This window comes from Streptomyces sp. NPDC005496, from assembly GCF_042872045.1.
Classification (GTDB): Bacteria; Actinomycetota; Actinomycetes; order Streptomycetales; family Streptomycetaceae; genus Streptomyces.
Genome location: NZ_JBIAJQ010000002.1, coordinates 70,012 through 184,758, shown reverse-complemented (window position 1 = coordinate 184,758; position 114,747 = coordinate 70,012). Strand labels below are relative to the sequence as shown.

The following is a 114,747-nucleotide window of genomic DNA, read 5'->3' as shown; positions in this document are numbered from 1 at the left end:
AGGACCGCCCTGATCAAGGCGGGGCTGGCCGGCGCCTTCACGTACAACCGGCTCAAGGCGGCCCGCAAGAACGCCGAGGGCGATCCCACGCTCGCCAAGGCCGTCGCCCCCCTCACCGCGGGCATCGACGCGCTGAAGGACCTGCCCGCCAAGCTGCGCAAGGGGGACGCGGCGGACGCGGCGGCCGGCTCCTTCGACGACGTCATCAACAAGGTGAAGGAAGCCGGGAAGAGCGCGGGCGCCGAGGTCACGGACAAGGTGCCGTCGACGTCCGAGCTGTCCGGCGGCTGAACGAGCGCCCCGGCCCGCCTCAGGAGTTGAGCTCCGCCAGCACCCGCAGCGTGTGCGGGTCCGGCGACAGCAGCAGCAGGTCCGTCACCGGGCCCTTGCGCCACAACTCCAGCCGTTCGGCGATGCGTTCGCGCGGTCCGACGAGTGAGATCTCGTCGGCGAAGGCGTCCGGCACGGCCCGTACCGCCTCCTCGCGGCGCCCGTCGAGGAACAGCTCCTGGATGCGCCGGGCCTCCTCCGCGAAGCCCATGCGGGCCATCAGGTCGGCGTGGAAGTTGCGGGCGGCGTGCCCCATGCCGCCGATGTAGAAGCCGAGCATCGCCTTGACCGGCAGCAGTCCCTCGGCGACATCGTCGCAGACCGCGGCGCGGGCCATCGGGGCGACCATGAAGCCGTCGGGCGCCCCGGCGAGCGAGGACTCGTAGACCTCGGTCCGCAGCGGCGACCAGTACAGCGGCAGCCAGCCGTCCGCGATCCGGGTCGTCTGCGCGATGTTCTTCGGCCCCTCGGCCCCCAGCAGCACGGGCAGCCCGGCCCGCAGGGGGTGCGTGATCGGCTTCAGCGACTTCCCGGTGCCGGTGCCGTCCGGCCCGCGGTAGGGCAGGCCGTGGAAGCGTCCGTCGAGTGCGACGGGGGCCTCGCGCCCAAGGACCTGGCGCACGACGTCCACGTACTCGCGGGTCGCGGTCAGCGGCGACTTCGGGAACGGGCGGCCGTACCAGCCCTCGACGACCTGCGGCCCCGACAGTCCGAGGCCCAGCAGCACGCGTCCGCCGGAGAGGTGGTCCAGCGTCAGGGCGTGCATGGCGGTGGTGGTGGGGGAGCGGGCGGCCATCTGCGCGACGGCGGTGCCCAGCCGGATGCGGGAGGTGTGGGCGGCGATCCAGGTGAGCGGGGTGAACGCGTCGGACCCCCAGGACTCGGCGGTCCACACGGAGTCGTAGCCGAGCCGCTCCGCCTCCCGCGCCAGCGGCAGGTGGTCCGCCGAGGGACCGCGGCCCCAGTAGCCGAGTGCGAGACCGAGCCGCATGTCCCCTCCAGGAGGCCGGTGCTCTGATGTTCAGTCAGTCGTGTTCAGGCATAGTAAATGTGACGGTACGTCAGAAAGCTTTCGGAGGGCGACTGTACGACAACGGCCCCCCGCCCGGAAGGGCGAGGGGCCGTGCGTGAAGCGGGTGCGTCAGCCGCGCTGGATGCCCGTCGTGTCCTGAAGAACGCCACGGCGGCCGTCCTGCGTCTGCGCCACCAGGCTCGGGCCGCGCTGCTCGACGGCCAGGTACCAGGTGCCCGGCGCCAGTTCGGCGATCGGCGTCGGCGAACCGTCCTCCGCGTACAGCGGGCGGGCCACCGGGACGGCGAACCAGAACGGCGAGAAGTCCCCGACGCTCTGCTGCGCGGCCGGGGCCTGCGGCGCCTGCGGCTGGCCGCCCTGCGGCTGGCCTCCGTACGACTGCGGCGGCTGGGGCTGCTGCGGCTGGCCGTAGGGCTGGCCCGGCTGCTGGGCACCCGGGTAGCCGTAACTGCCCTGCGGCTGACCGCCGTAGGGCTGCGGCGCGGCCGGGCGGGGCGCGCCGACCAGGGCGGCGCTCAGCGCGGGCACGAGCGGCGTGGCGATCGCGGCGGCGGCCAGGACCAGGGCGGCGATCAGACCGAGGATGAGCCCGGCGCCGACGTCGACCCCGGCGTCGAGATCGTCGAACGCGCCCAGCGGGTCGATGATCGTCCAGAACGCGGTCCACGCGGAGAACAGCGCCAGCGCCACCCCGAGCTGACCGAGGTCCAGCCCGACGACCTTGCGCTGCTGCGGCAGCCCCCGGGCGAGAACGATCAGTGCCGCACCGACGATGCCGCCGACGTACATGCTCATCACGAGGCCCAGGTTGTCCCAGGCGTTGGGGATGTTGCTTCCGGAGCCGTCGAACGTGTCGAGGAACGAGGCGACGAACAGCAGTACCGCTGCTCCGATCACCACGCCGTCGCCTCTAGTGAGGGAGCGGATATTCACTTCAGGTCCTTCGTAGTCGTCTCGTCGTCATCGGTGGAGGCATCGCTGTCACCATGTCGCCGTCAGGCCGCGGTGGAAAGCGCGGGGGTGGCCCTCATCGTAGGGACGACACTATCGCCCGTCCGATCAGGGTGTCCGCCGGGACCGGTGGACCGATCCCTACCCGCGCAGGAAACTCACGATTCCCTCAGAGATCCCCCGTGCTGCCTTCTGCCGCCAGGTCTCGCTGGTGAGCAGTGCCGCGTCCTTGCTATCGCGCATGTTGCCGCACTCGATGAACACCTTGGGAACCGTTGACAGATTGAGACCGCCGAGATCCTCACGCGTGACGAGTCCGGTGCCGCCGCCGACGTAGTTGGAGGGCGCGCTGCCCGTGACGCGTACGAAGTTGCCCGCGATCCGCTCGCCGAGGTCGCGCGAGGGGGCGACGATCGGACGGGTGTCGGCGGCACCCGCGTGCACCGACCCGGGAAGGATCACGTGGAAGCCGCGGTTGCCGGCCGCCGAGCCGTCCGCGTGCACGGAGACCACCGCGTCGGCGTGCGCCTTGTTGCCGATCCGGGCCCGTTCGTCGACGCACGGGCCCCACGGCCGGTCGCCGTCCTGGGTGAACTCGACCGTGGCGCCCTGCTCCTGGAGCAGCGTGCGCATCCGGCGCGCGACGTCGAGGGTGAACGTGGCTTCCGTGTAACCCGCGTTGGTCGACGTGCCGGTGGTGTCGCACTCCTTGTGGTTCGTGCCGATGTCCACCTGGCGGTTGATCTCGGCGGTGTGCCGGAAGTTGCCGGAGTTGTGGCCCGGGTCGATGACGACGACCTTGCCCTTGAGGGGGCCGGACGCGGCGGGCCGCGAGGCGGACGCCGTGGGCGTGGACGACGGCTCGTCACCGTCGCGCCCCTTGCCGTCGCCCTTCCCGGACGCCGTCGGCGACCGCGGCGCCGCGGACACGGCGGGCGAGGACGAGGTGGCCGACGGCCCGGCCTCGCGGGAGCCGTCCCCGGAGTCGCCCACCGCCTGCCACACCAGCCAGCCGGCCAGCGCGCCGGGCACCAGCGCGGCGACGGCGACGGTCAGCGGACCGCGCCGGGAGCGGCGTGGACGGGGCGGCTCGAAGTCAGGACCTGCGTACGACACGTCAGCGACTCTAATCGCGAGCTCAGATCCCTGCTCCCGTTCGCCGCAGGACGCGCAGCGAGTCGGTCACCGAGACCTCGGTGAAGGCCCCGGACTCCAGTGCCCTGAGGTAGACGCGGTACGGCGCCTGGCCGGTGAACTCGTCGGCCGGGTCCGGGAACACGTCGTGGATGACCAGCAGGCCGCCGTCGGCCACATGGGGCGCCCAGCCCTCGTAGTCGCCGCCGGCGTGCTCGTCGGTGTGGCCGCCGTCGATGAAGACGAGGCCGAGCGGTGTCCCCCAGAGGGCGGCGATCTGCGGGGAGCGGCCGACCACCGCGACCACGTGCTCCTCCAGCCCGGCCCGGTGCAGGGTGCGCCGGAACGTCGGCAGCGTGTCCATCCGGCCGATCTCCGGGTCCACCGTCTCCGGGTCGTGGTACTCCCAGCCCGGCTGCTGCTCCTCGCTGCCCCGGTGGTGGTCGACGGTGACCGCGGTGACGCCGGCCTCGCGGGCCGCGTCCGCGAGCAGCAGCGTGGAGCGGCCGCAGTACGTGCCGACCTCCAGGAGCGGCAGGCCCAGCCGGCCGGCCTCGACGGCGGCGGCGTACAGCGCCAGCCCCTCGCCGACGGGCATGAACCCCTTCGCGGCCTCGAAGGCGGCGAGGATCTCCGGCTTGGGTGCCGCGGGCATGGGTGTCCTCCGTCGTGTACGAACCTCTGGGCGCCCCATCGTGCCGCACGCGCCGCGCGGACCGCCGGGCGCCCCGTCCCCGGGGCCCCGACGCGCGTCACCCCCGTCGCTCGTGGCGGCGGGGGTGACGGGGAACGAGGTCCGCGACGGTCAGGCGGGGACGCCCGCGTTCTCACCCGGCAGGGCGAGGTCCACCTCGACCGGGCGGTCGTCGCCGGCGTGGGTCGCCGAGGAGGCCAGCGGGCCGTGGCCCTCGGCCCTGGCGGCCAGCACGTACGCGCCCTCGGCGGGCACGGCCAGCGCGTAGCCGCCGTCCCCGCCGGACAGCGTGGCGCCGGCCTGGCGTCCGCGGCGGTCGATCAGCGTCACCTTCGCCCGGGCCACCGGGGCGCCGGTGGCGTCCAGGACGCGTCCGCGGAAGCCGCCGAGCACCTCGTGCGCCCGCTCCAGGGCGGCGTCCTCCTCGCTGCTGGCGCGCAGCTGCGGCTTGGTCGCCCGGCGCTGTCCGGGCAGGAACAGCGCCATGAGCAGACCGACGGCCACCGCGCCGGTCGCGATCATGAAGGACACCCGGAAGCCGTGCAGGGTCGGGACGGCGACGCCGCCGACGTGGTGCGCGGTGTTGGCCAGCACCATGCCGATGACGGCGCTGGACACCGAGGTGCCGATGGAGCGCATCAGGGTGTTGAGCCCGTTGGCGGCGCCGGTCTCCGAGGCCGGCACGGAGCCGATGATCAGCGCGGGGAGCGAGGAGTACGCGAGACCGATGCCCGCGCCCAGGACCACCGAGACGACGATGGTCTGCCAGGCGGCGCTCATCAGGCCGAGGCCGGCGCCGTAGCCGACGGCGATGATCAGCATGCCGATGATCAGGGTGACCTTGGGGCCGTACTTCGCCGAGAGGCGGGCGTAGACGGGGGCGGTGAACATCATCGTCAGGCCGAGCGGCGCCACGCACAGACCGGCGACGACCATCGACTGGCCGAGGCCGTACCCCGTGGACGTGGGCAGCTGGAGGAGCTGCGGCAGGACGAGCGAGACGGCGTAGAAGGCGACACCGACCATGATCGAGGCCAGGTTGGTGAACAGCACCGAGCGGCGGGCGGTGGTGCGCAGGTCGACCAGCGGGGCCTTGACGCGCAGCTCCATCACGCCCCACAGGACGAGGACGACGGCCGCCGCGCCGAACAGGCCGAGCGTGGTGCCGGAGGTCCAGCCCCAGTCGCTGCCCTTGGTGATCGGCAGCAGGAAGAGGACGAGCCCGACGGAGAGTCCGAGGGCGCCGAGCACGTCGAAGGAGCCGGGGGCGCGCATCGGGGACTCGGGCACGAAGACGAGGGTCAGGACGATCGAGACGACACCGAGGGCCGCGGAGAGGAAGAAGAGGGCGTGCCAGTCGGCGTGCTGGGCGACCAGGGCCGCGACCGGCAGGGCGAGCCCGCCGCCGACGCCGATCGAGGAGCTCATCAGGGCCATCGCGGAGCCGAGCTTCTCGCGGGGCAGACCGTCGCGCATCAGGCCGATGCCGAGCGGGATGGCGCCCATCGCGAAGCCCTGGAGCGCGCGGCCCGCGATCATCACCAGCAGTTCGCTGGTGAAACCGCAGATCAGCGAGCCGACGACCATCACGGCCAGGCTGGCGAGCAGCATCCGCCGCTTGCCGTACAGGTCGCCGAGGCGGCCCATGATCGGGGTGGCCACCGCTCCCGCGAGCAGGGTCGAGGTCAGCACCCAGGTGGCGTTGCTGGGTGCGGTGCCCAGCAGCTCCGGCAGGTCCTTGATGACCGGGACGAGCAGGGTCTGCATCACCGCGACCACGATGCCCGCGAAGGCCAGTACCGGCACGATCGCGCCGCTCGCCCTCCGGACGGGCTGTTCGGTCGTCGAGTGCGTCATCGCGTGGGGCCTCCAGGCCGGAAGGGGAAACGGGAGCAGTGATCCGCGTGCGGGATACGTGCAGGGTGAACCCCGTGCGCCGGGGCAACTATTCCGATGCTTTGGCGTACTAACGAATTCTTGACCGTTCCATGGGGATCTGACCTGTCGTCAGAATGGAACCTGTTCTAGTCTGGCGCGCGCCGGGGCCCGTCCGCCGCGGGCCCGGAACCTTCCCAGGGACGGAGAGGGGCCACATGAAGTCGTACGTCGTCGGGGTCGGGATGACGCGGTTCGAGAAGCCCGAGACCCGGGAGTGGCAGTACTGGGACATGGCGCGGGAGGCGGGCGAGAGCGCGCTCGCCGACGCCGGGATCGGCTACCCGGACGTCCGGCAGGTGGTCGCGGGGTACTGCTTCCAGCCCTCGACGGCCGGGCAGCGCGCCGCCTACGAACTGGGCCTGACCGGGGTGCCCGTCTACAACGTGAACAACAACTGCGCGACCGGCTCGACCGCGCTGATGCTCGCCCGGCAGTTCGTCGAGGGCGGCGGCTCGGACTGCGTCCTTGCCCTCGGCTTCGAGAAGATGAGGCGCGGCGCGCTCGGCGGCGGCTCCGACGGCGGCGACCTCGCCGCCTCGCCCGTGGCCCGGCACTACGGCGTGATGGCCGCCCGGCACGGCTTCGAGGCGACCCCGCCCACCGCGCAGCTGTTCGGGAACGCGGCCCGCGAGCACATGGACGAGTACGGGACCACCGAGGCGCAGCTGGCGGCCGTCGGCGCGAAGAACCACCGCCACTCGGCGAACAACCCGTACGCCCAGTTCCAGGACGTGTGGACCGTCGAGGAGGTCCTCGCCGCGAAGACCGTCCACCGGCCGCTCACCAGGCTCCAGTGCTCACCCACCTCGGACGGCGCGGCCGCCGCGGTGGTCGTCTCCGAACGATTCGCCGAGCGCCACGGCCTCGGCGGGCGCGCCGTCGAGATCGTGGCGCAGGCGATGACCACGGACACCGAGGAGTCCTTCGCCTCGGGTTCCTGCGTCGACGTCGTCGGACAGCCCATGTCGCGCGAGGCGGCCCGCCGGGTCTACGACCGCTCGGGACTCGGCATCAAGGACGTCGACGTCGTCGAACTCCACGACTGCTTCTCCGTCAACGAACTGCTGACGTACGAGGCGCTCGGCATGTGCGCGCCGGGGGAGTCCGGCCCCCTCGTGGAGTCCGGCGCGACGACGTACGGCGGGCGCTGGGTGGTGAACCCGTCCGGCGGGCTGATCTCCAAAGGGCACCCGCTGGGCGCGACGGGCATCGCCCAGGTGGCCGAGCTGACCTGGCAGCTGCGCGGGCAGGCGGGCGCGCGGCAGGTGCCCCGCGCGCGCACCGGACTCGCCCACAACATCGGACTCGGCGGGGCGGCGGTGGTCACGCTGCTGCGGGCGGTGCACTGACGCCGCGCTCCGAGAGGCGGTCGGCGGGGCGTACGGGCCTCCGGCGGCGGAGGTGTGCCGATCCCGCGACACCGGGCCGGCACGGACGGCTGGACCTAGGGCCTGTCGTTTGGATCAGGCCGGCCGTGACAGACGGTTCGTCCCGGCCGACCCGAGCGGGGTCTGGTGCGTGCAGCTGCAAGGCGGAGGAGGGAGTCGAAGCGGAGCTTCGGCGACCGACGACAACGCCGCAGATGTGCGTGCCAGACCCCGCGACACCGACCTGATCCAAACGACAGGCCCTAGGTCTCAGGACCGAGCCGCGGGTGCAGCGAAAATCCGATGCAAGGGGCGTAACCCGGTTGAGAGCATGACACCCATGCTCCGAGCCGCCCAGGACACCCGCACCGCACCCCGTCCCGCCCCGCCCCTGTGCGCGGTCGTCGCGCTCGCCTGCGCCGGGCAGTTCCTCGTGGTGCTCGACGTCTCCGTCGTCAACGTGGCACTGCCCTCCATGCGCGCCGACCTGGGACTGAGCGCCCCCGGCCTGCAGTGGGTGGTGAACGCCTACGCGATCGCCTTCGCCGGGTTCATGCTCCTCGGCGGCCGGGCCGGCGACCTGTACGGGCGCAAGCGGATGTTCCTCGTCGGGCTCACCCTCTTCACGCTCGCCTCCCTGGCCGGCGGGCTCGCCCAGCAGGACTGGCAGCTGCTGCTCGCGCGCGCCGTGCAGGGACTGGGAGCCGCCGTACTGGCCCCCTCGACCCTGACCATCGTCACCTCCACCGTCCCCGAGGGCGCCGCACGCGCGCGGGCGATAGCGACCTGGACCGCCGTCGGCGCCGGGGGCGGCGCGGCGGGCGGACTCGTCGGCGGGCTGCTCGTGGACGGCCTGTCGTGGCGCTGGGTGCTGCTGATCAACGTCCCCGTCGGCGCCGTCGTCCTCGCCGGGGCCGCCCGCTGGCTCGTCGAGAGCCGGGCCCGTGACGGACGCCGGCTCGACCTGCCGGGGGCGCTGCTGGTCACGGCGGGCCTCGCGACACTCGCGTACGGGATCGTGCAGACCGAGGCGCGGGGATGGACGTCAGGCGCCACCCTCGTCCCGCTGTGCTCCGGACTCGCGCTGATCCTGCTCTTCCTGGCCGTCGAGGCGCGGACCAGGGAACCGCTGATGCCGCTCCAGCTGTTCCGGCTGCGGGCCGTGTCCTCCGCGAACGTCGCGATGTTCCTCTGCGGCTCGGCCATGTTCTGCATGTGGTTCTTCATGACGCTGTACGCGCAGAACGTGCTCGGCTACTCCCCGCTGGACGCCGGCCTCGCCCTGGTCCCCAGCTCGCTCGCGGTGGTCCTCGGCTCGAAGCTCGCCCCCCGCCTCATGCGGGCGATCGGGGCCCGCACCGTGGCGGTCCTCGGCACCCTGGTGGCCGCCACCGGCTTCGGCTGGCAGTCGGCGATGACCGCGGACGGGCCGTACCTGACCGCCGTCATGTTCCCCGGCATCCTGATGATGGCGGGCGCGGGCCTGTCCGCGACCCCGCTGGCCGCCCTGGCCACCTCGGGTGCCGCGCCGGGCGACGCCGGACTGGTGTCGGGCCTGGTCAACACCTCGCGCACGATGGGCGGTTCGCTCGGCCTCGCCGTCATGTCGACCATCGCGGCGGCCCGTACGGCGGGCGGCACGTCGGCGGAGGCACTCACCGCCGGGTACGCGCTGGCGTTCCGCACCGGCGGCTTCGTCCTCCTCGGCGGCGCGGTGCTGATGCTGCTGTGGCTGCCGCGCAGGACGCCCGCGGGCTGAGGACACGCGCGGACGGCGAGTCTCCCGGCGCCCCGAGGCAACGGAACAAGGGGCTCATGGACTCCTTCACACATCTAGGAGGTGCCCATGGGGGATCGGAAGCAGACTCGGGACGAGGAGTTCCAGAGTTTCGTCATCGGCCGCTGGCCGCGGCTGATGCGTACGGCGTTTCTCCTCACGGGGGAGCAGCACGCGGCGGAGGACCTGGTCCAGACGACGCTGGAGCAGACGTACGTGGCCTGGCGCAGGGTCGGTTCGGCCGACGACCCGGACGCGTACGTGCGGCGCGTGATGGTCAACGCGCACGCCCGCAGGCACCGCAGACGCCTCAAGGAGTTCCTGGCGCCGAAGGACGACACCGGGCTCGCCCGCGAGCTGCCCGACACCGGCGACCGGATCTCCCAGGCGGACGACCGCGGCGCACTGCTGAAGGCGCTGGCCCAACTGCCGCCCCGCCAGCGGCAAGCGGTGGTGCTGCGCTACTGGGAGGACCTCAGCGAGAGCCGGACGGCCGAGGCCATGGGCTGCTCGGTCGGCGCCGTGAAGAGCAACGCGGCCAAGGGGATCGCGAAACTGCGGGCCGTACCGGGCCTCTCCGCAGTGGTGACCGACGGAGGGCGGAAGTGATGAGCGCGGACCGGGAGACGAGTCACGACATGACGCACAGGGACATCGCCCTTCTGCTGGCCGACGCCGCGGACGACGTCGAGATCGGCATGGCGCCCTGCCAGTCGGTGCTGCGGGGCGGGCGGCGCCGCAAGGCCCGCCGCTGGGCCGTGGCGGCGGCCGCCCTGGTGGTCGCGGGTTCGACGGGCACGTTCGCGCTGGCCGGCGGGACGTCCGGCGGGGCCCGGCGGGTGGAGCCGGCGGCGACCCGGCCGGCCACGGACGGGCACGTGCTGGAGCCGCGGACGACGCCCCTGGCGCGGGGGACCGACGCCGGGAGCGACTGGTCGGTCACCTTCGCGCGGTGGGACGCGCCCGGGGACCGTGCGCAGGCGGCACGTCAGCTGGCGGCGATGAAACGGGCGGGCACGGCGCCGGGCGGGGTCCGTGAGGCCGCGGACCTGACCGGCCGGAGCTGGTTCTTCGTCGTCCTGCTCGTCGGCGACGAACCGCCCACCGCGGTGCTGCAGGGAGAGGCCCCGCGCAGCGGCGCCACCCAGGCGGCCAAGGACGTGCACGGGTACTTCGTGCCGCTGCGGGCGGGCGGCACCGACCGGCTCGTCGTGGGCCGTGTCGCGACCACCGCCCGCGAGGCCGAGGTCACCTGGGACGACGGCTCGACGACGAAGGTCGGCCGGGCGGCCCCGGGCACCGGCTTCGTCGGCGGCTTCGAGTCCCTGATCCGCCGGACGGAGGGTTCGCCGTACGACTGGTTCGTCTGCCTCGCTCCCGAGGGCCGGAGCTACGTCTCGGCGAAGGTGACGAAGTGAGAGCCGCGTCCCCGCGTCGGCGGAGGTGAAGGAGCGAGGGCGGGTGCCCGGGCCCGGGAGCGCCCCGGGACGGGCGGAGCGGGGCTGCCGGGGCGGGCGTCTTACGGTGCTGCGCGGGGCCGCCGGGCGTACGGGCGTACGGGGGCGTCAGAGCCAGCCCTGGTGGCGGGCCTCCCGCAGTGCCTCCGTGCGGTTGCGGGTGCCCGTCTTGCCGATGGCGGAGGAGAGGTAGTTGCGGACCGTCGACTCCGAGAGGCCGAGACGGTCCGCGACGTCGGCGACGGTGGCGCCGTCCGCCGAGGCCGTGAGCACGTCGCACTCCCGGCCGGTGAGCGGACTGGGCCCGGCACTCAGCGCGGCGGCGGCGAGCGCCGGATCGATCACCGTCTCCCCGGTCAGCACCCGGCGGATGACGGCCGCGAGCTCCTCCACGGGCCCGTCCTTGACCAGGAAGCCGGCGGCCCCCGCCTCCATGGCCCGCCGCAGGTACCCGGGGCGGCCGAAGGTGGTCAGGATCAGCACCCGGCAGTCGGGCGCCTGCGTCCGCAGCTCGGCCGCGGCGTCCAGCCCGCTCATCCCCGGCAGCTCGATGTCCAGGAGCGCCACGTCGGGCCGGTGCGTCAGGACGGCGTCGACGATCTGGTCCCCGGCCCCGACCTGGGCCACCACGTCGAGGTCCGGCTCCATCCCGAGGAGCAGGGCGAGCGCGCCCCGCATCATGCCCTGGTCCTCGGCGAGCAGCACTCTGACGGACTTCGCGGGACGGTGGTCCCGGGGCATCTCGTTCACGGGCTCAGCGTAGAGGCCCCCGCCGGGCCGCGCGTTCCGGGCCGACGGGTCGCGGGACGGCTCCGCCGGGTCCTGCCGGACGCGGCGGGCGGAGGGGTGTCGGCGGTCTCGGGGGACTCCACGGGGAGTTCCGCCGTGACCAGGAAGCCGCCCCGTGGGCCGGGTCCGGCCTCCAGGAAGCCGCCCGCCGTCGAGAGGCGCTCGGTGAGCCCCTTCAGCCCCGTGCCGCCGATGCCCTCCGCGGGGGAGCCGGTGCCGGTACCGGTGCCGTCGTCGGTGACGCGCAGGCGTACGCGGTCGGCGGTGCCGTCGACCGCGATCTCGCAGCGGCCCGCGTCGCTGTGGCGCATCACGTTCGTGACCGCCTCGCGGACGACCCAGCCGAACAGCGCCTCGGTCCGGGGCGCGAGCGGCGGACCGGACAGCCGGACGACCGGTTCCACGCCCGCCGCGGACAGGGCCGAACGGGCCCGGTCCAGCTCCGTGGCCAGACTCCCCTCGCGGTACCCGGTGACCGCCTCGCGGATCTCGGTGAGGGCCTGACGGCCGACGGACTCAATGTCGGTGACCTGCGAGAGCGCGGCCTCCGGGTCACGTCCGGCCAGTCGGCGGGCGGCCTCCGACTTCACGACGATCACCGACAGCGTGTGGCCCAGCAGGTCGTGCAGGTCGCGGGAGAAGCGCAGCCGTTCCCGCTCCACCGCCCGGCGGGCCAGTTCCTCGCGGGCGGCGCGCAGTTCACGGACCGTCTCCGCCAGGGACAGGATCGCCGCCGTCACCATCGTCGACAGGAAGGTGCCGTACGCGACGTTCACCGCGCTCCAGCCGTCCCGCAGCCCGGCGACCGTCCCGGCGACCGCGGTCAGACCGAGCCCCGTCACCCCGAGCCACCGGCCCCGTACCGTCGCCCCGGCGGCGAGCCCGAGCAGCGGGAAGAACAGCAGCCAGCTGCCCCCGTACCCGACGGCGAGACCGCAGGTGACGACGCCCAGCAGGACGAGCGCCAGCCGCGTGGAGAACGCCTCCCGCTTCTCCTTCACGAAGGCCCGGAACACCACGTAGATGTAGAGCGAGTTGAACGTCACCAGGCCCGCGCCGCCGATCCAGGGATTGGCGGTCTCGTCCTGGAAGAGGTTCGAGAAGGCGCCCATGCCCATCAGCAGCCAGGGCAGCAGGGTGAACCCGCTCGCGGGCGGCCCGGCCTCGCCTCTGTCACCGCACGAACCCCCGGCCTCCGCGTACCTCCCGCCTTCCCCTTCCCCCTCCCGGCCGGCCCCGGCGTACACGGGGCCGTCCCCGGCACACCCCGCGCCGTCCGTCGAGCCCGATGCGCCCGCCGTCCGCTCGGTCCCGGCCGTCCGCCAGGCGCGCCGCCGGCAGGAAAGTCCTCTCGTCCAGGCCATGGTCCCCCCGCTTCGATGTCGTGGCTCTCGACGGTACGCAGCCGGGACGGCCGGCGGCAGAGGCGCTTGTACGGCGTCCGGCGGGACAAATGTCACCGGTGCCCGGCGACGCGCGGCTGACGTACTGTCAGGAGCCTTCACAAGTCCTGGACGCTGGGCTATACAGGGGTCGCCGGACTGGAACGCGTTCTAGAACGGGCGAATTCCCCGGCCCAGTGTCGACCTCGGTGCGGCCGACGGTGCGGACGGCCGCACCGAGGTCTTACGCGCTAGTGATCAGGAGCGCCATGCCCATTGACGCCGCCAAGGCCGTCGCCGCCGGACCCCGGACAGCCGAGATCGCCTGGGGCCACAAGGACGTCCAGCTCTACCACCTCGGCATCGGCGCGGGCGTCCCCGCGACGGACCCCGACGAACTGCGCTACACCCTGGAGTCCCGGCTGCACGTCCTGCCGAGCTTCGCCACCGTCGCGGGCGCCGGCTCCCCGGGCGTGATCGGCGGCCTGTCGATGCCGGGCGTGGACGTCGACCTCGCGCACGTCCTGCACGGCGGCCAGAGCGTCGAGGTGCACCGTCCGATCCCGGCCGAGGGCAGCGCGGTCGCCACCTCGCGGATCGCCGCCGTGTACGACAAGGGCAAGGCCGCGATCCTCGTCCTGCGCACCGAGGCCGCCGACGCCGAGGGCCCGCTGTGGACGAACGACGCCCAGATCTTCGTAAGGGGAGAGGGCGGCTTCGGCGGCGACCGCGGTCCCTCCACGCGTCCACATGCGCCGGAGGGCCCGCCGGACCTGGTGGCCGAGCGCCACGTCCGCGAGGACCAGGCCCTGCTCTACCGGCTGTCCGGCGACTGGAACCCGCTGCACGCCGACCCCGAGTTCGCGAAGCTCGCCGGGTTCGACCGGCCGATCCTGCACGGGCTGTGCACCTACGGGATGACGCTCAAGGCCGTCGTGGACACCGTGCTCGGCGGTGATGTGACCCGCGTCCGCTCGTACCGCACCCGTTTCACCGGCGTCGTCTTCCCCGGCGAGACCCTGCGGATCCGCATGTGGCGGCAGCGGGGTGCCGTCCAGGTGGCGGTGACCTCGGCCGAACGGGACGACGCGCCGGTCCTCACCGACACGGTCGTGGAGCACGACACCCGGCCCACCTGACCGACGCCCGCACCGAAACCTCACTCCCCCCGCCCCGCACCCCAACCCCACTCCTCCCGCACCTCCGTTCCGCCCGTACCTCCGTACCTCCGCACCTTCGTGACGTTCTTCCTGAGGGGAGCCGCACCATGCGCGCAGCCGTACTGCACGAGATCGGCCAGGACAAACTCGACGTCTCGGACGACGTCGAGGCGGTGGGTTTCGGTCCCGGGAAGGTGAGGATCCGGGTACGGGCCACCGGGCTGTGCCACTCGGACCTGTCCGCGATGAGCGGGGTCCTGCCGCAGCCCGCCCCCTTCGTGCCGGGACACGAGGGCGCCGGGGAGGTCGTCGAGGTCGGTGAGGGAGTCGGCAACGTGAAGGCGGGCGACCGGGTCGTCGTCTGCTGGCTGCCGGCCTGCGGCACCTGTCCCGCCTGCCGCCGCGGCCAGACCGAGCTGTGCCTGGCCGGGTTCATGAACGCCGGCACCCCCAACTTCCGCCGCTCCGGCACCGACCTCTTCGGCTTCGCGGGCACCGGCACCTTCGCGGAGGAGGTCGTCGTGGACGCGGGCTGCGCCGTGCCGATCCCGGACGACGTGCCCTTCGACATCGCGGCGCTCATCGGCTGCGGCGTCACGACGGGCCTCGGCGCCGCCCTCAACACCGCGGACGTGGAAGCCGGTTCGTCCGTCGCGGTCATCGGCTGCGGCGGGGTCGGCATCTCGGCGATCCAGGGCGCGCGGCTCAAGGGGGCGGCGGAGATCGTCGCCGTCGACCCGGTGGCCTCGCGCCGCGAGTCCGCGCTCGGGTTCGGCGCCACGCGAGCGGTCTCGCCCGACGAACTGGACGGCGCCAAGCAGCAGATCACCGGTGGTGAGGGCTTCGACTACGTCTTCGAGGTCGTCGGCAGGTCCGCCACCGCCCGCACCGCGTACGACAACACCCGGCGCGGCGGCACCCTGGTCGTCGTCGGGGCGGGCGCCATGGACGACTTCCTTCAGCTGAACATGTTCGAGCTGTTCTTCGACGAGAAGCGGATCCTGCCCTCGATGTACGGCGGCGGCGACGTCCTGCGCTCCTACGAGCGGACGGTGGCCCTGTGGCGGGCGGGCCGCATCGACCTGGCCGGACTGATCACGCACCGGGTGCCCCTGGCCGACATCAACGAGGCCCTGGACCAGATGCGGACGGGCACCGCCCTGCGCACGTGCATCGAGATCTGACCCCGTCACCCGACCTGAGGAGCGCGATGGCACTGCCACTCGAAGGGCTGACCGCGATCGTCACCGGCGCCGGACGCGGGCTGGGGCGGGCCGAGGCACTGGAACTGGCCCGCCTCGGCGCGGCCGTCGTCGTCAACGACTACGGGCGGCCCGGCCGGGACGGTTCCGGGCAGGCGTCGGCCGGACCCGCCGAGGAGGTCGCCGCCGAGATCCGCGCGGCGGGCGGGACGGCCGTGGCCCACACGGGAGACGTCGCCGACCACGCCGAGGCACGCGCGCTGGTGGAGTCGGCCGTCGAGGAGTTCGGGAAGCTGGACATCCTGGTCAACAACGCGGGCATCCTCCGCGACCGGATGATCTTCTCCATGTCCGAGGAGGAGTGGGACTCCGTGGTCCGGGTCCACCTCAAGGGCCATTTCAACACGACCCACTTCGCGTCGGTCCACTGGCGGCAGCGGTCCAAAGCGGCCGGACGCCCGGTGTACGGGCGGATCGTGAACACCTCGTCCGAGGCCTTCCTCGCGGGGTCCGCCGGACAGCCCAACTACGCGGCCGCCAAGGGCGGAATCGTCGGTCTGACGACGTCCACGGCCCTGGCGCTGGCGAAGTACGGCGTCACCGCGAACGTGATCTGTCCGCGCGCCCGCACCCGCATGACGGAGGACGTCTTCGCGGGCCTCGCCCGTCCCGAGGCGGGCCCCGACCCGCTCGCACCCGAGCATGTCGCGCCGCTCGTCGGCTACTTGGCGTCGCCCGCGGCGGCCCGCGTCAACGGGCAGCTCCTCGTCGTGCACGGGGGCATGGTCGCGATCGTCGAACGCCCGCGGGTGGCGGCGAAGTTCGACACCAAGCAGGACGTCTTCACGTACGACGAACTGGACGCGCTGCTCACCGCGCATTACGCGGACCGCCCCGACGGGGAGACGTTCGCGGCGGTCGAAGTGCTGGGGCTCAGGCACGGGGGCGGGTGAAGCGGCCGCGGGGGAGGAGACACCGAACGGCCTCGCCGTCCTGGGACGGGCGAGGCCGTTCGGTGTGATGCGGCGGTGGCGTACCGTCAGGTCGTCAGGACGCCGTGTCCGGCTGCCCGGACGGCCTGCGGTGACGGCCCTGAGGGGCCGCCATGTCGTCCCTGGCGGAGACAGGACCCCGGTGCCTGCCGTGGCCCTGGTCGGACCGGGCCACGGACCCCCGAGGGTCGGTTGCCGCCATCTCCGTCTTCTGTGCGTTGCTCATCGGAAGAGTTCACCCCGTCAACAAGATCCTTCTTACAGCCGGGCGAGTCTAACCGGCGGCCACCGTCCGCTGATCGGCGGCCACCGCGTCCTCGCCGCCGACCACCGGCTCCTCACCGGCACCCTCGACACCGTCCCTCTTCACGGCCACCCACACCACCGGTTCCGGCCCGGAAACCGCGGCCTCGCCGGTCCGCGAGAGGAGCGGGGCACCGGTGCCCACGGAGACCGGTTCGGGGACGACCGGGGACAGCCGCGTAGTCGGCGGGTCGGTCAGGTCCGGCGATCCGACGGGGTCAGTCGAAGTGGCCAGAGCTGACGGAGTGGACTCAGGAACCGGTGTGGGACGCGGTACGGGGATCACCGGGGACCGTTCCGCGTGTACGGCGCCTGTCGGGGGCGTCACGCGAACCCAGGTCGGCTGCGCCACCGGGGAAGAGACCGGCACCTCTTCCGGAGCCACAGGCGCCACAACCGAATCCCCGGTCACGGTCGCCACCGACGCGGCACTCGCGCCCGTCGAGGTCGCCTCCCCGCCCACGGGTGCCGGAGCCGGAGGGCCCTTACGAGCCGGACGTGGACGGCCGGCGAGCGGCGCCTGTTGCAGCGGGACGGGGCGGGGGACCACAGGCTCCGCTGAGGCCGGCTGGTCCGGAACCGAGGAATCCGTCGGACCAGGCACCGGCACGGACACGCTGCCGATGACGCCGGCGTCCGGGGTCCCCACGGGCGCGGCGGTCCGGGCCACCCCGCAGGCCACCGTCCCGGTGGTGTAAGGCAGTTGCAGCACCCCGTCCCTGGTCCACAGGCCAGAACCCGCCAACCAGCCCTCGGGCGCCGGGAGATGGTGGACCTGCCGCTCGGCGGGCCGCCAGACGCCGACCCAGGTACCCGCGGCGCCGTCGATGCGCAGCGCCACCGCGCAGCTCTCCGGCGTCAGCACCTGCCCCGGCTGGATCGCGAACGGTGTCACCGAGCAGTCCGCCAGCCGCAGCGACTCCGGGAAGCGGACCGGCAGTGTGCTGCCCAGCACGCCCCAGCCCAGCCGGTCCTGCCCCGGCGCGTCCGAGCGGATCAGCAGCAGCCCGCTGTCGTGGTCCGCGAGCAGCAGCCGGTCGTTGCTGTCCTCGGCGATCTGCAGCAGCGGGGACACCTCGCCGCCGCGCTCCAGGTCGACCACGATCGTCTTGGTCCGGCCGGCCGACTCCCGGTCGAGGGCCAGCAGCCGCTCCGTACCGTCCAGCCAGACCCCGCCCGAACAGCGCCCCGGGATCTCGGCCAGGTGTTCGGGCCCGAAGGCGCCGCCCGCGACGAGCCACACGGCCGTGGAACACGGTCCGGCGGCGAGGGCGTACGCGCGCTCTCCGCCCGGCGCGGGGGGCAGCAGCCGCAGCCGGGTGCCCTCGTCGGGGCACTCGACCGCACCGAGCGGCAGCTCACCGGTCGCTGGACCGGTGGGGTACAGCAGCGAGAACGCGTGCCGCCCGTCGGTCACCCGGTGGATCAGTACGCGTCCGTCGGTCATCGGCAGCACCTCGGTGCCGGGCTCCTCGGGCTGGTTGCCGGGCAGCGGCACGGCGTACGGCTCGGGGCCGTCCAGGGTCCAGCGCTCCGGGAACCAGGACTCGCCGTCGCGGGCGAGGCGTGCGCCGTAGCTTCCGTCAGCGGTGATCACGCATCCGGGCCGCGGGGCCCGCTCGTTCCCGTCCGCCGCGGACGATGGGGGTCCCCCCGGCGCGGATGAAGTCGCGAGCCGGGGAGAGGCACAGGCCGTCATCGTTCGGTCACCTCCGGCGACGAAGCTAGTTTTCGCACGCACAGACGTGGGACCGGCGAGCGGCCGCTTCACACATAAGGGTGGCCCTGTCGCGATTCGCCTGAGGAAACGGGGACGCGTGTGCTGAGCGAGGCGCGAACACCCAGCCGAAAGCGCCCTGGAGCCCCCGGTTCCGGCCACCCGCAACGCCCCTCCGAGCACCCCGACGATCTCCAGGCACTCGTCCCCGCGGACGCACGTATGCCCCCCACCCGGACGCACGTATGCCCCCGGCCCCCATTCCCAGGACAAACCGGACGACTGTCCTGCCGGCCGACCACGACCCCAAGCCCGCGCCCCAACCCGCACCGAAGCCCCGGCCCCGAGCCTCACAGCTGAGCCCCCACGACCCGCGGTCGCCCCGCGACCGAAGGGGCCGTGCCGGTACGTCAAATGGCCGTCGAGACGGGGACGTACGCAGCCGAGGAACGCTGGTGACGGACGCCCACAACAACTACCGACGGCCGGATGTACCGGCACGGACCCGACCCACCCACCGGACCGAAGGCGCCCGACGCCCACCGGATGCCCCGACGCAGGCGGACCGCCCGGCAGGTCAAGTCACCCGCGACCGGTCGGACCGGGACGTGAGCCAGGTAGCCTTTTCCCCGTGCCCCGTCTGTCTGAAGTCATCGCCGCGCTCGACGCCCTCTGGCCGCCCGAGAGGGCCGAGGCCTGGGACGCGGTAGGCACGGTCTGCGGCGACCCCGACCAGGATGTCACCCGGGTGCTGTTCGCCGTGGACCCCGTCCAAGAGATCGTCGACGAGGCGGTGAAACTGGGCGCCGGACTGCTGGTCACCCACCACCCGCTCTACCTGCGCGGTACGACCACCGTCGCCGCGACGCACTTCAAGGGCCGCGCCGTCCACACGCTCATCAAGAACGACATCGCGCTGCACGTCGCGCACACCAACGCCGACCGCGCGGACCCGGGCGTCTCGGACGCCCTCGCCGGCGCCCTCGACCTGCGGGTCGTCCGCCCCCTCGTACCGGACCCGACCGACCCCGAGGGCCGCCGCGGCCTCGGCCGTGTCTGCGAGCTGGACCACCCGCTGACCGTCCGCGAGCTCGCCGCCCGCGCCGCCGAGCGGCTGCCGGCGACCGCGCAGGGCATCCGGGTCGCGGGCGACCCCGACGCACCCGTACGGACCGTCGCCGTCAGCGGCGGCTCCGGCGACAGCCTCTTCGACGCGGTGCGTGCCGCCGGCGTCGACGCCTTCCTCACCGCGGACCTGCGCCACCACCCGGCGTCGGAGTTCATGGCGGACGGCACCCACAGTCCTCTCGCGCTGCTCGACGCGGCGCACTGGGCCACCGAGTGGCCCTGGTGCGAGCTGGCCGCCGCCCAGCTCGACGAGATCTCCGACCGCCATGGATGGGGACTTCGCGTCCACGTCTCCAAGACGGTCACCGACCCCTGGACCGCCCACGCGGCCTCGACACCCACATCAACAGGAGCCCCCAACTGAACGCCGCGCCCGCCGACCAGATCCGACTCCTCGACGTCCAGTCCCTCGACGCCCGCCTGCAGCAGCTGGCGCACCGGCGCAGGTCGCTCCCCGAGCACGCCGAGATCGAGTCGCTGAACAAGGACCTCATCCAGCTGCGGGACCTGCTGGTCGCCGCGCAGACCGAGGAGAGCGACTGCGCCCGCGAGCAGACCAAGGCGGAGCAGGACGTCGACCAGGTGCGCCAGCGCGCCACCCGCGACCAGAAGCGCCTCGACTCCGGTGCCGTCTCGTCCCCCAAGGACCTGGAGAACCTCCAGCGCGAGATCACCTCCCTCGCCAAGCGGCAGGGTGACCTGGAGGACGTCGTCCTCGAGGTCATGGAGCGCCGCGAGTCCGCGCAGGAGCGGGTCGCCGAGCTGACCGAGCGGGTCTCCTCCGTCCAGTCGAAGATCGACGACGCGACAGGGCGCCGCGACGCCGCGTTCGAGGAGATCGACGGCGAGGCGGCCTCGCTGACGAAGGAGCGCGAGGTCGTCGCCGGCTCCGTGCCCGACGACCTGCTGAAGCTCTACGACAAGCTGCGCCAGCAGCAGGGCGGCGTCGGCGCGGCCCGGCTGTACCAGCGCCGCTGCGAGGGCTGCCGGCTGGAGCTCAACATCACCGAGGTCAACGAGGTGAAGGCGGCCTCCCCGGACACCGTCCTGCGCTGCGAGAACTGCCGCCGCATCCTGGTGCGCACGTCCGAGTCCGGCCTGTAGGGGACGGACGCTCGGGTGCGGGAGTTCATCGTCGAGGCCGACGGCGGTTCCCGGGGCAACCCGGGACCGGCGGGGTACGGCGCCGTGGTGATCGACGCGGCGACGGGGGAGACCCTGGCGGAGGCCGCCGAGTTCCTCGGCGTGGCCACGAACAACGTGGCGGAGTACCGGGGCCTGGTCGCGGGCCTGCGGGCGGCACGTGAGCTGGACCCGGCCGCCGTGGTCCGCGTCCGGATGGACTCCAAGCTGGTCGTCGAGCAGATGTCGGGCCGCTGGAAGATCAAGCACCCGGACATGAAGCCCCTCGCGGCCGAGGCCGCGCGGATCCTCCCGGCCTCCCAGGTCACGTACGAGTGGATCCCGCGCGAGCGGAACAAGCACGCGGACCGTCTCGCGAACGAGGCGATGGACGCGGGCAAGCGCGGCGAGCAGTGGTCGGCCGAGCGCTCCACGGCCGACCTGGCCGCCCGTGCGGCGCGGACCGCGGCGCCCGAGCCGTCGGGGCCGCCCGGCGACGCCGCCGCGGGTGCGGCGAGGGCCCGCGCGGCCCTGGCCCGCGGTGTCGGCACCTCCGCACCGACGGCCCCGGCACCGCCGGACGAGGCGGCAGACCGACGCGCGGCCGACGACGCCCGTGCCGCACGGAACGTAGCGAGAACAGCACACGCGGCGCCCACCGTGCTCCCCGCACACACGGACCCCACCGCACCCTCCACGCAAGCGCAGCCGCACGAGGAGCCCCCCACCCCCACAAAGCGAACCACCCCCGCAGCCCCGACCTCTTCGGCCCCCTCGACCGGCTCGGCCCCCTCGATCGGCTCGACCGGCGCGACCCCACCCCCGGACCTGGGCGCACCCGCCACCTTCGTACTGCTGCGGCACGGCGAGACCCCGCTGACGCCGCAGAAGCGGTTCTCGGGGAGCGGCGGAAGCGATCCGTCGCTGTCGGAGGTGGGGCGGCACCAGGCGCGCCGGGTGGCGGCGGCGCTGGCCGCGCGCGGCACCATCGAGGCCATCGTGTCGTCGCCGCTGGCCCGGTGCCGGGAGACCGCCGGTGTCGTCGCCGAGCGGCTGGGGCTGGACGTGGTGGTCGAGGACGGCCTGCGGGAGACCGACTTCGGGGCGTGGGAGGGCCTGACCTTCGGGGAGGTCCGCGAGCGCCACCCCGAGGACCTGAACGCCTGGCTGCACTCGGCGGAGGCCGAACCGACCGGCGGCGGCGAGAGCTTCGAGGCCGTGGCGAGGCGGGTCGCCGTCACCCGGGACAAGCTCGTCGCCGCGTACGCAGGCCGCACCGTGCTGCTCGTCTCGCACGTGACGCCGGTCAAGACGCTCGTGCGGCTCGCGCTGGGCGCCCCGCCGGAGTCCCTGTTCCGCATGGAGCTGTCGGCGGCCTCGCTGTCGGCCCTCGCGTACTACGCCGACGGGAACGCCAGCCTGCGCCTGCTCAACGACACCTCGCACCTGCGCTGAGGCCCGCCGGACCGTCCCTGGATCGGGACCGTCCCCGGATCGGGGCCGTCCGCGGATCAGGCCGTCCCCGGATCAGGGGCGCAGCGCCGCCGCCTCCCGTGCGAGCGCCTCCACCCGGTCCCAGTCCCGGGCGGCCACGGCGTCCGCGGGGAGCATCCAACTGCCGCCCACGCAGCCGACGTTGGGCAGTGCCAGGTACTCCGGCGCGGTGGCGAGCCCGATGCCGCCCGTCGGGCAGAACCGGGCCTGCGGCAGGGGGCCGGCGAGGGACTTGAGGTAGGCGGTGCCGCCCGCGGCCTGCGCGGGGAAGAACTTCATCTCGCGAACGCCGCGTTCCAGGAGGGCCACGACCTCCGAGGTGGTGGACACCCCCGGCAGGAACGGCACCCCGGACGCCCGCATGGCCTCCAGCAGTACGTCCGTCCACCCCGGGCTGACGAGGAAGCGGGCGCCCGCGGCGACGGCGTCCGTCACCTGGGCGGGGGAGAGGACCGTACCCGCGCCGACCATCGCGCCGGGGACCTCCGCGGCGATCGCGCGGATGGCGGCCGGCGCGGCGGGCGTCCGCAGCGTCACCTCGATCGCCGGAAGCCCGCCCGCGACGAGAGCGCGCGCGAGCGGCACGGCGTCGGCGGCGTCCTCGACGACGACCACGGGGACGACGGGCGCGAGGTCCAGTACGGACCCCGCCGGCCGCGAGGGTACGGACCCGGCCTGCCGGGAGGGTTCGGAGGCAGGCGGAGACGGGGGCAGCGGCGAGGTCATGCCCTCATCCTGCCCATGATGCGCATCGTGCGCAACGACCGTTGCGTATGATGCAACGCCCATGCGATGACGTCAGTGGATCTCCGTGACCACCACGTCCAGGTTCCAGCTCCGGCCGGCCTTCGCGGGCGCCTGCGCCTCCACCGTGTACCCGAGGTCCCGGAGCGCCTCCACCAGCTCGGCCGGGTGCGCGGGCGCGGCCCCGTCGGCGAGCAGGCCGCGGACGATCCGGCCCTTGGTCGCCTTGTTGAAGTGGCTGACGACCGAGCGCTTCTCGACCCCGTCGACCAGCTGCGCGTGCAGCACCCGCACCGTCGCCGTCCGCCCCGCGAGCTCACCCTTCGGCTTCCAGGCGCTCGCGTACGCGGAGGACCGCAGGTCGAGCACGAGCCCGGACCCGGCCACCTCCGGGATCGCCTCGGCCATCGGCGCCCGCCAGCACGCGCTCAACGCCCCGAGGCCCGGCAGCTTCACGCCCATCGAGCAGCGGTAGGACGGGATGCGGTCGGTCACCCGCACCGCGCCCCACAGCCCCGAGAACACGAGCAGCGACCGCGCGGCCCGCCGCTTGGCGGCCGCGTCCAGCGAGGCCAGGTCCAGGGCGTCGTACAGGACCCCCGTGTAGATCTCCCCGGCCGGCCGGGTGCCCGCGGTCCGCAGCCCCGCGTTCTTCGCGACCTCGCCGCGCAGTCCCTCGCTCAGGCCGAGGACCTCGCGGGCCTTCTCCTCGTCGCCGGTGCACAGATCGACCAGCTCGTCGAGGACGGCCTGCCGGGTCTCGGCTAGCCCCGGCAGGGACAGCGAGTCCGTCTTCAGAGCGGTTCCCCGGCCGGACGGGGCCTTTCCCTCGGAGGGCGGCAGCAGGACGAGCACGGTTGTTTCTCCTCAGCAGTGGGGTGGCCCGGCGCCAGGGTACGGGGTCCCGACAGACCGCCCGCCCACCCGGGGGCACCCCCTCCGCACCCTCTCCGACCCCCGCTTGCCCACCCGGGGGCACCTCCTGCGACCCCCGTCCACGCACCCCGGGGCACCTCCTGCGACCCCCGCCCGCCCACCCGAGGGCCGCCCCGTCCGGCCCCCGCCCGCCCCCACGAGAACCCTCCACGCGACGCCTGCCCGGGGACCCCTCCGGTCCCCGGCGGACACCCCCGGTACGACCGCCGCGCCGATTTCTGCCTACGCTCGCACCATGCCTCGCCGTCTCATACGTGTCACCGGAGCAGCGGAGGCCCCGCTGCGGGCCGCGCTGCGTGCGCTGCGTACCGAACTCGACGTGCCCGAGACCTTCCCGGCCGGCGTCCTCGCCGACGCCGAGCAGGCCGCGAAGGCACCCCGCCTGCCGTCGTACGACGCGACGGACGTACCGCTGTTCACCATCGACCCGCCCGCCTCCACCGACCTCGACCAGGCCATGCACCTGGAGCGCACGCCCGGCGGATACCGCGTCCGCTACGCCATCGCCGACGTCGCCGCGTTCGTCGCCCCCGGCGGCGCCCTGGACGCCGAGGCCCACCGCCGGGTCTCGACCCTCTACTTCCCCGACGAGCGGGTCCCGCTGCACCCTCCGCGGCTCTCCGAGGACGCGGCCAGCCTGCTGCCCGACCAGGTCCGCCCGGCCGTGCTGTGGACGATCGACCTCGACGCGGACGGCCGTACGGAGTCGGCGGACGTCCGCCGGGCCCTGGTCCGCAGCCGCGCCAAGCTCGCCTACGAACAGGCGCAGCGCCAGATCGACACGGGCACGGCGGAGGAACCGCTCGCCCTCCTGAAGGAGATCGGACTGCGGCGCGAGCGGCTGGAGGCGGAGCGCGGCGGCATCTCTCTCGGCGTCCCCGAGCAGGAGATCGTCGAGCACGACCACACCTACGAACTCGAATTCCGCGCCTCGCTCCCGGCCGAGGGCTGGAACGCCCAGATCTCCCTGCTGACCGGGATGGCGGCGGCCGACCTCATGCTCGCGCACGGCACCGGCGTCCTGCGCACCCTCCCGGCCGCCCCCGACGGCGCCGTCGGCCGGCTGCGCCGCACCGCCAAGGCGCTGCACATCGACTGGCCGCACCACGTCTCGTACGCCGAGCTGATCCGTTCCCTCGACCCGCACCTGCCGCACCACGCGGCCTTCCTCCAGGAGTGCACGACGCTGCTGCGCGGCGCCGGCTACACCGTCTTCCGCGACGGCGCGCTCCCCGAACTGACCTCGCACGCCGCCGTCGCCGCGCCCTACGCCCACTGCACCGCCCCGCTGCGCCGGCTCGTCGACCGCTACGCCGCGGAGATCTGCCTCGCCGCCGCGGCCGGCGAGGCGGTCCCGGACTGGGTGACGGCCGCCCTCGACGAACTCCCCGGCGAGATGGCCGAGGGCGCCCGCCGCGCGGGCTCCGTGGAACGCGCGTGCGTGGACACGGTGGAGGCGGCCCTGCTCCAGGACCGGGTCGGCGACCTCTTCGACGGCTGCGTGGTGGACGTGAAGGACCACGAACCCACCGTCGGCACCGTCCAGTTGCGCGACCCGGCGGTCGTCGCCCGCATCGAGAGCGCCACGGCACCGCTCCCCCTCGGGGAACGCCTGCGGGTGCGCCTCACCCAGGCGGACCCGGCGACGGCGAAGGTGCAGTTCGCCCCCGCCTGAGGCCCGCACCCGCCCGGACGCCCCCACCACGGAGGGCGTCCGGGCGCCGTCCGTACAGCGGCGGCATACAGCGCGCCGTCGGCGCGTTGCCCAGACGAAGAGGACGGGACGCCGAAGACGCGACGCGAGACGCCGAACATCGCGGACGTGGACGAGACACCAGACAGCGAAGACGTGAAGACCGGACGTGAAGACCGGACGTGAAGACCGGACGCGACGACGAAGGCGAAGCCGATCGGACCGCATCGGACATCGGGAGGGAGGGGCCGGTGAGCGCACGGGAAGAGGCCAGCTGGACGCGGGCCACCCTGGGCCGCGGCGGACCGCACCTCGACCTGCTCACGGCGCGCTTCGACCGGCACCGTTACGCCCCGCACGCCCACGAGGAGTTCACGGTCGGCGTCTGCGTCGGCGGCGCCGAGGTCATCGACTATCGCGGCGGCCGGCTCCGACCCGGCCCCGGCTCGATCGTCGTACTCGCCCCGGGGGAGACGCACACCGGAGGCCCCGCGGCCTGCGACGGCTACGCGTACCGCGCCCTGTACCCGGACGCCGCCCTGCTCACCGAGGGCACCCTCGCCCCGCCGAACTTCCGCGAAGCCCTCCTCGACGACCCCGAACTCGCCGCGGCCCTGTGCACCGCGCACGCCGAACTGAGCGCCTGCCCCGACCCGCTGGAGGCCGAGTCGCGCCTCCCGTGGCTGCTCACGGCCCTCGCCCGCCGGCACTCCACGGCCCGCCCGGTCTGCGACACGGTGCCGGGCGCCTCGGCCGTCGCCAGGGCAGTACGCGACCGGCTCGCCGACGAACTGCTGGCCCCGCCGTCCCTGGCCGACCTCGCGGCCGACCTGGGCCTGTCCCGCTACCAGCTCCTGCGGGCCTTCCGTACGACGACGGGCATGCCGCCGTACGCCTGGCTCGCCCAGCACCGGGTCGGCCGGGCCCGGGGACTCCTGGAGGCCGGGCACCGTCCCGCGGAGGTGGCGGGGCTGGTGGGGTTCGCGGACCAGGCGCACCTGACGCGCTGGTTCCGCAGGGTGCTGGGCGTGACGCCGGCCGCGTACCGGGCGAGCGTGGCGCCGACGGCGTAGGCCGGTAGGCGGCCCGAACCCGGGGTGACCCGCGGGACAGTGCCGCAACAGCGTTCAAGACACCCCGCCGCGGGCCGCCGACACTCGTCCCCATGACTGCACGTGGCTGGCTCCTCTTCTCCCTGATGGGAGTCCTCTGGGGCATCCCCTATCTGATGATCAAAGTGGCGGTGGACGGGGTCTCCCCGACCATGGTCGTGTTCTCGCGCTGTGCGCTCGGCGCGGCCCTGCTGCTTCCCTTCGCCCTGCGCCAGGGCGGGCTGCTCACCGTCGTACGGGCCCACTGGCGCCCCATGCTGGCCTTCGCCTGCATCGAGATCATCGGGCCCTGGTGGACGCTGACGGACGCGGAGCGGCACCTCTCCAGCTCCACGGCGGGGCTGCTGATCGCCGGGGTCCCCATCGTCGGCGTGGTCCTCGCCCGCTTCTTCGGCGACACGGAACAGCTCGGCGCCCGCCGCACCACCGGGCTCGCCCTGGGACTCGCGGGCGTCGCCGTCCTGACCGTGCCGCACCTGACCGGAGGCGACGCGCGGTCGCTGGCCGAGGTGCTGCTGACGGTCATCGGCTACGCGACGGCGCCGCTGATCATGGCCCGCCACCTCAAGCAGGTCCCGACGCTCCAGCTGATAGCCCCGTGCCTGCTCCTGGCCACCGTCGTCTACGCCCCGGCGGCGGCCCTGACCTGGCCGTCCTCGCTCCCGTCGGCCCCGGTCCTCGCCTCGCTCGCCGGTCTGGGCGTCATCTGCACGGCCCTGGCCTTCGTGGTCTTCCTCGAACTGATCCGAGAGGCGGGACCGACCCGCGCGGTCGTCTTCACGTACGTCAACCCGGCCGTGGCGGTGGCGGCCGGGGTGCTGTTCCTGGACGAGTCCCTGACGCTCACGGTCGGGGCCGCGTTCGCGCTGATCCTCGCGGGTTCGTTCCTGGCGACGGCGGCCTCGGGGCGGCGGGGGTCCGGACGCCCGGTAGCATGGCGGGTACGGCAGACGAGCCGGGCGGACGGCCGCGTGGAGGTTCTTGTGGACCTCCCCGAGGAACGTCCGGGCTCCACAGGGCAGGGTGGTGGCTAACGGCCACCCGGGGTGACCCGCGGGACAGTGCCACAGAAAACAGACCGCCAGGGATTTCGGTCCCCGGTAAGGGTGAAACGGTGGTGTAAGAGACCACCAGCGCCTGAGGTGACTCAGGCGGCTAGGTAAACCCCACCCGGAGCAAGGTCAAAAGGAGACACCTTTTGGAAAATAAAGGCGTCTCTGCGCGGACGTTCGAGGGCTGCCCGCCCGAGTCCGCGGGTAGACCGCACGAGGCCGACGGCAACGCCGGCCCTAGATGGATGGCCGTCTCCCCGGCCGCCGCGAGGCAGCCGGGCGACAGAACCCGGCGTACAGCCCGACTCGTCTGCCGCTCAGGTCACTGACCTGAGGCGGGGGTGGCTGATCGCGTGCAATTTGTTCGTCAGGGCGGCGTCCAGGTCCGACGGTTGCTCTGGGCCCCTAAGCTCCCAGAGCCCAACGTGCTCCGGCGACCGCGCCCAACAGCAGAACCGGGAGCATCCACCACCACGGCATGGCTCTCCGCACCGAAGGCGCCAGCCACAGCGCCGCTGCGGCCCCGGCGGACGCGATGGTGACGACGCACGACAGAACGATCCCGGCGTACGCGTCGTCGTCCCACGTCCCGGACGGACTGATGGTCAGTGCCGTCCAGCAGAAGTACGCGGCGATGAGCGTGAACAGGGTGAGCGGTACGGCGAGGACGACACGGAGACAACCGCGGTCGTCGTCCACGCGGGAAGGGCTGGTCATCAGCGCAGTGCGTTCCTTGCCTCGTTCAGATCGTTCGCGAACCCACGCCCGTAGGCCTGGGCGTCGTCGGTCTCCCAGTACGGCCCGCCGTTGTAACGCGCGGCGAGCTCCTGGTACTGAACCGGCGTCATCTCCTCGGGCGGCACATCGGCGAAGTCGCTCTCCGCTTTCAGCTGAGCCAGGTACTCCGAGGCGATGAACATGTTCTGCGCGGGGTCCTGCAAGGCCGTCTCCACCATGCCGCGCTGCTGGTCGGTGAGATGCTCAGGGTCGTAGCCGAGAACCTCCGCGCCGCGCCGCACCTGGATGGCGATGGGGCCCATGGAGGTGTTGTCCGGGTCACCGCCGAGGCGCCACGGCAGGCTCTCTGGAGCGATCGGACTGAGGGGAGAGTCCGCCTGTTCGCGGAGGGTGTCGGTCATGTCGTCCAGGATGCCGGGCTGCCCGCCGATCTCCTGCCACGCGATACCGGCGACCATGTCCGGCGGCAGTCCCGAATTCCGTGCCGCGGCCTTGATGATCTCCTTGTTCGCCGCGATCCATTCGGCCCGCTCTTGTGCGTTGGACGGCGGGCTCCAGTAACTGTCCGTCGCGCCAGGAAGGTTGGCGACCTGCAGGCGTATGTCTTTCAGGGTCGGGGAGACGATGTCGTCACCGGCAACGGGGTAGTAATCCTGCTTCGGCCCGCTGCCAGGCAGCCGCGTCAGGGGATTCGCGCTCGCCTCGGCCGCTTCCTGCCGCAGCTCCGAGATCGCCGAGACGATGTCTACGCGTTGGATGAATCCCATACGGAAATCAGGCAGCAGGTCGTACGCCTGCTTCAGCTCGTGTACGCAGATCTCGCGTGCCTCGTGCTCTGTGGTCCTGGCCAGATGGAAGTCCCCGCCGGCGGCGTCGTGCAGCCGGTTCGCGTCGTCGCGGATGTCATCGACTTCCATGGTCAACTCGGCGAAGAAGTCCATGACGCCGGTGGTGGCGCGCATGTCCTCCCACTGGCGCATCGGCTCAGCCTCCTGAGCATCACGGGTGATCGCCGTGCCCTTGGTGTGGATCAGGTCCGCGAGCAACCGCTCGTTCGCCTTGCCGTTGGAATAGTGGGCCTTGGCGACCCCCAGCGCGAAGGCATAACTGAGCAGAGCGCTGGACGCCTTGTCATAACCCTCTGCGAGCTGCGCGACCAGCTTGCGCCCCTCGGAGAGCCGGGCTTCGTAGTGCTGGCTGCCTTCGCTCTTCCATTGTGTGTGCTTCTCGGCGCGCTCGGCGGAAGGGTCGACCGCTACGAGCATGTCGTGCAGGCGCTTGAACTCGTCGGCGTTCCGCTCGACGAGGGCCGGGTTGCAGTCCTCCAGGAACTCGACATCCTTGCGGTGGCTGATGCCGCTGCTCATCGCCCCTCCGGCGCGACGTACTGGCCGTACTTCAGTACGTTGTCGAGGAACTGTTGAGCCGTGTCGTCGTCTATCTTCACGAAGTCGCTGCCGGTCGTCCTGAGACGAGTGGACAGTGCCGCGAACACGGCGACCGCGTCCAAGTACTGATCGTCGGCGAATTCGGCGAACCGTCTCACCTGCTTGGCCACGTCCTCGGGCGCCCGGGGTTCCCGGGCCATGGTGGTCAGTTCGGCATCGGGTCGACCCTCGTGGAGAAAGCCCGCGATCTCGATCAGGAGATTCGAGTTGCCATTGATCGACTCGGCCTTCGCGAGCAGGGAGCCGGCGGCAGGTGCGGCGGTTCCCCCACCGCCGTCTGCCGGCAACTGATCTATTTGCATGCCCGTCTGCTGACGCGCCAGCGCGTCGGCCTTCAACTGGGCCCACTCCTCCTCGAAAGACAACGGCTCCCCCTACTTCGTCGCCTCGAACGGTCAATCGATCATGCCACTGGAAGGGTGTGTACAGAAACCTTGTCGCTCCGCATGGGAGCCGGTTCACACACCGTCCGGGCAACACGTGCACAACTCAACAACTCTGCACGGCCATTGACGATGGACGACTGGGGACCCGCAGGCCGTCGCACTCCTCAGGGTGTCTGCGACGACCCCAACGCCCGCTCCGCCACCCCCCTCAGATGCTCCGACAAGACCCCCCGGGCGTCCGGGGTCAGGGTGCGGAGGGCTATCAGGGCCGTGATGACGACGTCGCAGAGTTCCGCTCGGACGTCGTCCCACGTGTGGCTCCGGCCCTTGCGCGGGTTGTGGCCCGTCGCGCCGATCACCGCCTGGGCGACCTCGCCGACCTCCTCCGAGAGCTTCAGCATCCGCAGCAGGAGTCCCTCCGGGCCGTCGTGCGTCCGGTTGTCGTCCAGCCAGGCGTGCAGGTCCTCGATGGTGGCCCAGAGTTCTTCAGCGGTGTGATCAGCCATGGCGCCAGTCTCCCGCCCAGGGGCAGGAGGCGGGCGCCTACTCCTCGAACAGCGGGTCCTGTTCGCCCTCGGCCGCGCGCCGTACCCGCTTGTTGCGGGTGCCGACCACGGCGATCGTCCCCGCCGCCGTCGCGGCGAGCGCCACCGGCACCATCCAGCCGCGGTTCACCGCGTGGCCGAGCAGGCTGTCCAGCGACAGGCGGCCCGGTCCCGTCACGGCGAGGCCCGCCGCGGCCAGGCCCAGGGACGCGGCGTACTCGTAGCCGCCGCCCGCCGCGAAGAACCCGCTGGGCGCGTGCACGGCCGTCGCCCCCGCCATCGCGCCGGCCGCCGCCGCACCCGCCGCCGGGGTCGCGAGGCCCAGCGCCAGCATCACGCCGCCGCCCGCCTCCGCGACGCCCGAGGCCACCGCGCTGGGCTTCCCGGGCGCGTACCCCATGGCCTCCATGGCCTTGGCGGTCTCGGAGAGGCCGCCTCCGCCGAACCAGCCGAACAGTTTCTGCGCCCCGTGCGCGGCCAGCACCCCGCCGGTGCTCAGACGGAGCAGCAGCAGCCCCAGGTCGTTTCGGTTGTAACAGGTCACGTTGACTCCCAGAGCAGAGCGTCGGACAGCGGTGGACGGACCCCCTCCCGCGTCCACCCTCGCACCGATCTCCCGCGTCCGGCGGGCCCGGGCGGCCGTACGGGTGGCGGCCTCCCGGGCGCGGTGTGAGTCTGGGCGGCATGACGATTCAGGTGACCAAGCTCAGCGACCCGGCCGTCCGGGCCTTCGTCGGCGCCGTGAACGCGCACGACCGCGAGGCCTTCCTGGCCGTCCTCACCCCGGACGCCACCATGGCCGACGACGGGTCCGAACGCGACCTCGCCGACTGGACCGACCGGGAGATCTTCTCCTCCCACGGCCACATGGAGGTCGACAACGAGTCCAACGGCGGACGCGCCCTCATCGCCCGGTACAGCAACGACACCTGGGGCGAGATGAAGACCCGGTGGAGCTTCGTCGTCGAGGACGGCAAGATCTCCCGGTTCGAGACCGGTCAGGCCTGAACGACGGACGCGACAGCGGTCTGAACGGCCGCCCTGACGGCGGTCTGGACGCGCTCAACGGCGGCCCGTACGACGGGTCTTGTCCCCTTGGGACCTACCCCGCGCACCCCTACGGTGCCCGCCGCCGCGCGCCCTTCCGTCCGGTCGGCGTCGGGATCACAATCTCTTGGGGCGCACCATGCCTTTTCTTTAAGACCCCGCCGCGCGGCGTCACAGGCGCGCTTTGTACGGTCCCGGGATGCGTGATTCCTCTCGGCTCACCCGCCGTGCCGCTCTCGGCCTCGCCGCCGCCGTCCCCCTGGCCGCGGCCGGGCCCGCCGCCGCCGTCTCCACGATCGGAGGCGAGCGGCTCGGCCGTACCGGCGTCCAGTCGCGCGGCGCCTCGGGACTGCCCGAACTCACCGCCCGTGCCTGGCTGATCGCCGACCACGAGAGCGGGCGGGTGCTCGCCTCGTACAACGCGCACCGCCGGCTGGCTCCCGCGTCCACCCTGAAGATGCTGTTCGCGGACACGGTGCTGGAGAAGTTCGACCGGGGCGAGCGGCACACGGTGACCGACGCGGAACTGGCCGACGTCCCGGCGGGCTCCAGCCTCGTCGGCATCCGGCCCGGAATCACGTACACCGTTGAGCAGTTGTGGCTCGGGGTCTTCCTGCGGTCGGGCAACGACGCGGTGCACGTGCTGAGTCACATGTACGGCGGGATGGACCGTACCGTCGCCGCGATGCAGGCCAGGGCAACCGACCTCCAGGCCTTGGACACGCACGTGGTCAGCCCCGACGGCTTCGACCACAAGGGGCAGTTGTCCTCCGCGTACGACCTGACGCTGTTCGCCCGGCACGGCCTGCGCGACGCCGACTTCCGCGCCTACTGCGCGACGCGGACCGCCGATTTCCCGGCGGGCGGGAAGAAGACCTTCCAGATCCAGAACACCGACCGGCTGCTGACGGGTGCCTGGGGCATGGAGACGTACCCCGGCCTGATCGGGGTGAAGAACGGCTACACCAGTCACGCCGGCAACACCTTCACCGGTGCGGCCACCCGCGACGGCCGTACGCTCCTGGTCACCGTGCTGCACCCCAAGAGCGGCGGGAACGGCGTCTACAAGGAGACGGCCGCCCTGCTCGACTGGGGCTTCAAGTGGGCGGGCCGGGCCGAGCCGGTGGGTGTGCTGGTCGATCCGGTCAGCGAGGGCGCGCGGGCTTCGGCGACCGGCAAGCCCGGCAAGGGCGCGGCGGGCGCTCCGGCGTCCCACGCGTCGGGTTCCTCGTCCAACTGGGGTCTGGTGGCCGGGTCCTGGGCCGCGGTGCTGGCGCTGGGGGCCGGGGCGTTCGCGGTGCGCGGCCGCCGCGCCAAGCGGGCCGCCGGGGGCGGTGAGCAGCCGGGCGGGCCTCTCGGCAAGCGGGCTGCCGGCAGTGGTGAGCGGCCGGGCGGGCCTCTCGGCAAGCGGGCTGCCGGCAGTGGTGAGCGGCCAGGCGGGTCTCATGGTGAGAGTGCTGCCGGGAGTGGTGAGGGGCCGGAGGGGCCTCACGGTGAGAGTGCTGCCGTGGAGCCGGCACCGGCGGACGGTCACCGCGACAAGGACACCGCGGGAGGCGTCGAACAGCCGGACAGCCCTCGCGGGGAGTGAAGGGGGAACCCCGACGTATGGCGGGGCGGCCCTCCCGGGTCCGGTGTACGTCTCGCCGTCCCGCGCGAGACCCACCCCCTCCGGACCGGGGACGGCCGCCCCTCCCCCCTCGGAATGGCTGCGGAAGCTCTGTGCTCCAACTGTGAAGCTCTGTGGGAGAGGAGTCGAGCATAGGCCTGTCACCGGCCGCGATACCCCGGACGGACAGCCTCCGCTTGTGGAGGTTGAGGTCTTGACGAACCGGGGCCGGCGGTCTCAGCCGCGGCCCACGTAGGGCATCGCCGTCGCCAGCACCGTCGCGAACTGCACGTTCGCCTCCAGCGGCAGCTCCGCCATGTGCCGCACCGTGCGCGCCACGTCCGCCACGTCCATCACGGGCTCGACGGCCAGTTCGCCGTTCGCCTGGAGCGTGCCCGTCCGCATGCGCTCGGTCATGTCGGTGGCCGCGTTGCCGATGTCGATCTGCCCCACCGCGATCCGGTACGGGCGGCCGTCCAGGGAGAGCGCCTTGGTCAGCCCGGTCAGCGCGTGCTTGGTCGCCGTGTAGGCCACGGACTGCGGGCGGGGCGTGTGCGCGGAGATCGAGCCGTTGTTGATGATCCGCCCGCCCTGCGGGTCCTGCTCCTTCATCTGCCGGTACGCCGCCTGCGCGCACAGGAACGCCCCGTTGAGGTTGGTGTCCACCACGTGCCGCCAGGCGTCGTAGGGGAGTTCCTCGACCGGGACTCCGCCGGGCCCGAACGTGCCCGCGTTGTTGAAGAGCAGGTCCAGGCGCCCGAAGCGCTCGCGGACGGCCGCGAAGAGGGCGGTCACGTCGCCGGGGTCCGAGACGTCCGTGCGCAGGACCAGGGAGGGGCTGCCGGGTGCCAGGGCGGCCGTCTCCTCCAGAGGGCCGGTCCGGCGGCCGGCGAGCGCCACCGACCAGCCCGTGCGCAGCAGTTCCACGGCGACCGCGCGGCCGATGCCGGAGCCCGCCCCGGTCACCACCGCCGTCTTCGTTTGCATGGCATTCATGGCCCCGCAGCGTACGGGAGGGTCCGCCGTCCGGAACTCATCCATCCGCCATCTGGCTGTTGTGTACGCGACAGTCCAGCGTCGACCCTGACCACTCCAATGCCTCGTACAACCACCGTCAGGGGAGGGCCAGATGACACCCGCAGCGCATCAGCCACCGCACGCCCCGTCCCGGCACGCAGCCGAACTGCGCGCCGCCGCCCGGCACATCGGACGCCGCCGCTTCCTCACCGTCACCGGCGCCGCCGCCGCACTCGCCTTCGCCGTCGACCTGCCGACCGCGGGCGTCGCGAGCGCCGCCGAACTCGACGCCGCGAAGATAGGGGACGACCCCTTCACCCTCGGCGTGGCGTCGGGCGACCCGCTGCCCGGCTCCGTGCTCCTGTGGACCCGGCTCGCCCCGGCGCCCTACCAGGCCGACGGCGGACTGCCCCGGGAGCGCGTCGTCGTGCACTGGGAGCTGGCCCACGACGAGCGCTTCCGCCGCATCGTCAGACGCGGCACCGCCCTCGCGCACCCCGAGTTCAACCACACGGTCCACGTCGAGGTCGGCCACCTCGACGCCGACCGGGTCTTCTACTACCGCTTCCGCGCCGGCAGCTGGGTCAGCCCGGCGGGCCGCACCCGCACCGCGCCCGCCACCCGCAGCCGCACCTCCGGACTCACCCTCGCCGCGGTCTCCTGCCAGGCGTACCACGACGGCTACTTCACCGCGTACAAGCACCTCGCCGAGGACGACGTCGACGTGGTCTTCCACCTCGGTGACTACCTCTACGAGTACGCCGTCAACTCCGTCGGCGGCGCCCGCAAGTACACCGACCGCACGTTGCCCGACCTCTTCAACCACGAGACCGTGACCCTGGAGGACTACCGGCTGCGGTACGCCCTCTACAAGTCCGACCCCGACCTGCGGGCCGCCCACGCCGCCCACCCCTTCGTCGTCACCTGGGACGACCACGAGACCGAGAACAACTACGCCGACGACATCGACGAGAACGGCAACCCGCCGGAGGAGTTCCTGCTGCGCCGGGCCGCCGCCTACCGCGCCTACTGGGAGAACCAGCCGCTGCGCCGCCCGCAGCTGCCCGACGGACCCGACGCCCAGCTGTACCGGCGGCTGCGGTGGGGCAGGCTCGCCCAGTTCGACATCCTCGACACCCGCCAGTACCGCTCCAACCAGGCGTACGGCGACGGCTCGCACGTCCCCGGGCCCGAGTCGGACGACCCGGCACGCACCATCACCGGGGCCACGCAGGAGCGCTGGCTGATCGACGGCTGGCGCGACTCGCGGGCGCTGTGGAACGTGGTCCCGCAGCAGGTCACGTTCTCCCAGCGCAAGCTGGACCTCAACCCGGTCGCCAAGGTGTCGATGGACGCCTGGGACGGCTACCGCGCCTCCCGCGAGCGGGTCCTCGCCGGGGCCAGGTCGGCCGGGATCGAGAACCTGATGGTGCTCACCGGAGACGTCCACGTCGGGTACGCCTTCGACATCAAGGACGACTTCGACGACCCGGCGTCGGCCACGCTCGGCACCGAGATCGTCGCCACGTCGATCTCCAGCGGCAAGGACGGCGCGGAGCGGCCCGCCAACTGGGAGACGTACACCAAGGCCAACCCGCACCTGAAGTTCTACAACGGGCGGCGCGGCTACGTGACCGTCGAGCTCGGGCGCGAGGCGGCGCGGGCCGACTTCAAGACGGTGTCCGCGGTGACGACGCCGGGCGCGCCGATCACCACGGCCGCGTCCTTCGTGACGGAGGTGGGCGACCAGGGCCTCAAGCCGGCCTGAGTGAGCGCGGGTCGCCGCTCCGTCCCGGCCTGATCCGGAGCGGGTCGCCGTCTCCGTCCCGGTTCCGGCCGGGGCCGGGTCGCGCCCCGGCTGGGTCCCTTTGGGCCGGGGCCGGGCGGTGACCCGCGTGGAATGCCTCCGGGGCGGCCGTGACCGGCGTCGCGTGACCGGCGGTTCGTCCCCGCCGGACGCCGTGACGTCTGTCGGACGCCGTGATGCCGGCCGGTCGCCGTGATGCCGGCCGGAAACGGCGATGCCGGCCGGAGACGCCGGTCAGGCCGGACCCGAACGGCGGGACCTAGCGGGTCTCTCCGGGGTAGTGGACGCCGATGCGGTCGCGGACCGCGTCGAGCGTGCGCATCACGGCGAGGGTGCCGTCCAGCGGGACCAGCGGCGACTCGGTCTCGCCGGCGCGCAGGGCCCGCATCACCTCGACGGCCTCGTGCTTCATGCTGTTGCGGGGTCCGCTCGCCGGGTCGGCCAGGAACTTCTCGGGGTCGCGGCCGTCGCGGTGCAGGACGAAGTGGTCCGGGAAGAAGAAGCCGTCCGGGATGTCGATGCGGCCCGCGGAGCCGGTGACCGACGCGGACACCGGGGTGCCGCCGCTGATGGAGCAGTGCACCGAAGCGAGAGCGCCGCTCTCGTAGGAGAGCAGTGCACCCGTCTGGAGATCGACGCCCTCATCCGAGAGCACCGCTCTCGCCGTCACGTCCGACGGCTCCCCGAGCAGCAACTGCGCGAACGAGACCGGGTACACGCCGAGATCGAGGAGCGCGCCGCCGCCCTGCGCGGGGTCCCGCAGCCGGTGCGAGGGCGGGAACGGCCCGGCCAGCCCGAAGTCGGCCTGCAGCGTGCGGACCTCACCGATCGCACCGTCGTCCACCAGCGCCTTCAGTCGCCGGACCAGCGGATTGCAGTACATCCACATGGCCTCCATCAGGAAGCTGCCCCGCTCTCGGGCGAGCGTCACCAGCTCCCGCGCCTCGCGCGCGTTCAGCGTGAACGCCTTCTCGCACAGCACGTTCCGCCCGGCCTCCAGGCACAGGCCCGCCGCCGCCCGGTGCGCCGAGTGCGGCGTGGCCACGTACACCACGTCCACGTCCTCGTCGACGGCGAGCGACGCCCAGTCGCCGTAGGCCCGGGGTATCGCGAACCGCTCCGCGAACGCTTTCGCGGACTCCTGGCTGCGCGACGCCACCGCCACGAGCTCCGCGTCCGGCAGATCCACCAGATCCGCCGCGAACGCCGCCGCGATCCCTCCGGTCGCCAGAATTCCCCACCGCACGCTCTCGCCCGCCATTACCCGGCCCCTCGCCCTGTGACCCCGAACACTCCGTACGAGCTGAGAGCATAGGTGGCGGACCTGACGCAGAGGGAGGGGCACATGCCGGAAGGCGGCCGCACGACGAGGAGCCGGGACGACTCCCAGGGGCACATACCGCGGGCGGCGGCCGCCGGACAGGCGCCCGGGGCCGCGGCCGGGACGCTGCCCGACCCGACGGCCCCGCGCAGGACCGGACTGCTCGTCACCCTCGTCCTCGGCGGCCTCACCGCCACGCCCCCGCTGGCCATGGACATGTACCTCCCCTCCCTGCCGGAGGTCACCAGGTCGCTCCACGCGCCGGCCGCGACCGTCCAGCTCACCCTGACCGCCTGCCTGGCGGGCATGGCGCTCGGCCAGCTCGTCGTAGGGCCGATGAGCGACAAGTTCGGCCGCCGCAGGCCCCTGCTGGCCGGCCTGCTCGTCTACATCGTCGCGACCGCCCTGTGCGCCGTCGCGCCGAACGTCGAACTCCTCGTCGCCCTCCGGCTCGCCCAGGGCCTCGCGGGCGCCGCCGGCATCGTCATCGCGCGCGCCGTCGTCCGCGACCTGTACGACGGCGTGGCCATGGCCCGCTTCTTCTCGACGCTGATGCTGATCTCGGGGGTCGCCCCGATCGTCGCCCCGCTCATCGGCGGCCAGATCCTGCGCGTCACCGACTGGCGGGGCGTCTTCGCCGTCCTCACGGTCGTCGGCATCGTGCTGACGGCGGTCGTGTGGTTCAGGCTGCCCGAGACGCTCGCCTCCGAGGACCGGCACAGCGGCGGCGTCGGGGAGGCGCTGCGCTCCATGCGCGGGTTGCTCGCCGACCGCGTCTTCGCCGGCTACATGCTCGCGGGCGGCTTCGCCTTCGCCGCGCTCTTCGCGTACATCTCCGCCTCGCCCTTCGTCATCCAGGAGATCTACGGCGCCTCCCCGCAGACCTTCAGCCTGCTGTTCGGCGTGAACTCCGTCGGCCTGGTGGCCGCGGGCCAGATCAACGGCAAGGTCCTGGTCGGCCGGGTCAGCCTGGACAAGACGCTCGCCACCGGCCTCGCCGTCGTCACGGTCTCCGCGACCGCCCTGCTGCTCATGTCGGCCGGCGTCTTCGGCGACGTCGGGCTCGCGCCCGTCGCCACCGCGCTCTTCACCCTGATGACCGCCATGGGCATCACCCTGCCCAACACCCAGGCCCTCGCCCTGACGCGCACGCGGCACGCCGCGGGCTCGGCGTCGGCCCTGCTCGGCACCACCTCCTTCCTCGTCGGCGCGATCGCCTCGCCCCTCGTCGGGATCGCCGGAGAGCACACGGCCGTACCGATGGCCGTCGTCCAACTCGCCGCGGCACTGGTGGCGATCGCCTGCTTCGTGGCACTGTGCCGTCCCTGGGAACAGGGATCCCCGCTCGACGGGGACCGCGGTCCCGCGGACGACCGGACAGCGCAAGGAAAGGCGGCGGAGAACTGAGCGCACCGAGACTGCGCGTCGACACACCGGAACGGGCCGGGCTCGACCCCGGTGAACTGCGGCAGCTCGTACGGGAGGTGCGCACCCTGACCACGGGGCAGCGCCCCTGGGCCGCGGGCACCGTCGTCGTCGCCGGACGCGGACCGGTCATCGCCGTCGAGGAGGCGGCCGGGTGGGCGGTGCGCTACGCGGCGTACGACGAGGAGCGGGACGCGGGGACCGAGCTGGCGCCCGGGGAACGGGTGCCGATGACCGTGCACACGCCCTTCGACCTGGCGTCGCTGACCAAGCTGTTCACGGCCGTCGCCGCGGTCCAGCAGCTGGAGCGCGGCACGCTCGGCATCGACGCGCGGGTGGCGGCGTACCTGCCCGACTTCCGCGCCGTCGCCCGCCACGGCATCACCGTGCGGCAGCTCCTCACCCACACCTCCGGCCTGCGGCCCGAACTCCCCTTGTACGACTGCCCGTCCGACGCGGCCCGCCTCGAACTCCTGCGGGCCGAGGCACCGGTGACCCGGCCCGGCGCGGTGTACCGCTACTCCGACCTCAACCTGCTGCTCCTGCAGTACGTCCTGGAGCGGATCACCGGGCGAGGGCTCGACGTCCTCGTCCACGACGGGATCACCCGCCCGCTGGGCATGACGGACACCGGTTTCGGACCCCGGCCCGGCGCCGCCGCCACCGAGGACCAGCGGCGGCCCTGGGGGAAGGCGGACCGGGGGATGCTGCGGGGAGTGGTCCACGACGAGAACGCGTGGGCGCTCGGCGGGGTGGCCGGACACGCGGGCCTCTTCTCCACGGCCCGCGACCTCGCCGTCTTCTGCCGCACCCTCCTCGCAGGCGGCTCCTACGGCCCCGCCCGTATCCTCGGGCCCGACTTCGTCGAGCTGATGCTGACGCCGCCGGGCCTGGGCTTCGCCGTGGACCAGCCGTGGTTCATGGGCGACCTCGCGCGGCACGGGGCGGTCGGCCACACGGGCTTCACCGGCACCTCCCTGGTCCTGGACCCGGCGACGGACACGTTCCTCGTCCTGCTGGCCAACACGGTCCATCCTCGCCGCCGCACCCCCGACAACACGCCCCGGGCGGCAGCGGCGACCCGCCTGGCCCGAGCGGTACGCGGCCCGACCGGAGGGACACCGCCCCGGGCGCCGTGACCGGGGAGGCGCGTGGGCCCGGTGACGCGGGGCCGGCTGTCTCGTCCCCGCCGGACGTACGGCACGTATGGGCTGTCCGTACGGCAGGGGCGGCACGGGTGGGTGAACGTACCCAGGGGCGGTACGGGTGGGCGCAGCGGCACCCGACAGGCGCCGGGTTCGCCGTCCGGCCTCGCAGTGAAGGGTGATGCCGGTGCTGTGCCGGTGCTGAGCGATGCCGGTCGGTGTCGGCGGGGGAGTGGGCCGGTGCCGGGGGAGTGGGCCGGACCGGACGGGCGGGGCGTCGGTCCGGCGACCGTAGAATCGCCGGGTGAACGCCCCCGCCTCTCCCGCCGAGACTCTGCGCACCGCCCTCGCCGGCCTCCTGGACGGCCTGCCCCCGAAGGCGGCGGCGCAGTCGGTCGAGCGGCTGATCGCGAACTACCGGGGCGCCACCCCGACCCACGCGCCGATCCTGCGCGACCGCGCGGACGTGACCGCGTACGCCGCGTACCGGATGCCGGCCACGTTCGAGGCGGTCCGCGCGGCGCTGGACGCGTTCGCGGACGCCGTGCCGGACTGGACGCCGGACAGCCACGTCGACGTCGGCGGCGGCACCGGAGCGGCGACCTGGGCGGTCAGCGCGACCTGGGAGGGTGACCGCCCGGTGACGGTCCTGGACTGGGCCGAACCGGCGCTCGCGCTGGGCCGCGACATCGCCGCCGCGAACCCGGCGCTGAAGACCGCCGAGTGGCGCCGCTCTCGTATCGGAGCAGCGCTCACCATCGAGAGCACTGATCTCGTCACGGTCTCCTACGTCCTCGGCGAGCTGACCGAGGCCGACCGCGCCAGTGTCGTGGACGCCGCCGCGACCGCCGCCCGGACCGTCGTGATCGTCGAGCCCGGCACCCCCGACGGCTACGCCCGCGTCATCGAGGCCCGCGACCGCCTGATCGAGGCCGGCTTCCGGATCGCCGCGCCCTGTCCGCACAGCGCCGCCTGCCCCCTCGTGCCGGGTGAGGACTGGTGCCACTTCTCTGCCCGGGTCAGCCGTTCCTCCCTGCACCGCCAGGTCAAGGGCGGCTCCCTGGCGTACGAGGACGAGAAGTTCAGCTACGTCGCCGCCACCCGGCTGCCGGCGACACCGGCCCCCTCCCGCGTCGTGCGCAGACCGCAGATCCGTAAGGGCCAGGTACTGCTCGACCTGTGCGGCCCCGACGAGTCCCTGCACCGGGAGACGGTGACCAAGCGCCACGGCGCCCTGTACCGCGCCGCCCGCGACGCGGACTGGGGCGACCCCTGGCCGCCGACCGAGTAGCCCGGCGCCACCCGCCGCCGAGCCCGGTCGGCCCGGCACCTTGAGACCCCGGACGGCGGCCTCACGGGGAGGTGGGCCCACCGGCGTCCACTCCCCGCCCCGCCTCCGAGGCGCCCGCTCCCCGCCCCGCCTCCGGGGCGTCGGCTCCGTGCCCCGCCTCCGGGGCGTCGGCTCCGTGCCCCGCCTCCGGGATGTCCGCCCCCGAAGCCCCCGCCCCCGGCTCCCCCCGCCCCTCCCGCAGCCTGCGCAGCAGCTCCCGTTCTTGGGTCTGGGGGTCGAGGCCGCCGCCGATCCGGCCGCCGCTGCCGCCACCCCGCAGGGCCGAGCGGCCGAGCTTCTGCCGCGTCCCGCCGACGCCCAGCATGTTTCCGTCTCCACCTCGCGCCATCACCGGCTCCTTCCGCCGCACCGCATCCAACCTGATACGAGACGTATCGTCTCGCCACTCCGTCCACTGTCGGCGAGACGTACCGTCTTGTCAACCTGTTACATTCGCCCCATGGTCCAGAAGCCCGCCCCCGATTCCGCCCGCCGCAGCGAGAGGTCGCGTCGCGCGATCTACGACGCCGCCCTCGCCCTCGTCGGTGAGATCGGCTATCCCAAGACGACCATCGAGGGCATCGCCGCCCGTGCCGGAGTCGGCAAGCAGACGATCTACCGCTGGTGGAACTCGAAGGCCGACGTGCTGCTGGAGGCCTTCCTGGACCTGGGCGAGCAGGCCGCCCGGGCAGCGGCACAGCCCGGGCAGGACCCGCAGGACGGCATCCCGGACACCGGCGATCTGGCCGCCGACCTCAAGCTGGTCCTGCGGGCCACCGTGGACGAACTGCTCGACCCCCGCTTCGAGGCCCCCTCGCGCGCCCTCGCCGCCGAGGGCCTCGTGGACGAACAGCTCGGCGCCGAGTTCGTCGGCAAGCTCCTGGAACCGCAGCTCCAGCTCTACGTCCGCCGGCTGCGCTCCGCGCAGGACCAGGGAGCCGTACGCCCCGAGGTCGACCCCCGAATCGCCCTCGAACTCTTCGTGGCCCCGCTCGCCCAGCGCTGGCTCCAGCGCACCGGGCCGATCTCCCACGCGTACACGGACACCCTCGTCGACTACGCCCTCTACGGTCTCGCCCCGCGCTGAGCCGACCGCAGCGCCCCCAGGACGTGCCGTGCCCTGAGCGCCCTCGCGGTCCGCGCGGCCTTCGCGATCCTGGCGGCCCTCACCGGATGGCGGGCGAGCCGGCCCGGCGCGTCCGTGATGACCCCGTTGCAGCCGAGCCCGAGGACCCGGTCGCGCTGGGCCGGGGTCACCACCGTGTGCGCCCAGACCCGGGGGATGCCCGACGCCGCCGCCCGGACCAGGTCCGCGTCGCGGGCCTTGTGGTCCACGTCGAGGAGGTCCACGAAGGCCGCCCAGCGCTCCGGCCGGTCACGGCGCATCTGGTCGGCCGAGCGCCACAGCTGCGCGATCAGCCCCATGCGGTGGGCGCGCCGGGCCACCTCGGGGCGGTTGGAGTTGACGAACACCGAGCGGGTCAGCCCGCGCGCCCGCAGCAGCCCGGCGAGCGCGCGCAGACTCTCCGGGTCCTTGGCCTCCAGCATCAGCACGATGCGCCCGCCGAAACGATCCAGCACCTCGTCCACCGTCGGCGGCCGCTCCGAGCGCCAGCTGCCCGGGAGCGCGTCCCTCGGCCGCAGCCGCACCCCCTGCCAGTCCCGCAGGGTGAGGTTGCGCACCGGGCCGCCCAGATAGGTCGTGCGGTTCAGCGTCCGGTCGTGCATCACGACCATGTGGCCGTCGCGCAGCATGCGGGTGTCGAAGTCGAGGACCTGGGCCGTGCCGCGTTCGTACGCCGTCATCAGGCCCGACATGCTGTTCTCCGGGACCTCGCGGGCGCCGCCCCGGTGGGCGACGTAGACGACGCGGGGGAGCCCGGCCACCGTCAGGGGGCGTGCGCCCCACTCCAGCGGGGCCAGGACGCCGCCCGGCGCGGCGAGGGCCAGCGAGGTGAGACCGGCGATACCCGTGAGCGCAGTCCGTGTGACCATGGCGACCACGGTAGGGGGATAAATACCATCAAACTATGCATTGACACTCGATCGAGGGCCGTGACCGGCCCGCCCGACGACCCCGGATGCGGGCTCCGGCCCCCCAGGGCGCAGGATGGTGGGACCATGAAGCGATGCTGTCCGCACCACAGCAAGGCGAGGGGATAGATGAGCGCGGAGTTCGGCGGCCGTTCCGGCCGGCAGGGCAGGATCTCCCAGTGGCTGCGCGGCCGTCGCCCCAAGGAGACCGCCGACGAGGGCGGGCGTGAGAACCTGCTGCTCGCCGCCGCCGGTGCCGGGCTGCCCATCGCGCCCGCCGCGCACCCCGCCGGATACCGGTGCTCCTGCGACCGCGTCGGCTGTCCCACGCCCGCGCGGCACCCCGTCTCCTTCGCCTGGCAGACGCAGTCCACGACCGACCGCACCCAGATCGAGCGCTGGGCCCGGCACCAGCCGCAGGCCAACTTCATCACCGCGACCGGCATGGTGCACGACGTCCTCGACGTGCCGCTGGACGCCGGTCGCGAGGCGATGGCGCGGCTGCTCGCCGCCGGCATCGAGGTCGGCCCGGTCGCCGAGACCGGCGACGGACGCATGCTCTTCTTCACCCTCACGCGCGGTACGCCGGAGGACGAGGACGAGTGGTGGCCCTGCGAGCTGGACTGTCACCCCGAGACGATGGACGAGCATCCGGGCCTGCGCTGGCACTGCCGCGGCTCCTACGTCCTCGTGCCGCCGGCGCAGCTGCCGGGCGGCCTGTCGGTCGACTGGGTGCGCGGCCCCGAGCACGCGCTGCCCGACCCGCTGACCCTGCTGGAAGTGCTGACCGACGAATGCTCCCGCTCCGTGGGGGACGGCTCGGACCAGCTCGCCGCCTGGCCGCACGGAGGCTGACCCGCGCGACTACTCGCCGTGTGCCGCCGTCAGCCCCTGGACCCGGCTGACGAACTCCACCTTCGGGTCCGCCGCCGTCCGCGGCGGGTCCAGGACCGCCTGGTTGGAGACGAACTCCAGGGTGAGGGACTGCTTGACCTCGCCGTTCAGCAGTGCCTCGATGTTCGGGTCGGTCACTTCCAGGTCGACGCCCTGCGCGGCCGTCTGCTTCTCGAAGTGGCGCGTGCTGAAGAAGACCAGCGCGCCGCCGTCCGCGGTGCGCAGCCCGACCGGGGCGTAGTCGCCGGCCGTCAGCGCCTCGTCGACGTACTGCCGGGCGAGACCGGGCTTGCTCGCGTTCTTCTTGCGCAGGGACCGCCACCCGGAGGTGTGCGTACCGGGCGCGAAGTCCTCGCCGCCGTTCCTCAGGTAACTCGCGTACGAGGTGCTCAGCTTCGCGGGCGTGACCGCCAGCCGGGTGTCGCCGGGGGTGACCGGCTCGGCCCAGCCGTTCTCGTCCTTCGCGAACCGGGGCACGTCGTCGGCGGACAGGACGGTCAGGTACGAGACCTGCCACACGTCGTCGGCGTCGCCGCGGGTGAAGACCAGCAGCCAACGGGAGTCCGGGGCGCCCTTGTTGGCCTTGGTGTCGGCGAGGAACCACCGCGGCCAGCCCGCCTTCTTCGGGATGGCGAAGTGGGCGTCCGTCAGCTCCAGCGGCCGGTGGGCCGGGTTGCCCGAGGGGTTGTTGATGTGACCGGCCTTGAGCTTCGCGCCGTCGATGGCGGCGAGGGGCCCGGTGATCCGGCCGGCGTCCAGGGAGGGGTCGTACGCCTTGTCGGCCTTGTTGTACGCGGACGTGAAGTCCTCGAGAGCGCGCGCCGCTTCGGACCTCTTCGCGCCGGGGAGGACCTCGCGCTCCCCGTGCACCACCACGCAGCCGCTCGCCGTGACGGACAGTACGATCCCGGCCGCCACCACCGGCGCGGACCGCCTCAGCCTTCCAAGCCTGCTCATCGGGTCCCTTCACCTTCCCCGTTCCCGGGCCCGAACCCTACCGGGGAGGGCGGGGTCGGCGGGCGCGGGGACCGGGTCTCGGGCCCGCATCGTGACCCGGTCCCCGCCAGGGAGCGGGGGCACCGGGCCGAAGTGCCCGGAGCGTGCCGTCAGTTCCGGTCGGCGACCGCGCCGCCCGTCGCCGGCTGCGGCTGTCCGGGAGCCCGCTCCGGCTTGCCCGCGCCGCGGCCCGACGGCCACAGGAAGATCAGCAGGGTCGGGACCAGGTAGAGCGCCCACACGACGACCTGGAGGACGGTCGGGTCGGGCTGGAAGTTGAAGACGCCCTTCAGCAGCGTGCCGTACCAGCTGGTGGGCTCGATGGTGCTGCTGATGTCGAAGGCGAGGTTCGTCAGGCCGGGGATCCAGTCGGCCTCCTGGAGGTCGTGGACGCCGTACGCGAGCACGCCCGCGGCGACGACGACGAGCATGCCGCCGGTCCAGGTGAAGAACTTCGCGAGGTTGATCTTCAGGGCGCCCCGGTAGAAGAGCCAGCCGAGCAGGACCGCGGTGGCGAGACCGAGGGCGACGCCGATCAGCGGGCGCGGTGTGCCGTCGCTCGCGGCGTGCACCGACGCCCACACGAACAGGGCCGTCTCCAGGCCCTCGCGGCCGACCGCGAGGAAGGCGGTGGCGACCAGCGCGCCCGTGCCCATCGCGAGCGCCGCGTCCAGCCGGCCGTGCAGCTCGGCCTTCAGGTGCCGCGCCGTGCGCCGCATCCAGAAGACCATCCACGTCACCAGGCACACCGCCACGATCGACAGCGAACCGCCGAGCGCCTCCTGCGCCTGGAACGTCAGCTCCTGTGAGCCGAACTCCAGGGCGCAGCCGAACGCCAGCGCCAGCACGATGGCGACGCCGATGCCGGTCCAGATGGGCCGCAGGGCGTCCCGGCGGCCGGTCTTCACCAGGTAGGCGATCAGGATGCACACGACGAGGCTGGCTTCCAGCCCCTCGCGCAGGCCGATCAGATAGTTGCCGAACACGGCTACGCCTCCTCGGAGAACAGCGCCCGGCCCCACCAGTCGTCCTTGTCCCGGACGCCGGGGGGAACCGCGAAGATCGCCGAACCCACGTGCTGGATGTACTCGTTGAGCGCGTCGGTGCGCGACAGGTTCCGCTGGACCGGGATGAAGCCCTTGCGGACGTCGCGCTGGTACGCGAGGAAGAACAGCCCCGCGTCCAGGCGGCCGAGGCCGTCCGTGCCGTCGGTGAAGGAGTAGCCGCGGCGCAGGATCGTCGCCCCGTCGTTGGAGTCGGGGTGGGCGAGCCGGACGTGCGCGTCGGGCTTCATCGCCTTCAGGAACGGCTCGTCGCGCTCCTTGGCCTTGCCGACGGGGGCGCCCTCGCCCTTGTCGCGGCCGAAGACGTCCTCCTGCTCCTGGAGCGAGGTGCGGTCCCAGGTCTCGATGTTCATCCGGATGCGGCGGGCCACGAGGTACGAGCCGCCCTTCATCCAGTCCGGGCCCTCGCCCTCGACCCAGACGAACTTCTTCAGCCGGTCCGTCTCGGTGCCCGCGATGTTGCGGGTGCCGTCCTTGAAGCCCATCAGGTTGCGCGGGGTCTGCGCGTCGGGCGTCGTCGACGAGGTCTTGCCGAAGCCCAGCTGGGACCAGCGGATGGCGACCTTGCCGAAGCCGATCCGGGCGAGGTTGCGGATGGCGTGCACCGCGACCTGCGGGTCGTCCGCGCACGCCTGGATGCACAGGTCGCCGCCGCTGCGGGCCTTGTCCAGGTTGTCGCCGGAGAACTTCGGCAGGTCGACCAGCGCCTCGGGCCGCCGCTCGCGCAGGCCGAACCTCTCGAAGAGGGACGGCCCGAAGCCGATCGTCAGCGTGAGGCGCGAGGGCTTGAGGCCCAGCGCCTCACCGGTGTCGTCCGGCGGGGCCTCGGCGAGACCGCCGTACGCGCCCTCGCCGACCGCGTGCCCGGCGGTCATCCGCGCGGCGGCCTCGGTCCAGTCCTTCAGGAGCTGGACGAAGGCGTCGCGGTCGTCCGTCTTCACGTCGAACGCGGCGAAGTGCAGGCGGTCCTGCACCGCGGTGGCGATACCTGCCTGGTGCGGGCCGTGGAAGGGGACCGCGGCGCCCGTCTCGGCGCCGGCCGGGTCGACGTCGTTGCCGGCGCGGGTCATCGCGACCGCACCGCCCGCCGCGGCGGCGCCCAGCGCGAGTCCCGCCCCGCCCCAGCCGATCAGCGAGCGCCGGGACGGTGTCCGGGAGCCGCTGTCGGCGGTGGCGTCGGGAGTGGTCTCAGTGGTGTCGGTCATGGGCCCCTCGCTCACTTGACGACGGCGGCGGCGAGCTTGGAGAGCGGCTCGGCGAGCGCGTTGACCGCGTCCGAGAGCTCCTTCTGGTCGGCCTTGCCGACCTTGTCGTACGAGACGAAGTCGTACGACGTCTTGTCCTCGCGGTAGGTGTCGAGCAGCGTGTTCAGCGCGGTGAACTGCTTGTCGAGCTCCTTGGTCAGCGCGGCGTCGTTCTCCTCGGCGACCGGCTTCAGCAGCTCGTACGCCTTCTGCGCGCCCTCGACGTTGCCCTTGAAGTCGACGAGGTCGGTGTGCGCGTAGCGGTCCTCCTCGCCGGAGACCTTGCCGGTGGCGACCTCGTCCAGCAGCTCCTTGGCGCCGTTGGCCATGGAGGTGGGGGTGATCTCGGCCTTGCCGACGCGCTTCTGCCAGTCCGTCAGGTCGGTGACCAGCTGGTCGGCCAGCTTCTTCTCGCGGTCACCGATCTTCTTGTCCTGCCAGAGGGACTTCTCCAGGCGGTGCCAGCCCGTCCAGTCCTTCTCCGCGTCCTGGCCCTCCTCGAGGCCGTCCTCGCGGACGTCGACCTTCGGGTCGATGTCGCCGAAGGACTCGGCGACCGGCTCGGTGCGCTCCCAGCCGAGGCGCGAGTTCGCGTACAGCTTCTTGGCGGCGTCGAGGTCGCCGTCCTTGACGGCCTTCGCGAACGCCTCGGCCTTCGGCAGCGTCTCGTCGGCCTGCTCCTGCACGTACTCGCGGTAGGCGGCGACGGCCTTGTCGAGACGGGGGTCGCGCTTGGCGACCTTGCTGCCGCCGGTGACCGTGAGCTTCTGGCGGACGCCGTGGCCCTTCATGCCGGGGCGGCAGGCGATCTCGTACGCGCCGGCCTTCACCTCGGCGGTCAGCGTGTACTTGGTGCCGGGGCCGATGTTCTCCTTCTCGGAGACGATCCGGTCGTCGGGGAAGAGGATCTCGACCTCGGTGGCCTTCGAGCCCTTGTTCTCGATCTTCAGCGTGACCTGGCCGGCCGGGACCGAGGTGGCGGAGGTGTCGCACTTGGCGTCCGCGGCGGTCACCTGGATCGCGCCACTGCCGCCTTTCGCGTCGCTCTTCTCCGTGCAGCCCGTGACGGCGGTCAGAGCGGCCGCGGTGGCGGCTGCGGTGACGACTGAGAGTCGGACGGCTCGCATGAAGGCTCCAAGTCAAAGGACGGACAGACCGCGCGGAGCGGCCGCGCGGTATTGGGTGAGGCTGGCCTAACTTATCTGAGGCTTGCCTCAGTGATACCCGCACGTCCGGTGATTCAGCTCTCACAGGAAGCTCATGGACACGGCCGGATCACGGTGGCCAAAAGCAGACCCCATGGAATGGTCAAGCAAGGGTCAAGGGCTCTTGGGTTCCGCCCCAGCGGACCCGGGCATTCGCGGCCTTCCCCCGGCGCGCGCACGGACGTGCGGACGGGGTGCGCGGCCCCGCGTACGCGATCCGTACGGCATGAACCTGCCGTACCGGGGGTGTTTGAATGCGCGGGTGACTGATTACGACGTACTGCGCGTCTTCTGCGGACCCGGCGGCGGACACGGCAACCAACTGGGCGTCGTCCGCGAGGGATCGCTGCTGCCGGACCGCGGCAAGCGGCAGGCCCTCGCCGCCGAACTCGGCTTCAGCGAGACCGTGTTCGTCGACGACCCGGAACGCGGCGTCATCGACATCTACACGCCCGGCCTGCGCCTCCCCTTCGCCGGGCACCCCTGCGTCGGTACGGCCTGGCTCCTCGACGTGCCCGAACTGGTCACGCCCGCCGGGGTGGTGGGCACCCGCCTCGACGGCGAGTTCAGCTGGATCGAGGCCCGTCCGGAGTGGGTCCCGCCGCGCACGCTGCGGCAGTACGCCTCGGCCGCGGAGGTCGACGCGCTGCCCGTCCCGCCGCCCGGCGAGTGGATCTACGCCTGGGCCTGGGAGGAGGAGGCCGCCGGCCGGGTCCGCGCCCGCGCCTTCCCCGGCCGCGACGACGGCATCCGGGAGGACGAGGCCACGGGCGCCGCGGCCCTCCTGCTCACCGCCCGGCTCGGCCGCGCCCTGAACATCGTCCAGGGCGCCGGCTCGCAGATCCTCACCGCCCCGCAGCCCGGAGGCTGGGTCGAGGTCGGCGGCCGCGTACGCCTGCTGCGCCCCTGACGACGCCACACGCCTCCCACCCCGGCAGCGCCAGGCGGCTCCCGCCGAAGGATCACGCGGCTGTGCTCGCGCCGGGGGTGCCAGAAGGCTCCCGCCGGCGGCGCCACGCGGCTTCTACGGGCGGCTGCGGACGGAGTCGCGCAACCTCGCGCCGAACGGATCACGCCGCTGTGCTCGCGCCGACAGCACTACAAGGAGCCCCCGCGGACGGCGTCCTAGGGACCCCCGCCGACGGCGCCGCAAGGCTCGCGCCGACGGCGCCGGACGGCTTCGCTTCCGCTGCCGCCCGTCCGCGCCCCGCGGGCTCACGTCCGGGCGCGCGGGCTCACGCCGAGAGCGGGAACTCCTCGCCCAGGGCGCGGAAGACTGCCGTGTTCATCGCGAACGCCCGTCGGCACTCGGCGACGATCCGCTGCTTCTCCAGGTCGTCCACCGGGAGCGCGTCCAGCAGCTCCCGGTAACCCCGCTTGAACGCGGCCGGGTTGGTGATGTCCTCGAACACGTAGAACCGGACGCCGTCGCCCTTGCGCGCGAAGCCCCAGGTCCGCTCCGCCTTGCCGCGGATGATCTGGCCGCCGGAGAGGTCGCCCAGGTAGCGGGTGTAGTGGTGCGCCACGTAGCCGCCGGGCCACCGCCGGGCGCACTCCGCGACCCGCGCCGCGTACGCCCGCGTCTCCGGCAGCGCCCCGAGCGTCGCCCGCCAGCCGGGACCCCGGAGATGGGCGAGGTCGCGCTCCAGGGCGGGGCGGCGCAGCAGCTCCGGCCGCACGAAGGGGCCGGCCACCGGGTCGGACTCCAGCCGCCCGGCCTCCGCCTCCAGCGCCTCGTACACGAACCACAGCTGCTCGGTGTAGCGCGCGTACGCGTCGACGCCGAGCCTGCCGCCGAGCAGGTCGCCCATGAAGGACGAGGTCTCCGCCTCGGTGTGCTGCTCGTGCGAGGCGGTGCGGATCAGCGACGAGAAGGCGGTGTCCGCCGGGCCCGTCGTAGCCGACGCGTTCATGGGGGACCTCCGGGGCCGGGGGCGAGGGCGCTCGCATCTTCGCGGGTTAGGCTTACCTAAGTCAATGGCTTCCCGACATCCTGTCGGTAAAACCGTACCCCGGTCGGGCCCGGTCCACCCGCCGGCAGCGCGAAGGGCCCGCCCTGCGGACAGGACGGGCCCTTGACCTGCGGACTCGCGGCGGGGACTACGGCAGCGTGAGGATCTCGGCCCCGCTGTCGGTGACGACCAGGGTGTGCTCGAACTGGGCCGTTCGCTTACGGTCCTTCGTCACGACCGTCCAGCCGTCGTCCCACATGTCGTAGTCGTGCGTGCCGAGCGTCAGCATGGGCTCGATGGTGAACGTCATCCCGGGCTGGATCACGGTCGTCGCGTGCGGGCTGTCGTAGTGCGGGACGATCAGCCCGGAGTGGAACGACGAGTTGATGCCGTGGCCGGTGAAGTCCCGGACCACCCCGTACCCGAAGCGCTTGGCGTACGACTCGATGACCCGCCCGATGATGTTGATCTGGCGGCCGGGCCTGACCGCCTTGATCGCGCGGTCGAGCGACTCACGGGTGCGCTCGACGAGCAGCCTGCTCTCCTCGTCGACGTCGCCGACCAGGTAGGTGGCGTTGTTGTCCCCGTGCACCCCGCCGATGTACGCCGTCACGTCGAGGTTGACGATGTCGCCGTCGCGCAGGACGGTGCTGTCCGGGATGCCGTGGCAGATGACCTCGTTGACGGAGGTGCACAGCGACTTGGGGAAACCGCGGTAGCCGAGCGTCGACGGGTAGGCGCCGTGGTCGCACATGTACTCGTGCGCGACCCGGTCCAGCTCGTCCGTCGTGACGCCCGGGGCGATCAGCTTGGCGGCCTCCGCCATCGCCCGCGCCGCGATGCGCCCGGCGATCCGCATCGCCTCGACGGTCTCCGGAGTCTGCACCTCCGGGCCGGTGTACGGCGTCGGGGCGGGCTTGCCCACGTACTCGGGACGCCTGATGTTTCCGGGGACGGAACGGGTGGGAGAGAGCTCCCCTGGTACGAGCAGCGACTGGCCAGACATGCCAGCGAGTCTAACCAGCGGTCATGGGGGAACATGTCCCTGGCGAAAGGAGCTGGTCATGGCCCTGTTCAAGAAGCGGACCGTCGGCAAGCCCGGCGAGTGGTACTACTGCCTGGAGCACAAGAAGGTCGAGGAGGGCCCCGAGTGCCCCGCCAAGGACCGGTTCGGCCCCTACGCCTCCCGCAGGGAGGCCGAACAGGCCATGGAGACCGCCCGGGAGCGGAACCTCGAATGGGAGAACGACCCCAAGTGGCACGACTCCACGGCCCGGGGGACGGACGAGGGCTGACGGGGACGCACGCCGTACGCCACCTCGGGCCCGACCGCGACTGCGGTCGGGCCCGAGGCGGCCGTCCGTGCGCGGCCGGGCCCCGGAGCGTCCCGCGGCGTCAGGAGGAGCCGGCGCCCGCGACCGCCCCGCTGTCGCGCCGGTCGCGCAGCCGCACCGCGTGCTCGTTCGTCCGCACGTCGTACGTCATCAGCTTCGGCAGGCACAGTGCCAGGAGCCCCACCGCGCCCACACAGATCGCGCCGCCCGCCCAGATCGACGTCCGGACGCTCGTCCACGCCGCCATGCCGCCCGCGCGGACCTGCCCCAGCTGCGGCCCGGCGGAGTAGGACAGCAGCTCGATCCCGGCCAGCCGGCCCCGCAGCTCGTCCGGGATCGTCTGGTTCCACATCGCCGCCCGGAAGATCCCGCTGACCATGTCGAAGCCGCCGCCGAGGACGAGGCACAGCAGCACCAGCCACACGTCGTGCACGGCGCCCGCCGCCACCATCGCGAGCCCCCAGCAGGCGGCCGCGAGGACCACCATCCGCCCGTGCCGGTGCACACGGGAGGTCCATCCGCTGGTCAGCGTCACGAGCAGCGCGCCGGCGGGCAGCGCCGCGTACATCAGGCCCAGGGACCACTCGGCGTCCAGCTCGTCGGCGAGGAACGGCAGCAGGGCGAGCGGCATCGCGAAGAACATCGCGGCGAGGTCGACGGCGTAGGTGCCGAGCAGCTCCTTGCGGCTCCACGCGTACCGCGCCCCCTCCGCGATCGAGCGCAGCGACGGCTTCGCGGCCTCGTGGGCGGCGGGCGAGGCGGCGAGCCCGAGGACCAGCGCCACTGACACGGCGAACGTCAGAAGGTCCACTGCGTACGCCCAGCCCAGCCCCGCGTACGCCACCACCACGCCCGCCAGCGCCGGGCCCGCGACCCCGCCGACCGTCCAGCGCAGCGAGTTGAGCGAGGCGGCGGCCGGCAGGTGCTCGTGCGGGACGATCCGCGGGACGAGCGAGTCCAGGGCCGGGCGCTGGATCGCGCCGAGCGCCGAGGAGAGCGCGGCGACCGCGTACAGCGGCCACACCGCGGGCCGCGGCAGCAGCGCGTTGACGAGGAGCCCCGCGCACAGCAGAGCCTGGCCGGCCTCCGTGCGGACGATCAGCGCGCGCTTGTCCAGGGCGTCGGCGAGCGCCCCGCCGTACAGCCCGAAGACGATCATCGGGACGAGTTCGACGGCGCCGATGGCCCCCACCGCGACCACCGAGCCGGTGAGCGCCTTCATCTGCACCGGCAGGGCGACCAGCGTCAGGAAACTCCCGAAGTTCGTGATCAGCCCCGCCAGCCACAGCCGGCGGAAGTCGGCGGAGGTCCGCCAGGGCGCGAGGTCGGGGAGCACCGCGCGCCATCCCGGGGGAGCGGCGGAGGGCGGGGCGGGGGCGTCGTCGGTCACAACGGGCCATGCTCGGCGCCGGGGTCCGCCCCGGGCAACCGGTTTTGTGCCCGCCCGGTGTCTTACCAGCGCGCCGGCGGGGGCGAGGTCAGCTGGTCGGCCAGCCGCGACAGCCGGTCGCGGAAGCGGCGCCGGCCCCGGCGCACCGGCAGCGAGTTCTCCCCGGCGGCCGCGCTGACGAGGTGTTGGACCGTGTCGAGGTCGAGCTCCTGCCCCGCCGGGACGGAGAGCGACTCGTGGGCCATCGAGCGCAGATCGCCGTCGCCCTCGTCGAGCGCGAGCACCGTCGCCCCCGCCCGCCGCGCGTCCGAGACCCGCTCCAGCAGCGGCGCCCCCGGTGCGTCCGGGGACACCACGAGCAGCGTCTCGCCCCGCCGGGCCGCCTCGATCCGGCCGAGCCCGACCGCGAGATGCGCCGGGTCCGAGGCCCGCGCCCCGTGCCGGACCAGCGTCGGCGACAGCTCCGGCGTCCCCGACCAGGCCGCCTCGTCCACCAGGTGCGCGGCCAGGTGCCAGGGCTCGTAGTCGGCCGTCCCCACCAGCAGCAGCCCGCCGCCGTGCGACACGACCGACCCCCGCAGCGCACCGGCGAACCGCCGGGTGGCCCCCAGCCACTCGGTCCCGGCGAGCACTTCCCGCAGCAACGCGACCCGTACGGCGTCCATGTGCACGCATCCTGCCCCAAACGCCTGCTCGTCAGGCCGAGTTCACCGCGAATTCGCCCGGAACGGGCAAGGGCTACGACCGCTGCTCACCCGAGGAGCCCGACCCAGGAGCCGCCCATGACCGAGGCAAGCATCCCCTTCCGCGCCGGCCGCGAGGGGTACGCGAGTTTCCGGATCCCCGCCGTCGTCGCCACCGGCGCCGGCACCCTCCTCGCCTTCTGCGAGGGCAGGGCCGGCTCCGCACGCGACCACGGGAACATCGACATCGTGCTGAAGCGGTCCGCCGACGGCGGCCGCACCTGGGGCCCGCTCCAGGTCGCCGCCGCGAACGGCGACGATCTCGCGGGCAACCCCGCCCCCGTCGTCCTCGACACCGGCCGCGTCCTGCTCGTCCACGTCCGCAGCGCGGCCGGCGCGAGCGAGGACGCCCTGCTGCGCGGCAAGGTGAAGGCCGCCGACGGACGCCGCGTCTGGGTGCAGCACAGCGACGACGACGGGGTGACCTGGTCCGCGCCCCGGGAGATCACCGCCCAGGTCAAGAAGGCGGGCTGGCGCTGGTACGCGACCACCCCCGGGCACGCCCTCCAGCTCTCCACCGGCCGCGTCGTCGTCCCCGGCAACCACACCGTGCCGCCCACCGGCCGGGACAACGGCACCGAGGCCCGCTACAACAGCGGGCACTGCCTGCTCAGCGACGACCGCGGGCAGACCTGGTACCTCGGCTACGTCGACGAGAACACCGACGGCTACGTCAACGCGAACGAGACGACGGCGGCCGAACTCCCCGAAGGACGCGTCTACTTCAACACCCGCAACGACTCCCCGTCCCCGGGCAACCGCGCCGACGCCCACTCCCTCGACGGCGGCAGGACCCTGGAGAAGCCCTTCCGCCCGCAGGCCGGCCTCGTCACCCCCGTCGTCCAGGGCAGCCTCCTCCAGCTCCGCGACCCCGACCTGCTCCTCTACTCAGGCCCGGCCGACCCCGGCTTCCGCGCATTGATGACCCTGCGCGCCTCCGCCGACGGCGGCACCACCTGGCGGCCCGTCCACACGGTCGACGGACTGCCCGCCGCGTACTCCGACCTCGTCCGCGTCGACGCGGACACCGTCGGACTCCTCTACGAGACCGGCGACTTCGGCGCGTACGAGACGATCACCTTCCGCCGGATCCCGCTGACCGCACTCACCTGAGCGGCGAGGGCGTGATCGGCGCACGTAAAGTCGGCTCATGACCTCTACCGACAATGCCTCCACCGCCAGTGCCCAGAAGGCCCCCGCCAAGGACCCCTTCGACCTGCCCGACGTCTCCGGGCTCGTCGTCGGCGTGCTCGGCGGCACCGGACCGCAGGGCAAGGGCCTCGCCCTGCGGCTCGCCCGGGCCGGCCAGAAGGTGATCATCGGCTCCCGGGCCGCGGACCGCGCCCGCGGTGCCGCAGAGGAACTGGGGCACGGCGTCGAGGGCGCCGACAACGCCGAGTGCGCGCGGCGCAGCGACATCGTGATCGTGGCGGTGCCGTGGGACGGCCACGGCGAGACGCTGAAGGCCCTGCGCGCGGAACTGGCCGGCAAGCTCGTCGTCGACTGCGTCAACCCGCTCGGCTTCGACAAGAAGGGCGCGTACGCCCTGAAGCCGGAGGAGGGCAGCGCCGCCGAGCAGGCCGCCGCCCTGCTGCCCGACTCCCGGGTCACGGCCGCCTTCCACCACCTCTCCGCGGTGCTCCTCCAGGACCCCGAGGTCGAGGAGATCGACACCGACGTGATGGTCCTCGGCGAGGAGCGGGCGGACGTGGAGATCGTGCAGGCCCTCGCCGGACGCATCCCCGGGATGCGCGGGATCTTCGCCGGGCGGCTGCGCAACGCCCACCAGGTCGAGTCCCTGGTCGCGAACCTGATCTCGGTGAACCGGCGCTACAAGGCCCATGCGGGCCTGCGGCTGACCGACGTGTAGCGGGCGCCCGGGCATGGGGGACACTGGATGCCGTCACACCACGTCCGTCTGTCAGGAGCCGACCCCCATGCCCCGCCTCGCCCTGTACGCCCTCGTCGTCTGCGTCCTGTCCGTCACCGCGGCCGTGGTCTCCTTCGTCCAGGGCAGCCTGCTGGGGATCGTGTGGGTGCTGCTCGCCGGTCTCTCGTCCAACATGACCTGGTACTACGCCCGCCGCGCCCGCCTGCGGGACGGCTCCGCCGCGTCCACCGGCCCCACCGGCCCCACCGCCTCCTAGCGGACGCAGAGCTCGTCGGTGCCCCGCCAGAAGCGGTACAGGTCCTGGCCGCAGTAGCGCTGGAGGTCGTCGACGCCCAGCCCGCGCAGCACCGCGTGGATCGCGTCGAAGAACACCACGTTCACCGACGGGATCCACAGCACGGCGAACACGATGAGCAGCCCGAACGGCGCCAGCGGCTCCACCTGGCGCCGGACGTTGTACGACAGCCACGGCTCGATCACCCCGTAGCCGTCCAGGCCCGGGACCGGCAGGAAGTTCAGGATCGCCGCCGTCACCTGGAGCAGCGCCAGGAACGCCAGCGCGTACTGGAACCCGGGCGGCACCCCGTCCAGGGCGTCCAGCCAGAACGGCGCCGTGCACACCAGGGCGAACAGCACGTTCGTGAGCGGGCCCGCCGCCGAGATCAGGCTGTGCTTCCAGCGGCCCCGGATGCGGTTGCGCTCGATGAAGACCGCGCCGCCCGGCAGACCGATCCCGCCCATGATCACGAAGATCACCGGCAGGACGATGCTCAGCAGGGCGTGCGTGTACTTCAGCGGGTTCAGGGTCAGATAGCCCTTGGCGCCGACGGAGATGTCGCCGCCGTGCAGGGCGGTGCGGGCGTGCGCGTACTCGTGCAGGCAGAGCGAGACGATCCAGGCGGCCGTCACGAAGAGGAACACGGCCACGCCGGGCTGCTCGGCGAAACCGGTCCAGGTGGCCCAGCCGGTGACCGCGGTGACGGCCAGGATCCCGAGGAAGACGGGGCTCACCGTCCGGTCGCTGCGACGGGAGGCGGCGGTGGTCATGGAACTCCCCATTCTGCGGCGGGGCGTCTCGTGCCCCTCGGTCCGCCCGACCGTACCGGGCCCGGTGGGAAAACGTCTCGCCATCCCCCGCCGGTTCCGGAGAAGGTGGGGGGATGGGGACACCGCAGGCAGAGGTACGAGAGACGGCGCACGCGAAGCGGCACACCGCCCGCGTGGACGGCCCGGACCGTACGGCTCCGGCCGGCCGGCCCTCCCGGCACACCCCCACCCGGCACGATCCCGGCGGCGCGGACCTCCTCGACGGCACCGGGCACACACCCACCACGGCACCGGAGACAATGGACCTCGTGCGCTACCGCGTCCTCGGCACCACGCAGGCCCTCCGCCCCGACGGCACCCCCGTACCGGTCGGCGGAGCGCGGCTGCGTGCGCTGCTGACGGTGCTCGCCCTGCGGCCCGGACGGACCGTTCCGGCTGCCCACCTCGTCGACGAGGTGTGGGACGGCGACCCGCCCGCCGACGCGACGGGCGCGCTCCAGGCCCTGGTCGGCCGGCTGCGCCGGGCCCTCGGACCGGACGCCGTCGCCTCGGCGGACGGCGGCTACCGCCTCGCCGCCGCCCCCGACGACGTGGACCTGCACCGCTTCGAGCGGCTCACCGGCGAGGGCGACCGGGCGCTGGCCGACGGCGACCCCGCCAAGGCCGCCGCGGTCCTGGACGACGCCCTCGCCCTGTGGCACGGACCGGCGCTCGCCGACCTCCCCGACCGGGCCGCGGAGTCGGCCCGCTGGGAGACCCGGCGCCTGGACGCGCGCCGCGCCCGCCTCACCGCCGCCCTCGCCCTCGGCCACGCCGCGCAGGCCCTGCCCGAACTCACCGCCCTGTGCGACCTCCACCCGCTGGACGAACCCCTCCAGGCCCTGCGGCTGCGCGCCCTGCGCGACGTCGGCCGCCCCGCCGAGGCCCTCGCCGCCTACGACTCCGTACGCCGCCTCCTCGCGGACCGCCTCGGCTCCGACCCCGGCCCCGAACTGCGCTCCCTGCACCGGGAGTTGCTGCACCACGGCGAGCCGGCCGGCGCCGCGGCCGCCGCCGTACAGGGCCCGGGGCCCGCACCCCGGCCCGCCCCCGCCGCGCACCCCGGCAACCTCCGCGCCCGGCTCACCTCCTTCGTGGGCCGGGAGAGCGACATCGATGCCATCCGCCGGGACCTCGCCGCGGCCCGGCTCGTGACGCTGCTCGGACCCGGCGGCGCCGGCAAGACCCGGCTGTCGCAGGAGGCCGCCGAGACCGTCGGGGACGCCGCGCTCGACGGGGTGTGGCTGGCCGAACTGGCGCCCGTGGACGACCCGGACGCCGTCCCCGAGGCCGTGCTCACCGCGCTCGGCGCCCGCGAGACCGTGCTGCGCGGAGCCGGCGCCGAGGAACTGCGGGCCGTCGCCGACCGGCACGACGACCCCGTCACCAAGCTCGCCGAACACTGCGCGAAACGCCGCATGCTGCTCATCCTGGACAACTGCGAGCACGTCGTGGACGCCGCCGCCCGGCTCGTCGAGCAGTTGCTGGAGCGCTGCCCTGAGCTGACCGTGCTCGCCACCAGCCGCGAACCCCTCGGCGTACCGGGGGAGTTGCTGCGCCCCGTCGAGCCGCTGCCCGAACCGGTGGCGATGCGCCTGCTCGCCGATCGCGGGGCGGCGGCGCGGCCCGGCTTCCGTGTCGAGGACGACCCGGAGGCCGCCGCCGAGATCTGCCGGCGGCTCGACGGACTGCCGCTGGCCATCGAACTGGCCGCCGCCCGGCTGCGGATGCTCACCCCGCGCCAGATCGCCGACCGCCTGGACGACCGCTTCCGGCTCCTCACCTCCGGCAGCCGCACGGTCCTGCCCCGCCAGCAGACCCTGCGCGCCGTCGTCGACTGGTCCTGGGACCTCCTCGACGAGGAGGAGCGGGAGGTGCTGCGGCGGCTGTCCGTCTTCGCCGGCGGCTGCGACCTCGCCGCCGCCGAGGCCGTGTGCGGGCCGGCCGCGCTGGAGGTGCTCGGCTCCCTCGTCGACAAGTCCCTCGTCGTCGCAGCCCCCTCGGGGGACGGCGAGATGCGCTACCGCCTCCTGGAGACCGTCGCCGAGTACGCGGGCGCCCGCCTCGACGAGTCCGGACGGCGCCCCGCCGCCGCGCGCGCCCACCTGACCTACTACCGCGAACTCGCCCGCACCACCGACCCCGAACTGCGCGGCCCCGGCCAGCTCGCCGCCATCGAACGGCTGCGGCGCGAGTACGAGAACCTCCGCACCGCCCTGCGCCACGCCGTCGCCGAGCGGGACGAGCAGGAGGCGATCTGCCTGGTCCTCTCCCTCGCCTGGTACTGGCAGACCCGCGACCAGCGCGTCGAGACCCGCGCCTGGTCCCGCGAGGTGATGGCGCTCGGCCCCGACCCCTTCGCGTCGCCCCGAGAGCCGATCGCCCCCCTCTACGAGAGCTGCACGGCCGCCCCGCCGCCGATGCGGCCCGAGGTCCTCGAAGAGGCACGGCGCGGAGTCCACCTCATCCACCTCGCCTGCATGGACATGGACCTGAAGACCTGGCAGACCCCCGAGGCCCAGGAGAAGCTGCGCGCCATCAGCGAGGCCTACCGGCCGGGCCTGCCGCAGACCTGCCGCAGCCCCGGCTACCTCTGGTTCTACGCCGTCCTGCTGACCGGCGACATCGAGCGCATGCGCGCCGTCGCCGACATCACGGTCACCACCTGCCGCGAACTGGACTACGGATGGGAGCTCGCCGTCGCCCTGCAGATGCGCGCCAACATCCTGGCCAACCGCTCCGACTGGGCCGGCGACGCCACCCGCGACGCCGACGAGGCACTGGAGATCTTCGTACGCCTCGGCGACGCCTGGGGTGCCGCCGAGGCCCTCTCGGCGCGCGGGGAGGCCCACGAGCGCCGCGGCGCCTACGCCCTCGCCGCCGCCGACTACGCGGAGGCGATCACCTACGCCGAACGGCTCGGCGCCCACGCGCAGTCGGCGGTGCTCAGCGCCCGGCTCGGCAGTGTCCTGGTGGAGTCGGGGGAGACCGAGCGGGGCGAGCGGATGCTGCGCGAGGTCCTGGCGAACGGACACGGCGCGGTCAACGAGGCGATGCCCGCCTCCCGCCTCTACCTCGCGATGTGGCTCGGCCGCAGCTGCCGGATCGAGGAGGCCCGCGAGCAGATGCGCCTGCTGCGCTCGGACTTCGCGGCGGTCACCTTCGTGGTGTTCGACGGGTTCGTGCTCGGTGTGGAGGCCTGGCTGGACGCGATGGACGGGCAGTTCGCGAGCGCCCGCGAGAAGGCCGGGCTGGCCCTGGCGCGGGCCCAGGACCCGCTGACGCAGATGATCGCGCCGCACATGACCTCCGCCCACCTGGTCACCGCGGCCATCGCCCTCGCCGGATTCGACGGCGGGCGGGACGCCCGTGACGCGGCCCGGCTGATCGGCACCGCCGACGCCCTGCTGCCGCCGGGCCACGTGGCGGGCCCGACGCAGGACGAGGTGCGGGCCCGGGCGGAGGCGGACGTGCGGGCCGTGCTCGGCGACGCGGCGTACGAGAGCGCGTACCGCGAGGGCGGCGGGCTCTCCCTGGAGGAGGCCGCCGCCCTCGTGTGACGCGGACCGGGACCCGCACCCGGCCGGACGTCAGCTCTTCGTCCGGAACTTGTGGATCGCGATCGGGGCCATGACCACCGTGAGCGCGGCCGTCCAGCCGAGCGTCACCCACAGGTCGTGCGCGACCGGGCCGCCCACCATCAGACCGCGCGCGCTGTCCGCGAGGGAGGACAGCGGGTTGTAGTCGGTGAAGGCCTGGAGCCAGCCCGGCATGGTCTGGGTCGGCGAGAAGATGGACGAGCCGAACTGCAGCGGCATCAGCACCAGGAAGCCCATGGCCTGCACGGACTGCGCGTTCTTCATCGTCACGCCGAGGACCAGGAAGATCCACATCAGCGCGGAGCCGAAGAGGGTGGCGAGTCCGACGGCCGCGAACAGGCCCGGCCAGTTCTCGATGTCGAAGCCGACCAGGACACCGACGATCATGAGGATCGTGGTGGCCACGAGCATCCGCATCAGCTCCACCACGATCTTGGCGAAGAGCACGGAGCCCTGGCCGATCGGCAGGGTGCGGAAGCGGTCCATGACTCCGGTCTGGAAGTCCTGGTTGAAGCCGGTGCCCACGGCCGTGGCGATGTTCATGCCCATCATGGCCATCAGTCCGGGCACCACGTACTGCACGTACTGCTGCTGGCCGCCGCCCAGCGACTGCCCGATGGAGCCGCCGAAGACGTACACGAACAGCAGGGTGAAGACGACCGGCATCAGCACGGCGTCGAACATCGACTCCGGGTCCTGGCGGATCCACAGCAGGTTGCGGCGGACCAGGGCCCCGATGTGGCGGGCGTGCGCCCGGGGCGAGATCCGGGAGTCGCCGTCGGCGCCGGCGAGGGGGACCTCGGGGGCGGGCGGCGGGGGCGTGTCGGAGCCGCTCTTCGCGAGGGTGGCGGCGGGCGACGGGCTGGCACTCACGCGGAGACCTCCTCGTAGGCGCGGACGGGGGACTCGTCCTGCGGGGCACTGGCCTTGTGGCCGGTGAGGGACAGGAACACCTCGTCCAGACTGGGCAGTTCGGTGGAGATGGAGGCGATGGTGATGCCGCGCGCGGTGACGGCGCCGACCACGGCGGTCAGTTGCTCGTCGCTGAGGATCGGCACCAGCGCGCTGCCGGTCTCGCCGTCCACGATCGTCGTGGCGAGGCCGGTGAGTCCCATGTCGTCGAACATGGCGGCCAGCGGGCGCAGTTGCCGCGGGTCCACCGGGCGGATCCGCAGCGTGCGGCCGCCGACCCGTGCCTTCAGCTCGTCGATCCGGCCGTTGGCGATGACCTTGCCGCGGTCGATGACCGTCAGCTCGGAGGCGAGCTGCTCGGCCTCCTCCATGTACTGGGTGGTGAGCAGCACGGTGACGCCGTCGGCGACCATGCGCTTGACCTCCTGCCACACCTCGTTGCGGGTGCGCGGGTCGAGGCCGGTGGTCGGCTCGTCCAGGTACAGCACGGCCGGGCTGCCGATCATCGAGGCCGCGAGGTCGAGCCGGCGGCGCATACCGCCGGAGTAGGTGGCGGCGGGCCGCTTGGCGGCCTCCGTGAGCGAGAAGCGCTCCAGGAGCTCGTCGGCGCGGCGGCGGGCCTCCTTGCGGGGCAGGTCGAGCAGCCGCCCGATCATGTACAGGTTCTCCCAGCCCGGGAGCTTCTCGTCGACCGAGGCGTACTGGCCCGTCAGCCCTATCACCCGGCGCAGCTGCCGCGGCTGGCGCAGCACGTCGTAACCGGCGACCGTGGCCTGTCCGGCGTCGGGGGTGATGAGGGTGGACAGGCAGCGGACCAGGGTGGTCTTGCCGGCGCCGTTGGGACCGAGCACGCCGAGGACGGTGCCCTCGCGCACATCCAGGTCGACACCGTCGAGCGCCTTGGTCTCGCCATAGTGCTTGACCAGCCCCCGTACGGTGACGGCGTTGCGTGTGCCGTCGCTGGGGTTCTTGTCGATTCGCGTCATGCGGCCACGCTCCCACCTGCCACCGACAAACGACCGACAGATCACCGACAGGGGGAGCGGGCCGCTGTCGGCGGCCCGTCGGCGGGCGTGGGAGCCCGTCGTCCGGCCCGTGGAAACGGCGCGGCCCCGCCGACGGGGGAAGATCGGCGGGGCCGCTCGGTGCCGCAGTGGCTCGGTGGCTCGGTGGCTCAGTGGCTCAGTGGCTCAGTGGACGGAGTGTTCCTCCTGGGGGAACGTTCCGCCGACCACGTCCTCGGCGAACGCCCTGGCCGCGTTCCCCATGACCTCGCGCAGGTTCGCGTACTGCTTCACGAAGCGGGGCATCTTGCCGCCGGTGAGTCCCAGCATGTCGGTCCAGACGAGGACCTGCGCGTCGGTCTCGGCACCCGCGCCGATACCGACGGTGGGGATGTGCAGCACCCGGGTGACCTCGGCGGCCAGCTCGGCCGGCACCAGCTCCAGGACCACGGCGAAGGCGCCCGCGTCCTGCACCGCCTTGGCGTCCCGCAGCAGCTGCTGGGCCGCCTCCTCGCCGCGCCCCTGCACGCGGTAGCCCATGGAGTTCACGGACTGGGGGGTCAGTCCGATGTGCGCCATGACGGGGATGCCGGACTCCACCAGAAGCTCGATCTGGCGGTGCGAACGCTCGCCGCCCTCCAGCTTCACCGCGCCGACCCCGGCCTCCTTGACCAGGCGGGTGGCCGAGCGCAGGGCCTGGACCGGGCCCTCCTGGTACGACCCGAAGGGCAGGTCGCCGACGATCAGGGCACGGCTGGTGCCCCGCACGACCGCCGCCGAGAGCATCGTCATCTCGTCGAGGGTGACCGGGACCGTCGTCTCGTACCCCAGGTGGCAGTTGCCCGCCGAGTCGCCGACGAGCATGACCGGGATGCCGGCCTCGTCGAAGACGGACGCGGTCATCGCGTCGTAAGCGGTGAGCATGGGCCACTTCTCGCCGCGTTCCTTGGCGGCGGTGATGTCACGCACGGTGATGCGGCGAGTGCCCTTGCCCCCGTACAGCGCTTTGCTGTCGGACTTCTGGCCAGACTCCTGACCCGGCTTCGGGGCAGCCGAAAGCTGCGTCATCGCAACGGCTCCTTCTGTCTGTCATCTCGAGGCGCCCTGACGGCGTCCCCGGATCACCCCCATGGTGGCACCTCGTGCCGACTGAGGCCAGACCGCGGGGAGCGAGCTGTGTCTCCCTCGGGCGAGGCGGGCTTCGTAAGTTCTTGGTAAGTTCTCCGTAAAGCAATTCCGATACGAGACGGTGTCGTATCGGAACTGGCTAGGCTGGAGAGCATGACAACTCCCGCTCCCTTGACCGAACGACGGGTGCCCGAGGCCGTGCACCGGCGCCGCTGGGCCATTCTCGGTGTGCTCATGCTCAGCCTGCTGATCGTGGTGCTCGACAACTCGATCCTGAACGTCGCGATCAAGACGATCTCGACCCCGGCGCCCACGGGCCTCGGCGCCACCCAGAGCGAGCTGGAGTGGGCGATCAACGCCTACACGCTCGTCTTCGCCGGACTGCTCTTCACCGCGGGCCTCCTCGGCGACCGGCTCGGCCGCAAGAAGATACTGCTCGCCGGTCTCGCCGTCTTCGGCGTGGGATCGGCGCTGGCCGCCGAGTCCGGCTCACCGGTCCAGCTCATCGTCTTCCGCGCGGTGATGGGTCTCGGTGCCGCCTTCGTGATGCCCGCCACCCTCGCCGTCCTCATGAACGTCTTCGAGCGCGACGAGCAGCCCAAGGCCATCGGCATCTGGGCCGGCGGCGTCGGCCTCGCCATCGCCATCGGCCCGATCACCGGCGGCGTGCTCCTCGACCACTTCTGGTGGGGCTCCGTCTTCCTGATCAACGTGCCGATCGTGCTGCTCGCGCTCGGCCTGATGATCTGGCTGGTCCCCGACTCCCGCGACCCGAACCCGGGCCGGCTCGACCCCGTCGGCGTGGTCCTGTCCGTCGTCGGACTCGTCCTGCTCGTCTACGGCATCATCAAGGGCGGCCAGTTGGCTGACTTCACCGACCTCAAGGTGCTCGCCACCGTCGCGGCCGGTCTCCTCGTCCTGGTCGTCTTCGTGGTGTACGAGAAGCGCAGCGACCACCCGTCCATCGACGTCACGTACTTCAAGAACAAGGTCTTCTCGGCCGCCATCTCCGCCATCGCGCTCGTCTTCTTCGCGCTGATGGGCGTCACCTTCTTCTCCGTCTTCTACACCCAGAGCGTGCGCGGCTACTCGCCCCTGCAGACCGGTCTGCTGATGCTGCCGCTCGCCGTGGCCCAGCTCATCTTCGCGCCGCGCGCCCGGCTCGTCGTCGACCGCTTCGGCAACCGCGCCACCTGCACCGCGGGCCTGCTGCTCATCGCCGCGATGCTCGCCGCGTTCGCCACCCTGGAGGCCGACACCCCCATCTGGATCCTGGAGGTCGTCTTCTTCCTCATGGGCACCGGCATGGCGCACATCATGACGCCGACCAGCGTCGTCATCATGCAGGCGCTGCCGCGCGAGAAGGCGGGCTCCGCCTCCGCGCTCAGCAACACCTTCCGCCAGGTCGGCGGCGCCCTCGGCATCGCGGTGCTCGGCTCCGTGCTCTCGACGGCGTACCGCAACGGCATCGAGGACGACCTCACCCGGCTGCCCGCCGGTCTGCGGCACACCGCGGGCGAGTCCATCGAGGCCACCCTCGGCGTCGCCGCCAAGCTCGGCCCGCGCGGCGAGGCCCTGGTCACCCCCGCCAACGACGCCTTCCTGCACGCCATGCACGTGACGGCCCTGTGCGGCGCGGGCGTCGCGCTCGTCGGCGCGGTCGTGGTCGCCCTGTTCCTGCCCGGCCGCCCGCCGGCCCCGCAGCAGGACAAGGACGAGAGCGAGTTGGTGGCCGCGGAGCAGTAACCCCCGGGAGGGACGGGCCCCGCATCAGGGAGAATCACCCCCAGCGCAACGGAGAAACGGAGTCGACGTGAGCCTCGCGGACAGCCGAGCCGGGCAGGACGTACCCGCCTCCCGGGGCCGCCCCCGCAGCGAAGCGGTGGAACGCGCCATCATCGAGGGCGTGATGAAGCTGCTGGAGGAGGGCGTCCCGCTGGGGGAGGTCTCCATCGAGCGCGTCGCCCGGACCGCGGGGGTCGGCAAGGCGACCATCTACCGTCGCTGGCGCGGCAAGGAGGAACTCTTCGTCGACGTCCTGCGTGCCGCCGAACCCCCGGAACCGGAACTGCCCGGCACCTCGATGCGCGACGACCTCGTCGTCCTGGTCGAGGCGTTGCGCCGGCGCGGCCTGGTCAACCGCTCCTCGGCGATCCTGCACAACGTGTACGCGCAGATGAAGAGCAGCCCCCGGGTGTGGGCGGCGTACCACGCGATGGTCATCGAACCGCGGCGCAGACTCGCCTTCGAGGTGCTGCGCCGCGGGCAGCTCAGCGGTGAACTGCGCGACGACGTCGACGTGGAACTCCTCAACGACATCGTCGTCGGCCCGATGCTGGTGCGCGCCCTCATGCGGCCCGAGGCCGAGTTGCCCGACGGTCTCGCGGAGCAGATCGTCGACACGGTGCTCGCGGGACTGCGGCCGACGGCGCCGTAGTCCCGTGTCCCGCACGGTAGTTCATCACGCAACGACTTGCCCGTATGTGCGTGTTTCGTCACAGAGGACCGCCGGGAGAGCGGGATACGGAACTCCTGACACCGAGTTGTTCGTCCTCGTGCCCGTACGGCCGTCCCAGGACGGCGGAAAGGGCACCGATCATCCCCTAGGGTCGTAGACGCGGGACAGACGGTGTGCACGGCAAGTTGTGAGGCGACGGTATGGCGCAGGCGTATGTGACGGAGACGGGCAGCGGCGGCTCGGGGCCCGAGCGCCGAGGATCCCGGCTTCGGCGCCTGCGTGACGACTGGCGCGGCGACCCCCGCATCTGGCGGCGCGGTCTGGTCCTCGCCGCTCTCGCGGTGCTCTTCGCCCTGGTCATGCTGCTGCACGCGCAGATCCCCAACCGGTTCGGCAACCTCGGCAGCCTCACCGAGACCTTCCTGCCCTGGCTGGGCGTCTTCGTGCCGGTGCTGCTGGTCCTCGCGGTGGTCCGCAAGTCGGCGACCGCGCTGATCGCCGTGCTGCTGCCCGCCGTCGTCTGGCTGAACCTGTTCGGCGGGCTGCTCTCGGACAAGACCGGCGGCGGCGGGGACCTGACGGTCGTCACCCACAACGTCAACGCCGACAATCCCGACCCGGAGGGCACCGCGCGCGACGTGGCCGCGTCCGGCGCCGACGTGGTCGCCCTGGAGGAACTCACGGCCTCGGCGGTCCCGGTGTACGAGAACGCGCTCGCCGCCACGTACAGGTACCACTCGGTGCAGGGCACCGTCGGGCTGTGGAGCAAGTACCCGCTGAGCGGCGCGGCCCCCGTCGACATCAAGCTGGGCTGGACGCGCGCCATGCGGGCGACGGTGACGGCGCCGGCCGGGCAGGTCGCGGTGTACGTCGCCCACCTGCCCTCGGTCCGGGTGAAGCTGGAGGCCGGGTTCACCGCCCGCCAGCGGGACAAGAGCGCCGACGCGCTGGGCGAGGCGATCGCCGACGAGCCGGTCCGGGGGGTCGTCCTGCTCGGCGACCTCAACGGCACCATGAACGACCGCGCGCTGAACGCCGTCACCGCGCAGATGCGCTCCACCCAGGGCGCGGCGGGCAGCGGCTTCGGCTTCAGCTGGCCCGCGTCGTTCCCGATGGCCCGTATCGACCAGATCATGGTCAAGGGCATCGAGCCGGTGACGTCCTGGTCGCTGCCCGAGACCGGCAGCGACCACCTGCCGGTCGCCGCGCGCGTCAAGGTGGACGCAACCGCCTCTTAACCTCCTGGAATACTGGCCTGGGAGAGTTTGTTCCTACACTGAACTTATGCTGCCCGTGCACAGCGGTGTGCACGGGCACGACCTTGCGCGCGGACGTGTCCCCCACGAGTCCGCGCGCGCCCCCGCTCCCCCTGAAAGGCCCCTCATGCCCCTGGCCCTGCTCGCCCTCGCCGTGGGCGCCTTCGGCATCGGCACCACCGAGTTCGTGATGATGGGCCTCCTGCCCGATGTCGCGGACGACCTCCACGTCTCCATCCCCACCGCCGGCCACCTGGTGTCCTCGTACGCCCTGGGCGTGGTGATCGGCGCGCCGCTGCTGGCCGCCGTCACCTCCCGGATGTCCCGGCGCGCGGTCCTGATCGGGCTCATGGGCCTCTTCGTCGTCGGCAACGCGCTGTCCGCCTTCGCCCCCGACCACCACTGGCTCCTGGCCGCCCGCTTCCTCAGCGGCCTGCCGCACGGCGCCTTCTTCGGGGTCGGCGCCGTCGTCGCCACCGGACTGGTCGCCCCCGAGCGCAAGGCGCGCTCCGTCTCGCTCATGTTCCTCGGCCTGACCGTGGCCAACATCGCCGGCGTGCCCGTCGCCACGCTCATGGGGCAGCACCTCGGCTGGCGCGCCACGTTCCTCGGCGTCAGCGTGATCGGCGTGGCCGCCATAGCCTCGCTGGCGCTGCTGATCCCCCGCGACCACGCCCCGGCCCCGGCCGGCGGCCTGCGCGGCGAGCTGGCCGCGCTGGGCTCGCTGCCCGTCTGGCTCGCGCTGGGCACCACCGTCGCGGGCTTCGGCGCCCTGTTCTCCGCGTACAGCTACATCACGCCGATGCTCACGGACGCCGCCGGGTACGCCGACGGCAGCGTCACCCTGCTGCTCGCCCTCTTCGGCGTCGGCGCGACGGCCGGCAACCTGCTGGGCGGGCGCCTCGCCGACCACTCCCTGCGGGGGACCCTGTTCGGCGGTCTCGCGTCCCTCGTCGCCGTCCTGGCCCTCTTCCCGCTGCTCATGAGCGCCCAGTGGAGCGCCGCCGTCGGGGTCACCCTCCTCGGCACGGCGGCGTTCGTCACCGGCTCGCCGCTCCAGCTGATGGTCATGGAGAAGGCCGCCGCGGCTCCGTCCCTGGCCTCCTCCGCCAACCAGGCGGCCTTCAACCTCGCCAACGCCGGCGGCGCCTGGATCGGCGGGCTCGCCCTCGCGGCGGGCTTCGGGGCGACGTCGCCGGCGGTGGCCGGGGCGATGCTCGCGGTGCTCGGGCTGGGGGTCGCGGCGGTGGCGTACGCCGTGGACCGGCGGCGCGCTCTCGTCCCCGACGGTGCCGCGGGAGGACGCCTCGTCGCGACGCACGTCCCCCGGCCCACGGAGCCGGCGCGACGCTGACACCCCGCCGTACGGGAACCCCGGACCTACGTGCCTGAGGTGACGGCAGTTCACCGAAGGGCGCGGGCAGCGTAATCTCGGCTCCGGGCGAGCCCCAACTGCGTTGACCACGAAGGGGGATGCATGCGAAGCGTGGCCGTGGACAACTGCCGGAGACGGGTTGCCGCGACTCCTCACCGCGCGGCGGCCGCGTGACCGGCGCGGCGGATCAGGCGTTCCCCACCTTCTGCCACATCAGCGAGTACGGCCCGCCCGGATATCAGAGCCTGCACAGCCTGATCGCCCTCAGCCGGCCCCTCAACCTGTGGGCGCCGTCCAGCGTGCTCGTCCGGCACGCGAGCCGTGTTCCGGCGAGACACTTCGTCCGGTACGTCGAAGAGGGCTTCATCCGCGTCCAGGCACGCGAGCCCTGGCTCACCGACCGCGCTCACCGCGACGGGCACCCGTGGGAGGACGCCCGCTGGGACGAGGAGATCGACGGAGCGCTGCTGTCCATCCTCCGCAACGACGAAAGGCTCCCGGAGAGCGAGCGAAGGGTGCTCGCGGCGCCGCCCCCGCGCGGTGAGGAGTGGGCCGCGGAGAGGCTGGCGGCCGACCCGGGGCAGGTCGAGTACTGGTATGGCGCCTACCGCGGTCCGCGCGCCGCTCACCGCATCCCTGAGGGAACACTGCAGGCCGCGAGACGGTACGCCGACAGCGGGCCCTTCGACATCGCCAAGCACATCCTGAGCGTCGCCTACAACCACGGCGCGGCCTTCGAACTCTCCGGGGCCCGGGCTCCCCTGCTGCTCGGCCGGGCGGACCGGAGTTTCGTCCGGCTGATCACCCGAGCGCCGACAGCCGACGGTGCCGCGGCGCGGGCCACCACGACACCCTCCCGCGACCTGGCGGCGGAACTGGCGGCCCAGCTGCTGGAAGTCCTGCGCCTCCTCGACGTCCACGCCGGCCCGCGCGATCTCGACACGTTCCTCCGGGGACGGGGCCGGGAGGAACTCGTCCGGTGGATCGGCGACATGTGCGAGCGGTATCGGCACCATCCCCGCCGCGAGCTCGACGGCCTGATCGTCCGGGAACTGCGCCGCGCACTGGTCCGGACCCGCTTTCGCAGCCCGGTGAGCGAGCTGCGTGAGCGTCCCATGGCCGCGGCCGTGGGCAGCATCGCCCTGGCGGCCGGGGCGGTGGACTTCGTACTGGCTCCCGGGAACGCCATGGGGATCGCCGGTATGGCGGCGGGGGCATACCAGCTGGGGTCGGGGCTCGCCCGGCAGATGGGATGGGCGCCGACGCCTTTCGACGGACCCCAGTGGCCTTTCCTGTACGCCTACTCGTCGAAGGCGAAGAAGTCTCAGCTGACGAAGATCGCCTACGCCCTGAGCAGGCACCCCGGCTGACCCGACACGGGTCCCGCTCGCTGCCGCCGCCCCTCCCCGACTGCCCGCAGGCGCCGTCCGGCGGGAGGGGACGGGGCGGTACATCAAAGGCCTGTCGCGGGGTTGGCGCGCAGCCGAGGGGACCTGGTGACGGACGTGGGTGCCTGCCCCGCGACAGGCGGATGCACCGCCCCGGCCCCGCCCCACAGATCACCGTCCGCGCCCCCGACCCGGCCCGTCGCCCGCCCACCCGGCCCCGCCCGGCATGCCCCTCGCCCTCGCCCCACCGATCATGTGACCCATGACGACGGCCCCCTTCGACCGCAGCGACCGCAAGGATGATCACCCGAACCCCAGCGATCGTCGGGACTCGCTCGTCGTCGCCCTGCTCGTCGGGCTCGGCATCGTCGCCTACAGCGCCTGGGGGCTGGAGGTCGTCCTGCCGACCGGGCTCGCGCCGGGGCGGACCTACGCCAGTGAGCTGGCCGCCCAGGACCAGCCCTTCGGCGGCCTCTTCCGTACGACGGACCTCGTCGCCGGGGTGCTGATGTGCGCCGGCGGCCTGTGGGCGTTGCTGCGGCTGTCGCCCGGTGACCGGTGGGGGACCGTCGGCTGGACGGCCGTCGTGCTGTTCGGCGTCGCCACCACCGTGGACTCACGGCTGCCCCTGAGCTGCACACCGACGGTGGACCGGCTCTGCGCCCAGCGGGAGCACGCCGGTCTCGTCCCGGTGACCCACACCGCGCACGCGACGAGCAGTGCCCTCGCGGTGTGCGCCGTCCTCGTCGCCATGCCGGCCCTCACGCACGCGGCCCGCCGCCACGCCCCCGCCTCCTCCCTGGCGCGGCTGGGCCGACCCCTCGTCGCCCTGGAACTGGCCGCCACGGCCTGGACCATCGCCGCCGTCGCCGCCCTGGAGGCAGGACACGGCAACTGGTCCCTCGGCCTCGCCCAGCGCCTCCAACTGGCCCTCATGGCCGCGTGGTTCGCGACACTCGCGCTCTCGGTCCTCCGACACCGGCGGCCCGCGCCGGAACCCCCGGCCCCCGCCCCCCGGCCCCCGCTCGCCCCGGAGACGGAGCGGGCGGCCCGATGACCTTCGTGCGCATCGACGGCGTGCCCCACCACGTCCGGGTGGACGGCACCGGCCCCGTCTGCGTCCTCAGCGCGGGCCTCGGCCTGTGCTGGTTCGACTGGGACCCGGTCGTGCCCCTGCTCGCCCCGCACCGCACGGTCGTACGGTTCGACCGCCCGGGTCTGGGACTCAGCGGACCCGCGCGGACGTGGCCCACCCTGGACGCCGAGGCGCGGCGCATCGCACATGTCCTGGACGGCTTGGGCCTCACCGCCCCGGTGACCGTCGCCGGACACTCCCTCGCGGGGTTCCACGCGGAGGCGTTCGCCCGCCTCTACCCGGCCCGTACGGCGGGACTCGTCCTCCTCGACACCAGCGTGGAGGAGGCACCGCGTCCCCGGGCGGCCCGAGCGGCACGGAACGCCGGTACGCGTGCGTGCGCCACGCTCCTGGCCGCGGCGGGCGTCCCCCGGGCCCTGGGGGCGCCACTGCGGCGAGCGGCGGTGCGAGCCGGACGCCGGAGAGGCGGCGACCCCGCCCCGTACGACCTGGTCCGCAGCGCGTACGGCACGAGTCGCTCCCTGCACGCGGTCCTGGCCGAGAACGCCACCTACCGCGACGAGGCGGTCCGACTGGACGTCCTGCGGCGGCACTTCCCCCTCCCGGACGTCCCGGTCACCGTCCTCGCGACCGGCTCCGGCCGGTGGGTCGACCGCCAACGGGCCCTGGCCGAAAGGCTGGACGCGGCCTTCCACGTCACCCGCCGGCCCTCCGGCCACCTCCTGATGCTGGACCGCCCCGAGGACGTGGCGGAGGCGGTACTCACCACGACGGCCCCCCAAGCCCCCGAACCCATCCAAGCCCTTTGAGTCGCCCGGCCCCCGAAACACCGACGCCCGCCCCTCATCCAGGGGCGGGCGCACGGAGGGTGACGGTACGTCAGTGGACTCGGTAGGAGTTCACATAGCCCGCGGCGGGCGAGCCGACGCCGGTCACGTCGTCGTAGCCCTTCACGGCCTTCAGGGAGCTGTCCTTGCCGAGGCTGCGGACGGAGGTGAGGAGCCCCTCCGACGCGTCGTAGCCGTTGGCGAAGTCGACGCGCGCCACGGCGAGTCCGGACCCCGTCGGGTTGTCCGTGACGTCGTGGTAGACCTTCGACCCGGACTTGGCGTAGATCGACGGGTTGGCGAATCCGATCGCCTTGCCGCCGCGCGCCTCCTGGGCCAGGGCCTGGACGGCGGCGATCACCGGCGCGGCGAGCGAGGTGCCGCCGATCCGGTACTCGTCGTACTGCTGCGAACCGTCGGGGAACGTCTGCGTCTGGCCGACCTTGAAACCGGTGTTGGGGTCGGCGATCGCCGCGATGTCCGGCACGGTCCGCATCGCGGTCGTACCGTTCGCGTGGGCGAGCGCGTCCGGCACGACGCCCTTCTGGTAGAAGGGCTGCGACACGGTCCGGCTGGTGCCGCCGCCCGCGCCCGAGGTGAACGCCCCGGGGAAGCCCGTCCAGCTCTTGCCGTCCTCGGAGAGGGCGGCCTTCTCGGTGCCCCAGCCGGTCTCGAAGAGGTACTTGTCGTCCTTGCCGACGGCCAGCGAGGTGCCGCCGACCGCGGTCACCCAGGCCGAGTTGGCCGGGGTGTCGACCTGCTTCGTGCCGGTGTTGGCGACCTCGTCGCCGTTGTCGCCGGAGGAGAAGTAGAAGCCGATGCCCTCGACGGCGCCGAACTGGAAGACCTGGTCGTAGGCGGCCGCGATGTCCGGCGTCTCGTTGGCCTCGATGTCGCCCCAGGAGTTGGAGACGATGTCGGCGAGGCGACCGTCGACGATCTTGTTCAGCGAGTCGAGCAGATCGTCGTCGTAGCAGGAGGCGGCACCCACGTACGTGATGTCCGCGGCGGGCGCGACCGCGTGCACGGCCTCGACGTCGAGGGTCTCCTCGCCGTACCAGCCCGCGGCCCCGCACTCCTCGGTCTTCGTGTACTTCGCGGGCAGCACCTGGCGCAGCTGGCCGCTGACGTACCTCGCGTCACCGTGCTTCTTCGCGTAGGTGGCGGCGTCGAACGCGATGGTCGGCGAGGCGTACGCGTCGGTGATGGCGACCCGCACCCCCTTGCCGGTCCGGGTGCCCGCCCCGTAGGCGGCGCGCAGCTGCTTGCCGGTGTACCCCTTGACGGCGTACGGGATCTTCTTGCCGTAGGCGTCCGGGAGCGTGCTCGCGATGTTCGAGCCGTGGTACGAGGAGAACGGCCCGGAGTTGCGGAACACCGCGTCCGGCGGCGGAAGTTGGTCCTGGTGGGTCGCCTTGTGCGGGGCGTTGTCGAGGCCGGTGACGGTCAGGACGGCGCCGTTGAGGGCGGCCGGCGCGGAGGCCGTCTTCGCGGGCGCCCGGTAGGTCTTGCCGCCCTTGGCGTAGTTGTGCAGCTGCGTGCCGAACGCCTTCTCGGCGGCGGCCACGTCACCGGTCACGGAGACGTAGTGCCGCGTCGTGCCGGTGACCTTCAGTCCCGCCGACTCCAGCCAGGAGGTCACGGCGGCGACCTGCGCCTTGGTGGCGCCGAAGCGGGCCTGTGCCTGCTTCGCGCTCAGGTACCTGCCGTACGAGGCCGACTCGGGGTCGGACACGGCCTTGGCGTACGCGGCCAGGCCGGAGGCGTCGCGGCCGGCGAGGTGGACCCGGGCGGACACCTGGGAGCTGTCGGACGTGGCCCCCTTGTCCGCGGCGGGCGTGGCCCAGGCGGGCCTGGTGCCCGTGAGGGTGTCGCGGCCCGGGCCGTCCGCGGCCTGGGCCGCGGGTATGCCGAGCGCCAGAGCGCCGGCGAGCAGCGGCAGTGTCGCTGCCAGGCTCACTCCGGCGCGCGCTGTGGCGCGGTTGGATCTCATTGAACCCCCTGCGATGCGGTTCGTCGCATGTAGTGGCCGGTCGTGATCCGCGTAGACCCCTGGGCGGAAAGGTGCACAGGGAATGGATCACGCTGGGGTCACTCTCGCGACGAACCGTTCATTCCAGGGGAATGCGGGGGCCAAGAAGACCCCAAGGAACCGTATGCGTAAGGGAATTGAGCAGTGATGCCCGTCATGTGCGGTCTTGCGCACCGGAGTCCGGTCGACGGACACCGGTCACCGGCCGGGGACCACCCGGTCACCGACGGACGGTCACCGGTCGAGGCCGCCTCTCGCCAGGGCGCCCGCCCACAGATCGGAATCGCCAACAGGGCACCCGCAGGCCGGAATCGTCGACCGGCACCCGCAGGCGGGAGTCGCAAACAGGGCGCCCGCAGACTGAGATCGCCGACAGGGCACCCGCAGTCGGGAAGCCCCGACAGGGGCACCCGCAGACTGGAATTCCCAACAGGGCACCCTCAGTCGTGAGTCGCCAACAGGACAACCCCAGGCAGCAGTCGGCGAGGAACCGCAAGGGAAGCCGGAGCGCCCGTGGCTCAGTCCGGCGGCGTCGCGCCGCGCGCCTTCAGCAGGTCGGTGATCAGGTCCATCTCGGACCGCTGGCCCGCGACCATGCCCTTGGCCAGCCGGCGTTCGACGCCGACCTCGCACCTGCGCACGCAGCCCTCGGCCATGTGCACGCCGCCCGCGTGGTGGGCGTACATCAGCCGCAGGTAGGTGATCTCGGCGGTCTTGCCGTTCTCCTTGCGGAGGCGGTCCATCTCCGTGTCGGTCGCCATGCCCGGCATCAGCGCGCCGTCCTTGCCGGAGGCCATGCCGCCCATGTCCATCCACGTCATCGGCGGGTCGGCGGAGACCTTCGGCAGCTCCCAGAGGTCGAGCCAGCCCAGCAGCATGCCGCGCTGGTTGGCCTGCGTCTGCGCGATGTCGTAGGCGAGGCGCCGCACCTCCTCGTCCTCGGTGCGGTCGCGCACGATGTACGACATCTCGACGGCCTGCTGGTGGTGGACGGCCATGTCCCGCGCGAAACCCGCGTCCGCGGAGTCCGCGGCGGGCGTCCCCGGGCCGGAGTCGCCGCCGTCGGCGACGGCGTACGTGATCGCCCCGGCCGCCACGAGCACGGCCGCCGCGGTACCCGCGATCCAGCCCGTCTGTTTCGTCCGGCTCACTTCGACAGGCCGTTGGTGCACGCGGCACCCGGTTCGGGCGTCTGCTTGCCCTGCACGTACGCGGAGAAGAAGGCGTCGACGGCCGGGTCGCTCGCCCCGGTCACCGTGCGCTGCTTGCCCCACGCGCTGAGCATGATCGGGTCCTTCTGGTCCTCGACCGGGCTCATCAGCGTGTACGGGGTCTTCTTGACCTTCGCGGCGAGCGCCTTGACGTCGGCTTCCGGGGCCTTGTCGTTGTACGTCACCCAGACCGCGCCGTGCTCCAGCGAGTGCACGGCGTTCATGTTGCCGACCGGCTCGGTGTAGACGTCGCCGTTGCAGTTCATCCACACCTGGTTGTGGTCGCCGCCGACCGGAGGCTCCATCGGGTACTTCACCGTCTTGGTGACGTGGGTGCGGCCCAGCGTGCCCTTCCAGGTCTTCACGCCGTCCTTGCCGGTCACGAAGTGGCCCGAGGTCCCCTTGGAGTCGCTCGCCGAGCTGTCCTTGTCGGACTGCGACGTGACGAGGTACGTCCCGCCGGCGACGAGACCCGCGACGATCACCACGCTCGCGCCGATCGTGAGGATCCGGTTGCGGCGCTCGCGGGAGCGGTCTGCGCGACGCATCTCCTCTATCCGCGCCTTGCGCGAGGCGTTGGAGCTGTTCTTGGCGGAACCCATGGCGAGTCCTTCGGGGGCTGGTGGATGTGGGACGGACGGGTTTGCTGATCGTAGTGGGAACGGGGGCGGGGTATGGAGGGAGGTCGCGGGAATGTCCGAAGGTGCCCGGTGCCGCCGGCCGCCGGCCCCGGCCCGGAGCCCGTCCCGCACCGCTCCTCGGTATCGCCGGACCCGGGTGAGCAGGCAGTATGGGCAGCAGCGCAGTACACCTGCCGTACGCGAGGCGTTCAGTCCATGGTCGGTCTGCCGATCAAGGTCCGCAACGCGCACGAAATGGTGTTGTGGTGGGATGCTCATGTGCCCCGATCGTCCCCGAGGCGTGGGAGCAGGCGGCCTGACCGGCAAGGATGGGTGGAAGCGGAAGATGGACAAGCAGCAGGAGTTCGTGCTCCGGACACTGGAGGAGCGTGACATCCGGTTCGTACGCCTCTGGTTCACGGACGTGCTCGGCTTCCTGAAGTCGGTGGCCGTGGCCCCGGCCGAGCTGGAGCAGGCGTTCGACGAGGGCATCGGGTTCGACGGCTCGGCGATCGAGGGCTTCGCCCGGGTATACGAGTCCGACATGATCGCCAAGCCGGATCCGTCGACGTTCCAGGTGCTGCCGTGGCGCGCCGAGGCCCCGGGTACCGCCCGGATGTTCTGCGACATCCTGATGCCCGACGGCTCGCCGTCCTTCGCGGACCCCCGCTACGTCCTCAAGCGCGCCCTCGCCAAGACCTCCGACCTCGGGTTCACCTTCTACACCCACCCCGAGATCGAGTTCTTCCTGCTGAAGGACCGCCCGCTGGACGGCTCGCGGCCCACCCCCGCCGACAACTCCGGCTACTTCGACCACACCCCACAGAACGTGGGCCAGGACTTCCGGCGCCAGGCCATCACGATGCTGGAGTCGATGGGCATCTCGGTCGAGTTCAGCCACCACGAGGGCGCCCCCGGCCAGCAGGAGATCGACCTGCGCTACGCCGACGCGCTCTCCACGGCCGACAACATCATGACCTTCCGGCTGATCATGAAGCAGGTCGCGCTGGAGCAGGGCGTGCAGGCCACGTTCATGCCGAAGCCGTTCTCGGAGTACCCGGGGTCGGGCATGCACACCCACCTCTCCCTCTTCGAGGGCGACCGCAACGCGTTCTACGAGTCCGGCTCGGAGTACCAGCTCTCCAAGGTCGGCCGCTCCTTCATCGCGGGCCTGCTGCGGCACGCGGCGGAGATCTCGGCGGTCACCAACCAGTGGGTGAACTCCTACAAGCGCATCTGGGGCGGCTCGGAGCGCACCGCGGGCGCCGGCGGCGAGGCCCCCTCGTACATCTGCTGGGGCCACAACAACCGCTCGGCCCTGGTCCGCGTCCCGATGTACAAGCCCGGCAAGACCGGCTCGGCCCGCGTCGAGGTCCGCTCCCTGGACTCCGGCGCGAACCCCTACCTCGCCTACGCCCTGCTGCTGGCCGCCGGCCTCAAGGGCATCGAGGAGGGCTACGAGCTCCCGCCGGGCGCCGACGACGACGTCTGGGCCCTGCGCGACGCCGAGCGCCGCGCCCTGGGTATCGAGCCCCTCCCGCAGAACCTGGGCGAGGCCCTGACGCTCATGGAGCGCAGCGAACTGGTCGCCGAGACCCTCGGTGAGCACGTCTTCGACTTCTTCCTCCGCAACAAGAAGAGCGAGTGGGAGGAGTACCGCAGCGAGGTCACCGCCTTCGAGCTGCGGAAGAACCTGCCGGTGCTGTAGGCGCAGGTCGGACGGTTTCCACTGTCTTCTCCGAGAGGGGCCACGGTCGTCGTCTGTGGCCCCTCTCGCCGTTCGACTGCGGCTAGGCCGTTTTGGGCGGGTCGGGCGCCGAGCCAGTGCGCTTGCACACGCCAGGCATTGCCCTGCGGCTGCGGCCCTCGCGGCTCGGCAGTAGGCGCATGTATACGCGGAGCGTGAAGCCTGGGTCTGCGTGCCCCAGGGAGGTGCTCAGAGTTTTGATGGCCTCGCCCGCGTCCAGGAGCACTGATGTGTAGAAGTGCCTTAGGGCGTGCATACCGTGCTCGCGGGCGGACTGGTGACGTTCGCCCGGCCTGGGCTCAGGTATGACGCCGGTCGCAATGAGTGTGGACCCTTAGAAGTGCGTGTTGAGGTCCGTATGGCGCATGGCGCCACGGCCGTCGGGGCGCACGAACAGGAGCTGCATCGTGACCGGGCGGCAGTCAGGACGCTGCCACGGCAATGTCACTGCTACGGCAAGGTGAGTAGCCGTGTGCTTCTGGAAAAAGCGCGTGCGACAGAGCCGGCGAGCGGCACATCCCGTTCTTCCTCGCGTTTCGGAACAGCCAACACGAGCTTCCTGCCAGTTCCTTCAGCTGGCAGGCACGGGCCATGCGATGGCCCCGGCGTTGTCGAGGTCCACGAGGGTGAGGCCGGTGGTCGGCCATGCCCGTGGCTTCCCGCCCTTGCACCCAAGGGGGGAGCTTGATGACGTTCGGGTCGGTGATGGCGTCGGCTTAGCCGTGGCACGTGCAGGGCCGAGGGTCTTCATGCTTCGCGCCGGCGTTCAGGCCACCATAGGCGACGCGTGAATTCTTAGATCAAGCAACGCCCTTCGCGACACGTTCTTTCGTGTGTGACTCTGCGGCTGTGTCCAAGGGAGCTGCCGGACCTGATCCGGCAGCTCCTTTCTGTCTGCTCGCGGCTATCCACAGCCAGTGCGAGATAGGAAAAACAAGGGTGCTCGGCCCTCAAAGGCAGCGCTGTAACAACCAGTGAGCCGCGATCTCGGATCCGTCGGACGACGTTCGGCCGAGAGATTTGCCTCGACCTCGCCGACGGCGCCAGGCCCACGAGTGCGCCTCAGGGGCCCGGTGACAGGCACCGCTACTTCACCGTCAGCGATCGGAGGCGGCCCTGGCAGCCCCCTCGCACGTGCGGCGAGGACGGAGCGCCCTCGGTGCGGACACTCACGGGGTTTGACGGCCCAAGTACGCGTGAAGGGTGTGGGAGCCCGCTGGAAATCTGCCAACTCGATCGGATTGTTGGCTGGAGCTGCTGGCGGCTCGGGTCTAGAGCCGGGCCGTCTCTGGACCGTCGCAGGTCGGCCCACAGCGACCAACAACGACCGTGAACGGTACCTCGACCGCGGGTGTCGGCACCTCGGCCCGAGTTGTTCGAGAGACACCCGGCGCCGCATGACTTCCTCCGCAACAAGAAGAGCGAGTGGGAGGAGTACCGGAGCGAGGTCACCGCGTTCGAGCTGCGGAAAAACCTGCCGGTGCTGTAGGCGCGTGAGGGCGGGTTCGGCCCTCGGTACGGCACAGGGGCCGACGGTCGTGGACCGTCGGCCCCTTCGCGTGGGAACGGGGTGGACGCCCGTCCGCGGGCCCGGCGAAAAGAGGTTGACGTCTGCCGGGCGGGGCGGTCGGATGGCGCCTCATGGGTGTGAGGGAGATGCGACCCGTCGACGACGGTCTCGTGCGCCGGCTGGTGGCTGGGCAGTTTCCGCGGTGGGCCGGGCTCGGGGTGGAGCGGGTGCCGTCCGGGGGCACGGTGAACGCCATGTACCGGCTGGGCGAGGACATGGTCGTCCGGCTGCCGCTGACGGCGGGCGGGGCCGGGGACGTGTTCCTGGAGCGGGAGTGGCTGCCCCGGCTGGCCCCGGCGCTCCCGGTGGCCGTTCCTGAGGTGCTGGGGGCCGGAGAGCCCGTCGAGGGCTGGCCGTGGCCGTGGTCGGTGTACCGGTGGCTGGCCGGCACCCTGCCCGAGGCGGGGGCGTTGAGCGCGCCGGAGCCGCTGGCCGAGGACCTGGCCGGATTCGTGACCGCGATGCGGGGCGTCACCCTGCCGGGGGCGCCGCAGGCCCACCGCGGGGGACCGCTCGCCTCGCTCGACGAGGAGACGCGGGCGGCGATCACGGCGCTGCGCGGGATCCCGGAGGAGGGCGTCGACTGCGACGCCGTGACCGCCGTGTGGGAGGACGCGCTGCGTACCCCCGGCCCCGACGGGCCGCCGGTGTGGCTGCACGCCGACCTGATGCCGGGCAACCTGCTGGTCGACGGGGGCCGGCTGACCGCGGTGATCGACTTCGGGTGCATGGGGGCGGGCGACCCGGCCTGCGACCTGTTCCCGGCCTGGAACCTGCTGCCCGCAGGGGCCCGGAAGGTCTTCCGCGAGGCCCTCGGGGCGGACGAGGCGTCCTGGACCCGCGGCCGGGCGCGCACGCTCTCCCAGGCGGTGATCGCCCTGCCGTACTACCGCACGACGAACCCGTCGATGGCCGGCAACGCCCGGCACGTGATCCGGGCGGTGCTGGAGGAGGTCCGCTGATCCGCGCGTCCGGGGACGGGTGGGTCAGGGCAGGAACGCCGGGGACACGGCCGCGGCGCTGATGCGCCGCGGCCCTCCCGCGCCGTCGGACGGGATCGCGTAGAGGTCGGCCCCGTAGTCGCCGGGCAGCGAGTAGACGAGGGTGTGGTCGTCCCGCCAGAGGGCCTGGTCGTCGACGCTGCGGGATTCCGCGAGGGGGGTCTCGCGCAGCGTGGCGAGGTCGAGGACGTACAGGCGCCAGGGGGCGTCCGCCGGGAGGCCCGCCACCCGCTTCTTGAACGCGATCCGCGTGCCGTCGGGGGAGAGGGACGGGCACTCCACGTTCGTACGCACCGTGGTGACGGTGCGCGTGCGCAGGTCGCCCCGGACCAGGTACGTCTTCCCCCTCGTCGCCAGCGTCGCGTAGAAGTGCCGGTCGTCGGCCGCGAAGGTGACGCCCCAGAAGTTGACGTCCGCCGCGCGGTACGGACGGCCGTTCCGCACGACGCGGAACGTCTCCAGGGAGGGCGTGAACCGGCCCGTGCGGGTGTCGACGATCGCCGCGCGCGTGGAGAAGTCGGTCCCCGCGTAGGAGTCACCGCCCACGAATGCCGTCCAGGCCGCGAACCGGCCGCTCGGGGAGACCCGCGCCCGGGACGGGATGCCCGGCACGTCGTAGCGGGCCCGCACGTGCAGGCCGGCGTCGAGGACCACCGCCCGGTAGGTGTCCTGGACGGGGCCGTGGACCGCCTGGAGGCATACCCCGGTGCCCGCCGCCGCGTGGAAGCGCAGGCACTTCACCCCGGACGCCGTCCGCGGACCCGACGGGTCGGCGGCCCGGACCGAGGTCAGCTCGTCGCGGTGCGGGCCCCACGCCATGTTCCGGAACACCATGCGCGCGCCCGCGCCGGTCAGCGCGACCGGGCCCGCGGTGATCCGCGGACCCCCGGGTCGCGCCCGGTCCCGGCGGTCGGCGCGGTCCGAGGCGTGCAGCACGGACGCCGTGGCGACGCCGGCCAGGACGAGCAGCGACAGGGCCAGGACCAGGATGCGGCTGCGAAGGGTCATGCGGGGCCTTCCGGGGTCGTCGCGGCTGGCCTCAGCAGACCGAGCGAGCACAGGGCGCAGACGGCCAGCAGGACGGCCGAGGCGGTGAGCGCCGTGCGGTCGCCCCACGCCGTCCAGGCCGCGCCGAAGCCGAGCGAGCAGACGAACCGGGCGAGCGCCTGCCCGGTCTGGACGAGGGCCAGCCCCGACGAGCGCAGTGCCTCGGGCACGCTGTCCGACGCGGCGGCCATCAGCACGCCGTCGGTGGCCGCGTAGAAGCCGCCGTGCAGGAGCAGCACGGCGTACGGCAGGGCGGGGCCGTGCCAGGAGGAGAGCAGCAGGCCGTACGCGAGGAGCAGGCCGCTGTGGCCCGCGAGGAACACGCGCCACCTGCCCGCCCGGTCGGCGAGCCGGCCGAGCGGGACGGCGAGCAGCAGGAACGCCGCCGCCGTGCCGAGGGGGAGCAGGGCGAACCAGCGGTCCGGTACGCCGAGGCGCCGCTGGAGCAGCAGGTACACGAAGGAGTCGCTGACCGTCGCGAGGCCCAGCAGCAGCGCGCAGACGGTGACGCGGCGCAGCCCCCGGTCCCGCAGCAGCCCGAGGGCGGCGCGGAGCGTCGGCCGCGGCTGCCGCGCACTTCCGGCGCCCTTCGCCGGCTCCCCGGCGCCTCTTCCCTTGTCTCCGGGGCCTCTCTCCGTCCCCTTTGCCTCCCTCGCCGTGTCTCCGGCGCCGGGCGCGGCCGAGGCGCGCCCCGGAACGAACAGCACCAGGACGAGCACCCCCGTCACCGCCACGCAGAAGCTGACGGTGAACACCGCGTCGTAGCCGTCGACCGTGGCGCGCAGGATCAGGAAGGCGGCCAGGGGGCCGAGGAGGGCACCCGCCGTGTCCATGGCCCGGTGCACGCCGAACGCCCGGCCGCGCGTCTCGGGCGTGCTGGACAGGGAGATCAGCGCGTCGCGCGGGGCGGTGCGCAGGCCCTTGCCGGTCCGGTCGGCGGCGAGGATCAGGCCGATCGGGGTCAGCGAGTGGGCGAGCAGGAGCAGGGGTTTGCAGGCCGCCGACAGGCCGTAGCCGAAGCCGGCGACCCACTTGTGGCGGCCGCCTCCGCGGTCGGCGAGATGCCCGCCGGCCAGCCGTACCAGCGCCGAGAAGCCGTTGTAGATCCCGTCGAGCAGCCCGAAGCCCAGCGGTGACAGGCCGAGGCCCGCCACCAGGTACAGGGGCAGCACCGCCGTCACCATCTCGGACGAGACGTCGGTGATCAGGCTGACCGTGCCGAGGGCGAGCACCGTGGGGGCGACCGCGGCACGACGCCGCCCGGCGAGGGGCCGGGCGGCGTCTTCCGCGGACGCCGTCGCCGGGGTGCCGGCCTGGCTGTCCGCTACGTACACGTCAGGACGTCCAGATGCCGGTGATGTCCTTGGCGGAGGCCGCGTTGCCCGCGTGCGGGAGGCCGTGCATGTCCTCCAGGGTGCGCAGCAGGTCGTAGTGGTTGTACGTGGTCGACGAGGTCGAACCGGGGGTCACCTGCTGGCCGTAGAGCACCGTCGGGATGCGGTTGCCGCTGAGCCGGTTGTCCTCGTCGAAGGTGACGACGAGGAGGCTGTTGTGGGTCTTCGCCCAGGTCGCGTACGCGCCCAGCTTGTTCTTCAGCCAGGTGTCGCCGGTGGACACCGAGCAGTCGTGCATGTCGCTGCACAGGTTGGGGACGACGAAGGAGACCTGGGGGAGCGTCGTGTAGTCCGTCGGGAACTGGGCGAACGTCTTCGCCGACGACGTCGGCACGTTCTTGAAGCCGAACCACGGGTTGTGCTTGCGGGCGTACGAGCCGCTGCTGCACGTGGTGGAGCCCTGGCTGGGGAGGGTCTCGTTGTAGCTGGCCCAGCTCTTGCCCGCCGCGATCAGCTCGGAGGCGAGGTTCGGGGCGGAGGAGAAGCCCGGCGTGTAGCAGCTGTCGTCGGTGATGCCCTGGGTGGAGCCGGAGAAGAGCGCGAAATAGTTGGGCTGGCTCGGGTGGGTCTCGGCGTACGTCTGGGAGAGGTTGGCGCCCCCGCTCTTGAGCGAGTTGATGTACGGGGCGCTGGAGGAGCCGATCACCTGGCTGTAGGCGTGGTTCTCGAAGACCACGACGACCACGTGGTCAGGGGTCGGGACCACGCCCGCGGCCTGCGCCGGGGACGAGCCGCCGAACCCGGTCCAGAGCCCGGCCGCGGCGGCGGCGAGGGCCAGGGCGGACGCCACGAGGGTGCGGCTGCGGCGGTACACGGTTCTGCCGGACACTTCAGACCTCCGGTTGGGGGACGAGGACGAGGACGAGAGCGGTGCGGACAGAGCATGCTCACGCCAACATTCCCGTGGCCCACGTCCCCCGGCCCGAGGAGTGAAGAGCGGGTGAACTACTGTCGCCCGGCCGCCAGCTCCGTAAGGAGCTTGTGGAGCGGCTTCGTGGCCCGCTGCCGGTACTCCTGGATCGCCCAGCCGTTGCCGTCCGGGTCCGTGAAGTACATGAAGGTGGCACCGTCCTGCGGCGCGAAGGCCTGCGGCTCGCTGACGTCGAGCCCGCGCCCCCTGAGCTCCTGGTACGCGGCCTTGGCGTCCTCCACGCACAATTGCAGGCCGTGGTACGTCCCTGGCCGCGGCGTCCCGGTCGGGATCGGCAGCCCGTCCACGAGCGCGATGGAACACCCGGAGCCCGGCGGCGTCAGCTGGACGATCCGCACCCCCTCCATCACCTCGCCGTCCAGATCGACGTGGAAGCCGACCTTGTCCCGGTAGAACTCCTTGGCCCGGTCCACGTCGGAGACCGGCAGCACGATCACTTCGAGGGTCATGTCCACTGGATGCGTCCCTTCCTCGTACGCCGGCCGGGCCCGGTGGCGTCCGGCCGGACGGCTCCCCCTCACCGAAGCCGAATGCGGGCCGCCGCGCCACCGCTTGCGCCGAACCGGGCGCCGCGGTTCACACGAACCCGCCCCCGGAGCCGCCCGGGCGCTCTGCGGTTAGGCTCACACGCGTACGACCTTGATCCGACAGGAGGCCGAGGATGACGGCGCCGGGGCGCAGAAGCAGTACCTTCACTCGGCTGCTGCGGCACGGTTTCACCGACCCGTCCGCCGCGGAGCGGCTCCTGGACGGCGCCGAGCTGGCTCCCGTGCGGGCCGACCCCGTCCTGCTCGACGCGCTGGGCGCCACCGCGGACCCGGACCTCGCGCTGCTCGGGCTGGTCCGCCTCGTCGAGGCGCAGGACGGCCACACCGCGCAGCGCGAGCTGCTGGACACGCTCATAGCGTCGAAGCCGCTGCGCGACCGGCTGCTCGGCGTGCTCGGCGCCTCCGCCGCCCTCGCCGACCACCTGGCCCGCCACCCGCAGGACTGGCAGGCGCTCGCCATGTACGAGCCGCGGGACCTGCACCCCGGGGTGGAGGAGTTCGAGCGCGGGCTCGCGGAGGCCGACGACCCCGTCTCGCTGCGCGTCGCCTACCGCCGCTGCCTGCTGTCCATCGCCGCCCGTGACGTGTGCGGCACCACCGACGTCACCCAGACCGCGGCCGAGCTCGCGGACCTCGCGACGGCCACGCTGCGCGCCGCCCTCGCGATCGCGCGGGCCGCGGCGCCCGACGACGGGGCGCTGTGCCGCCTCGCGGTCGTCGCGATGGGCAAATGCGGCGGCCACGAGCTGAACTATGTGTCCGACGTCGACGTCATCTTCGTCGGCGAGGCCGCCGACGGGGCCGACGAGGGCAAGGCGATCCAGGCCGCCACCCGGCTGGCCTCGCACATGATGCGGATCTGCTCCGAGTCCACCGTCGAGGGCAGCATCTGGCCGGTGGACGCCAACCTCCGCCCGGAGGGGCGCAACGGCCCGCTGGTGCGGACCCTCAGCAGTCACCTCGCCTACTACCAGCGGTGGGCCAAGACCTGGGAGTTCCAGGCCCTGTTGAAGGCGCGGCCGGTGGCCGGGGACCTCGCGCTCGGCGAGCAGTACGTCCAGATGCTGGCCCCGCTCGTCTGGCAAGCCGCCGAGCGCGAGAACTTCGTCCCGGATGTGCAGAAGATGCGCCGCCGGGTCGTGGAGAACATCCCCGTCGCCGAGATCGAGCGCGAGCTGAAGCTCGGCCCCGGCGGCCTGCGGGACGTCGAATTCGCCGTGCAGCTCCTGCAGTTGGTGCACGGGCGCGCCGACACCTCGCTGCGCAGCGGCACCACGCTGGACGCCCTCAAGGCCCTCGCCGCCGGCGGGTACGTGGGCCGCGCCGACGCGGTGCAGCTCGACGCGGCCTACCGCTTCCTGCGCTCCATGGAGCACCGCATCCAGCTCTACCGGCTGCGGCGGACCCACCTAGTGCCCGAGGGCGAGGCGGATTTGCGGCGCATCGGGCGCTCGCTCGGGCTGCGCACCGACCCCGTCACCGAGCTGAACCGCGAGTGGAAACGGCACGCGTCCGTCGTACGCCGGCTCCACGAGAAGCTGTTCTACCGGCCGCTGCTCGACGCCGTCGCCCAACTCGCCCCGGGCGAGACCAGGTTGAGCCCGGGTGCGGCGCGCGAGCGGCTCGTCGCGCTCGGGTACGCCGATCCCGCCGCCGCGCTGCGCCACCTGGAGGCGCTGGCCTCCGGGGTCACCCGCAAGGCCGCCATCCAGCGGACCCTGCTGCCGGTGCTGCTGGGCTGGTTCGCGGACTCCGCCGACCCGGACGCCGGACTGCTCAACTTCCGCAAGGTGTCGGACGCGTTGGGCAAGACACCCTGGTACCTGCGGCTGCTGCGCGACGAGGGCGCCGCCGCCGAGAACCTGGCGCGCGTGCTGTCCGCGGGACGCCTCGCCCCCGACCTGCTGATGCGCGCCCCGGAGGCGGTCGCGCTGCTCGGCGACGGCGCGGCCGGCGGCCTGGAGGCCAGGAGCCGGGCGCACCTGGAGCAGGAGGTCCTCGCCGCGGTGAGCCGCGCCTCCGGCGGCGAACAGGCGGTCACGGCCGCGCGCGGGGTGCGCAGGCGCGAGCTGTTCCGTACAGCCGCCGCCGACATCGTCGCCTCGTACGGCACCGAGGAGACGCCCGCCGTGGCCGACCAGGGCGCCCTGGTCGACCGGGTCGGCGCGGCCATCTCGGACCTCACGGCGGCGACCCTCTCCGGGACGCTGCGCGCCGTCGTCAGGGACACCTGGGGCGAGACGCTGCCCACCCGCTTCGCCGTGATCGGCATGGGCCGCTTCGGCGGCCACGAGCTCAACTACGGCTCCGACGCGGACGTCCTGTTCGTGCACGAGCCGCGGGAGGGCGCCGACGAGCAGGAGGCGGCCCGCGCCGCGAACACCGTGGTCTCCGAGATGCGGCGGCTGCTCCAGTTGCCCAGCTCGGACCCGCCGCTGCTCATCGACGCCGACCTGCGTCCCGAGGGCAAGTCCGGGCCGCTGGTGCGGACCCTCAAGTCCTACGCGGCCTATTACCGCCGCTGGTCCCTCGGCTGGGAGTCGCAGGCGCTGCTGCGCGCGGAGCCGGTCGCAGGCGACGAGGACCTGGGGCGCCGTTTCATCGAGCTGATCGACCCGCTGCGGTACCCGCCGGACGGGCTCGGGGACGACGCCGTACGGGAGATCCGGCGCCTGAAGGCCCGCATGGAGTCCGAGCGGATGCCGCGCGGCGCCGACCCGACCCTGCACACCAAGCTCGGCCGGGGCGGCCTTTCCGACGTGGAGTGGACGGTGCAGCTGCTCCAGCTCAGGCACGGCGCCACCGAGCCGGGGCTGCGCACGACGCGCACCCGGGCCGCGCTCGCCGCCGCGTCCGCCGCCGGGCTGCTGTCCGAGGAGGACGCGGAGATCCTGGACGAGGCGTGGGTCCTGGCCACGAGGGTGCGCAACGCGGTGATGCTCGTACGCGGCCGGGCCGGGGACACCTTCCCCTCGGACGGCCGGGAGCTGGCGGCGGTGGGCCGGTACCTGGGGTACGAGGCCGGCCACGTCGGGGACCTGCTGGACGGCTACCGGCGTACGACGCGGCGGGCCCGCGCGGTGGTGGACGACCTGTTCTACGGAGGCTAGGGCCTGTCGCCGGAGCAGAAACGCTGGTGCCGCGGGGTCTGGTCGGCCGGGACCAACCGTCGGTCACGGCCCGCCCGATCGGACGACAGGCCCTGGCGGGCGTCCTCCTCCGCCGGAGTCAGGCGCCGTCCGCCCGGCCGGCGGGGACCCGCCCGGGCCGGCCCGACAGCACCCGACCGGGGACGGCCGACCGCTCCTGAGCGTGGGCGGCGCTCGGCGTGTGCCGGCGGGCGGGGCGGGGCCGGTGCGCTCCCGGGCCGCGGGTCAGGGCCACTCCCGTCAGGACCACCGCCATGCCCGCGAGGACCCGTGGTGTGAGCTCCTCGCCCAGGACGAGGGCGCCCAGGGTCACCGAGACGACCGGCAGCAGGTAGCCGACCGTGGCGGCGGCGGTGGGGCCCTCGTCGGCGATCAGCCGGTAGTTGAGGTGGAACGTGACACCCGTGCCGAGGATGCCCAGGGCGACGACGGCGAGGACGCCCGTGGTGTCCACGTGCAGGGGGCCGGGGCCCGCGACGGGCAGGGCGAGCGCGGTCCACGCCGTGGCCGCGAGGAGCTGGGCCGCGGAGACGGCCGTCGGGTCCTTCCGCGCGGTGAGGTGACGGCCCATGTACGCGAAGGCCAGCGCGTAACTCAGCGCCGCCCCCGCGAGGGCCAGGGCGCCCCAGCTCGTCAGACCGGCACGCTGCCACGGCGCGAAGATCAGCAGGGTGCCCGCGAAACCTAGCGCCAGGCCGGCCAGCCGGACGGGACGCACCCCGCGGTCGGTCCCCAGGAGGACGCCGGTGAGCAGGGACCACAGGGGAGTGGTGGCGTTCAGGACACCGGCGACACCGGAGTCGACCGTCTGCTCGCCGACGGCGAAGAGGGCGAACGGAACGGCGTTGCAGAGCAGGGCGGCCACGGCGAGATGGCCCCAGGTCGCGCGGGACCGGGGGAGCCGTCCGCCCCGGGCCCGGGCCAGGGCGACGAGGACGGCGGCGCCGAGCGCGCAGCGCGTGACCGCGATCTGGGCGGGGGTCAGGCCGTGGTTCAGGGCCACCTTGATCCAGAGGAAGCTCGAACCCCAGAGCAGCGCGAGCAGGCCCATGCGGACGGTCGAGGCCGGGTGAGAAGGCATGCGCCCACGGTCCCCGACAGAACACGTGAGGACAAGTGAAGAGTTGTGCACACACTGTTAAGCTGCGCTGCATGATGGATGTGCGACGCATGCAGGTCCTGCGGGCCGTGGTGAGCGCCGGGTCGGTGACCGCGGCGGCCGCGGACCTCGGCTACACGCCGTCGGCCGTCAGCCAGCAGATCGCCGCCCTGGAGAAGCAGACCGGGACGGCGCTGCTGGAGCGGATCGGCCGGGGCGTGCGGCCCACGCCCGCCGGGCTGCTCGTCGCCGGGTACGCGGACGCCATCGGGCGGCAGGTCGCCGAGGCGGAGACCGCGCTGGCCGACCTGCTCGCCGGACGTACCGGACGGCTCGCGGTGCGGTACTTCGCCACCGCCGGAGCCGCGCTGGTGGCCCCGGCGATCGCCCGCCTGCGGGCCGGGCACCCGGGGATCGCGGTGGAGCTGCGGCTGAGCGGCCCCGAGGACCCGCTGCCGGACGTGCGGGAGGGGCGGGCCGATCTGGCGCTCGTGGTGCGTCCGCACGGCACCGCACCCGACGGCGTGCGCATGGTGCACCTCGTCGACGACCCCTACCGCGTGGTCCTGCCCGAGGGGCACCGCCTGGCGGAGCGCGGGACGCTGGAACTCGCCGAGCTCGCCCAGCTGCCCTGGGTCGGCAGCGAGCGGCCGGGGCCCTGCCTCGACGTCCAGCTCGACGCCTGCGCCGCGGCCGGTTTCCGGCCCCATTTCGTGGTGGACAGCGAGGACTACGTCACCGCGCAGGGGTTCGTCGCGGCGGGGCTGGGCGTCGCCCTCGTCCCCCGCCTGGGTCTCGGCGAACCCCGTCCCGGCGTGGTGACACGGGAGGTCCGCGGCCCCGAGCCGGTACGGGCCATCCATGCCGCCGTACGCGAGACGGCGCCGGCGCAGCCCGCGCTGCGTGCCCTGCTGGACGCCCTGAGGGACACCGCCGGCGGGGGCTGAGCGCCGCCCGCGACCGCCGGACCGGGCCGGCGGGCGGCCGGGTCAGGTCCCGAGCCGCAGGGCCGGTGGCTCGCCCGGCTCCGGCACCCGGCGGGGCAGGGCGTACGGCAGGGCGCCGTACCACAGGCCCGCGACGGCGAAGCCGAAGGCCAGGCAGATCACGCCGCCCACCGCGTCCAGCCAGAAGTGGTTGGCCGTGGCGACGATGACCACGAGGGTGGCCGCCGGATAGAGCAGGCCGAGGACGCGGGCCCACGGCGCCGAGGCCAGGGCGAAGATCGTGAGGCCGCACCACAGGGACCAGCCGATGTGCATCGAGGGCATCGCCGCGTACTGGTTCGACATGTTCTTGAGGTCGCCCGACGCCATCGAGCCCCACGTCTGGTGGACCAGGACCGTGTCGACGAAGCCGGCGCCGGTCATCAGGCGCGGCGGCGCCAGCGGGTAGAAGTAGTAGCCGACGAGGGCGACCGCGGTCGTCGCGAAGAGCGCCGTGCGCGTCGCCGCGTACCGGCCGGGATGGCTGCGGTACAGCCACACCAGAACACCCAGCGTCACCACGAAGTGCAGTGTCGCGTAGTAGTAGTTCATGCCGACGATGAGCCATGTCACCGCGTTCACGGCGTGGTTGACCGACTCCTCGACGGCGATCCCGAGCGTCTGCTCGACGCGCCAGATCCAGTCCGTGTTGCGCAGCGCCTGCGTCCGCTGCTCCGGGACCGCGTTGCGGATCAGCGAGTACGTCCAGTAGCTCACGCCGATCAGCAGGATCTCGAACCAGAGACGGGGGCGCCGCGGGGTGCGCAGCCGGCGCAGCAGGGCCCGGTCCGCGCGGTCGTCGGAGCTGTCCGCGACGGACGCGGGAGGGGCCTGCTTCCGGCCTTCCAGTGTCGTCACGGTGGTCTCACCCATAAGGACAGAGTGTGCCAGAAAAGCCTTCCCCCACAGATGATCCCCTGGTCGGGTCCGGGTCGCATTTCCTGCTCCCTGCACCGACCCGGGTACGGGGGGTGGCCTGCTCAGGGACGGTTGCGGTCCCCGGGCGCCGAGGCGGTCGAGCCCCGCACCACCAGTTCCGGCATGAACACGAACTCGCTGTGGGGCGCGGGCGTCCCGCCGATCTCCTCCAGCAGCGTGCGCACCGCGGCCTGGCCCATGGCCGGCACCGGCTTGCGGACGGTGGTGAGCGGCGGGTCGGTGAAGGCGATGAGGGGCGAGTCGTCGAAGCCGACCACGGAGATGCCCTTCGGCACGTCCAGGCCGAGCTGCCGGGCCGCGCGTATCGCGCCGAGCGCCATCATGTCGCTCGCGCACACCACCGCCGTGCACTCCCGCTCGATGAGCGCGGTGGCCGCGGCCTGGCCGCCCTCCAGGGTGTACAGGGAGTGCTGGACCAGTCGCTCCTCGATGTCGTCGGGACGCAGGCCCAACTGCTCCTGCATCGTGCGCACGAACCCCTCGATCTTCCGCTGCACCGGCACGAACCGCTTCGGGCCGAGCGCGAGACCGATGTTGGTGTGGCCGAGCGAGACGAGGTGGGTGACCGCGAGGCTCATCGCCGCCCGGTCGTCGGGGGAGATGAAGGGGGCCTGCACCTTCGGCGAGAAACCGTCGACGAGGACGAACGGCACGCCCCGGGCGCGCAGCTGCTCGTAGCGCTGCATGTCCGCGGAGGTGTCCGCGTGCAGCCCCGAGACGAAGATGATGCCCGCGACGCCCCGGTCGACGAGCATCTCCGTCAGCTCGTCCTCGGTGGAGCCGCCGGGGGTCTGGGTGGCCAGCACCGGGGTGTAGCCCTGTCGCGTCAGCGCCTGGCCGATCACCTGGGCCAGCGCCGGGAATATGGGGTTCTCCAGCTCGGGGGTTATCAGCCCGACCAGTCCCTCGCTGCGCTGCCGCAGCCGGACCGGACGCTCGTAGCCGAGGACGTCGAGGGCGGCCAGGACGGACTGGCGGGTGGTCGCGGCGACGCCCGGCTTCCCGTTCAGGACGCGGCTGACAGTCGCCTCACTGACCCCCGCCTGGGCTGCGATGTCGGCAAGCCGTGTGGTCACGGGATTGGACTGTACCGGCCGGGAATCGCGTTGCCCACCAACCAGGCGCCGTGCGCGGCCGGTTGAACGGCTCGCTCCGGGCTGCTGCGTCATCGGGCTCCCTCGTGATTCTGGTCGGCTCGGCGTCCCCCGCGTGCGCCGCGGGAAGGGGTGGCTCCTGCAAGGCGCTGACGGGGCGATGATCCTCGTATACCGCTGCCGTGGCAAGAGCTTGCAGAGTCTTGCACAGACGGTCACGAGACCGCTGATCGGCCCGGTACGGGGCCCCCGGGTCGCCGCCCGGAGGTCACGGGCACGTAACTCTCGGCAGTCCTTGCACTTTTTTGCTGCAAGCTCTTTCGCGGCGCTTACAACGCTGTTACGTTCACGTCGCCCGGCGGACGCAACGGCGCAGTCGGCAAGTCGGCAAGGGGTGCGGGCGGGACCGCTTCCCCAACCACTCGGGCTTTCACCCTCAAGGAGATCTCATGCGGCGTGGCATAGCGGCCACCGCTCTGGTGGCGTCCATCGCCCTCACGGCGACGGCGTGCGGCGGCGACGACAGCGGCGACAAGTCGGACGGCCCCACCACCATCACGTGGTGGGACACCTCGAATGCCACCAACGAGGCCCCGACGTACAAGGCCCTCGTCAAGGAGTTCGAGAAGGCCAACCCCGACGTCAAGGTCAAGTACGTCAACGTGCCGTTCGACCAGGCGCAGAACAAGTTCGACACCGCCGCGGGCTCCAAGGGTGCTCCTGACCTGCTGCGCTCCGAGGTCGGCTGGACCCCCGCCTTCGCGAAGAAGAGCTACTTCCTGCCGCTCGACGGCACCGAGGCCCTCGCCGAGCAGGACAAGTTCAAGTCCAACCTGCTCGAGCAGGCGAAGTACGACGGCAAGACCTACGGCGTGCCGTTCGTCACGGACACCCTCGCGCTCGTCTACAACAAGGCGCTCTTCGAGAAGGCCGGCATCAAGGAGGCGCCCACGTCCTGGGCCGACCTCAAGACCGCCGCCGCCACGATCAAGAAGAAGACCGGCGTCGACGGCTACTGGGGCTCCACCCAGGCCTACTACGCCCAGTCCTTCCTCTACGGCGAGGGCACCGACACGGTCGACGTCGACGCCAAGAAGATCACCGTCGCCTCGCCCGAGGCCAAGAAGGGCTTCGAGACCTGGCAGGGCCTGTTCAGCGGCAAGGGCCTGCACAAGGCCGACACCACCGCCGACGCGTACGCCCACATCCAGGACGCGTTCGTCAACGGCAAGGTCGCCGCGATCGTCCAGGGTCCGTGGGAGATCACGAACTTCTACAAGGGCTCGGCGTTCAAGGACAAGGCGAACCTCGGTATCGCCACCGTCCCGGCCGGCTCCACCGGCAAGGCGGGCGCCCCGACCGGCGGCCACAACCTCTCCGTGTACGCGGGCTCTGACAAGGCCCACCAGGCGGCCTCGCTCAAGTTCGTGAAGTTCATGACCTCGGCGAAGTCCCAGGAGACGATCGCCCTGAAGAACTCCACGCTGCCGACGCGTGACGACGCCTACACCGCCGAGGTCAAGGCCGACCCGGGCATCGCCGGCTACCAGACGGTGCTCGCCGCCGCCCAGCCGCGCCCGGCGCTGCCCGAGTACAGCTCGCTGTGGGGTCCGCTCGACACCGAGCTGCCGAAGATCGCCGGCGGCAAGGAGTCGCTGGACAAGGGCCTGGGCAACGCGGAGACCGCGATCGCCAAGCTGGTCCCCGACTTCAAGAAGTGATCCCGCGTGGCCGTCGGATCCGCCCGCACCGGGGGACGGATCCGGCGGCCATCCGGCCTGTGCACCGCGGCCCAGCCGCCGCCGGGCGCGCGCCCAACCCCTGATCTTCCAGAAGGTGTCGAATCATGACAGTCGCCATCGACAGAGCGACCGGCGAGCGGCGTGGTGACCGCGGGCGCCGGCCCGGTCGGATCGAGCGCCTCAAGCACTCGTACCAGAAGTACTGGTACGCGTACGCGATGATCACCCCGGTGGTCGTCGTGCTCGGCGTGCTGGTGCTCTATCCGCTCGTGCGGGGCCTCTACCTGACGCTCACGGACGCCAACAGCCTCAACTCGGCCCGCACGATCGGCGTCAACCACATCGACGCCACCTACGAGTTCATCGGCTTCGACAACTACGCCGACATCCTGTGGGGTCCGACGTCGTACGACCGGTTCTGGTCGCACTTCATCTGGACGATCGTGTGGACGGCGCTCTGCGTCACGCTGCACTACGTCATCGGCCTCGGCCTCGCGCTGCTGCTCAACCAGAAGCTGCGCGGACGCACCTTCTACCGGCTGCTGCTGGTGCTGCCGTGGGCCGTGCCCACCTTCGTCACCGTGTTCGGCTGGCGGTTCATGCTCGCCGACGGCGGCATCATCAACTCCGTGCTCGAATCGGTGCACCTGCCGACACCGCTGTGGCTGGAGGACACCTTCTGGCAGCGGTTCGCCGCGATCATGGTCAACACCTGGTGCGGTGTGCCGTTCATGATGGTCTCCCTGCTGGGCGGCCTGCAGTCCATCGACGCGACGCTGTACGAGGCCTCCGAGATGGACGGCGCGAACGCCTGGCAGCGGTTCCGGCACGTCACGCTGCCCGGCCTGCGGTCCGTCAGCTCCACCGTCGTCCTGCTCGGCGTCATCTGGACGTTCAACCAGTTCGCCGTGATCTTCCTGCTGTTCGGCAACACCGCCCCGGACGCGCAGATCCTCGTCACCTGGGCCTACTACCTGGGCTTCGGACAGCAGCCGCGCGACTTCGCGCAGTCGGCCGCCTACGGCATCCTGCTGCTGACCATCCTGATCGTCTTCACCTCCTTCTACCGCCGCTGGCTGAACCGCAATGACCAGCAGCTCGCGATCTGAGGCGGGAGCCCGCATGAGCACCACGACCCTTCCGACACCCGCCGCGGCGGACCAGGTCTCCGCGGGCGCCGCCCCGCGCAAGGGCCGCAGGCGCGGCGACAACAGCCGCTCCGGCTCCGTCGTGTCGCACGGCATCCTGATCGTCGCGAGCCTGATCGCGCTCTTCCCGGTCGCGTGGCTGGTCTACCTGTCGCTCGGCCCGGACAAGGACGACTACCTCCACCCCGGGCGCATCTGGGACAAGATGACGTTCGACAACTACGCGTTCGTGCTCCAGCACACGAACTTCTTCGCGTGGATGAAGACCTCGCTCATCGTCTCGTTCGGCACCTCGGTCATCGGCGTGATGTTCGCCGCCACCACCGGCTACGCGGTGTCCCGCATGCGCTTCCCCGGGTACCGGAAGTTCATGTGGGTCCTGCTGGTCACCCAGATGTTCCCGATCGCCGTCCTCATCGTGCCGATGTACCAGATCCTCTCGGACCTGCAGCTCATCGACACCTACCTCGGCCTCGTCCTGGTCTACTGCTCGACGGCGGTGCCGTACTGCGCCTGGCTGCTCAAGGGGTACTTCGACACCATCCCCTTCGAGATCGACGAGGCGGGACGCGTCGACGGACTCAACCCCTTCGGCACGTTCCTGCGGCTGATCCTGCCGCTCGCCAAGCCGGGCCTGGCCGTGGCCGCCTTCTACAGCTTCATCACCGCGTTCGGCGAGGTCGCGTTCGCCTCGACGTTCATGCTCTCCGACACGAAGTACACCTTCGCCGTCGGTCTGCAGAGCTTCGTCAGTGAGCACGACGCGCAGCGCAACCTCATGGCCGCCACCGCGGTGCTCGTCGCCATACCCGTCTCCGCCTTCTTCTACCTGGTGCAGAAGAACCTGGTGAGCGGCCTGACGGCCGGCGGCACCAAGGGCTGACGCCCGGCAGGACTCCCGCGCGCGCATCGCGCGCGGGTGGCGGCCGCGGCGTCCATCCGACCCCGCCGGCGTCGCGGCCGCCTCATCACACGCTTCCACGACCCGAACTGCTCCTCCCGCCGGCCCTGCCCGCCGGGGGGACCCCCCATCGCATCAAGGACGCCATGAGCCAGCACTCCGCCGACCAGGCCCCGACCTCCGCGCTCGCCACCGTCGCCGCCCACCGCGACTGGTGGCGCGACGCGGTGATCTACCAGGTCTATCCGCGCAGCTTCGCCGACAGCAACGGCGACGGCATGGGCGACCTGGAGGGCGTACGTTCCCGACTCCCGTACCTGCGCGACCTCGGCGTCGACGCCGTGTGGCTGAGCCCCTTCTACGCCTCGCCGCAGGCCGACGCCGGATACGACGTGGCGGACTACCGCGCCGTCGACCCCATGTTCGGCAACCTCCTGGACGCCGACGCGCTGATCCGCGACGCCCACGAGCTGAGCCTGCGGATCATCGTCGACCTGGTGCCCAACCACTCCTCCGACCAGCACGAGTGGTTCAAGCGCGCGCTGCGCGAGGGCCCCGGCTCGCCGCTGCGGGACCGCTACCACTTCCGGCCCGGCAAGGGCGCGGACGGTGAACTGCCGCCCAACGACTGGGAGTCCATCTTCGGCGGACCGGCCTGGACCCGGGTCACCGAGCCCGACGGCACCCCCGGCGAGTGGTACCTGCACCTCTTCGCGCCCGAGCAGCCCGACTTCAACTGGGAGCACCCGGCGGTCGGCGACGAGTTCCGCTCGATCCTGCGCTTCTGGCTCGACATGGGCGTCGACGGCTTCCGTATCGACGTGGCCCACGGACTGGTGAAGGCGACGGGCCTGCCGGACCTTGGATCCCACGAGCAGCTGAAGCTGCTGGGCAACGATGTCATGCCGTTCTTCGACCAGGACGGCGTGCACGACATCTACCGGCAGTGGCGCACCATCCTCGACGAGTACGCGGGTGAGCGCATCTTCGTGGCCGAGGCGTGGACCCCGACCATCGAGCGCACCGCCAACTACGTGCGCCCCGACGAGCTGCACCAGGCCTTCAACTTCCAGTACCTGGGCACCCACTGGGACGCGGCCGAGCTGCACTCCGTCATCGACCGCACCCTGGACTCGATGCGCCCCGTCGGCGCCCCGGCCACCTGGGTGCTGTCCAACCACGACGTGACGCGGCACGCCACGCGCTTCGCCAACGAGGCCGGCCTCGGCACGCAGATCCGCACCGCGGGCAACCGCGGGCTGGGACTGCGGCGCGCGCGGGCGGCGACCCTGCTGATGCTGGCGCTGCCGGGCTCCGCGTACCTCTACCAGGGCGAGGAGCTCGGCCTGCCGGACGTCGTGGACCTGCCGGACGAGGTGCGCCAGGACCCCGCCTACTTCCGGGGCGCCGGACAGGACGGCTTCCGCGACGGCTGCCGGGTGCCGATCCCGTGGACCCGCGAGGGCTCCTCCTTCGGCTTCGGCGACGGCGGCAGCTGGCTGCCGCAGCCGGCCGGCTGGGGCGAGCTGAGCATCGAGGCGCAGACGGGCACGCCGGGTTCCACCCTGGAGCTGTACCGCACCGCGCTGGCCGTGCGGCGCGAGCGGGCCGACCTCGGCGCGGGCGACGCGGTGGAGTGGCTGCGCGCGCCGGAGGGCGTACTGGCCTTCCGCCGGGGCGAGTTCGTCTGCACGGCGAACACCGGCGGCGAGTCGGTCACCGTCCCGGCGTACGGCCGGGTGCTGGTGTGCAGCGGTGAGGTGACCATCGCGGACGACGAGGCGAAGCTGCCCGCGGACACGACCGTCTGGTGGGCCGTCTGACCGTACGAGTGAACCTCCTGCGCTTCCGGGGGCGGGGGAGAGGGTGCCAAGGGGCCCTGTCGCGAACCGAGTTGGAATTTCTTGCGACATCTTGCTGAAACTTGTCTGCAAGCGCTACGGTCCCGACCACACCGGGGTTGTTCGGTCTGCAACCTCCGGCCCCCGCACCCTCCCCCACCCGCACGACGAAGTGCAGGAGATCACATGGCCAGGAGAACTCCGGCCGTCATAGCCGCCCTCGCGGCGGCTCTGGCGGCCTCGGTCACCCTCCCCACGGGAGTGGCCCAGGCATCACCCCCCGGCACCAAGGACGTCACCGCCGTCCTCTTCGAGTGGAAATTCGACTCGGTCGCCAAGGAGTGCACCAACACCCTCGGGCCGGCCGGATACGGCTACGTCCAGGTGTCCCCGCCCGCCGAGCACATCCAGGGCGCCCAGTGGTGGACCTCGTACCAGCCCGTCAGCTACCGGATCGCCGGCCGCCTCGGTGACGCCACGGCCTTCCGGAACATGGTGAACACCTGCCACGCGGCCGGTGTGAAGGTCGTCGCCGACACGGTCGTGAACCACATGTCGGCCGGCTCCGGCACCGGCACCGGCGGCTCGTCGTACACGAAGTACAACTACCCGGGCCTGTACTCGTCCAACGACATGAACGACTGCACGGCCACCATCACCAACTACGGCGACCGTGCCAACGTGCAGAACTGCGAGCTCGTGGGGCTCGCCGACCTGGACACCGGCGAGGAGTACGTCCGCTCCGCCATCGCCGGCTACATCAACTCCCTGCTCGGCTACGGCGTCGACGGCTTCCGCATCGACGGCGCCAAGCACATCCCGGCCGCCGACCTCGCCAACATCAAGTCCCGGCTCACCAACCCGGGGGCGTACTGGAAGCAGGAGGTCATCTACGGTTCCGGGGAGGCCGTCCAGCCGACCGAGTACACCGGCAACGGCGACGTCCAGGAGTTCCGCTACGCCTACGACCTCAAGCGGGTCTTCAACAACGAGAACCTCGCCTACCTGAAGAACTACGGCGAGGGCTGGGGCTACATGAGCAGCGGCGTCTCCGCCGTCTTCGTCGACAACCACGACACCGAGCGCAACGGCTCCACGCTCAGCTACAAGGACGGCGCCAACTACACCCTGGCGAACGTCTTCATGCTGGCGTGGCCCTACGGCGCACCCGACATCAACTCGGGCTACGAGTTCTCCGACACGGACGCCGGTCCGCCGAACGGCGGCAGCGTCACCGCCTGCTGGCAGAACGGCTGGAAGTGCCAGCACGCCTGGCCGGAGATCAAGTCCATGGTGGCCTTCCGCAACGCCACCCGGGGCCAGTCCGTCACCAACTGGTGGGACAACGGCGGAGACGCCATCGCCTTCGGCCGCGGCAGCAAGGGCTTCGTGGCGATCAACCACGAGTCCGGCGCCCTGAGCCGCACCTACCAGACCTCGCTCCCGGCCGGGACGTACTGCAACGTGCAGAACAACACGACGGTCACGGTGAACGGTTCGGGCCAGCTCACGGCCACCCTCGGCGCCAACACCGCGCTCGCGGTGTACGCCGGGAAGTCGGCCTGCTGACTCCGCACGCCGCGTGACACGGCCCGGCCCGCCACCCCCACGGCAGGCCGGGCCGTGCCGGACCGGCGTCGCCTTGTGAAAGTTCTTTCCGTTGCTTTCAAGACTCTTGCTGTAAAGCTTTCGTAAGCGGTACGGTCACGCCGGCGCCCGGCATCGAAGCCGTGCCGCGGCGGTGGGGTCGGACCCAATAGAGCCGTATCTGCTAGGAGTTCACGCCTGTGGCCCTGATACCGAGATGGCCGGCGCCCGGGGCGCGCCGCGCCGCGCACTCCGGACTGACCCCGCACCGCGGACGGCTCGCCGCCGTCACGGTGGCCGCCCTCGCGGCGGCCCTCGTCCAGCCGCTCGCGGCCAAGGCCGCGGCGCCGCCCGCGCCCCCGTCCGACGCCAGGCTCGCCGCCGAGCCCGCCCGTCACGACGCCACCCGCGAGCAGTTCTACTTCGTCCTGCCGGACCGGTTCGCCAACGGGGACACCGCCAACGACCGCGGGGGACTGACCGGTTCACGCCTCGCGACCGGGTACGACCCCACCGACAAGGGGTTCTACCAGGGCGGCGACCTCAAGGGCCTGACGAAGAAGCTCGACTACATCAAGGGCCTCGGCACCACCGCGATCTGGATGGCGCCGATCTTCAAGAACCAGCCCGTGCAGGGCACCGGGGCCGACGCCTCCGCCGGCTACCACGGCTACTGGATCACCGACTTCACGCAGGTCGACCCGCACTTCGGCACCAACAAGGACCTGGAGACCCTGATCTCCAAGGCCCACGCCAAGGGCATGAAGGTCTTCTTCGACGTCATCACCAACCACACGGCCGACGTCGTCGACTACGAGGAGAAGTCCTACGGCTACCTCTCCAAGGGCGCCTTCCCGTATCTGACGAAGGACGGCGAGCCGTTCGACGACGCCGCCTACGCGGACGGCACGAAGCCGTTCCCGCCGGTCGACCGCGACTCCTTCCCGCGCACGCCGGTCGTGCCCCCCGCGAAGAAGAACGCCAAGGTCCCGTCCTGGCTCAACGACCCGGCGATGTACCACAACCGCGGTGACTCCACCTTCGCCGGCGAGAGTTCCACGCACGGCGACTTCTCCGGCCTCGACGACCTGTGGACCGAGCGTCCCGAGGTCGTGCGGGGCATGGAGCGGATCTACCAGAAGTGGGTCGGCGACTACGGCATCGACGGCTTCCGCATCGACACCGTCAAGCACGTGAACATGGAGTTCTGGACCCAGTGGGCGACGGCGCTCGACGCCTACGCCGAGAAGCGGGGCCGGGACGACTTCTTCATGTTCGGCGAGGTCTACTCCGCCGACACCTCGGTCACCGCGCCGTACGTGACCCAGGGCCGCCTGGACTCCACGCTGGACTTCCCCTTCCAGGACGCGGCCCGCTCCTACGCCTCCCAGGGCGGCAGCGCGAGGAAGCTCGCCGCCGTCTTCGGTGACGACTACAAGTACACGACGGACAAGGCCAACGCGTACGAGCAGGTCACCTTCCTCGGCAACCACGACATGGGCCGCATGGGCTCCTTCCTGAAGCAGGACGACCCGAAGGCGAGCGACGCCGAACTGCTGAAGAAGGACGAGCTCGCCACCGAGCTGATGTTCCTCAGCCGCGGCAACCCCGTCGTCTACTACGGCGACGAGCAGGGCTTCACCGGCGCCGGCGGCGACAAGGACGCCCGCCAGACGATGTTCGCCTCGAAGGTCGGCGACTACCTCGACGACGACGAGCTGGGCACCGACCGCACGCACGCCGACGACGCCTTCGACACCAAGGCGCCCCTCTACCGGCGCATCGCCGCGCTTGCCGAGCTCCGCAAGGCCAACCCGGCCCTCGCGGACGGCGTCCAGACCGAGCGCTACGCGGCCGACGGCGCCGGGGTGTACGCCTTCTCGCGCACGGACGCCAGGACCGGCGTCGAGTACGTCGTCGCCGTGAACAACGCCGACGAGGCCCGCGAGGCGACGTTCGCCACCGGATCGGCCGGCATGCGGTTCCGCGGTATCCACGGCATCTCCTCCGACGTCACCAGCGACGACGAGAAGAAGGTGACGGTCACCGTCCCGGCCGGCTCCGCGATCGTCCTGAAGGCGGCGGGCCGCATCCCCGCCCCCGCGGCCAAACCGGCCGTGACCCTGAAGGCCCCCGGCGCGGGCGCCACCGGCACCGTCGAGGTCTCCGCCGACGTCGACGGCGGCCGGATGAACCGGGTCGTCTTCGCCGCCCAGGTGGGCAACGGCAAGTGGCGCACCCTCGGCTCCGCCGACCACGCCCCCTACAAGGTCACCCAGACCATCGGCAAGGACGTACCGCCCGGGAGCGCCCTGCGCTACAAGGCCGTCGTGATCGACTCGGCCGGACGCACCGCGAGCGACACGGCCACCGGCACCACCGGCACGCCGCCCGCGCCCGAGGTGCCCAGCGCGTCCTCCCGCGACTACGCGGTCGTCCACTACAAGCGCGCCGACGGCGACTACACCGACTGGCGGCTCTACGCCTGGGGCGACCTCGCGGACGGCGAGTCGACCACCTGGCCCGCGGGCCACGACTTCGTCGGCCGGGACGCCTACGGGGCCTTCGCCTACGTCAAGCTGAAGCCGGGCGCCTCCAGCGTCGGCTTCCTCGTCATCGACAAGGACGGCAACAAGGACGTCTCCGCCGACCGCACCATCGACGTCACCAAGACGGGTGAGGTCTGGGTCGAGCAGGGCAAGGAGGCCCTGCTCACCGAGCGGCCCGACTACCCGGCGCAGGACAAGAGCAAGGCGGTCCTGCACTACCACCGCGCCGACGGCGACTACGACGGCTGGGGACTCCACGTCTGGACGGGCGCCGCGAACGGCACCGACTGGACCAAGCCCCTGGAGCCGGCCCGCGAGGACGCGTACGGCGCCGTCTTCGAGGTGCCGCTCGCCGAAGGAGCCATCAGCCTCAGCTACATCCTGCACAAGGGCGACACCAAGGACCTCCCCACCGACCAGTCGCTCGACCTCACGGCGGACGGCCACGAGGTGTGGATGCTCGGCGGCCAGGAGGACTACCTGCTCCCGCAGGCCGCGGGCAGCGCCGCCGCGCTCGACCTGACCTCCGCCAAGGCGGTCTGGATCGACCGCGACACGGTCGCCTGGAACGGCGCCGAAGGAGCCGCCTCCACCCAGCTGCTCTCCTCCCGCGACGGCTCGATCGCCGTCGAGGACGGCACGCTGACCAGCGACGACGAGCGCTGGCTGCGGCTGTCGAAGACCGCCCTCACCGACGCGCAGAAGGCCGCGTTCCCGCACCTGAAGGGCTACACGGCCTGGTCCGTGGACCCGCGCGACCGCGACCGGGTGCGCTCCGCCCTGCGCGGCCAGGTCGTCGCCACCCAGCGCGCGGCCAACGGCGCGGTGCTGGCGGCGACCGGCGTGCAGCTCGCCGGAGTCCTGGACGACCTGTACGACGCGACGGAGGCGGACCTCGGGCCGACGTTCCACCGGGGCCGCCCGACCCTCGCCGTCTGGGCGCCCACCGCGCAATCGGTGAGCCTGGACCTCGGAGGGTCCGCGGTCGCGATGAAGCGGGACGCCGCCACCGGCGTCTGGTCCGTCACCGGGAAGAAGTCCTGGACGGGCAAGCCCTACCGCTACGTCGTGAAGGTGTGGGCGCCGACCGTCCGCAAGGTCGTCACCAACAAGGTGACCGACCCGTACTCGGTGGCCCTGACCGCCGACTCGGAGCGCAGCCTGGTCGTCGACCTCCGCGCGAAGTCCCTCGCCCCGTCGGGCTGGTCCTCGCTCAAGAAGCCCGAGGCCGTACCGCTGAAGGACGCGCAGATCCAGGAGCTGCACGTCCGGGACTTCTCGGTGGCGGACAAGACCGTCCCCGCGAAGGACCAGGGCACCTACCGCGCCTTCACGGACAAGGACAGCGACGGCTCCCGGCACCTGAGGGAGCTGGCGAAGTCCGGTACCTCGTACGTGCACCTGCTGCCCGCCTTCGACATCGCCACCATCCCCGAGAAGAAGGCCGACCGGCAGAGCACCGACTGCGACCTCGCCTCCTACCCCGCCGACTCCGAGAAGCAGCAGGAGTGCGTGGCGAAGACCGCCGCCGAGGACGCCTACAACTGGGGCTACGACCCGTACCACTACACGGTCCCCGAGGGCTCCTACGCCAGCGACCCCGACGGCACCCGGCGTACGGTCGAGTTCCGCGACATGGTCAAGTCGCTGAACCAGGACGGCCTGCGGGTCGTCATGGACGTCGTCTACAACCACACCGCCGCGAGCGGCCAGGCCGACACCTCCGTGCTCGACCGGATCGTGCCCGGCTACTACCAGCGGCTCCTCGCCGACGGCTCGGTGGCCAACTCCACCTGCTGCGCGGGCACGGCGACCGAGAACGCCATGATGGGCAAGCTGGTGGTCGACTCGATCGTCACCTGGGCCCGGGAGTACAAGGTCGACGGCTTCCGCTTCGACCTCATGGGACACCACCCCAAGGCCAACATCCTGGCGGTCCGCAAGGCTCTCGACGCGCTCACCCTCCGGAAGGACGGCGTCGACGGGAAGAAGATCATCCTCTACGGCGAGGGCTGGAACTTCGGCGAGGTCGCCGACGACGCCCGCTTCGTGCAGGCCACCCAGAAGAACATGGCCGGCACGGGCGTCGCGACGTTCTCCGACCGGGCCCGTGACGCCGTACGCGGCGGCGGCCCCTTCGACGAGGACCCCGGCGTCCAGGGTTTCGCCTCCGGCCTCTACACCGACCCCAACTCCTCGGCCGCCAACGGCACCCCGGCCGAGCAGAAGGCCCGCCTGCTGCACTACCAGGACCTCATCAAGGTGGGCCTGAGCGGCAACCTCGCCGCGTACCGCTTCACCAACTCCGACGGCAAGGAGGTCAAGGGCTCCGAGGTCGACTACAACGGCGCACCCGCCGGATACGCCGAGGCGCCGGGCGACGCCCTCGCGTACGCCGACGCGCACGACAACGAGTCGCTGTTCGACGCCCTCACCTACAAGCTGCCGAAGGGCACCTCGGCGGACGGCAGGGCGCGGATGCAGGTCCTCGCCATGGCGACGGCCGCCCTCTCCCAGGGGCCGTCCCTCTCCCAGGCGGGCTCGGACCTGCTGCGCTCCAAGTCCCTGGACCGCAACTCCTACGACAGCGGTGACTGGTTCAACGCCGTCCACTGGAACTGCGAGGACGGCAACGGCTTCGGGCGCGGACTGCCCCCGGCCGCCGACAACAAGTCCAAGTGGCCGTACGCCAAGCCCCTGTTGACGTCCGTCAAGGTGGGATGCGAGCAGATCGAGGGCGCCTCGGCCGCGTACCGCGACCTGCTGAGGATCCGCAGCACCGAGGACGTCTTCGGCCTCGGCACGGCGGGCCGCGTCCAGTCCGAGCTCTCCTTCCCCCTGTCGGGCAAGGACGAGACTCCCGGAGTGATCACGATGGAACTCGGCGACCTGGTCGTCGTGTTCAACGCCACGCCGGACAAGCAGGAGCAGAGGGTCGGCGCCCTTGCCGGGAAGGCGTACGCGCTGCATCCGGTGCAGGCGGCGGGCGCGGACTCTACCGTGAAGAGCGCCGCCTACGCGGCGGAATCGGGGACGTTCGCCGTCCCGGGCCGTACCGTCGCGGTATTCGCCCGGACCTCGCGCTAGCGCAGTACGTTGGTGGGGGCAGACCGCGGGGTCTGTCCCCATCCCCGTGCCCCGAGGGGCTTTGCACATGGACGGCTTCGACCAGGCCGACGGCACGGCGTCCACCGTGCTCGTGGTCGACGACGCGGCGGCCGGCCGCTACGCGCTGGCCGCCGTACTGAGCCGTGCCGGTCACCGGGTCGTCCCCGTGGCCGGTGCGACGGAGGCCCTGCTCGAACTCGACGCACGGGTACGCGCCGGCACCCTGCCCGACGTGGCGCTCGTGGACGTCGGACTCCCCGACCTGAACGGCTTCGAGCTGTGCCGCAGGATCAAGGCGCAGCCCGCCACGGCCGCCCTGCCCGTCGTCCACTTCTCCGCCGCCGCCGCGGAACCCGGCTACCGCTGCCGGGGCCTGGAGGCCGGAGGAGACGCCTACCTGTCGGTGCCCGCGGAACCCGAGGAGATCGAGGCGGTCGTCCGGGCCGCGGTGCGCGGCGCCCGCATGCTCTCCGGAGCCGAGACGCTCGTCCAGCGGCTGACCCTGCTGTCCGAGACGATCGTCGCCGTCCAGACGGCGCGCTGCCTCACGGAACTCGCCGACGCGGCCGCCGAGGGCACCGCCCGGCTCACCGGCACACCGGCGGCCGTGTTCGTGCTCTCCGAGGACGGTGAGCTGTACGAGGGGAGATCCGGCGACCGGCCGTCCGTCCGGTCGCACCCCCCTTCCCGCGGGCCGGCCGCCGACCGCAGCACGCACGAGGCGGTGGCCGGGCTCATCCGCTCCTTCATGAGCGGCCACACCGGGGTGCGCAGCACCGTCGTCCCCGCGCCGCTGTGGCCCGCGGGCTTCTTCCGGCCCGGGATCTGCGACGACGCCCGCCTGGTGCTGGCCAGGACCCGGCACGAACGGGCGCCGGTGTGCCTCGCCGTGCCCGCGCGGCACCCGCACTCCTCGGTCGCCGACCCGCGGACCGAGGCACTCGTCGTGCGGCTGGCCCAGGCCACCGCGCTCGCCGCCGAACCGCTGCTGATGTACCAGGTGGAGCGGCACGTCGCGCTCACCCTCCAGCACAGCTTCCTGCCCCAGCCGCACCGGCTGCCCGAACTCCCCGGCGTCGACGTGGTCGTGCGCTACGTGCCCGCCTCCCGGCAGACCGAGATCGGTGGGGACTTCTACGCGGCGCTGAGCACCTCGGGCGGTGTGCTCACCGCCGTCGGGGACGTCGTCGGGCACTCGCTGGACGCGGCCACCGTCATGGTCGAGATCCGGCACGCCCTGCGCGCCTACTGCGTCGAGGACCCCGACCCCGGCGACCTGGCCCGGCGCCTGGACCGGATGCTCCAGCACTACCACCCCGACGTCACCGCCACGGTCTGCCTCGCCCTGGTCGACCCGGCGAGCGGACGGGTCCGGATCGCCAACGCGGGCCACATCCCGCCCCTGCTCGTCGGCGACGACGGCACCGCCTCCTACGTCAAGGCCTCCGGACCGCTGCTCGGCCTCGGACTGGACCATCCGGCGCCCACCGAGGCGGTGCTGATGCCCAGCGACCGGCTGCTGATGGTGACGGACGGCCTGATCGAGACCCGCGGCACGGACCTCGCCGTCTCCATGGAGCAGCTGCGCACCGCCGCCGCCGACGCCCCGCCCGGACCGGCCGCCCTGTGCGACACCCTCCTCGACTGCTTCGGCCACGACCGGGAGGACGACATCGCGCTGCTCGCCCTGCGGCTAGGGTGACCGGGACGTCCCCCTGGAACAGGAGTGCCCATGCCGCAGATCACCGTCGACTACTCCGCGACGCTCGACACCGCCTTCGACCGTGGCGGCTTCGCCCGGGCACTGCACGCGCGCGTGGTCGACACGGCGGCGGCGAAGATCGGCGCCTGCAAGACCGTGTTCCGTCCCACCGAGGACACCACGGTGGGGGAGGACACCGACGGGCACGCCGTCGTGCACGTCACGCTCGGACTGCTCGCCGGGCGGACCGAGGAGACCAAGGCGAAGCTGACCGAGGAGGTGCTGGACCTGCTGAGGACCTACGTGAAGCCCGCCGACAGCCTCGCCCTGCACGCCTCCGCCGAGGTGCGCGACCTCGACCCGTCCTACCGCAAGTTCGAGCTCTGACGTCCGGGGCGTGACGGCTCGCGGCTAGGGTCTGTCGTTTGGATCAGGCCGGCCGCGATCGACGGTTCGTCCCGCGACACCGGCCTGATCCAAACGACAGACCCTAGGGCGCCGAGGGCGTCGCCAGCGAGATCAGTCGGACCGCGAGGTCCGTGAAGGGACCCTCGGCCGGCTCGTTCTCGAAGGCGCGCCGCAGTACGTCGGCCATCTCGGCGTCGTAGGCGGCGCTCACCGCGGCCAGCGCGGCGAAGTCCCGCACGAGCTGCGCCTCCAGCTCACCGCGCGGGATGCGCCGCCCGTCCAGCCAGATCAACGCCGTGGACTCGGCGAGCGAGATCCACGACCGGATCACCAGCTCCAGCCGGGCGGGCGGCCTCTCGACGCCCAGATGCGCGAGGATCTGGACGTACGCCGCCTGGCGCACCGAGTCGATCAGCGCGTTGGTGGTCGAGGAGCCGACGGCGGGGCCGCCGCGCATCAGGGCCGAGAAGCCGGGCCCGTGGTCGTCCACGAAGTCGAAGAAGCGGTGCATGACCCGCAGCAGCCGCGCCCCGAGCGGACCCTCGCGGGGCTCCACGAAACGCCCCGCGAGATCGTCGGAGGCCCGCTTCAACGCCGCCTCGTAGAGGCTGAGTTTGCCGGGGAAGTAGTGGTAGACCAACGGTCGCGAGATGCCGGCGGCGGAGGCTATCTCGTCGATGGAGACCTCGTCGGGCGAGCGTCGGCTGAACAGGTCGAGGGCGACGCCGATCAGCTGCTGCCGTCGCTCCTCGACGCCCATTCTGCGGCGTACCCCGGTTGTCATACGAACACCTTACCGATCGGTTCGGACCCGGAACGGGCCGGTCCGGCCAGGGGTGTTCACATGTCCAGCACGAGGCGCCCACCGCGCGCCCGCGAGACACAGATCAGCATCGAGTCGTCACGCTCCGCGTCCGTCAGCAGTTCGTCCCGGTGGTCGATCTCCCCTTCCAACACACGCTGTTGGCAGGTCCCGCAGAAGCCCTGCGCGCACGAGTACACGGTGTCGGGCAGCACCTCCCGCACGGCGGCGAGGACGGTGGTGCCGGCCGGGACGGTCACCGTACGGCGGCTGCGGCGCAGTTCGACCTCGAAGGCGCCGTCGCTCCCGTCGGCGGAGGCGGGGGCCCCGAACCGCTCCAGGTGCAGCGAGGCGCCCTCGGGCAGCCGGTCGGCGACGGCCTCCATCAGCCCCTGCGGACCGCAGCAGTAGACGGCCGCGCCGTCGGGGAGGTCCGCGAACAACCCGTCCAGGCCCGGCCGTCCGTCCACGTCCTCGGCGACGACGGTGACCCGGTCGCCCGGCAGCTTCTCGATCTCCTCCAGGAACGGCATCGACTCCCGGGTCCGCCCGCCGTAGAGCAGCCGCCACCGGACGTCCTCGCCGAGGGAGCGCAGCATCGGCAGGACGGGCGTGATCCCGATGCCGCCGGCCACGAAGACGTACGCGGGCGCGTCCACGAGCGGGAAGCGGTTGCGCGGGCCGCGCACCTCGACCTCCATGCCCTCGCGGAGCTCCTCGTGCACTTCGCGCGAGCCGCCACGCCCGCCCTCCGCCTCGTCCACGAGCCGTGCCGCCACGGTGTACGCGGACGAGTCCTCCGGGTCCCCGCACAGCGAGTACTGCCGTACGAGTCCGGAGGGCAGCACCAGGTCGAGGTGGGCGCCGGGCTCCCAGGCGGGCAGACCACTGCCCTCCAGGCGCAGTCGGACCACGCCGTCGGCGATCCGCTCGTGCCGGGCGACGCGCAGCCGCAGGGCGCGCGAGCGCGGGCGGCCGGAGACGGGTTCCTCCAGGGCGGGCAGCGGCCACAGCGGCGACGCCTGGATCCGGCGGCGCAGTGCGCCCCGGACCAGCAGCGCGGTACCGGCGACGGCCACGAGGGTCCGCACCCGGGGCGTCACGAGGCGCTCCGTTCGGCGGCCGTGGCGGCGGGGGAGGCGGCGAGGTAGGCCAGGGCCTGCTCGGTGGAGCCCTCCTGGGAGGGGTGGTAGCCGCGGCTCAGATAGCGCGGGATCGACTTCAGCATGTCCCCGGTCGACGGCAGCACGCCCGCCCGCCCGCTCACGTAGAAGTCCCGGAAGCCGGCGCGGCCCGCCGTCAGGGTCGGGTCGTTCGCCATGAAGAACCGCGTGCCGCGCTGCCAGAGGAAGACCAGGGCCGTGAAGGCGGTCGCCCAGGTCCGCACCCGGCGCCGGTAGCCGCCGTCGAGGTGCTGGAACAGCTCGAAGGCCACGGACCGGTGCTCGACCTCCTCCGCGCCGTGCCAGCGCAGCAGGTCCAGCATGGTCGGGTCGGCGCCCCTGCGGTCCAGCTCCTCCGCGTTCAGCACCCAGTCGCCGAGGAACGCGGTGTAGTGCTCGATGGCCGCGATGAGGGCGACCCGCTCCATGAGCCACCACCTGCGCGCCCGGCCCGGCGGCAGGGTGCGGTCGCCGAGCAGCTTCTCGAAGAGCCAGTCGACCTGCGCGGTGTACGGGGTGGGGTCGAGGCCCAGGTCCTTGAGGTGCGGCAGCACCTCGTCGTGGGCCTGCGAGTGCATCGCCTCCTGCCCGATGAAGCCGATGACGTCCGCGCGCAGCCGCTCGTCCCGGATGAGGGGCAGCGCCTGCCGGTACACGTGCACGAACCAGCGCTCGCCGGCGGGCAGCAGCAGGTGCAGCACGTTGATGGTGTGGGTGGCGAACGGATCGCCCGGCACCCAGTGCAGGGGGGTGTCCTCCCAGGAGAACGACACCTTCCGCGCCTGGAGGGTCGTCCGCCCGGACTCGGCCGGCTGCGGCTCGCGGGGCGTCTGCTTGTTGGACATGGCGTCAATGTACTGATGGGTAGCCCTCGGGAGAACCCCTGTGCGCCGACTTGTTGACATGAACGTCAGCTAGCTCGGGGGCCCGTGCCGGGGGTGCCACGGGGTGTCCCACGGAGTCGTGCGGCGCGGAGTCGCGGTCCGCGGGGCCCGGGTCGCCTGCCCCTCACTTCACGAACCGCGCTCCCGCCGACCGCACTTCGGCGGCGACGGGAGCGGGCGCGGGTGGGACACCGGGCCGCGGGACGGAGGGGCGGCGGGGCGTCCGGGACGCTGGGGCGCCCGGGGTGGCGGGTGTCCGGGACGGCGGGACCTACGGGTGCCCGGAACTGCGGGGCGTCCACGGCGACGGGGTGCCCGGGGCCGCCAAGGCACCCCGGACGAAGGCAAACGGGCTCTAGCGCAGGCCGTCGATCGACGCGCCGTCGGCCAGCGTGCCGGTCAACTCCGCCCGCGCCCCCTGCTTCGCGCGGACGGTGAGCAGGTTGCCCTGGGCCGTGCCGCGGACTCCGCCGGTCGCGCTGACCGACGTCATGTCCTCGCTGCCCGCGGCGAGCAGGTACCAGGACCCCGCGGCCGACTTCCACAGCACCCCCGCCAGAACGTGCGGGTCGCGCGAGCCGCAGGCGGGCGCGTTCTCCGCCTTCGCGGCGACCGCCCCGAAGCGTCCGCCCGGCGTGTGGAACTGCGCCAGCACGCGCGGATCCGCACCCCGCCAGGTCTCGGCCCGGGTGCACACCCACTCGGCGGCCCCGCTCGCGTCGGGCAGCTGCTGGCGCGCGAACTGCCAGGCGTTCACCGACCGGACGCCCATGGAGCGCACCGAGGCGAGCGAGCAGGCGTACGCCGACCAGCCGCGCGGCGAGGCCTCGCGCGGCGCGGACGGCCGCCCCGCGGTGAGGTGCGCCGGGGTGAGCTCGCCGAGGTCGGTCAGCAGGCGCGGGCGCGAACCGCCGGTGCCGCCCGTCAGTTGCAGTGTGTTCCAGGAGCGGCACGTGCCGGTCTGCTGCGCGGGGCTGGCCAGCGGCCCGGTCACGCCGTCGGCCGACAGCCCGAGGGCGACCGGGGCCGCCGCCGGCTTCAGCAGGTCCCGCTCGGCGGCCCGGCGCACCCAGGGAGCCGTCAGATAGCGGACGTTGCCGTCCGCCCGGTCGAGGACCACCGCGCTCGACTCGGCGTCGGTCGCGCCGTCCACCCGGGCGAAGTCGAGGGCGGCGCCGTTCGTCGCGCTCTTCGGCTCGGCGTACCGGGCGATGCGCAGACCGTCGTAGAGGAGCACCACGCGCGCGGAGTCGACGTCTCCCGCGTACAGCAGCTGGGGTGGGCCGGGCGGGGCGCCCGAGGGCGTGCCCGGGGTGGCGGACACCTGCACGGTCTCGCCGGGGCGCGCCCACACGGCGAGGGCGCGCCGCAGCAGCGCGCTGTCCCGGGTGAGGTTCCCGCGCGCGGGCCACACCGAGAAGTCGGTGCGCGCGGAGGAACGCCAGGCCGTCGGCGGCACCTTCACCACCTGCGCGGGATCGAGCGCGGCCTGGGCGGCGGGGTTCTGCGCGTACGAGGGCGCGGCGGCCCCGTCCGGACCCCAGCCGTCGCCGGGCAGACCGAGCAGCGCGCCGCACACCGCGACGGCCGCTGCGGCGGCGAGCGCGGCCTTCAGGTGCTGCCTGCGCCGCATCAGGTCGGTGGGTCGGGCGTGCAGCGAGCAGGGGTCGAACTCGGGGGAGAGCAGCAGGTCGTCCCCGGCCGTCACGGTGCCGGCCTCGGTGAGCGCCGCGCCGGGTTCCTTGACGCCCGCCGCCTCCAGCACCTCGCGCACGTCGGTGTCGGACATGCGCTCCAGGGCGCGCAGGACGAAGGCCGCGCGGGCCGGTCCGGTGAGTCCGGAGAGCCGCTGGTCCAGGGCGAGTTCGTCGGCGCCGCCGGAGCGCGGGAAGAGCCGCAGGCCCCACACCTGCGGGAGCAGCGGCGGCAGTTGCGCCCGCTTGGGCCAGGCGAGGCGCTTCAGTGGCAGGCCCGCCTCCAGGGCGCTGCGCACCACGTGGAGGCGGACGACGGCGTAACCCGGGTCGCTGTCACGGCCGCTCGCCTGGGCGGGGATCACGGCGGCGGCGGTCCGTCCGCGCGGCAGGGCGCGCTGGGTGAGGGCGTGCGCCGTGAGCACCCGGCGGTTGCGGCCGAGGCTCGGCGGCAGCACTAGATAGGCGAGCCGGACGAGCCGCGGGTAGTGCTCGACGAGCGCGGCCTCGGCCTGCTCGACGTCGACGGCCGGTTCGGGTGCGGGGCGCGGGGCTACATCCTGTGACTGCACGTTCAGCAGAACGAGCGAATCGTCGGTTGGTCACCTCGGCCCGCGGGAAGCGGACCAGGGCTTTACGCTCCCGGTTCCACCAGCAGCCGGGCGTAGTTCGCCATGGACCGCTGATAGCGCGGCAGATGGGGGGCGAGGGCGCCGAGCACCAGGGCGAGACCCTCGCGTTCCCGGCCGAGGTCGGCGAGGCAGAGCGCCAGACAGGCGCGCACCGCGTCGTCCAACTCGTCGGAGGGGGCCACCAGTTCGGGGGTGAGGAGATTGACGCCCTCTTCCGCCTGCCCGATGTTCCGCAGCGAGCTGGCGAGTTGGATCTTCGTGCGCCGGGTCCGGTGGCTGTCGAGGCCGCCGGCCAGCGCCTCCTGGTACAGGGGGACCGCCCGGTCCGAGTGGCCCGTCGAGTCCCAGGCGCAGGCCCGCTCGAAGAGGCCGACGGGGCTGCCCTCCGGGAGTTCGGCGACGAGTTCGTCGATCACCGCGCGGAACTCGCCCGCCCGGTCCTGGTCGTAGTCGTCGAAGGTGGCCCAGGCCGCCGCCACGCGCTTGTCCCAGTCGTCGTTCATCCACTCACCCTCGCACAAGCGCCCCGGCGCGGACCATCGGGCACGTGATCTTCCGGCCGCCGGACCCGGGAATCCACCGTCCCGCCGCGCGCGTACGTGTCTCACGCACCTCCGTCGCCGGGTCCGGCGCCTTCCGTGGGCCCGTCGCCCGGACCGCCCGGCGCTTTCCGGACGGGGCCCGTTGAGCGCGGAGCGGCCGGGAGCCGTATCGAAGGCGGGGCCCCTGTGCCGGGGCTCCCTGCGGCGTGGGCCGGGACCGTCACCCCGAGGGCGGTCCCGAGGCCGGTGGCACCGGCCGCGCCCGGCACCGTGCGTCGCGACGGACTGTCCGTCCGCGTGCCTCCCGCCCCGGCGGGTGCGGCATGCTGACCGGACGGGCGTCCGTGCTCGACGGTGCGTACGGAGGCGACGGGTTCAGGTCGCCGCAAGGGACCGGAGGAACGTATGAGGGTGACGCGCGAGGGGCTCGCGGCCGGAGCGACCGGGGCCGTGGCGGCACTGCTGCTGCTCACCGGCTGCGGCGGGTCGGGCGGCGCCGGCGCCGAGGACGACAAGGTCCCGGCCACGGCCACCGGCAGCCTGGAGCACCTGGCCTCCGAGGCGAAGTGCGATCCGGACATCCAGACGGACGCGGACGAGATCCGCCAGGCCGTCTGCAAGAACACCGACGGCAAGTTCATCCTCGCCACCTTCGCCACCGACCGCGGCCAGCGCGAGTGGCTCAACGAGGCCAAGGACTACGGCGGTTCGTACCTCGTCGGCAGCAAGTGGGTCGCCGTGGGGGAGCCGGGGACGGTCACGGCGCTGCGCGGCCGGCTCGGCGGGACCATGGAGGAGGGGGCCTCTCACCACTCGGGCGGCAGTGGTGGCGGGGGGGACGAGACCGCGCACTCCGGTCACCACAGCGGCTGACCGCGCAGGTTCACGGGGCCCCGGGGAACACCCCCGGGCGAGGGGGAGAATCGCCGGAGGCCGGCGGTGGGAGGGGATCCCACCGCCGGCCTCTTGGGCGGACCGGCTCAGCCGGTCACTTGCACTTCCTGCCGGTGTTGATGCAGTTGACCATCTTGTTCATCAGCTTCTCGTCGAAGACGTTGATGAAGTCGTCGTGGTCGGTGCTCGGCTTGTGCAGCTGCTCGGGGAAGCCGTCCACCGCGTACGGGTTCTTGACCTGCCCGTTCTCGATGGTCGGCGCCGGCACGTCGTACACCAGACGCATCGTCAGCTGCGGGATCGCCTTGAAGCCGTTCGCGCAGTTGCCCTGGGCGTCGGCGAACGCGACGTGCGTACGGTGGTTGGCGCTGTCGACGTTCTGTCCGTCCCAGCAGCTCTGGAAGGAGAACGAGCGGACCACGTCGCTGCCCTCGGGGCAGATCGGGTACTGCTCGGTCAGCTGCACCTTGTTCTCGAAGCCGGTGCAGCTCCAGTGGGCGTTGGCGTTGGCGAGACCGTTGGTCGTGGTCTTCGCGTCACCGGTGATGATCCGCAGGAACTTCGGCATCGCGACGACCTTGCTCCGCGGGTTGCCCACGAACTTGATCGACGCCTGCTTGGTCTGCTGGATCTGGCCGACGTTGCCTTCCTTGCCACCGCCGTCGTTGTTCTGGTCGAAGTCCTGCGTACCGTTCTGGATACGCACCACCGGCCAGTAGTACGACGACTTGTCGCCCGGGTTCGCGCAGCTGGTCTGGGCCGCGGCGAACGTGTCGTTGTTGGCGAAGGCGTCGTTCGACTGGTTGCCGACGTAGTCGTGCAGGTGGTGGGCGCCGTTGGTGACACCGGGCGCCACGATCACGTTGTCGGTGTTGAACTTCTTGTTGGCGTTCACACCGCAGGAGCTGGTGAAGGTGCCGGCCGAGCCGCCGGAGCGGGTGCGGGGCTTGCGGGCCACGTTGGGCTGGACCTTCGTGATGTCCACGAAGTCGGCCGCCACCGGGCCGTTGCCCGCCTGGCCGCCGTTGCCGGCCTGCTCGCCGCCGCCCTGGTCCTGGCCGCCGTCGCCCTGGTCCTGACCGTCGCCGTTCTGGTCCTGGCCGCCGTCGGCCTGCCCGTCCCCGTTCTGGTCCTGGCCGTCGCCTGCCTGGCCGTCGGTGGTCTCCGGCGGGTCCGCCGGTACGCCCGTGCAGGGGGCGAGTCCGTCCAGCGAGCTCGGCGCGGTGCTGCCGACCCGCCTGAAGTCGATCTTGATCCGTTCGATCGTCGCGGTCCGCTTGTCCTTCAGCGGGCCGAGGATGGAGTTCTGGACGAAGTTGGCGTCCTTGGCCGCGGCGTCGCGCGAGGCGGCGAGCCGGGCGTATGCCTCGGTGATCTGCTTGTCGAGGGTCGCCAGCTCCCTGTCGACGCCGGACCGGGCCCGCCACGGAACCTTGGTCAACTGCTGACCGACGTCCGGGCACTTGATGGTTGCCACCTGAGCGGCGGCGGCCTTGGTGTCGTTCTGCGCCGAGTTCTCCTCATGCGCGGAAGCGTAGAAATTCGCCCAGACCAGCCCGCCACCACCGATCGCCAGAGCCG

Annotated in this window: 92 protein-coding genes, 1 other RNA gene and 4 pseudogenes (2 of these 97 cut by a window edge); 50 read left to right on the top strand and 47 right to left on the bottom strand. The window is 72.6% G+C overall.

Annotated elements, in window-relative coordinates; genetic code table 11:
- Positions 1–291 carry the 3' portion of a hypothetical protein gene (locus ACFYQQ_RS05410; protein WP_355784181.1) on the top strand. 264 nt of this gene lie to the left of the window's left edge, so 291 of the gene's 555 nt are visible here — the last part of the coding sequence; the start codon falls outside the window, past its left edge; its stop codon occupies positions 289–291.
- A gap of 19 nt (positions 292–310) precedes the next feature.
- Here ACFYQQ_RS05410 and ACFYQQ_RS05405 read toward each other — a convergent pair whose 3' ends face one another.
- From ACFYQQ_RS05405 to ACFYQQ_RS05385, 5 genes are all read right to left on the bottom strand, one after another.
- Entirely contained in the window at positions 311–1,321 is a 1,011-nt protein-coding gene (locus ACFYQQ_RS05405) for an LLM class F420-dependent oxidoreductase (protein ID WP_355784184.1), read from the bottom strand.
- 150 nt (positions 1,322–1,471) lie between these two features.
- Entirely contained in the window at positions 1,472–2,296 is an 825-nt protein-coding gene (locus ACFYQQ_RS05400; RefSeq protein ID WP_355784187.1) for a hypothetical protein, read from the bottom strand.
- Positions 2,297–2,455: 159 nt separating this feature from the next.
- A complete protein-coding gene (locus ACFYQQ_RS05395) occupies positions 2,456–3,430 on the bottom strand; it encodes an N-acetylmuramoyl-L-alanine amidase (RefSeq protein WP_388903568.1) in 975 nt (324 codons plus the stop codon).
- 22 nt (positions 3,431–3,452) lie between these two features.
- The gene (locus tag ACFYQQ_RS05390; RefSeq protein WP_355791207.1) at positions 3,453–4,103 is read right to left on the bottom strand and encodes a class I SAM-dependent methyltransferase; all 651 of its coding nucleotides are present in this window, start codon (positions 4,101–4,103) and stop codon (positions 3,453–3,455) included.
- 150 nt (positions 4,104–4,253) lie between these two features.
- The gene (locus ACFYQQ_RS05385; RefSeq protein ID WP_355791210.1) at positions 4,254–5,999 is read right to left on the bottom strand and encodes an MFS transporter; all 1,746 of its coding nucleotides are present in this window, start codon (positions 5,997–5,999) and stop codon (positions 4,254–4,256) included.
- 236 nt (positions 6,000–6,235) lie between these two features.
- Here ACFYQQ_RS05385 and ACFYQQ_RS05380 point away from each other — a divergent pair, with 236 nt between their 5' ends.
- The 4 genes from ACFYQQ_RS05380 (at position 6,236) to ACFYQQ_RS05365 (ending at position 10,642) form a co-directional block, all read left to right on the top strand.
- Positions 6,236–7,429: a lipid-transfer protein gene (locus ACFYQQ_RS05380; protein WP_356168202.1), complete on the top strand. Its 1,194-nt coding sequence runs from the start codon at positions 6,236–6,238 to the stop codon at positions 7,427–7,429.
- 358 nt (positions 7,430–7,787) lie between these two features.
- Positions 7,788–9,206, top strand: coding sequence for a DHA2 family efflux MFS transporter permease subunit (locus ACFYQQ_RS05375; RefSeq protein ID WP_388903563.1), 1,419 nt, complete (start codon positions 7,788–7,790; stop codon positions 9,204–9,206).
- A gap of 87 nt (positions 9,207–9,293) precedes the next feature.
- Positions 9,294–9,833, top strand: coding sequence for a SigE family RNA polymerase sigma factor (locus ACFYQQ_RS05370; protein WP_355795069.1), 540 nt, complete (start codon positions 9,294–9,296; stop codon positions 9,831–9,833).
- Between the two features lie 29 nt (positions 9,834–9,862).
- Positions 9,863–10,642 carry a hypothetical protein gene (locus tag ACFYQQ_RS05365; RefSeq protein ID WP_356241804.1) on the top strand — a complete coding sequence of 260 codons (780 nt, stop codon included), beginning with the start codon at positions 9,863–9,865 and terminating at the stop codon, positions 10,640–10,642.
- Between the two features lie 147 nt (positions 10,643–10,789).
- Here the strand turns inward: ACFYQQ_RS05365 and ACFYQQ_RS05360 are convergent, their stop codons facing one another.
- A complete protein-coding gene (locus ACFYQQ_RS05360; protein WP_356241926.1) occupies positions 10,790–11,422 on the bottom strand; it encodes a response regulator transcription factor in 633 nt (210 codons plus the stop codon).
- A 5-nt stretch (positions 11,423–11,427) separates the two neighbouring features.
- Positions 11,428–12,834 (bottom strand): sensor histidine kinase, encoded by a 1,407-nt coding sequence (locus tag ACFYQQ_RS05355; protein WP_388903558.1) that lies wholly within the window; start codon positions 12,832–12,834, stop codon positions 11,428–11,430.
- A 287-nt stretch (positions 12,835–13,121) separates the two neighbouring features.
- Here ACFYQQ_RS05355 and ACFYQQ_RS05350 point away from each other — a divergent pair, with 287 nt between their 5' ends.
- The 3 genes from ACFYQQ_RS05350 to ACFYQQ_RS05340 all read left to right on the top strand — a co-directional run bounded on the left by ACFYQQ_RS05350 (position 13,122) and on the right by ACFYQQ_RS05340 (position 16,167).
- Positions 13,122–13,991 carry a MaoC/PaaZ C-terminal domain-containing protein gene (locus ACFYQQ_RS05350; protein ID WP_356167539.1) on the top strand — a complete coding sequence of 290 codons (870 nt, stop codon included), beginning with the start codon at positions 13,122–13,124 and terminating at the stop codon, positions 13,989–13,991.
- Between the two features lie 128 nt (positions 13,992–14,119).
- Positions 14,120–15,196, top strand: a complete 1,077-nt coding sequence (locus tag ACFYQQ_RS05345; protein ID WP_355786152.1) for a Zn-dependent alcohol dehydrogenase — start codon at positions 14,120–14,122, stop codon at positions 15,194–15,196.
- 26 nt (positions 15,197–15,222) lie between these two features.
- Positions 15,223–16,167: a 3-oxoacyl-ACP reductase gene (locus tag ACFYQQ_RS05340; RefSeq protein ID WP_355786150.1), complete on the top strand. Its 945-nt coding sequence runs from the start codon at positions 15,223–15,225 to the stop codon at positions 16,165–16,167.
- Positions 16,168–17,014: 847 nt separating this feature from the next.
- Here the strand turns inward: ACFYQQ_RS05340 and ACFYQQ_RS05335 are convergent.
- Positions 17,015–18,208: pseudogene (locus tag ACFYQQ_RS05335) on the bottom strand (hypothetical protein); the annotation flags it as partial.
- Positions 18,209–18,857: 649 nt separating this feature from the next.
- Between ACFYQQ_RS05335 and ACFYQQ_RS05330 the strand changes: the two are divergent.
- The 3 genes from ACFYQQ_RS05330 to ACFYQQ_RS05320 are packed head-to-tail and all read left to right on the top strand — an operon-like array spanning position 18,858 to position 21,931.
- Entirely contained in the window at positions 18,858–19,718 is an 861-nt protein-coding gene (locus tag ACFYQQ_RS05330) for a Nif3-like dinuclear metal center hexameric protein (protein WP_355786147.1), read from the top strand.
- Positions 19,715–20,458 (top strand): C4-type zinc ribbon domain-containing protein, encoded by a 744-nt coding sequence (locus ACFYQQ_RS05325; RefSeq protein WP_356167559.1) that lies wholly within the window; start codon positions 19,715–19,717, stop codon positions 20,456–20,458. The genes ACFYQQ_RS05330 and ACFYQQ_RS05325 overlap by 4 nt, the downstream gene beginning before the upstream one ends.
- A gap of 15 nt (positions 20,459–20,473) precedes the next feature.
- Entirely contained in the window at positions 20,474–21,931 is a 1,458-nt protein-coding gene (locus ACFYQQ_RS05320) for a bifunctional RNase H/acid phosphatase (RefSeq protein WP_356241815.1), read from the top strand.
- Positions 21,932–22,003: 72 nt separating this feature from the next.
- On the opposite strand, the gene eda is transcribed toward ACFYQQ_RS05320, so the two are convergent.
- Both eda and yaaA read right to left on the bottom strand, forming a co-directional pair.
- Entirely contained in the window at positions 22,004–22,696 is a 693-nt protein-coding gene (gene eda, locus ACFYQQ_RS05315) for a bifunctional 4-hydroxy-2-oxoglutarate aldolase/2-dehydro-3-deoxy-phosphogluconate aldolase (RefSeq protein ID WP_388903551.1), read from the bottom strand.
- Between the two features lie 72 nt (positions 22,697–22,768).
- Entirely contained in the window at positions 22,769–23,569 is an 801-nt protein-coding gene (gene yaaA, locus ACFYQQ_RS05310; protein ID WP_355793864.1) for a peroxide stress protein YaaA, read from the bottom strand.
- Positions 23,570–23,885: 316 nt separating this feature from the next.
- Here yaaA and ACFYQQ_RS05305 point away from each other — a divergent pair, with 316 nt between their 5' ends.
- From ACFYQQ_RS05305 to rnpB, 4 genes and pseudogenes are all read left to right on the top strand, one after another.
- Positions 23,886–25,325 (top strand): RNB domain-containing ribonuclease, encoded by a 1,440-nt coding sequence (locus ACFYQQ_RS05305; protein ID WP_388903547.1) that lies wholly within the window; start codon positions 23,886–23,888, stop codon positions 25,323–25,325.
- Between the two features lie 269 nt (positions 25,326–25,594).
- The gene (locus ACFYQQ_RS05300; protein WP_355784456.1) at positions 25,595–26,416 is read left to right on the top strand and encodes an AraC family transcriptional regulator; all 822 of its coding nucleotides are present in this window, start codon (positions 25,595–25,597) and stop codon (positions 26,414–26,416) included.
- Positions 26,417–26,508: 92 nt separating this feature from the next.
- Positions 26,509–27,288 (top strand): annotated as a pseudogene (locus ACFYQQ_RS05295) (DMT family transporter); the annotation flags it as partial.
- A 118-nt stretch (positions 27,289–27,406) separates the two neighbouring features.
- Positions 27,407–27,820: RNase P RNA component class A (rnpB, locus tag ACFYQQ_RS05290), an RNA gene on the top strand.
- Between the two features lie 92 nt (positions 27,821–27,912).
- Here rnpB and ACFYQQ_RS05285 read toward each other — a convergent pair.
- The 5 genes from ACFYQQ_RS05285 to ACFYQQ_RS05265 form a co-directional block, all read right to left on the bottom strand.
- Positions 27,913–28,224, bottom strand: coding sequence for a hypothetical protein (locus ACFYQQ_RS05285; protein ID WP_355784453.1), 312 nt, complete (start codon positions 28,222–28,224; stop codon positions 27,913–27,915).
- On the bottom strand, positions 28,224–29,612 hold the full coding sequence (locus ACFYQQ_RS05280; protein WP_355784450.1) for a hypothetical protein: 1,389 nt from the start codon (positions 29,610–29,612) through the stop codon (positions 28,224–28,226). The genes ACFYQQ_RS05285 and ACFYQQ_RS05280 overlap by 1 nt, the downstream gene beginning before the upstream one ends.
- Positions 29,609–30,058: a hypothetical protein gene (locus tag ACFYQQ_RS05275; protein ID WP_355784448.1), complete on the bottom strand. Its 450-nt coding sequence runs from the start codon at positions 30,056–30,058 to the stop codon at positions 29,609–29,611. Before ACFYQQ_RS05275 ends, ACFYQQ_RS05280 begins: the two co-directional genes overlap by 4 nt.
- Positions 30,059–30,243: 185 nt before the next feature.
- Complete coding sequence (locus ACFYQQ_RS05270; RefSeq protein ID WP_355784445.1) at positions 30,244–30,585, bottom strand: MazG-like family protein; 342 nt, start codon at positions 30,583–30,585, stop codon at positions 30,244–30,246.
- A 37-nt stretch (positions 30,586–30,622) separates the two neighbouring features.
- Positions 30,623–31,168 carry a DoxX family protein gene (locus tag ACFYQQ_RS05265; protein ID WP_388903539.1) on the bottom strand — a complete coding sequence of 182 codons (546 nt, stop codon included), beginning with the start codon at positions 31,166–31,168 and terminating at the stop codon, positions 30,623–30,625.
- Positions 31,169–31,308: 140 nt separating this feature from the next.
- On the opposite strand from ACFYQQ_RS05265, the gene ACFYQQ_RS05260 reads away from it, so the two are divergent.
- Both ACFYQQ_RS05260 and ACFYQQ_RS05255 read left to right on the top strand, forming a co-directional pair.
- Positions 31,309–31,632 (top strand): nuclear transport factor 2 family protein, encoded by a 324-nt coding sequence (locus ACFYQQ_RS05260; RefSeq protein ID WP_355794723.1) that lies wholly within the window; start codon positions 31,309–31,311, stop codon positions 31,630–31,632.
- A 238-nt stretch (positions 31,633–31,870) separates the two neighbouring features.
- Positions 31,871–33,013, top strand: a pseudogene (locus tag ACFYQQ_RS05255) (D-alanyl-D-alanine carboxypeptidase family protein); the annotation flags it as partial.
- 504 nt (positions 33,014–33,517) lie between these two features.
- Here the strand turns inward: ACFYQQ_RS05255 and ACFYQQ_RS05250 are convergent.
- Positions 33,518–34,276 (bottom strand): SDR family oxidoreductase, encoded by a 759-nt coding sequence (locus ACFYQQ_RS05250; protein ID WP_355795172.1) that lies wholly within the window; start codon positions 34,274–34,276, stop codon positions 33,518–33,520.
- 133 nt (positions 34,277–34,409) lie between these two features.
- On the opposite strand from ACFYQQ_RS05250, the gene ACFYQQ_RS05245 reads away from it, so the two are divergent.
- Positions 34,410–36,065, top strand: coding sequence for an alkaline phosphatase D family protein (locus ACFYQQ_RS05245; protein ID WP_356167499.1), 1,656 nt, complete (start codon positions 34,410–34,412; stop codon positions 36,063–36,065).
- A gap of 298 nt (positions 36,066–36,363) precedes the next feature.
- On the opposite strand, the gene ACFYQQ_RS05240 is transcribed toward ACFYQQ_RS05245, so the two are convergent.
- Positions 36,364–37,365, bottom strand: coding sequence for a Gfo/Idh/MocA family oxidoreductase (locus ACFYQQ_RS05240; protein ID WP_355780243.1), 1,002 nt, complete (start codon positions 37,363–37,365; stop codon positions 36,364–36,366).
- Positions 37,366–37,449: 84 nt separating this feature from the next.
- Here ACFYQQ_RS05240 and ACFYQQ_RS05235 point away from each other — a divergent pair, with 84 nt between their 5' ends.
- From ACFYQQ_RS05235 to ACFYQQ_RS05225, 3 genes are all read left to right on the top strand, one after another.
- Positions 37,450–38,832 (top strand): multidrug effflux MFS transporter, encoded by a 1,383-nt coding sequence (locus tag ACFYQQ_RS05235; RefSeq protein ID WP_355780240.1) that lies wholly within the window; start codon positions 37,450–37,452, stop codon positions 38,830–38,832.
- A complete protein-coding gene (locus ACFYQQ_RS05230; RefSeq protein ID WP_388903988.1) occupies positions 38,763–39,989 on the top strand; it encodes a serine hydrolase domain-containing protein in 1,227 nt (408 codons plus the stop codon). The genes ACFYQQ_RS05235 and ACFYQQ_RS05230 overlap by 70 nt, the downstream gene beginning before the upstream one ends.
- 310 nt (positions 39,990–40,299) lie before the next feature.
- Positions 40,300–41,286 (top strand): small ribosomal subunit Rsm22 family protein, encoded by a 987-nt coding sequence (locus ACFYQQ_RS05225; RefSeq protein ID WP_355780238.1) that lies wholly within the window; start codon positions 40,300–40,302, stop codon positions 41,284–41,286.
- 61 nt (positions 41,287–41,347) lie between these two features.
- Here the strand turns inward: ACFYQQ_RS05225 and ACFYQQ_RS05220 are convergent, their stop codons facing one another.
- Positions 41,348–41,674 carry a DUF6243 family protein gene (locus ACFYQQ_RS05220; RefSeq protein WP_388903531.1) on the bottom strand — a complete coding sequence of 109 codons (327 nt, stop codon included), beginning with the start codon at positions 41,672–41,674 and terminating at the stop codon, positions 41,348–41,350.
- Between the two features lie 111 nt (positions 41,675–41,785).
- On the opposite strand from ACFYQQ_RS05220, the gene ACFYQQ_RS05215 reads away from it, so the two are divergent.
- Positions 41,786–42,412: a TetR/AcrR family transcriptional regulator gene (locus ACFYQQ_RS05215; protein ID WP_355780235.1), complete on the top strand. Its 627-nt coding sequence runs from the start codon at positions 41,786–41,788 to the stop codon at positions 42,410–42,412.
- Here the strand turns inward: ACFYQQ_RS05215 and ACFYQQ_RS05210 are convergent.
- Positions 42,391–43,320 (bottom strand): glycerophosphodiester phosphodiesterase, encoded by a 930-nt coding sequence (locus tag ACFYQQ_RS05210; RefSeq protein WP_355780233.1) that lies wholly within the window; start codon positions 43,318–43,320, stop codon positions 42,391–42,393. The two genes, ACFYQQ_RS05215 and ACFYQQ_RS05210, sit on opposite strands and share 22 nt — an antisense overlap.
- Before the next feature lie 168 nt (positions 43,321–43,488).
- On the opposite strand from ACFYQQ_RS05210, the gene ACFYQQ_RS05205 reads away from it, so the two are divergent.
- Positions 43,489–44,214 (top strand): bifunctional DNA primase/polymerase, encoded by a 726-nt coding sequence (locus tag ACFYQQ_RS05205; RefSeq protein ID WP_355780230.1) that lies wholly within the window; start codon positions 43,489–43,491, stop codon positions 44,212–44,214.
- 9 nt (positions 44,215–44,223) lie between these two features.
- On the opposite strand, the gene ACFYQQ_RS05200 is transcribed toward ACFYQQ_RS05205, so the two are convergent.
- The 4 genes from ACFYQQ_RS05200 to efeO all read right to left on the bottom strand — a co-directional run bounded on the left by ACFYQQ_RS05200 (position 44,224) and on the right by efeO (position 48,684).
- Positions 44,224–45,210, bottom strand: a complete 987-nt coding sequence (locus ACFYQQ_RS05200) for a hypothetical protein (RefSeq protein ID WP_355780227.1) — start codon at positions 45,208–45,210, stop codon at positions 44,224–44,226.
- 149 nt (positions 45,211–45,359) lie between these two features.
- Positions 45,360–46,235: an iron uptake transporter permease EfeU gene (gene efeU, locus ACFYQQ_RS05195; protein WP_355780224.1), complete on the bottom strand. Its 876-nt coding sequence runs from the start codon at positions 46,233–46,235 to the stop codon at positions 45,360–45,362.
- Positions 46,236–46,237: 2 nt separating this feature from the next.
- Positions 46,238–47,518: an iron uptake transporter deferrochelatase/peroxidase subunit gene (efeB, locus tag ACFYQQ_RS05190; RefSeq protein ID WP_355780221.1), complete on the bottom strand. Its 1,281-nt coding sequence runs from the start codon at positions 47,516–47,518 to the stop codon at positions 46,238–46,240.
- Positions 47,519–47,529: 11 nt separating this feature from the next.
- Positions 47,530–48,684, bottom strand: coding sequence for an iron uptake system protein EfeO (gene efeO, locus ACFYQQ_RS05185; protein WP_355780219.1), 1,155 nt, complete (start codon positions 48,682–48,684; stop codon positions 47,530–47,532).
- Positions 48,685–49,024: 340 nt separating this feature from the next.
- On the opposite strand from efeO, the gene ACFYQQ_RS05180 reads away from it, so the two are divergent.
- Positions 49,025–49,672 (top strand): PhzF family phenazine biosynthesis protein, encoded by a 648-nt coding sequence (locus tag ACFYQQ_RS05180; protein ID WP_356167479.1) that lies wholly within the window; start codon positions 49,025–49,027, stop codon positions 49,670–49,672.
- A 325-nt stretch (positions 49,673–49,997) separates the two neighbouring features.
- On the opposite strand, the gene ACFYQQ_RS05175 is transcribed toward ACFYQQ_RS05180, so the two are convergent.
- Complete coding sequence (locus tag ACFYQQ_RS05175; protein ID WP_356167476.1) at positions 49,998–50,675, bottom strand: biliverdin-producing heme oxygenase; 678 nt, start codon at positions 50,673–50,675, stop codon at positions 49,998–50,000.
- A 187-nt stretch (positions 50,676–50,862) separates the two neighbouring features.
- Positions 50,863–51,720 carry a type I methionyl aminopeptidase gene (map, locus tag ACFYQQ_RS05170; RefSeq protein ID WP_356167473.1) on the bottom strand — a complete coding sequence of 286 codons (858 nt, stop codon included), beginning with the start codon at positions 51,718–51,720 and terminating at the stop codon, positions 50,863–50,865.
- A gap of 58 nt (positions 51,721–51,778) precedes the next feature.
- On the opposite strand from map, the gene ACFYQQ_RS05165 reads away from it, so the two are divergent.
- Positions 51,779–52,009: a hypothetical protein gene (locus tag ACFYQQ_RS05165; RefSeq protein ID WP_356167470.1), complete on the top strand. Its 231-nt coding sequence runs from the start codon at positions 51,779–51,781 to the stop codon at positions 52,007–52,009.
- A 100-nt stretch (positions 52,010–52,109) separates the two neighbouring features.
- Here ACFYQQ_RS05165 and ACFYQQ_RS05160 read toward each other — a convergent pair whose 3' ends face one another.
- A complete protein-coding gene (locus ACFYQQ_RS05160) occupies positions 52,110–53,438 on the bottom strand; it encodes an MFS transporter (RefSeq protein ID WP_356167467.1) in 1,329 nt (442 codons plus the stop codon).
- 62 nt (positions 53,439–53,500) lie between these two features.
- Positions 53,501–54,103: a hypothetical protein gene (locus tag ACFYQQ_RS05155; protein WP_355795782.1), complete on the bottom strand. Its 603-nt coding sequence runs from the start codon at positions 54,101–54,103 to the stop codon at positions 53,501–53,503.
- A 117-nt stretch (positions 54,104–54,220) separates the two neighbouring features.
- Between ACFYQQ_RS05155 and ACFYQQ_RS05150 the strand changes: the two genes are divergently transcribed.
- From ACFYQQ_RS05150 to ACFYQQ_RS05140, 3 genes are read left to right on the top strand one after another with little or no spacing between them, the layout of a single operon-like run.
- The gene (locus ACFYQQ_RS05150) at positions 54,221–55,294 is read left to right on the top strand and encodes a sialidase family protein (protein ID WP_356241848.1); all 1,074 of its coding nucleotides are present in this window, start codon (positions 54,221–54,223) and stop codon (positions 55,292–55,294) included.
- A 37-nt stretch (positions 55,295–55,331) separates the two neighbouring features.
- Complete coding sequence (gene npdG / locus ACFYQQ_RS05145) at positions 55,332–56,051, top strand: NADPH-dependent F420 reductase (RefSeq protein WP_355790940.1); 720 nt, start codon at positions 55,332–55,334, stop codon at positions 56,049–56,051.
- A gap of 13 nt (positions 56,052–56,064) precedes the next feature.
- Complete coding sequence (locus ACFYQQ_RS05140; RefSeq protein ID WP_355790943.1) at positions 56,065–56,328, top strand: hypothetical protein; 264 nt, start codon at positions 56,065–56,067, stop codon at positions 56,326–56,328.
- Here the strand turns inward: ACFYQQ_RS05140 and ACFYQQ_RS05135 are convergent.
- Positions 56,325–57,119 carry a site-2 protease family protein gene (locus ACFYQQ_RS05135; protein WP_355790945.1) on the bottom strand — a complete coding sequence of 265 codons (795 nt, stop codon included), beginning with the start codon at positions 57,117–57,119 and terminating at the stop codon, positions 56,325–56,327. The two genes, ACFYQQ_RS05140 and ACFYQQ_RS05135, sit on opposite strands and share 4 nt — an antisense overlap.
- A 299-nt stretch (positions 57,120–57,418) precedes the next feature.
- Here ACFYQQ_RS05135 and ACFYQQ_RS05130 point away from each other — a divergent pair, with 299 nt between their 5' ends.
- Entirely contained in the window at positions 57,419–60,718 is a 3,300-nt protein-coding gene (locus ACFYQQ_RS05130) for a BTAD domain-containing putative transcriptional regulator (protein WP_388903986.1), read from the top strand.
- 30 nt (positions 60,719–60,748) lie between these two features.
- Here the strand turns inward: ACFYQQ_RS05130 and ACFYQQ_RS05125 are convergent, their stop codons facing one another.
- The 3 genes from ACFYQQ_RS05125 to panB form a co-directional block, all read right to left on the bottom strand.
- A complete protein-coding gene (locus ACFYQQ_RS05125; protein ID WP_355780464.1) occupies positions 60,749–61,522 on the bottom strand; it encodes an ABC transporter permease in 774 nt (257 codons plus the stop codon).
- Positions 61,523–61,626: 104 nt separating this feature from the next.
- The gene (locus ACFYQQ_RS05120) at positions 61,627–62,655 is read right to left on the bottom strand and encodes an ATP-binding cassette domain-containing protein (RefSeq protein ID WP_355780440.1); all 1,029 of its coding nucleotides are present in this window, start codon (positions 62,653–62,655) and stop codon (positions 61,627–61,629) included.
- A 204-nt stretch (positions 62,656–62,859) separates the two neighbouring features.
- The gene (gene panB / locus ACFYQQ_RS05115; protein WP_355780437.1) at positions 62,860–63,741 is read right to left on the bottom strand and encodes a 3-methyl-2-oxobutanoate hydroxymethyltransferase; all 882 of its coding nucleotides are present in this window, start codon (positions 63,739–63,741) and stop codon (positions 62,860–62,862) included.
- A 213-nt stretch (positions 63,742–63,954) separates the two neighbouring features.
- On the opposite strand from panB, the gene ACFYQQ_RS05110 reads away from it, so the two are divergent.
- The 7 genes from ACFYQQ_RS05110 (at position 63,955) to ACFYQQ_RS05080 (ending at position 72,183) form a co-directional block, all read left to right on the top strand.
- On the top strand, positions 63,955–65,547 hold the full coding sequence (locus ACFYQQ_RS05110; protein ID WP_355780434.1) for an MFS transporter: 1,593 nt from the start codon (positions 63,955–63,957) through the stop codon (positions 65,545–65,547).
- A gap of 67 nt (positions 65,548–65,614) precedes the next feature.
- Complete coding sequence (locus tag ACFYQQ_RS05105; protein ID WP_356167452.1) at positions 65,615–66,238, top strand: TetR/AcrR family transcriptional regulator; 624 nt, start codon at positions 65,615–65,617, stop codon at positions 66,236–66,238.
- Positions 66,239–66,459: 221 nt separating this feature from the next.
- Positions 66,460–67,497 carry an endonuclease/exonuclease/phosphatase family protein gene (locus tag ACFYQQ_RS05100; protein WP_355783943.1) on the top strand — a complete coding sequence of 346 codons (1,038 nt, stop codon included), beginning with the start codon at positions 66,460–66,462 and terminating at the stop codon, positions 67,495–67,497.
- 145 nt (positions 67,498–67,642) lie between these two features.
- Positions 67,643–68,869 carry an MFS transporter gene (locus tag ACFYQQ_RS05095; RefSeq protein WP_355783958.1) on the top strand — a complete coding sequence of 409 codons (1,227 nt, stop codon included), beginning with the start codon at positions 67,643–67,645 and terminating at the stop codon, positions 68,867–68,869.
- A gap of 191 nt (positions 68,870–69,060) precedes the next feature.
- Positions 69,061–70,260 (top strand): hypothetical protein, encoded by a 1,200-nt coding sequence (locus ACFYQQ_RS05090; protein ID WP_388903513.1) that lies wholly within the window; start codon positions 69,061–69,063, stop codon positions 70,258–70,260.
- A gap of 280 nt (positions 70,261–70,540) precedes the next feature.
- The gene (locus ACFYQQ_RS05085; protein WP_355783949.1) at positions 70,541–71,335 is read left to right on the top strand and encodes a DUF998 domain-containing protein; all 795 of its coding nucleotides are present in this window, start codon (positions 70,541–70,543) and stop codon (positions 71,333–71,335) included.
- Entirely contained in the window at positions 71,332–72,183 is an 852-nt protein-coding gene (locus tag ACFYQQ_RS05080) for an alpha/beta hydrolase (RefSeq protein ID WP_355783952.1), read from the top strand. Before ACFYQQ_RS05085 ends, ACFYQQ_RS05080 begins: the two co-directional genes overlap by 4 nt.
- Before the next feature lie 70 nt (positions 72,184–72,253).
- Here the strand turns inward: ACFYQQ_RS05080 and ACFYQQ_RS05075 are convergent, their stop codons facing one another.
- The 3 genes from ACFYQQ_RS05075 to ACFYQQ_RS05065 all read right to left on the bottom strand — a co-directional run bounded on the left by ACFYQQ_RS05075 (position 72,254) and on the right by ACFYQQ_RS05065 (position 76,046).
- Complete coding sequence (locus ACFYQQ_RS05075; protein ID WP_355783955.1) at positions 72,254–74,194, bottom strand: S53 family peptidase; 1,941 nt, start codon at positions 74,192–74,194, stop codon at positions 72,254–72,256.
- 557 nt (positions 74,195–74,751) lie between these two features.
- Complete coding sequence (locus ACFYQQ_RS05070; protein WP_356167435.1) at positions 74,752–75,384, bottom strand: DUF305 domain-containing protein; 633 nt, start codon at positions 75,382–75,384, stop codon at positions 74,752–74,754.
- Complete coding sequence (locus tag ACFYQQ_RS05065) at positions 75,381–76,046, bottom strand: DUF3105 domain-containing protein (protein WP_355788868.1); 666 nt, start codon at positions 76,044–76,046, stop codon at positions 75,381–75,383. Before ACFYQQ_RS05065 ends, ACFYQQ_RS05070 begins: the two co-directional genes overlap by 4 nt.
- 364 nt (positions 76,047–76,410) lie before the next feature.
- Between ACFYQQ_RS05065 and glnA the strand changes: the two genes are divergently transcribed.
- From glnA to ACFYQQ_RS05050, 3 genes and pseudogenes are all read left to right on the top strand, one after another.
- Positions 76,411–77,772, top strand: a complete 1,362-nt coding sequence (gene glnA / locus ACFYQQ_RS05060) for a type I glutamate--ammonia ligase (protein WP_121403381.1) — start codon at positions 76,411–76,413, stop codon at positions 77,770–77,772.
- Between the two features lie 1,441 nt (positions 77,773–79,213).
- Positions 79,214–79,300 (top strand): annotated as a pseudogene (locus tag ACFYQQ_RS05055) (glutamine synthetase); the annotation flags it as partial.
- A 167-nt stretch (positions 79,301–79,467) separates the two neighbouring features.
- Positions 79,468–80,343: an aminoglycoside phosphotransferase family protein gene (locus ACFYQQ_RS05050; RefSeq protein ID WP_355788862.1), complete on the top strand. Its 876-nt coding sequence runs from the start codon at positions 79,468–79,470 to the stop codon at positions 80,341–80,343.
- 24 nt (positions 80,344–80,367) lie between these two features.
- Here the strand turns inward: ACFYQQ_RS05050 and ACFYQQ_RS05045 are convergent, their stop codons facing one another.
- From ACFYQQ_RS05045 to ACFYQQ_RS05030, 4 genes are all read right to left on the bottom strand, one after another.
- The gene (locus ACFYQQ_RS05045) at positions 80,368–81,390 is read right to left on the bottom strand and encodes a TolB family protein (protein ID WP_388903505.1); all 1,023 of its coding nucleotides are present in this window, start codon (positions 81,388–81,390) and stop codon (positions 80,368–80,370) included.
- On the bottom strand, positions 81,387–82,763 hold the full coding sequence (locus tag ACFYQQ_RS05040) for an MFS transporter (protein ID WP_388903502.1): 1,377 nt from the start codon (positions 82,761–82,763) through the stop codon (positions 81,387–81,389). Before ACFYQQ_RS05040 ends, ACFYQQ_RS05045 begins: the two co-directional genes overlap by 4 nt.
- A 1-nt stretch (position 82,764) precedes the next feature.
- Positions 82,765–83,652: an alkaline phosphatase family protein gene (locus ACFYQQ_RS05035; RefSeq protein WP_356167423.1), complete on the bottom strand. Its 888-nt coding sequence runs from the start codon at positions 83,650–83,652 to the stop codon at positions 82,765–82,767.
- A gap of 116 nt (positions 83,653–83,768) precedes the next feature.
- Positions 83,769–84,209 (bottom strand): VOC family protein, encoded by a 441-nt coding sequence (locus ACFYQQ_RS05030; protein WP_355794302.1) that lies wholly within the window; start codon positions 84,207–84,209, stop codon positions 83,769–83,771.
- Positions 84,210–84,415: 206 nt separating this feature from the next.
- Between ACFYQQ_RS05030 and ACFYQQ_RS05025 the strand changes: the two genes are divergently transcribed.
- On the top strand, positions 84,416–87,412 hold the full coding sequence (locus tag ACFYQQ_RS05025) for a bifunctional [glutamine synthetase] adenylyltransferase/[glutamine synthetase]-adenylyl-L-tyrosine phosphorylase (protein WP_388903497.1): 2,997 nt from the start codon (positions 84,416–84,418) through the stop codon (positions 87,410–87,412).
- A gap of 118 nt (positions 87,413–87,530) precedes the next feature.
- On the opposite strand, the gene ACFYQQ_RS05020 is transcribed toward ACFYQQ_RS05025, so the two are convergent.
- Positions 87,531–88,532 carry a DMT family transporter gene (locus ACFYQQ_RS05020; RefSeq protein ID WP_388903495.1) on the bottom strand — a complete coding sequence of 334 codons (1,002 nt, stop codon included), beginning with the start codon at positions 88,530–88,532 and terminating at the stop codon, positions 87,531–87,533.
- 71 nt (positions 88,533–88,603) lie between these two features.
- Here ACFYQQ_RS05020 and ACFYQQ_RS05015 point away from each other — a divergent pair, with 71 nt between their 5' ends.
- Positions 88,604–89,497: a LysR family transcriptional regulator gene (locus tag ACFYQQ_RS05015; RefSeq protein ID WP_355794466.1), complete on the top strand. Its 894-nt coding sequence runs from the start codon at positions 88,604–88,606 to the stop codon at positions 89,495–89,497.
- Between the two features lie 42 nt (positions 89,498–89,539).
- Here the strand turns inward: ACFYQQ_RS05015 and ACFYQQ_RS05010 are convergent, their stop codons facing one another.
- Both ACFYQQ_RS05010 and ACFYQQ_RS05005 read right to left on the bottom strand, forming a co-directional pair.
- Positions 89,540–90,409 (bottom strand): phosphatase PAP2 family protein, encoded by an 870-nt coding sequence (locus ACFYQQ_RS05010; RefSeq protein WP_356167409.1) that lies wholly within the window; start codon positions 90,407–90,409, stop codon positions 89,540–89,542.
- Between the two features lie 107 nt (positions 90,410–90,516).
- Entirely contained in the window at positions 90,517–91,551 is a 1,035-nt protein-coding gene (locus ACFYQQ_RS05005) for a LacI family DNA-binding transcriptional regulator (protein ID WP_355788206.1), read from the bottom strand.
- 467 nt (positions 91,552–92,018) lie between these two features.
- Between ACFYQQ_RS05005 and ACFYQQ_RS05000 the strand changes: the two genes are divergently transcribed.
- From ACFYQQ_RS05000 to ACFYQQ_RS04965, 8 genes are all read left to right on the top strand, one after another.
- Positions 92,019–93,290 carry an extracellular solute-binding protein gene (locus ACFYQQ_RS05000; RefSeq protein ID WP_355788209.1) on the top strand — a complete coding sequence of 424 codons (1,272 nt, stop codon included), beginning with the start codon at positions 92,019–92,021 and terminating at the stop codon, positions 93,288–93,290.
- 125 nt (positions 93,291–93,415) lie between these two features.
- Entirely contained in the window at positions 93,416–94,420 is a 1,005-nt protein-coding gene (locus tag ACFYQQ_RS04995) for a sugar ABC transporter permease (protein WP_355788212.1), read from the top strand.
- Positions 94,421–94,433: 13 nt separating this feature from the next.
- Positions 94,434–95,342, top strand: a complete 909-nt coding sequence (locus ACFYQQ_RS04990) for an ABC transporter permease subunit (protein WP_355788214.1) — start codon at positions 94,434–94,436, stop codon at positions 95,340–95,342.
- Positions 95,343–95,506: 164 nt separating this feature from the next.
- Positions 95,507–97,183 carry a glycoside hydrolase family 13 protein gene (locus ACFYQQ_RS04985; RefSeq protein WP_356167404.1) on the top strand — a complete coding sequence of 559 codons (1,677 nt, stop codon included), beginning with the start codon at positions 95,507–95,509 and terminating at the stop codon, positions 97,181–97,183.
- A 204-nt stretch (positions 97,184–97,387) separates the two neighbouring features.
- On the top strand, positions 97,388–98,770 hold the full coding sequence (locus ACFYQQ_RS04980; protein ID WP_356241888.1) for an alpha-amylase family protein: 1,383 nt from the start codon (positions 97,388–97,390) through the stop codon (positions 98,768–98,770).
- A 224-nt stretch (positions 98,771–98,994) separates the two neighbouring features.
- Positions 98,995–104,424 carry a pullulanase-type alpha-1,6-glucosidase gene (pulA, locus tag ACFYQQ_RS04975; protein WP_388903983.1) on the top strand — a complete coding sequence of 1,810 codons (5,430 nt, stop codon included), beginning with the start codon at positions 98,995–98,997 and terminating at the stop codon, positions 104,422–104,424.
- A 67-nt stretch (positions 104,425–104,491) separates the two neighbouring features.
- Positions 104,492–106,147, top strand: coding sequence for a fused response regulator/phosphatase (locus tag ACFYQQ_RS04970; protein WP_356241891.1), 1,656 nt, complete (start codon positions 104,492–104,494; stop codon positions 106,145–106,147).
- A 30-nt stretch (positions 106,148–106,177) separates the two neighbouring features.
- Positions 106,178–106,534: a 5-carboxymethyl-2-hydroxymuconate Delta-isomerase gene (locus tag ACFYQQ_RS04965; protein ID WP_355794443.1), complete on the top strand. Its 357-nt coding sequence runs from the start codon at positions 106,178–106,180 to the stop codon at positions 106,532–106,534.
- A 103-nt stretch (positions 106,535–106,637) separates the two neighbouring features.
- Here ACFYQQ_RS04965 and ACFYQQ_RS04960 read toward each other — a convergent pair whose 3' ends face one another.
- From ACFYQQ_RS04960 to ACFYQQ_RS04940, 5 genes are all read right to left on the bottom strand, one after another.
- On the bottom strand, positions 106,638–107,339 hold the full coding sequence (locus ACFYQQ_RS04960) for a TetR/AcrR family transcriptional regulator (RefSeq protein WP_356167398.1): 702 nt from the start codon (positions 107,337–107,339) through the stop codon (positions 106,638–106,640).
- A 56-nt stretch (positions 107,340–107,395) separates the two neighbouring features.
- On the bottom strand, positions 107,396–108,460 hold the full coding sequence (locus ACFYQQ_RS04955) for a PDR/VanB family oxidoreductase (protein WP_356167395.1): 1,065 nt from the start codon (positions 108,458–108,460) through the stop codon (positions 107,396–107,398).
- Complete coding sequence (locus ACFYQQ_RS04950) at positions 108,457–109,365, bottom strand: metal-dependent hydrolase (protein WP_355784643.1); 909 nt, start codon at positions 109,363–109,365, stop codon at positions 108,457–108,459. The genes ACFYQQ_RS04955 and ACFYQQ_RS04950 overlap by 4 nt, the downstream gene beginning before the upstream one ends.
- A 394-nt stretch (positions 109,366–109,759) precedes the next feature.
- Positions 109,760–111,670, bottom strand: a complete 1,911-nt coding sequence (locus ACFYQQ_RS04945) for a hypothetical protein (RefSeq protein ID WP_355784646.1) — start codon at positions 111,668–111,670, stop codon at positions 109,760–109,762.
- A 62-nt stretch (positions 111,671–111,732) separates the two neighbouring features.
- Positions 111,733–112,233: a tetratricopeptide repeat protein gene (locus tag ACFYQQ_RS04940; protein ID WP_355784649.1), complete on the bottom strand. Its 501-nt coding sequence runs from the start codon at positions 112,231–112,233 to the stop codon at positions 111,733–111,735.
- A gap of 444 nt (positions 112,234–112,677) precedes the next feature.
- Here ACFYQQ_RS04940 and ACFYQQ_RS04935 point away from each other — a divergent pair, with 444 nt between their 5' ends.
- Positions 112,678–113,145 carry a hypothetical protein gene (locus ACFYQQ_RS04935; protein ID WP_356167387.1) on the top strand — a complete coding sequence of 156 codons (468 nt, stop codon included), beginning with the start codon at positions 112,678–112,680 and terminating at the stop codon, positions 113,143–113,145.
- A gap of 115 nt (positions 113,146–113,260) precedes the next feature.
- Here the strand turns inward: ACFYQQ_RS04935 and ACFYQQ_RS04930 are convergent, their stop codons facing one another.
- Positions 113,261–114,747 carry the 3' portion of a DUF1996 domain-containing protein gene (locus tag ACFYQQ_RS04930; RefSeq protein WP_355793968.1) on the bottom strand. Its footprint extends 61 nt past the window's final position, so 1,487 of the gene's 1,548 nt are visible here — the last part of the coding sequence; its start codon lies off the right edge, out of view; the stop codon is at positions 113,261–113,263.

Bases quoted from the DNA above. Each gene is read 5' to 3' on its own strand.
- ACFYQQ_RS05405 (WP_355784184.1), bottom strand. From the start codon at position 1,321: ATGCGGCTCGGTCTCGCACTCGGCTACTGGGGCCGCGGTCCCTCGGCG.
- ACFYQQ_RS05390 (WP_355791207.1), bottom strand. From the start codon at position 4,103: ATGCCCGCGGCACCCAAGCCGGAGATCCTCGCCGCCTTCGAGGCCGCG.
- ACFYQQ_RS05385 (WP_355791210.1), bottom strand. From the start codon at position 5,999: ATGACGCACTCGACGACCGAACAGCCCGTCCGGAGGGCGAGCGGCGCG.
- ACFYQQ_RS05380 (WP_356168202.1), top strand. From the start codon at position 6,236: ATGAAGTCGTACGTCGTCGGGGTCGGGATGACGCGGTTCGAGAAGCCC.
- ACFYQQ_RS05375 (WP_388903563.1), top strand. From the start codon at position 7,788: ATGCTCCGAGCCGCCCAGGACACCCGCACCGCACCCCGTCCCGCCCCG.
- ACFYQQ_RS05370 (WP_355795069.1), top strand. From the start codon at position 9,294: ATGGGGGATCGGAAGCAGACTCGGGACGAGGAGTTCCAGAGTTTCGTC.
- ACFYQQ_RS05365 (WP_356241804.1), top strand. From the start codon at position 9,863: ATGACGCACAGGGACATCGCCCTTCTGCTGGCCGACGCCGCGGACGAC.
- ACFYQQ_RS05360 (WP_356241926.1), bottom strand. From the start codon at position 11,422: ATGCCCCGGGACCACCGTCCCGCGAAGTCCGTCAGAGTGCTGCTCGCC.
- ACFYQQ_RS05355 (WP_388903558.1), bottom strand. From the start codon at position 12,834: ATGGCCTGGACGAGAGGACTTTCCTGCCGGCGGCGCGCCTGGCGGACG.
- ACFYQQ_RS05350 (WP_356167539.1), top strand. From the start codon at position 13,122: ATGCCCATTGACGCCGCCAAGGCCGTCGCCGCCGGACCCCGGACAGCC.
- ACFYQQ_RS05345 (WP_355786152.1), top strand. From the start codon at position 14,120: ATGCGCGCAGCCGTACTGCACGAGATCGGCCAGGACAAACTCGACGTC.
- ACFYQQ_RS05340 (WP_355786150.1), top strand. From the start codon at position 15,223: ATGGCACTGCCACTCGAAGGGCTGACCGCGATCGTCACCGGCGCCGGA.
- eda (WP_388903551.1), bottom strand. From the start codon at position 22,696: ATGACCTCGCCGCTGCCCCCGTCTCCGCCTGCCTCCGAACCCTCCCGG.
- ACFYQQ_RS05305 (WP_388903547.1), top strand. From the start codon at position 23,886: ATGCCTCGCCGTCTCATACGTGTCACCGGAGCAGCGGAGGCCCCGCTG.
- ACFYQQ_RS05285 (WP_355784453.1), bottom strand. From the start codon at position 28,224: ATGACCAGCCCTTCCCGCGTGGACGACGACCGCGGTTGTCTCCGTGTC.
- ACFYQQ_RS05280 (WP_355784450.1), bottom strand. From the start codon at position 29,612: ATGAGCAGCGGCATCAGCCACCGCAAGGATGTCGAGTTCCTGGAGGAC.
- ACFYQQ_RS05270 (WP_355784445.1), bottom strand. From the start codon at position 30,585: ATGGCTGATCACACCGCTGAAGAACTCTGGGCCACCATCGAGGACCTG.
- ACFYQQ_RS05260 (WP_355794723.1), top strand. From the start codon at position 31,309: ATGACGATTCAGGTGACCAAGCTCAGCGACCCGGCCGTCCGGGCCTTC.
- ACFYQQ_RS05250 (WP_355795172.1), bottom strand. From the start codon at position 34,276: ATGAATGCCATGCAAACGAAGACGGCGGTGGTGACCGGGGCGGGCTCC.
- ACFYQQ_RS05245 (WP_356167499.1), top strand. From the start codon at position 34,410: ATGACACCCGCAGCGCATCAGCCACCGCACGCCCCGTCCCGGCACGCA.
- ACFYQQ_RS05240 (WP_355780243.1), bottom strand. From the start codon at position 37,365: ATGGCGGGCGAGAGCGTGCGGTGGGGAATTCTGGCGACCGGAGGGATC.
- ACFYQQ_RS05235 (WP_355780240.1), top strand. From the start codon at position 37,450: ATGCCGGAAGGCGGCCGCACGACGAGGAGCCGGGACGACTCCCAGGGG.
- ACFYQQ_RS05220 (WP_388903531.1), bottom strand. From the start codon at position 41,674: ATGGCGCGAGGTGGAGACGGAAACATGCTGGGCGTCGGCGGGACGCGG.
- ACFYQQ_RS05215 (WP_355780235.1), top strand. From the start codon at position 41,786: ATGGTCCAGAAGCCCGCCCCCGATTCCGCCCGCCGCAGCGAGAGGTCG.
- ACFYQQ_RS05210 (WP_355780233.1), bottom strand. From the start codon at position 43,320: ATGGTCACACGGACTGCGCTCACGGGTATCGCCGGTCTCACCTCGCTG.
- ACFYQQ_RS05205 (WP_355780230.1), top strand. From the start codon at position 43,489: ATGAGCGCGGAGTTCGGCGGCCGTTCCGGCCGGCAGGGCAGGATCTCC.
- ACFYQQ_RS05200 (WP_355780227.1), bottom strand. From the start codon at position 45,210: ATGAGCAGGCTTGGAAGGCTGAGGCGGTCCGCGCCGGTGGTGGCGGCC.
- efeB (WP_355780221.1), bottom strand. From the start codon at position 47,518: ATGACCGACACCACTGAGACCACTCCCGACGCCACCGCCGACAGCGGC.
- efeO (WP_355780219.1), bottom strand. From the start codon at position 48,684: ATGCGAGCCGTCCGACTCTCAGTCGTCACCGCAGCCGCCACCGCGGCC.
- ACFYQQ_RS05175 (WP_356167476.1), bottom strand. From the start codon at position 50,675: ATGAACGCGTCGGCTACGACGGGCCCGGCGGACACCGCCTTCTCGTCG.
- map (WP_356167473.1), bottom strand. From the start codon at position 51,720: ATGTCTGGCCAGTCGCTGCTCGTACCAGGGGAGCTCTCTCCCACCCGT.
- ACFYQQ_RS05165 (WP_356167470.1), top strand. From the start codon at position 51,779: ATGGCCCTGTTCAAGAAGCGGACCGTCGGCAAGCCCGGCGAGTGGTAC.
- ACFYQQ_RS05155 (WP_355795782.1), bottom strand. From the start codon at position 54,103: ATGGACGCCGTACGGGTCGCGTTGCTGCGGGAAGTGCTCGCCGGGACC.
- ACFYQQ_RS05150 (WP_356241848.1), top strand. From the start codon at position 54,221: ATGACCGAGGCAAGCATCCCCTTCCGCGCCGGCCGCGAGGGGTACGCG.
- npdG (WP_355790940.1), top strand. From the start codon at position 55,332: ATGACCTCTACCGACAATGCCTCCACCGCCAGTGCCCAGAAGGCCCCC.
- ACFYQQ_RS05140 (WP_355790943.1), top strand. From the start codon at position 56,065: ATGGGGGACACTGGATGCCGTCACACCACGTCCGTCTGTCAGGAGCCG.
- ACFYQQ_RS05135 (WP_355790945.1), bottom strand. From the start codon at position 57,119: ATGACCACCGCCGCCTCCCGTCGCAGCGACCGGACGGTGAGCCCCGTC.
- ACFYQQ_RS05130 (WP_388903986.1), top strand. From the start codon at position 57,419: ATGGACCTCGTGCGCTACCGCGTCCTCGGCACCACGCAGGCCCTCCGC.
- ACFYQQ_RS05120 (WP_355780440.1), bottom strand. From the start codon at position 62,655: ATGACGCGAATCGACAAGAACCCCAGCGACGGCACACGCAACGCCGTC.
- panB (WP_355780437.1), bottom strand. From the start codon at position 63,741: ATGACGCAGCTTTCGGCTGCCCCGAAGCCGGGTCAGGAGTCTGGCCAG.
- ACFYQQ_RS05110 (WP_355780434.1), top strand. From the start codon at position 63,955: ATGACAACTCCCGCTCCCTTGACCGAACGACGGGTGCCCGAGGCCGTG.
- ACFYQQ_RS05100 (WP_355783943.1), top strand. From the start codon at position 66,460: ATGGCGCAGGCGTATGTGACGGAGACGGGCAGCGGCGGCTCGGGGCCC.
- ACFYQQ_RS05095 (WP_355783958.1), top strand. From the start codon at position 67,643: ATGCCCCTGGCCCTGCTCGCCCTCGCCGTGGGCGCCTTCGGCATCGGC.
- ACFYQQ_RS05085 (WP_355783949.1), top strand. From the start codon at position 70,541: ATGACGACGGCCCCCTTCGACCGCAGCGACCGCAAGGATGATCACCCG.
- ACFYQQ_RS05080 (WP_355783952.1), top strand. From the start codon at position 71,332: ATGACCTTCGTGCGCATCGACGGCGTGCCCCACCACGTCCGGGTGGAC.
- ACFYQQ_RS05075 (WP_355783955.1), bottom strand. From the start codon at position 74,194: ATGAGATCCAACCGCGCCACAGCGCGCGCCGGAGTGAGCCTGGCAGCG.
- ACFYQQ_RS05065 (WP_355788868.1), bottom strand. From the start codon at position 76,046: ATGGGTTCCGCCAAGAACAGCTCCAACGCCTCGCGCAAGGCGCGGATA.
- glnA (WP_121403381.1), top strand. From the start codon at position 76,411: ATGGACAAGCAGCAGGAGTTCGTGCTCCGGACACTGGAGGAGCGTGAC.
- ACFYQQ_RS05050 (WP_355788862.1), top strand. From the start codon at position 79,468: ATGCGACCCGTCGACGACGGTCTCGTGCGCCGGCTGGTGGCTGGGCAG.
- ACFYQQ_RS05045 (WP_388903505.1), bottom strand. From the start codon at position 81,390: ATGACCCTTCGCAGCCGCATCCTGGTCCTGGCCCTGTCGCTGCTCGTC.
- ACFYQQ_RS05025 (WP_388903497.1), top strand. From the start codon at position 84,416: ATGACGGCGCCGGGGCGCAGAAGCAGTACCTTCACTCGGCTGCTGCGG.
- ACFYQQ_RS05020 (WP_388903495.1), bottom strand. From the start codon at position 88,532: ATGCCTTCTCACCCGGCCTCGACCGTCCGCATGGGCCTGCTCGCGCTG.
- ACFYQQ_RS05015 (WP_355794466.1), top strand. From the start codon at position 88,604: ATGATGGATGTGCGACGCATGCAGGTCCTGCGGGCCGTGGTGAGCGCC.
- ACFYQQ_RS05010 (WP_356167409.1), bottom strand. From the start codon at position 90,409: ATGGGTGAGACCACCGTGACGACACTGGAAGGCCGGAAGCAGGCCCCT.
- ACFYQQ_RS05000 (WP_355788209.1), top strand. From the start codon at position 92,019: ATGCGGCGTGGCATAGCGGCCACCGCTCTGGTGGCGTCCATCGCCCTC.
- ACFYQQ_RS04995 (WP_355788212.1), top strand. From the start codon at position 93,416: ATGACAGTCGCCATCGACAGAGCGACCGGCGAGCGGCGTGGTGACCGC.
- ACFYQQ_RS04990 (WP_355788214.1), top strand. From the start codon at position 94,434: ATGAGCACCACGACCCTTCCGACACCCGCCGCGGCGGACCAGGTCTCC.
- ACFYQQ_RS04985 (WP_356167404.1), top strand. From the start codon at position 95,507: ATGAGCCAGCACTCCGCCGACCAGGCCCCGACCTCCGCGCTCGCCACC.
- ACFYQQ_RS04980 (WP_356241888.1), top strand. From the start codon at position 97,388: ATGGCCAGGAGAACTCCGGCCGTCATAGCCGCCCTCGCGGCGGCTCTG.
- ACFYQQ_RS04970 (WP_356241891.1), top strand. From the start codon at position 104,492: ATGGACGGCTTCGACCAGGCCGACGGCACGGCGTCCACCGTGCTCGTG.
- ACFYQQ_RS04965 (WP_355794443.1), top strand. From the start codon at position 106,178: ATGCCGCAGATCACCGTCGACTACTCCGCGACGCTCGACACCGCCTTC.
- ACFYQQ_RS04960 (WP_356167398.1), bottom strand. From the start codon at position 107,339: ATGACAACCGGGGTACGCCGCAGAATGGGCGTCGAGGAGCGACGGCAG.
- ACFYQQ_RS04950 (WP_355784643.1), bottom strand. From the start codon at position 109,365: ATGTCCAACAAGCAGACGCCCCGCGAGCCGCAGCCGGCCGAGTCCGGG.
- ACFYQQ_RS04940 (WP_355784649.1), bottom strand. From the start codon at position 112,233: ATGAACGACGACTGGGACAAGCGCGTGGCGGCGGCCTGGGCCACCTTC.
- ACFYQQ_RS04935 (WP_356167387.1), top strand. From the start codon at position 112,678: ATGAGGGTGACGCGCGAGGGGCTCGCGGCCGGAGCGACCGGGGCCGTG.